This is a genomic window from Streptomyces sp. NPDC048270 (assembly GCF_040652335.1).
In the GTDB taxonomy this organism is placed as follows: Bacteria; Actinomycetota; Actinomycetes; order Streptomycetales; family Streptomycetaceae; genus Streptomyces.
Map to the genome: position 1 here is coordinate 115003 of NZ_JBEZLV010000001.1, position 112987 is coordinate 227989.

Below are 112987 nucleotides of genomic sequence, written 5' to 3' on the forward strand. Positions count from 1 at the left end.
CGTCCTGCGCCGGCCCGGTCAGCGCGCGCGGGTATTTGAAACCGGCGGCGAGCCCTTGCAGCCGCGCGCCCCACGGGGGGATGTTGCAGGCCACGACCGGGTGCTTGGAGGGGATGGTCGCGCCCTCGAGCCGGCCGACGACGACCTCCTCCAACGGGTCCCACTCGTTGTGCGAGTTGACCGGTGAGACGAGCGGTTCCGGTTGCGCGGCGGGGTCGGGGACGGGCTCCCTGACGGCTTCCGCGCCGGGCTCAGTGACGGCTTCCGCGCCGGGCTCCGCGAGGGGTTCCGTGGCCACGGCTACACCTTGGCCGGGGTGTGGTTGCCCTGCAGGCGTTCGAGATCCGAGGGCCGGACCTGGATGGCGAACAATGCGATCACCGCCCCCACGAGGGTGAACAGGGCGGCCACGACGAAGGCCGCGCTGATGCCTGAGGTCAGCACCTGGTCGCTCCAGGGCTTCGGGAACTGTCCGGTGCGCTCGAAGGAGGCCCGCTGTTCGGGGGTCGCCGTCCGCAGGAAGCCCGGCAGCTGGTCCCTGGCCTCGTTGCGGCTGGCCGTGCCGAAGACGGTCACCAGGATCGACAGCCCGAGCGAACCGCCGACCTGCTGCGTCGCGTTGAGCAGCCCGGAGGCCGCGCCGGACTCCCGGTCCGGGACGTTGGACAGGGCCATCAGCGTCAGCGAGACGAACTGCAGGCCCATGCCCAGGCTGAAGAGGAGCATCGGGCCCAGGATGCTGCCCAGGTAGGTCGAGTGGATGTCGGTCAGGGTCAGCCAGCCGAGGCCGGCCGCGGAGCACAGGGCGCCCCCGACCATGAACGGCTTGGGACCGAATTTCGGCAGGAGTTGCGAGGTGAGGGCCGCTCCCACCGCGATCACCGCGCTCACCGGCAGGAAGGCGAGGCCCGCCCGCAGCGGGCTGAAGCCGAGCACGATCTGCACGAAGAGCGTCAGGAAGAAGAACATGCCGAAGATCGCGCAGGCGAGGAACAGCATGATCCCGTACGTGCCGGCCCGGTTGCGGTCGGCGAACATGTGCAGCGGGGTGATCGGCTGGGGCGAGTACCGCTCGTTGACGACGAAGAGCGTCAGCAGGACCACGGCGGCGCCGAAGGAGCCCAGCGTCCAGGGGTCGCGCCAGCCCTCCTGGGCCGCGCGGATGAACCCGTACACCAGCGCGACCATGCCGAGCGTGGACAGCAGCGCGCCCGCGAGGTCGAAGTGCCCCGGGCGGCGCTCGGACTCGCGGATGACCTTCGAGGCCAGCAGGGCGATGAGGATGGCGATCGGGACGTTGACGAAGAGCACCCAGCGCCAGTCGAGCCAGGTGACCAGCATGCCGCCCGCGAGCAGCCCGATCGCGCCGCCGCCGGCCGAGACCCCGGCGAACACGCCGAACGCCCGGTTGCGGGCGGGGCCTTCGCGGAAGGTGGTGGTGATCAGTGCGAGGGCGGTCGGGGAGGCGATGGCGCCGCCGACGCCCTGCAGGGCCCGGGCGGCCATCAACTGTCCGGCGTTCTGGGCGAATCCGCCGAGGAGGGAGGCCAGGCCGAAGAGCAGGATGCCGAAGATGAAGACCCGTTTGCGGCCGAGGATGTCGCCGGTGCGCCCGCCGAGCAGCAGCAGGCCGCCGAAGGTGAGGGTGTAGGCGTTGACCACCCAGGAGAGGCTCTCGGTGGAGAAGTCGAGCGCGGTCTGGATGTGCGGCAGGGCGATGTTCACGATGGTGATGTCGAGGACCACCATCAGCTGGCAGGAGGCGATGACGAACAGGGCGAGCCCGTTCCCGCCTCCTCGGACCTTGCCGTCGGTCCCGGTGCTGGTCGGCGTTGCGTTCCGGTCCACCCTGTCGACGCTAAGCCCGGACACAGGCGGTCACCACTCGAACAGCCTAGGCGATGTGATATTGCACATGTCACACTACGATCATGGATGACTTCCTCAGGCTCTCCGCGAGCACCGCCCGCTCCACGTACGGCGCCCCGCGCGCCTTCGCCTTCGGGGACGACGGGCGGCTGCTCTGGTTCCTCCGGTCCGCCGGGCCCACCGACCCCTTCGAGAGCCTCTGGGTCCTCGACACGGCCACCGGCACCGAGTCCCGCCTGGCCGACCCCCGCGAACTGTGCCCCGAACCCGGCGAGCTCCCCGCCGCCGAGCGCCGCCTGCGCGAGCGGATCCGCCTCGTCGCCGCCGGGATCGGCTCGTACGCGCTCTCCGGCGACGGCCGTAGCGCCGCCTTCGCGCTGTACGGGCGGCTGTTCGGGGTCACCGCCGACGGGAACGGCCGGCCCGAGCCCCTGCCGGCCGCCGGACCCGCCCTGGACCCCCGCCCCAACATCGACGGCTCCCGCACCGCGTACGTCAGCGCCGACGCCCTGTACGTCGTCCCGGGCGGCCGGGTCAGCCCCGACGACGGGGCCCGCTGGGGCCTCGCCGAGTTCGCGGCCGCCGAGGAGCTGAGCCGGCCCCGCGGCCACTGGTGGTCCCCGGACGGGACCACCCTGCTGGCCGCGCGCGTCGTCGAATCCGCCCTCCAGCGCCGGTACTTCACCGATCCCGCGCGGCCGGAGCTGCCGGCCGAGGACTTCGCCTACCCGGAGGCGGGCGGGCCCAACGCCGACGTCCAGCTGTGGGTGCTGAGCCCGGACGGGCAGCGGATACGGCTCGACTGGGACGCCGGGGCCTACCCGTACGTCTGCGACGCGGGCTGGGAGTCGCCCCGGGAGATCCTGCTGACCGTCCAGGACCGGCTCCAGCGCACCGTCCTGCTGCTCTCCGCCGACCCGGCCACCGGCCGCACCCGGGAGCTGTCCCGCACCACGCACCCGCGGTGGGTGGACCCCCTCCCCGGCACCCCCGCCCGGCTCCCCGACGGGCGGATGCTGACCTCCGCCGACACTCCGGCCGGCGCCGCCCGCGCCCTCGCGGCCGACGGCGTGCTGCTCACCGGCGACGGGATCCAGGTCCGCCGCGTGGCCGGACTCCACCAGGGCCGGCTGCTGGTCGAGGCCGGCCTGCGCGACCCGGCGGAGCAGCAGGTCCTGCTGCTCGACTCCGCGACCGGGGAGCGGACCCCGCTCGCGGACGGGCCCGGGGTGCACAGCGTCCAGGCCGGGGCCGGGACGCTGCTGCTGACCTCCGCCGACGCCGACGGGTACCGGCGCCTCGTACGGACCGCGGACGGACGGGAGTTCGTCCCCGCGGACCTGTCCCAGCCCCTGCCGTACCGGGTGGTGCCGGCCTTGGAGCGGGTCACCGAGCACGGCGTCCCCACCTCCCTCGTCCTCCCCCGCCACCACGTCCCCGGGCGGCGGCTGCCCGTCCTGATGGACAGCTACGGCGGCCCCGGCTTCCAGGACGTGTCCGCCGAGCCGCGCCGCTGGCAGGCCCGGCAGTGGTGGGCCGACCAGGGCTTCGCGGTGGTGACCGTCGACAACCGCGGCACCCCGCACGTCTCCCCCGCCTTCACGCACGCCGTGTACCGCGGGTTCTCCGAGGTCACCCTGGAGGACCAGGTCGCGGCCCTCCAGGCCCTCGGCGCCCGGCACCGCGACCTCGACCTCGGCCGGGTCGGCATCCGCGGCTGGTCCTACGGCGGCTACCTCGCGGCCCTGGCGGTGCTGCGGCGCCCGGACGTCTTCCACGCGGCGGCCGCCGGCGCGGCGCCGACCGACTTCCGGCACTACGACACGGCATACACCGAGCGCTACCTGGGCCTCCCCCGGGACGAGCCGGAGGCCTACGAACGGGACTCGCTGCTCCCCGACGCCCCGAAGCTGACCCGCCCGCTGCTCCTGGTCACCGGCCTGGCCGACGACAACGTCCACCCCTCCCACACCCTGCGCCTGTCCCAGGCCCTCACGGACGCGGGCCGCCCCCACCAACTCCTGGCCCTGCCGGGCGTCACGCACATGACGCCGGGCGGTACGCGGGAGAAGGTGATGGCGCTGGAGCTGGAGTTCTTCCGCCGCGAACTGTCCTGACCCCTGCACGCCGAAGGGCCCGGGAGGCGCCGTTGTCTGCGGGGCCGTGATCCCTTCACGACCCCGCCACTAGGCTGCCCCCATGACGATTCGCGCTGTGGTTTTCGATGTCGGCGAATGCCTCGTGGACGAAACGCGGGAGTACGGCACGTGGGCTGACTGGCTCGGCGTTCCGCGTCACACCTTCGCCGCGATGTTCGGTGCCGTCATCGCCCAAGGCCGGGACTACCGCGAGGTGTTCCAGGAGTTCCGGCCCGGCTTCGACCTGTACGAACAGCGGGAAGCGCGCGCGGCGGCGGGCCAGCCGGAGCACTTCGACGAGTCGGACCTGTACGCCGACGTCCGGCCGTCGCTCGCCAAGCTCCGCGCCGACGGACTGTGGCTCGGCATCGCGGGGAATCAGACCGTACGCGCGGGCGGCATCCTGCGCGGCCTCTTCAGCGGCGACGTGGACCTGATCGGTACGTCGGACGACTGGGGCGCCAGCAAGCCCGACCCGGAGTTCTTCGTCCGCGTGGCTGCCGCGGTGCCCTTCGCCCCGGAGGAGATCCTGTACGTGGGTGACCGCGTGGACAACGACCTGCGTCCCGGCGAGCAGGCCGGGATGCGCACCGCGCTCGTACGCCGCGGCCCGTGGGCCACGATTCAGTGGAACTCCGAGGAGGCCCGGACGCTGCCGACGTTCCGCGTCGAAAGCCTGGCGGAGCTACCGGGCCGGATCTCGGAGTTCAATTCGCCAGAGCGCTGACCACCGCTCCCCACCCGTACAGCCGGTCGTCGAGGTCGCGGACGCACTGCTCGTGCTGCCATGGCACCAGTGCGCGCCGCACCTCCCGGACCCGCTCCAGGCCGGTGGCGTACCAGTGCGATTCCAGAAGCTCCAGCGCCCGCAGTGCGTACGCGGCGGCTGCCTCCGGGGCGCGGGCCGCGGCCTCGACCGCGGCCAGGTCGCCGAGTACCACGGTGCGCTGCTTGTCGGCGCCCGCGGGGAGCTCCTCGAGTACGTGGAGCAGGGTCTCCCGGGCTTGCGGCAGGTGCCCGGCCCGCAGCTGCGTGTTGCCCTTGAACGCCTGGAGCCTGACCGGGCTGAACCAGTCCATCCATTCGGGGCTCGGGTGCGCGCCGCCCACCGCGAGGAGGCCTTCGCCGTGTGCGATGAGATTCATCGCACTCCTCGTGTTGCCGCAGCGGGTCTCGCATTCGGCCTCGACGGCGTCGAGCCAGGCCAGGAACTCGGCGGAGGCCGGGCCGCGCCGGGCGTAGGTGCGTGCCGCCACCATGCGCTCGGCTGCGGCCCGCTGGTCTCCGGCCCAGCCGGGGATGAACGCCATGTGGGCAAGGGTGGCGGATCCGAGCAGCGCGTCATCTGCCTCGCCGGCGGCCTGAAGGGCGCGCACCCACGTGTCCCCCGCACGACCGGGCTCGCGGAGGTCGAAGAACTCGATCCGGCCTGCCAGCAGCCAGGACTCCGCGAGGGCGGTGCCCAGGACAACTCGGGTACGGCCCGTGGTGGCTTCCAACAGGGCTGCGCCCAGCGTCGCGTGTGCGCTGACTGCCGGATGCAGCGTGACGGGAGCGACGGTCCAGTACAGACGGCGGTGGGCACGGGTGACGGCCAGGCATTCGGCTGCGGAACTGGCCGGCTGGAGGGCGTTCGGGGTCCGCAGGGGCCCCCGGTTCGGTGCCGGTAGCGCGCTCACGGCCGCGCGGCGCCCGGGTTCTGTACCGCCCGGCAACGTGAATCCGAGCTGTGCGAGGTCCTGGCCGAGGAGTTCGACAAGGACCAGGCGGACGTCGGGGTAGGGCAGCGGCGGGTTATCGGACTCCCAGCGCCGCACCTGTCGGATTCCGACGGTTACGCCTCGGTCGGCGAGGGCGTCCACGAGGTCCTGCTGAGAGCGGTAGCCCGCAGCCATCCGAGCGGCCCGCAGTCGGGTGTTTCCGGTTGGTCGGGGCATTCCAACCTCCATAGTGCGATGGGCAGATGGCCACTGTCTCAGGAAGTCCCTTCGATGACCACGATTCATCTGTTCGGGTACAGAGAAGTCCTCTTGCACACGCGAAAGGCCCCCTTGGAAGCCCTCGTTCAGGGGCTTCTGCCCCGTCATGGTGTCTCCATCATCCGCTGACAGGAGTAGGGAGACCCTGGTGACCCACCGCAGGATTCACAGCCGCGCGCGCGGCGTGCTCTGCATCGACACCCCTGAGGGGCTACGGGCGGGTTGCACCGCCGTGCCGGAGCCCAGCGCCGAGCTCCTCGACCGCGCGCTCGTCGGGTGGGAGCGGTTCATCGGCGGCCTGGAAGGGGCCGGCCATGACTGAGCGGTACGCGTACGTGCCGCATCGGCTGCTGCGTCGCCGTGTGCGCGACGTGGCGTCCGGTGTCGAGGGCGAGCTGATGGCCGTGGTGAACGAGAACGTGTCCGCCACCGGGATCGAGCACTGGGTGGAACTCGCCTACATCCGCGGGCCGTCCGGCCGGGAGATCTCGACCGCCGTCGGCAACGTCGAGGCCGTGTGAAGGGCCCCGGAGACGCCGTTGTCTCCGGGGCCCTCCTTCTTCCCGTGGATCCCCGTCAGTCACCCGGGAAGTGACAGGCCACCTCTCTGCCCGAGGCGGGCTTGAGGAGGGGGCGCTCCGTGCGGCAGATCTGCTGGGCCTTCGGGCAGCGGGGGTGGAAGGTGCAGCCCGGGGGCGGGGCGGCCGGGCTCGGGGGGTCGCCGAGGAGGACGATCCGCTCGCGGCGGCGCTCCGCCGCCGGGTCGGGGAGGGGGACGGCCGACAGCAGGGCCCGGGTGTAGGGGTGCTGGGGGTTCTCGTACAGGGAGTGCTTGGCCCCGATCTCGACGATCCTGCCGAGGTACATGACGGCGACCCGGTCGCTGACCCGCTTGACGACGGACAGGTCGTGCGCGATGAACACGTAGGCCAGGCCCAGTTCCGTGCGCAGGCGTTCCATCAGGTTGACGATCTGCGCCTGTACGGAGACGTCGAGGGCGGAGACCGGCTCGTCGGCGATGACGAGGCGGGGGCTGGTGGCCAGGGAGCGGGCGATGCCGATGCGCTGGGCCTGGCCGCCGGAGAACTCGTGCGGGTAGCGGTCGATGTGCTCGGGGATGAGGCCGACCAGGTCCATCAGCTCGGCCGCGCGGCGGCGGGCGTCCGCCGCGCTCCAGCCCTGGACGAGGAGCGGGTCCGAGATGACGCGGGCGATGCTCTGGCGGGGGTTGAGGGAGGAGTGCGGGTCCTGGAAGACCATCTGGATGTTCCTGCGCAGGGGCCGCAGGGCTCCCTGGGACAGCCTGCTGATGTCCTTGCCCTCGAAGGTGACGCTGCCCGACGTGGGTTCCAGGAGGCGGACCAGCATCCGGCCCGTGGTGGACTTGCCGCAGCCCGACTCCCCGACCAGGCCAAGGGTCTGACCCGGCGCCAGGTCGAAGGAGACCCCGTCCACGGCGCGCACGGGCGCCCCCCGGCGCCCGGTCGCGGACCGCTTCCCGGGGAAGGTCATGGTGAGGTCCCGCACGGACAGGAGCGGTTCGGTGGTGGTCATCAGGCCGCCTCCTCGACGGTACGGGCGCCGGCGAAGTGGCAGGCCACCGTCCGCCCCGGCGCGTCCCCGTACGCCTCCAGTGCGGGGCGTACGGCGGTGCAGCGCTCGGCGGCGCGCGGGCAGCGCGGGGCGAAGGCGCAGCCGGGGGCCGGAGCGAGCAGGGAGGGCGGTGATCCGGGGATGAAGGGCAGCGGTTCGCCGTCCGCCGCGTCGAGGCGGGGCAGCGAGTCGAGCAGGCCCCGGGTGTAGGGGTGCGCGGGCTCGGCGAACAGGGCGTCCACCGGGGCCTGTTCGGCGGCCCGGCCGCCGTACATGACCAGCACCTCGTGGGCGACGCGGGCGACCACCCCCAGATCGTGGGTGATCATCACGACGCCGAGGCCGCGCTCCTGCTGGAGCCTGGCGATCAGCTCCAGGATCTGGGCCTGCACGGTGACGTCCAGGGCGGTGGTGGGTTCGTCGGCGATCAGCAGCTCGGGCTCGCAGGCCAGAGCCATGGCGATCATCGCGCGCTGGCGCATGCCGCCGGAGAACTGGTGCGGGTACTCCCCCGCCCGGCGGGCCGGTTCCGGGATGCCGACCTCGCCGAGCATGTCGACGGCCCGTTTGCGCGCGGCGGCCCGCCCGGCCTTGAAGTGCACCCGGACGTGCTCGGCGATCTGCTCGCCGACCGTGTAGTAGGGGTGGAGGCTGGAGAGCGGGTCCTGGAAGATCATCGCCATCCTGCGGCCGCGGAGGGCGGCCAGCCGGCGTTCGGGCAGACCGGTCAGCTCCCGTCCGGCCAGGGCCACGGATCCCGTGACCTCGGCCGCGCCCCGGTGCAGGCCCATGACGGCCAGCGAGGTGACGGACTTGCCGGAGCCGGACTCGCCGACGATGCCGAGGGTGCGGCCCGCCTCGACGGTGAAGCCGAGTGAGTCGACGGCGCGCACGGTGCCGCGCGGGGTGGTGAAGGTGACGCCCAGATCCCGTACTTGGAGGAGCGGAGCGGTGGTCGCGGCGGTCATCAGTACCTCACCCTCGGGTCGACGACGGCGTAGAGGAGGTCGACGACGAGGTTGGCGACGACGATGAAGAAGGCGGCGAGCAGGGTGACCCCGAGGACCACGGGCTGGTCCGAGCTGACCAGCGCCCCGTAGAACAGCCGCCCGATGCCGGGGAGTCCGAAGATGGACTCGGTGATCACGGCTCCGGCGAGCAGTCCGCCGAGGTCCATGCCGAAGATGGTGAGGATGGGGGTCATCCCGGAGCGCAGTCCGTGTTTGACGACGACGGTGCGCTCGGGCATCCCCTTGGCGCGGGCGGTGCGGATGTACGGCTCGGCCATCGCCTCGATCATCGAACCGCGGCTCTGGCGCGCGTACATGGCGGCGTAGAGCAGTGCGAGCGCGGTCCAGGGCAGGAGGAGGTTGGCGGCCCAGCCGAGCGGGTCGTCGGTGAGGGCCTGGTAGCTGGGGTAGGGCAGCAGGCCGGCGATGCGGATGACCCCGTAGATGAGCATCACGGAGGTGAAGTAGACGGGCAGGGAGGCGGCGGCGACCGCGCCGACCATCAGGGCCTTGTCGGTGGCGGTGTCCTTGCGCAGGGCGGCGGTGACCCCGGCGCCGAGGCCGAGGACGAGCCAGAGCGCGGCGGCGCCGACGGCGAGGGAGGCGGAGACCGGGAGCCGGTCCATGAGCAGGTCCCAGACGGGCAGCGAGTTCTCGTACGAGTAGCCCAGGCACGGGAAGTCGCACTGGACGGCGTACTGGCCGGTGCCGAGGGTGCGGCCGGTGAAGATGCCGGTCAGGAAGTCCGCGAACTGCCTCCACAGGGGCTGGTCGAGGCCCAGGTAGGCCCGTACGTCGGCGAGGCGCTCGGCGCTGCAGGTCTTGCCGCAGGCGGCGGCGGCCGGGTCGGCGGGCAGGACGTGGAAGATGAGGAAGGTGACGGCGGCGATGGCGAGGAGCACACCGGCCAGGGCGAGGAGCCGGCGGGCGAGGTAGAGGATCAACTGCGGCCGCCCCTCGGGTCGAGGATGTCGCGCAGGGCGTCGCCGAGCAGGGTGAAGGCGAGCACGGCGAGGAAGAGGAAGACGCTCGGGATGACGAAGTACATGGGGTCGGTCTCGTAGAAGGCGACGGACTCGGCGATCATCTGGCCCCAGGAGGGGGTGGGCGGGCGGACGCCCACGCCGAGGTAGCTGAGCGCGGCCTCGGTGCTGATCATGCCGGGGATGAGCAGGGTGGTGTAGGCGATCACCGGGCCCGAGACGCCGGGGAGGATGTCGCGGGTCAGGATCCGCCAGGAGCTCGACCCGCCGACGCGGGCGGCGTCCACGTACTCGCGGTGCTTGAGGGAGAGGGTCTGGCCGCGGACGACGCGGGCGACGCCGGGCCAGCCGAAGACGCCGATGACGGTGGTCATGAGGACGATCCGGTTGACGTCCTTGGCCACGGACAGCATCGCGATCATGAAGATGAGGGACGGGAAGGACATGGTCAGGTCCATCAGCCGGGACAGCACCGTGTCGGTGCGGCCGCCGAAGTAGCCGGCGGCGATCCCGGCGGCGGTGCCCGCGAGGACCACGATGGCGGTGGCCGCGAAGGCGATGAGCAGGGAGACCTGGGCGCCGTTGACCACGCGGGCGAACAGGTCGCGGCCGGTGACGGGTTCGACGCCGAGCCAGTGCTCGGGGCTGATCCCGCCGAAGGAGCCCAGCGGCAGGCCGCCGAGGTAGGGGTCGATGGCGGTCTTGTCGAACTCCTCCGGTGACCAGCCGCCGAGCGCGCCCAGCCAGGGGGCGGTGACGGCCATCAGGACGAAGAGGAGGACGAGGCCGAGGCTGACGCGGACGGCGGGGCGGCGGCCCAGTTCCCGCCGGGCGAGCTGCCAGGGGCTGCTGCCGGGCGCTGCCGGCGGGGTACCGGCCGCGCGGGGGGCCGGCGGGGTGCCGGGAGCCGGCGGGGTGCCGGGGTCCGGGGCGGTGTCACGGGCCGGGGTGGCGGCGGTGTCACGAGCCGGGGTGGCGGTCATGGGTCGGGGCTCCGTGTTCTCCTCAGCCCTGGCTCTTCGAGGGGTCCTTGAGGCCGACGGTCGCGTAGTCGATGGTGCCGGTCCACACCGGGTGGCCGTAGGCGCCCGCGATGTTGGGGCCGACGAGCAGCGGCTTGCGCTCGAGCAGGATCGGCACGGAGGGGGACTTCCTCATGAGCTCGGCGTCCAGGTCGATCCAGGCCTGGTTGGCCTGCTTGGCGTCGGCCATGGCGTTGATCTCGTCGATGCGCTTCATCGTCGCGTCGTCGCGGAACTGGCTGTAGTTGCCCTGGTTGCCCTTGTCCTTGATGGTGCGGCCGTCGAAGACGAAGGGGATCCAGGTGGAGCCGGAGGGGTAGTCGGGGCACCAGCCGGAGAGCGTCATGTCGGGGGTGGTGGAGAGGTCGCCGATGACGTCGTAGTACGCGCCGGGGTCGACGGTGTCGACGACGACCTCGACGCCGGCCCGCGACAGGCCCTGCTGGATGGCCTCCGCCTTGCCCTTGTCGCCGGTGGAGACGGCGAGGGAGACCTTGAGGCCCTCCTTGCCCGCGGCCTTGAGCAGTTCCTTGGCCTTGGCCGGGTCACCCGCGGGGGCGATCTTCAGGATGTCGGCCTGCTTCCCTCCGGAGAGGGCCGGGGGCAGGTAGGCGGTGGCGGCCTCGTTGAGGGCCGGGCCGCCGCCCGCGGTGACCACGGCCTCCTTGTCGACGGCGTACTGCATGGCCTCGCGGACCTTGGGGTCGTCGAAGGGCGCCCGGGAGTTGTTCAGGTGGAGCATCTCGGTGCAGCCCTGGGACTCGGCGAGCAGCCGCGCCTTGACCTCCGGCTTGGGGAGCACCTTCGGCGCGCTCTCGGGCCGCATGTCGGAGTACTGGACGGCGGAGGCGTCGGCGCCCTCGCCGGCGATGATCCGGTCGTCGATCTGGCCGCCCTTGAGGCCCATGACGACCACGAACCTGTCCGGGTAGGCCTTGCGCACCGGGTCGGTGGCGGCGTCCCAGTGCTCGTTGCGGACCAGGACCAGCTTCTTGTCGCGGTCGTAGGACTCGATCTTGTACGGGCCGGAGGAGAACGGGCGGGCGTCGTACTGGGTGCCCTTCTCCTGGGACTGGGGCACGGGCGCGAAGGTGGGCAGGGTGGCGGTCGCGGAGAACTCGGCTACGGGCCGCTTGAGTTCGAAGACGATGGTGCGGTCGTCGGGGGTCTTCACCGAGTCGAGGTGCTCGCCCTGGAGCGGGCCCTTGTAGCCCTCGGTGCCGGCCAGGTACTGGGCGGCGTAGTCGGGGCCGCCGGTGAGGTCGGGGGCGAAGGAGCGCTCGACGTTGTACTTGATGTCCTGGGCCCTGACCGGCGAGCCGTCCTCGTACTTGACGCCCTCCTTGAGGGTGAAGGTCCAGGTGCGGCCGCCATTGGAGGGGGTGCCCAGGTCGGTGGCGAGGTCGGGGACGAGCTCGCTGCCGGCCTTGCCCGGCTCGGCCTTGAACGTGACGAGGGTGCGGTAGAGCAGCCGGGTCCCGAAGTCCATGGTCGGCATGACCCAGTTGCGGGCGGGGTCGAGATGGGCGAAGTCCTGGTTGGACAGGACGGTGAGGGTGCCGCCCTTCACCGGGGTGCCGCCGAGGATCTTGCCGTCGTTGGCGGCCGCGGGGTTCTCGGCGGAGGCCCCGCCCTGGCCCTTCTTCCCGGTGTCGGAGCAGCCCGAGACGCCGAGTGCGAGAGCGGCCACCAGGGCGGTGGCGAGGGCGAGTTGGGTGCGCTTGGTCATGGGTCACTCCAGTGAAGGGCCGCGCTCTATGATGTGACCGGTAACATAGTAATGTGAAATTGCACTGACAAGAGGTTGAGCCCGACGTTATTCAGCCGTGTCCAAATCGCCCGCCTAGAACGCGAGTTGGGCCCGGACCAGAACGGTCCGGGCCCATGGCGGGAGCCTCGGGGAGGCGCGGCGCAGCCCTCGGGCAGGCCCGGGGCGCCCCTTGGCGGGAGCCTCCGGGAGGCCCGGGTCAGCCCTTGGCAGGACCCTCGGAGGCCCGGGTCAGCCCTTCGCGGAGCCGCCGAGGCCGCCCGGGGTGCGGCCCACCGGCTCGTCGCGGCCCTGCGCCCAGAGGGAGCGGACGTGGCCGAGGTGGCGGACCATGCAGGCCTCGGCCGCCGCGGCGTCGCCGGAGATCATCAGGTCGAGCAGTTCGAGGTGCTCCTGCGCCGAGGACACCAGCTTGCCGGCCTCGTCCAGGCCCGTCAGCCCGTACAGCCGGGAGCGCTTGCGCAGGTCGCCGACCGTCTCGACGAGGCGGTCGTTGCCCGAGAGGCCGAGCAGCGAGAGGTGGAAGCGGCGGTCCGCCTCCAGGTAGCCGATGAGGTTGTGCTCGCGCGCACTGGTGACGATCTCCTCGGCGATGGGGCGCAGCTCCTCGAGCTGCTCGGCCGTGGCGATCTTCGTGATCCGGCCGATGGTCGGCACCTCGATCATCGTGCGCAGCTCGGTGTACTGGTCGAGGTCGCGCTCGCTGACCTCGGTGATCCGGAAGCCCTTGTTGCGGACCGGCTCGACCAGGCCCTCGCGGGCGAGGTCGAGCATCGCCTCGCGCACCGGCGTGGCCGACACGCCGAGTTCGGCCGCGAGGCCGGGCGCCGAGTAGACGCTCCCGGGCCGCAGCTCACCCGCTATCAGCGCCGCTCGGAGGGCGTGGCCGACCTGGTCGCGGAGCCGTTCCTGGGCCTTGATGAGACTGTGCTGCTTCAGGTCACCCATTGCTCTTCCTCCGAGACGCCCGACACCCGACGGGCAGAGGAACAGCGTACAATGTCACGTTTCTCCGCTCGCCCCGGCGGCCTCGAACAGCGCGACCGCCACGGCAAGATCTTCCCAGGCCATGCCCACGCTCTTGAAGAGCTGTGGACAACCCGGCGTCCCGCCCACCGGCATCCGGCCCGTCACGAGGTCGGCGAGGGTGCCCGTGATGTGGCCCGGCCCGATCGCGCCCTCCGCCTCGGGCACCAGCAGGTCCCCCGCCTCGCGCAGGGCCGCCGCCCGCGACTCCACGTACACCGCCGCGCGTCGCACGAGGGCGGTGTCCGTCTCCCGGGCCCCCGGCTCGTGCGAACCGACGGCGACGACCGTGGCCCCCGGGCCCACCAGCCGCCCGTCGAAGAGGGGCTCGCGGGCGGTGGTGCAGCAGACGACCAGGTCGGCGCCGGCCACGTCCGCCGCGGTGCCGGTGCGGGCGGCCGGGCCCAGGGTGCGGGCGTACGCGGCGAGTTCCTCCGCGGCCTGCGGCCGCCGGGCGACGACGACCACCTCCGCCAGCTCCCGCACGGCGAGGGCCGCTTCCAGATGGCCGTACGCCTGCGGCCCCGCGCCGAAGAGCACCAGCCGAAGCGGCCGCCCGGCCGGTGCCAGGTGGCGCAGCGCCAGGGCGGAGACCGCCGGGGTGCGCAGGGTGGTGAGGGCCGCTCCGTCGAGCAGGGCGAGCGGACGCAGGGTGGGGCCGTCGAGCAGCAGGTAGGACCCGGTGATCCGGGGCAGTCCGCGGGCCGGGTTCCCCGGCTGGATCCCGGCGATCTTCACCCCGGCGTACGAGCCGGACGCGGCGGGCATCAGCAGCAGTTCGCCTCCGCCGGGTACGGCGAGCGCCGTGCGCTGCGGGCAGCCCTCCGGGTCGAGGCCGCCCCGCAGGGCGTCGGCCAGGGCGTCGGCGGCGGCCGCCGGGGCCAGCAGCCCCGCCAGTTCGGCGGCGCCGAACTGCGGGATCCCGGGCCCGCTCACAGCAGGAACCCGTTCCCGAGGGGGTCGTACGGGTCCACCGTGAAGGCGTGCTCGCCGGTGCGGTAGGCGGTGCCGGTGACCTCGGTGACCCCGCCGGGGAGCATCCGTCCGGTGAACACCGTGCCCGTCACCGACTCGTGCAGCAGGTCCTCGCCGGGTCCGAGCCGCCCGTCCTCGGCGAGCAGCGCGAGCCGCGCCGAGGTGCCGGAGCCGCAGGGCGAGCGGTCGGTCTGCCCGTCGGCGAAGACGGTGACGTTGCGCTGATGCGGCCCGAACGGCGTGTCGGGGAGCTCCTCGTGGAGGATCACCCCGTAGACCCCGGACAGCAGCGGGCCGTCGGGATGCCAGGTGGCGGGGTGGGTGGCCAGCGCGGCCCGGATCTCCTGCCCGGCGCGCACCAGGGCGGGCAGCGCGGCCCGGGAGACGTCGAGGCCGAGGTCGCGGGCGGCGACCGAGGCGTAGCAGGCCCCGGCGTGCGCGATGTCCACCTCCGCCATGCCGAGGGTGGTCGCGACCGGCACCTTGCGGGCGCTCACCCGCGCCGGGACGTTGCGGAAGGTGACGCCGGTGGTGCGGCCGCCGTCGCGGTGCACGGTGGCGGTGACCCGCCCGGACGGCACGTCGACGCGCACCTGGGCGTCTCCGTCGTCCGGGGCGGCGACCCGGCCGGTCTCCACGGCCCAGACGCCGAGGGCCATGGTGCCGTGGCCGCAGGCGGTGGAGAAGCCGTCCTTGTGCCAGAACAGCACCCCGAAGTGGGCTCCGTCGTCGTCGGGCGGGACGACGAAGCCGCCGTACATCCCGGCGTGGCCGCGCGGTTCCTGTACGAGCATCCGCCGTACCTCGTCCAGGGCGCCGCGGCGCGGGGCGGTCGCGGAGCCTCCCGGTCCGATGGCGGTGGCGCAGCGCTCGGCGACGGTGTCGCCGGGGACGGGCGGGATGCCCGAGGTGGCGGCGTCGACGATCCGGAAGGGCTCGCCGGCGGTGTGGTAGTCCGTGGTGCGGACGGTGGTCACAGGAGGAAGCCTCCGGGGAAGGGGTCGGCCGGGTCGAGGAAGTACTGGGCGGTGCCCGTGATCCACGCCCGGCCGGTGACGGTGGGGACCACGGCGGGGCGCCCGCCGACGGTGGTCTGGCCGACCAGCCGGCCGGTGAACTCGCTGCCGATGAACGACTCGTTGACGAAGTCCGCGCCGAGCTCGAGGAGGCCTCGGGCGTGCAGCTGGGCCATGCGCGCGCTGGTGCCCGTACCGCACGGCGAGCGGTCGAACCAGCCGGGGTGGATGGCCATGGCGTGCCGGGAGCGGCGGGCGTCGGAGCCGGGGGCGGCGAGGTAGACGTGTTTGACACCGGCGATGGAGGGGTCCTCGGGGTGGACGGGGCGGTCCGCGCTCGCGTTGACCGCGTCCATGACCGCGAGGCCGGCCGCGATCAGGTCGTCCTTGCGGGCGCGGTCGAAGGGCAGGCCGAGGTCGTCGAGTTCGACGAGGGCGTAGAAGTTGCCGCCGTAGGCGAGGTCGTAGGTGACCGTGCCGAAGCCGGGGACCTCGGCCTTCAGGTCGAGGCCGACGCAGAAGGACGGGACGTTGGTGAGGGTGGCGGCGGTGGCGGCGCCGTCCTCGACGCGGACGTCGACGCCCACCAGCCCGGCCGGGGTGTCGAGCCGGACGGTGGTGACCGGTTCGACGACGGGCACCATTCCGGTCTCGACCAGGACGGTGGCGACCCCGATGGTGCCGTGCCCGCACATGGGCAGCAGGCCCGACACCTCGATGTAGAGCACGCCGAAGTCGGCGTCGGGGCGGGTGGCGGGCTGGAGGATGGCGCCGCTCATCGCGGCGTGCCCGCGCGGCTCGTACATGAGCAGGGTGCGGATGTGGTCCAGGTGCTCGATGAAGTGGAGCCGCTTCTCGGCCATGGTGGCGCCGGGGATCACCCCGACTCCGCCGGTGATGACGCGGGTCGGCATGCCCTCGGTGTGCGAGTCCACCGCGTGGTAGACGTGTCGCGTGCGCATGGGGTCTCCGGATCTGGCTAGTTGAGGCCCTCGGCCAGGGCCTTCTCGGTGGCGGCGCGGACGGCGGCCTCGGTGTCGCCGGTGAGCGGGAAGCGCGGCGGGCGGGTGGCTCCGCCACGGCGGCCCGCCAGGTCCATGGAGAGCTTGATGGCCTGGACGAACTCGGTCTTGGAGTCCCAGCGCAGCAGGGAGTGCAGGGACTTGTAGAGCGGCAGGGCGGTGTCGAGGTCGCCGGCCACGGCGGCCCGGTAGAGGGTGGCGCAGGAGCGCGGGAGGGCGTTGGGGTAGCCGGCGATCCAGCCGACGGCGCCGGCGAGGGCGAGTTCGAGGAGGACGTCGTCGGCGCCGATGAGCAGGTCGAGGCCGGGGGCGAGCTCGGCGATCTCGTAGGCGCGGCGCACGTCCCCGCTGAACTCCTTGACGGCGACGATGGATCCGTCGGCGTGCAGCCGGGCCAGCAGGGCGGGGACCAGGTCCACCTTGGTGTCGTAGGGGTTGTTGTACGCGACGACGGGCAGCCCGGCGCGGGCGGCCTCGGCGTAGTGGGCGCGTACGGCCTGCTCGTCGGCCCGGAAGGCGTTGGGGGGCAGCAGGAGTACGGATCCGGCTCCGGCCTCGGCGGCCTGCTCGGCCCAGCGGCGGGCTTCGGCGCTGCCGTAGGCGGCCACGCCGGGCATGACGCGGGCGCCGTCGCCCGCGGCCTCCACGGCGGTGCGCACGACCCGGGCCCGCTCTTCGTCGGTGAGGGTCTGGTACTCGCCGAGGGAGCCGTTGGGGACCACCCCGTCGCAGCCGCCGGCGATCAGCCAGGCCACGTGTTCGGCGTAGGCGTCGTAGTCGACACTGAGGTCCTCGCGCAGCGGGAGGGTGGTGGCGACCATGATGCCGTGCCAGGGGCGGGTGCGGATGTCGGGGCCGGAGGTCGTGCGGGTCGCGGGGGTGGTCGCGTCGGTCATGAGATGACTCCCTAGTGTGGTGTGTGACATTTTACTAGCGGGTGCGAGTCGGCCACAAGGGCCGGGAGCGGTCCGATCAGGGTGCGTCCGGGGGAAGTTCGGCGAGCCGGCGCAGCGGGACCGGGCAGGACAGCGGCCGCCGGTCGGGCGCCGGGTCCCCGCCGGCGAGGGCGGCCACGGCCGGGCCGCACATCCGGCCCTGGCACCAGCCCATGCCCGCGCGGGTGAGGAGTTTGACCGTACGGGCGTCCCGCGCGCCCAGTTCGCCGGCGGCCTCGCGGATCGTGCCGGCCGTCACCTCCTCGCAGCGGCAGACGACCGCGTCGTCCCGGAGCCAGCCGGTCCAGCCGGGGCCCGGACGGTGGGCGGCGGCCATCGCGCCGGCGAAGGCGCGCAGCCGGGCGCGGGTGCGGGCGAGGCCGGGTACCCGGCCGCCGCGCCGGGCGGAGTTGCCTCCGGGCGCCGCGCCCCCGGTGCCGCGCAGGGCGGCCGCGATGGAGCGGGCCGCCAGTTCGCCTTCCACCAGGGCCAGTTGGGCGCCGCCGATGCCGCCGGTCTCCCCCGCCGACCAGATGCCGGGGACGGAGGTCCGCTGCTCGGCGTCCAGGTCCAGGGCCACCGTGCCGTCGGGGCTGTGGCGGGTGGCGCAGCCCAGGCCGGTGGCGAGTTCCAGCTGGGGCACCAGGCCGTGGCCCACGGCGAGGGCGTCGCAGGGGATCCGGCGGGCGGTGCCGGGCAGCGGGCGCCAGTCGCGGTCGAGCCGGGCGACGGTGACGGCCTCGACGCGGCCGGTGCCGTGCGCCGCGGTGACGGCGTGCCGGGTGAGGAGGCGGACGCGGTGCCGGGCCAGGGCCGCGCCGTAGGCCGCGGCCTCGGCGAGCTTGCCGGGGTTGCGCAGCAGCACGGGGGTCCGGGCGGCGTACGCGGTGTACGCCGCGGCCTCGACGACCGCGGGCACGGCGGCTCCGGCGGCGGCGAGCGACCCGGCCACCGCGAGCAGCAGCGGGCCGCTCCCGGCGACCACCACGCGCCTGCCGGGCAGGACGAGCCCGCCCTTGAGCATGGCCTGCGCCCCGCCGGCCCCGACGACCCCGGGCAGGGTCCAGCCGGGGAACGGCAGTTGGCGCTCGTAGGCCCCGGTGGCGAGCAGCACGGCCCCGGCCCGAACGGCTACCGCCGCCTCGGCTTCGCGGATGGCGTGCAGGGTCCAGGTGCGGGGGGTGGGGGCGGGGGGCGGGGGTGCGTCTATCTGGGGGGCCGCGGGTGTGGCCGGGGCCGCGGGTGGGGCTGCCTCTGCGGGCGTGGCCGGCGCCGCGGGTCGGGCCGGCGCCGCGGGTGTGGCCGGGGCTGCGGGCGTGACCGGGGCCGCGGGTGTGGCCGGCGCCGCGGGCGTGACCGGGGCCGCGGGTGTGGCCGGCCCCGCGTCTGGGCCCGGGACCACCGTCCACACGTGGTGGAGCGGGAGGTACGTGATTCTGCCCGCCGACTCGTGGGCGCGCAGGGCGGCTTCGCGGGTGGCGAACTCGGGCCAGGCGTGGTGCAGGGCCTCCGGGCGGGCTGCGCCGAGGCCGGGGGCGGGGTGGCGGTAGAACTGCCCGCCCGGCCGCTCCCCCGCGTCGAGGACGACGACGCGCAGGCCGAGGCCGGCGGCCGTGACGGCGGCGGCCAGGCCGGCGGGGCCGGCGCCGACGATCGCGAGGTCCGCCGGCGCGGGCCCGGCGGGCTCAGACGGCGAGTTCGGCATGACCGGTTCCTTCCTGGGTGGTGACGGAGTCGCCCTCGCGGGCGGGGACCAGGCAGGCGCGCTGGTTCGGGCGGCCGTTGACCGTGACGAGGCAGTCGTAGCAGCTGCCGATCCCGCAGAAGGCGCCGCGCGGGGCGCCGCCCTCGCGGGTGGTGCGCCAGGCGAGGATGCCGGCCGACCAGAGCACGGCGGCGATGGACTGGCCCGCCTGCGCGGGGAGCTCACGGCCGTCGAAGGCGATGGTGTACGCGGCCGAAGGGGCTCCGCCGACCAGGGAGCGGGGGGTGCGCATCAGGGGGTCCTCCTCGGGGTGGTGTGCGGTGTCCCTGCCGGGGGCTCGGCGGATCCGGGTTCGGCTGCCGTGTCCCTGGCCGGGGGCTCGGCGGATCCGGGTCCGGCTGCCGTGTCCCTGGCCGGGGACACGGCGGATCCGGGTCCGGCTGCCGTGTCCCTGGCCAGGGGCTCGGCGGGGTCTGGCTGGGGCGGGATCCCTGGCCGGGGGCGGTGTCCCTGGCCGGGGGCTCGGCAGGGCGCCTGGCCGATGCGGGGCCCTGGGACGGGGGCTGGGCAGAGTGTCTGGCTGGGGTAGGGCCCCTGGGCGGGGGCTTCGCCGGGGCCGGGGTCGGGGCCGGGGTGGGGTGTCGTCCGGGACTCATGATTTATGGCGCCCTGGGCGGGGCTGCGTCGGCGCGGGCTGCTGCCGCGCCAACAAATCACGTTCTACGTCCCGGACAACACCCCACCCCGTCCCCGCCCCCGGCGGGGCGCCACCTAGCCCCACCGGGCACCCTCCAGCCCCGCCGGACGCCATCCAGCGCACCGGACGGCCTCCGGCCCAACCAGGCACCATCCGACCCCACCGGGCACCCTCCGGCGCCGCCGAACGCCATCCACCCCACCGGGCAAATCCAGCCTCGCCGGCGTTTGAGGCGCGGGGTCCGGGGCGGAGCCCCGAGGCTCTGAGCCCCGCCCGGCGCCATCCAGCGCACCGGACGGCCTCCGGCCCAACCGCGCACCATCCGACTCCACCAGGCACCATCCGACCCCACCGGGCACAAACCAGCCCCGCCGGCGTTTGAGGCGCGGGGGCCGGGGCGGACCCCCGAGGCTTTGAGCCCCGCCCGGCGCCATCCAGCGCACCGGACGGCCTCGGGCCCAACCAGGCACCACCCGACCCCACCGGGCACAAACCAGCCCCGCCGGCGTTTGAGGCGCGGGGGCCGGGGCGGAGCCACGGGGGTTGGGTCGCCGGGGGGTCATGCGAAGCGCTCCGGGCGGAACGGGGACGGCGGGAGCGCGGGTTCGGTTGCCGTCAGGGCCGCCGCGATGAGCAGCCCGGTGGCCGGGGCCAGGCCGATGCCGGCTCCCTCGTGGCCGCAGGCGTGCAACAGGCCGGGCCGGCGCGGGTCCCGCCCGATCGCCGGGAGGTGGTCGGGCAGGTACGGGCGGAAGCCGTGGTAGGTGCGCAGGACCTGCACGTCCGCAAGGACGGGGAAGAGGGCCGCCGCCTGGGTGGCGAGGCGGCGCAGCGCCTCGGTGGACAGGCCGCGGTCGAAGCCGACCCGTTCGCGGGTGGCGCCGATCAGGACGGGCCCCGCCGGCGTGCCCTCGACGACGGCCGAGGACTGCAGGGCGGCGGAGCCGCTGGCGACGTCCGCGATGTAGTCGGCGGCGTAGACCTTGTGCCGCACCACCCTCGGCAGCGGCTCGGTCACCAGGACGAAGCCGCGGCGCGGCAGGACCGGCAGGTGCACGCCCGCGAGCTCCGCGACCGCTCCGGCCCAGGTGCCCGCCGCGTTCACCACGGCGGGGGCCAGGAGTTCGCGGCGCGCGGTGCGGACCCCGCGCACGGTCTCCCCGGAGCGCACGAAGCCCGTGACCTCCTCCCCGAGGTGGACCTCGGCGCCGGACGCGGCCAGCAGCCGGGCCGCGGCCTGGGCGGGCTGCACCTGGGCGTCCTGCGGGTAGAGGAAGCCGCCCGCCAGGCCGGGTGCCAGATGGGGTTCCAGGTCGCGCAGGTCGTCGGGGTCCGCCTCCGCCGACTCGACCCCGGCCTTGCGCTGGGATTGCGCGAAGGTCCGCAGGGCTTCGAGCGAAGCCTGGTCCGGGGCGACGACGAGCCCGCCCTTGGCCTCGTACTCGATCTCCCGGGGGAGGACGGCCGCGAGCTCGCGCCAGAGTCCGGCGGACAGCAGGGCCAGGTCGAGCTCCGGGCCCGCCTCCTTGTCGGAGACGAGCAGGTTGCCTTCGCCGGCGCCGGTCGTGCCGCCCGCGACCGGGCCGCGGTCGACCACGGCGACGGAGAGTCCGGCGCGGGCCGCGTAGTACGCGCACGCCGCTCCGACGACGCCGGCGCCGATGATGACGGCGTCCAGGGAATGTCTCTTGAGCACGGCAGTAATATGTCACATTCTTTATCGGCTGCCCAGACCGGCCCCGCGAGGGGGGCCGGCCCGGTACGGATCAGCTGCGGAGCGGGCCCTCGCAGCTGTAACTCGCGCTTCCCGCCACCTTGTTCGACCAGATCTCCACCGGGCCGAAGGAGCAGTTCATGTCGGCCAGGTTGTTGGAGGCCGCTCCGGCCCGGTCGAGGATGAAGTAGTCGACCGTCTCGGACATGTCCTTGAAGTTCTGGTCGTCGCTGCGCCAGTTCTTCAGGTTCGCGGTGATCCGCCCGGTGCAGGTGAAGCGGCGCTTGCCGGGGTCGCCGTTCTCCACGCAGTCCGGGGTGTTGTACGTGGCCGTGGCGAAGGAGGACTTCACCGAGGCCAGCGCCGCGTCGCGCAGCTGGTCGTTGGGGGTGAAGGTGGTGTTCGGCACGAACAGCTGGTCCACCTTGGCGATCTGCGCGTTCAGGAAGCGGTCGTAGTCGCGCTGGAGGTAGGTGTCGGCGCCCAGCCGGTGGCGCCACTCGTCGTACGCCGCCACGTCGTTGGCCCGCAGGTGGGTGTACATCTCGCGCAGCAGCGAGGGCTTCTCGGTCCACAGGAACTCGAAGAAGGTGCCCGCGTAGCTGTAGAAGCGGAAGCCGTCGCCCTCGTAGGTGGCGTTCAGCAGCTGCTCGACGGTCATCCGCGGACCGCCGTTCGCGGTGTCGCCGATGATGCTCTTGACCAGGGACTTGCGGACGGCGATGCCGTTGTCGCGGGTGGCGCCGTCGAAGAACTCGGCCGTGCCCTCGTCCATGGCGGTCGTCCGGTCGCCCTCGTACCAGGGGCCTTCGCCGAAGAAGCCGGGGACGGCGAAGCGGCCGTTGAGGTAGTGGGTGTACTCGTGGCGGAAGAGCTCCTCGAGGGTGAGGGAGGAGTCCTGCGGGACGCGGCGCTGGTAGGTGTAGAAGGTGGCGCCGTTCTCGATGTAGATGCCGCCGTTGTTCGTGTCGTAGCCCGTCAGGATCGGGTGGTAGTTCTCGTAGTCGGCGCGGGAGCCGTACAGCACGATGTTCAGCGTGGTGTTGGGGTCGCCGGCCAGCGGCTGGTCGGTGCCCAGCACGCGGTGGAACTGCGTCTTGACCTGCTTGCTCGCGTAGTAGAGCTGGTCGACGGTGGCCCGGTCGAGGCCGGTGCGGACCTTGATGGCGCCGTTGTCGTAGACGAAGGTGTGGGGGAAGATCTGCTTCTCGATGTCCTCCTTGCACACCCCGTACTGCTTGCACGCCTCGTAGAAGTTGAGCCAGGACACGACCTTGGCCCACGGCTCGGTGCCGAGCGAGGCCTTCACCGGCTCCAGCATCGCGCCGAGGTCGGCGACGACCTGGCCCCGCAGCCCCTCGACCTGGCCGAACCGGGCGTACTCGCTGAGGGCGTCGCGCGCCACCCAGGCGTTGCCCGTGCCCTTGAGGTGGGTGTAGCCGGCGAAGGCCTTGAAGGCGGCGCGGTAGGCGGGGTCCGCCGCCACGGCGGCGTGGAAGGCGGCGTCCTGGTTGCCCGGGTAGACGCCGAGGTAGTTGACGGAGAGGGCGGCGAGGGCGGCGCCCGCCCAGCCGGCGTCGAGGTGGGTGGCGGGGTGGGCCGGGTCCATGGTGGCCAGCACCTTGGTGATCAGGCCGAGCTGGTGCTGGCGCAAGCCCGGCGCGCTGCCCGCGTACAGGGCCTCGCGCAGGGTGCGGGCGTTGGAGGCGGTCACGTCGAAGGTGCGGGCGGCGTTGCCGAAGTCGGCGATGGCCTGGCGCATGGCGCCTACGGTCGGCGCGTCGGTGACGTCGATCTCGGAGCGGGAGTAGTCGTGGTAGGCGACGGCGTGCAGGTAGGTGAACATCTCCTCCAGGTGGGAGGAGTTGCGGCCGTCGTGGGCGGCGGCCAGGCGGGATATCCGGCGCGAGACGGCCTGGACGTGCGCATCGGACATCACCGGGGTCAGCCGGGCGTCCCAGGTCCAGATGAGGCCGCGCAGACAGCCGTCGGCGAGGACGGCCGGGTCGGCGAGGAAGTCGGCGAACTGCTCCGGGCCGAGGCCGGTGATCCCGTCGAGGGTGCAGGGCACGCCCGCCGCGACGCTGCGCGCGGTGGGGGCCTGGGCCGCGGCCTTGCGGCTCTTCTCGGTGCGCTCGGCGGGTGCGGCGGCGGGTGTGGCCGCGCCGGGGACCTGGCCGGTGATGGCCTGCCCGCCGGGGGCCGGGGCGGGGGCGGGGGCCGCCTCGGTCGCGTTCGCGAGGTGGTCGACCTCGTCGAAGGGGTTCGCCGCGGGCGCCGGGGCGGCCTGGGCGCCGGCGAAGGCGGCCGGGGCGGGGGCCTCGGCGGCCTGCGTGATCGCCTGCCCGGCGGAGGCGAGGAGCGTCACGGCGACGGCGGAGGCGAGGAGGGACGAGCGCACAGCTCTGTGCTTGGACACCGAGAACTCCTGGTGGGAGAGGCTGGGGTGGGGGGTGGTGCGGTGAACGGCCCTGCGTCACACGGCGTTTGACGGGGATTAACGTGCCGCGGTGTGAGCTGTAACATAGTAATGTGAAATTGCACTGACAAGACCTGTGCGCCCACCAGTTCGCACCTTCTTGAGGGAGCCCCCGTGACCGACACTCCGCCCCGCCTCCACACGGGCAGCCACGACCTGCCGGTATCTCCGGAGTTGTCCCGTTTCATGGCGGAGGGCTGGGCGCCCTCCCCGCTGCCCGGCGCCGACCGCGTCCCCGGCCACGCCCTCACCCCGGCCCGTCGGGCGCGGCTCTCCGCCCGCTTCCCGGGCGAGCGGCTGGTCATTCCGGCGGGCGGGCTGAAGGTCCGCTCCAACGACTGCGACCACCGCTTCCGCCCGCACAGCGCGTACGCCTGGCTCACGGGGCTGACGGGCGAGGACCAGGCGGGCCACGTCCTGGTGCTGGAACCCGCCGGACCGCACGCCCACGAGGCCGTGCTCCACCTGCGGCCGCGCTCGCCGCGGACGGACGGGAACGAGGAGTTCTTCCGCGACCGCCGCTACGGGGAGTTCTGGGTGGGCCGCCGCCCGGACCTGGCGGAGGCCGAGCGCCTCACCGGCATCCGCTGCGCGCACCTGGACCTGCTGGGCCCCCCGGCCGGCCGCGACGCGTCCACCGACCCCGAACTGGCCGCCGCCCTCTCGGAACTGCGCCTGGTGAAGGACGCCTGGGAGGTCGAACAGCTCCAGCTGGCGGTCGACCACACCGCGGCGGGTTTCGAAGACGTCGTACGGGCGCTGCCGCGCGCCCTGGCCCACCCGCGCGGGGAGCGGTGGATCGAGGGGGTGTTCAACCTGCGCGCCCGGGCGGAGGGCAACGGCACCGGGTACGAGACGATCGCGGCGGCGGGCGCGCACGCGTGCACGCTGCACTGGATCCGCAACGACGGCCGGCTGAACGGCGAAGAACTGCTGCTGCTGGACGCGGGCGTGGAGACGGACACCCTGTACACGGCGGACATCACCCGCACCCTCCCGCTGTCGGGCCGCTTCACCTCGGTCCAGCGGCAGGTGTACGAACTGGTCCTGGCCGCCCAGGAGGCGGGCATGGCCGCCCTGCGCCCCGGGGCGAGCTTCGGGGACTTCCACCGGGCCGGGATGCGGGTGATCGCGGAGGGCCTGGCGGAGTGGGGCGTCCTGAAGGACGCGCGCGGCGACCTGCACCGGCGGTACACGCTGTGCAGCAGCGGGCACATGCTGGGCCTGGACGTCCACGACTGCGCGAAGGCCCGGGCGGAGACCTACCTGGGAGGGGTCCTGGAGGAGGGCCAGGTCCTCACGGTGGAACCGGGCCTGTACCTCCAGCCGGACGACGAGACCCTGCCGCCGGAGCTGCGCGGCATCGGCGTGCGCATCGAGGACGACCTGGTCGTCACGGCGGACGGGGCGCGCCTGATGTCGGGGGCCCTGCCGCGCACGGTGGCCGGGATCGAGGAGTGGATGGGCCGGCTGCTGGAGGGCTGAGGGGCCCTGGTGCCGATCAGGCCGGCGTCGGGGCCGTGAGGCGGCGGGTGAGCTCCTCGACGAAAGCGTCGAGGTGGGGCGGCCGCGGGCCGGTGCGGGTGGCGCAGAACCACGTGCGGGTCAGCGGCTCCTCGCCGATGCGGACCAGAGCGAGGCCGTGCGAGGAGGCGTACGGGGCGGCCACCCAGTTGGGGAGCACCGTCACCCCCTGGCCGCCGGCGACCATCTCGATCACCAGGTCGGTCACCACCGGCATGGTGGTGATCCTGGCGGGGCGGGCCCCGGCGGGGATCGGCAGGGGCATCGAGGGGATGCGGCTCTGGTCGTAGCCGTCGTAGAGGACCAGGTCGGCGCCGTCGAAGTCACGGGCGGTCAGGTGGGCGCGGGAGGCCCACGGGTGTCCGGCCGGCACCACGGCCATCATCTCGTCGTCGAACAGCTTGGTCAGGGACACCCGGTCCATCTGCAGGTCCGGCTTGGTGACCAGCGCGACGTCGACCTGGTCGGCGAGCAGCGCCGGGATCGGGGCGTCGTCCGCGACGGTCTCGATGCGCACCTCGGTGTCCGGCTCGCGTTCGCGGAAGGCGCGCAGGACCGGTGGCAGCCACGGGAGGGTGGTGCTGCACTGCGCGGTGAAGCGGACCCGGCGGTCGCGCCCGTCGCGGATGTCCCGCAGGTCGCGGGAGGCCGACTCCAGTTCGCCGAGGATCCGGCGGGCGGTGACCAGCATCCGGCGGCCCGCCGCGTTGGGCACCAGGCGGCGGCCCTTGCGGTCGAAGAGCCGCATGCCGAGGCGCGCCTCGAGCCGGGTGAGCCGCTGGCTGAGGGCCGGCTGGCTGACGTAGAGCCGCTCGGCGGCGGCCGTCAGGGAGCCGGCCTCGGCGGTGGCGTCGAGGAGCTCCAGGTCACGCAGGTCCACATCCATAACCTGGGATTATCGCACGCTCCAATCTACGTCGTGGTGTGATGAGTTGGAGGTCCATAGGTTTCTGGTGTCACCGAACGGACCCGTCGCCGCGAAAGGCACGCACCATGACCGACACCACGACCGGCACCAGCGCCCGCACCGGATCCGGCACCGACTCCGGGTCCGGCTCCGGCAGGACCACCGCTCTGATCACCGGCTCCTCCAGCGGTATCGGACTGGACATCGCCCGCGCCTTCCTGGAGAGCGGTGCCAACGTGGTCCTGAACGGCCGCGATCCCGACCGCCTGGAGGAGGCCGCGGCGGCCCTCGGCCGGCCCGGCCGCACCGCCTGGGCGGCGGGCAGCATCGCCGCGGCGGCGACGGGCGACGCGCTCGTCCGTACCGCCCTGGACCGGTTCGGCCGCATCGACGTCCTGGTCAACAACGCCGGCACGTTCGCCTCCAGGCCCTTCACCGAGGTCACCGAGGACGAGCTCGACGGCTTTCTGACCGGCAATCTGAAGGGCACCTACCTCACCACGCAGGCGTTCGTACGGGCGCTGCGCGCGCAGGGCCGGGGCGGCAGCATCGTCAACATCGGCACCGTGCTGGTGGACCACGCGCTGGCGGGCTTCCCGGCGTCCGCGCCGGTGGTGAGCAAGGCCGGTGTGCACGCCCTGACGACGAGCCTGTCCGCCGAGCTGGCGGCCGACGGCATCCGCGTGAACCTCGTGGCGCCGGGCATCGTCCGCACATCGCTGCACGGCGGCGCGGACGTGGACTCCTACGGCGGGGTCGCCCTGTTGAACCGGGTCGGCGAGGTGTCGGAGATCTCGGACGCCGTGCTGTACCTGGCGGGTGCGGAGTTCATCACCGGACACGCCCTGCGCGTGGACGGCGGCCACGTCACCGGCCGCTCCTGACCATCCCGGGGGGAGGGCCCCCGGCAGCCAGGCCCCCGGCCGGCGCGAGGCCGGGGGCCTGGGCCTCGGCCCCCGCGGCTACGGCAGGACCGCGACGCCGTCGAGTTCGAGGAGGGCCTGCTCGTCCCAGAGGCGGACCACGCCGATGACGGCCATCGCCGGATAGTCCCGGCCCGCCAACCTCTGCCAGATCCGGCCGAGTTCCCCCGCACAGTCCCGGTACGCCGCCACGTCCACCGCGTAGACGGTGACCCGGGCCAGGTCCGCGGGGGCCCCGCCGGCCTTCGCGAGGGCGGCCAGCAGGTTCGACAGGGCCCGCTCGAACTGCTCGGGCAGGCTCTCCCCCACCACCTTGCCCGCCCCGTCCAGCGCCGTCTGGCCGGCCAGGAACACCAGCCGCGACCCGGTCGCCGCCACGGCGTGCGAGAAGCCCGTCGCCGGCGACAGCTCCGGCGGGTTGATCCGCTCGAGGCTCATCGCGCGACCGCCGCCCCCCGGTAGAGCTCCTTCGCGATGATCGTGCGCTGCACCTCGCTGGCCCCCTCGTAGATCCTCGGCGCCCGCACCTCCCGGTAGAGGTGCTCCAGCAGGTGCCCCCGCCGCAGGGCGACCGCTCCGTGCAGCTGGACCGCGTGGTCCACCACGTACTGGGCGGTCTCCGTGGCCAGGAGCTTCGCCATGGCCGCACGCCGCGGAACGTCCGGCGAGCCCCCGTCGTAGGCGCCGGCCGCCGCGTACACGAGCAGCCGGGCGGCCTCCGTGCGGGTGGCCATCTCGGCCACCCGGTGGGCCACCGCCTGCAGGTCGCTCAGCCGGCCGCCGAACGCTGCCCGGTCCGCCGTGTACGCGAGCGTCGCGTCGAGCGCGGCCCGCGCCATGCCGACCGCGAACGCCCCGACGCTCGGCCGGAACAGGTTCAGCGTGTCCATCGCGACGCGGAAGCCCTGGCCCGGCTCACCGAGCAGGTCCTCCCGGCCGACGGGGACGCCGTCGAAGGCCAGCGAGCCGATGGGGTGCGGCGACAGCATGTCGAGGGGCTCGCCGGTGAGCCCGGGGCGGTCCGCCGGGACCAGGAAGGCCGACACCCCCTTGGCCCCCGGGCCCTCACCCGTCCGGGCGAACACCGTGTAGAAGTCCGCCTCCGGGGCGTTGGAGATCCAGCACTTCTCCCCGCTGAGCCGCCAGCCCCCGCCTGAACCGGAACCGGAACCGGAACCGGAGCCGGCCCCCGGGCCGGTGTCGGGGACCGCGGCCAGCTCCAGGGCCGCCGCGTCCGAGCCGGCCCCCGGCTCGCTCAGCGCGAAGGCCGCCACCGCCCGCCCGGCGCGCACCTCGGGCAGCCAGCGCTCCCGCTGTGCCGCGCTGCCCGAGCGCAGCACCGGGTACGCGCCCAGGCCCTGGAGGGCGAGCGCCGTCTCGGCCTCCGTGCAACCGTAGGCGAGCGACTCCCGCAGCAGGCACAGTTCCAGCGCGCCCGAGGCGAACACCCGCTCCAGCAGGCCCAGCTCTCCCAGCATCGCGAGCAGCGGGCGGTTGACCCGGCCCGGCTCCCCCTTCTCGGCCAGCGGCCGCAGCCGGTCGGCCGCCTGTGCGCGCAACTGCCCGCACCACGCCTCCTGGTCCGCCCCGAGCGCGAATCCGTTCATCCGAACATCCCCGCTTCTATCGCGTCCTGTTGACTGCCGTCACCATCACGATACGCTGCTTCGGGGGTACCTCCCAGCGGCAGCCGGGGGAGACCGCACGGCCGGCTCCACCCCATCCGGGACCTTCGCAAGGGGGCGAACCCGCCTTGGATCTCAAGCCTTCCGCTCACGCCGACACCTTTGCGCGCGATCACCTGCCACCCCCGGACACCTGGCCGGAGCTCCTCTTCGAACTGCCCGAACTGGCCTATCCGGACCGCCTGAACTGCGCGGCCGAGCTGCTCGACGCCACCATCGCCCGGTTCGGTCCCGCGGGGGCCGCCCGGCCGGCCTTCCGCAGCGCCTCGGGCGAGGTGTGGACGTACGGCGGGCTGCGCGAGCGGGTGGACCGCCTCGCCCACGTGCTCACCGCCGACCTCGGCGTCGTCCCCGGAAACCGGGTGCTGCTGCGCGGGCCCACCGGCCCCTGGCTCGCCGCCTGCTGGCTCGCGGTGGTCAAGGCGGGCGCGGTGGCGGTCACCGTGCTGCCGCAGCAGCGCGCCCAGGAGCTCGCCACGGTGTGCGCGATGGCCCGGGTGCGGCACGCCCTGTGCCACGTGGGCGTCCTGGACGACCTGGTCAAGGCCGAGGTGCCGGGGCTGCGGATCACCGCGTACGGGGGCGAGTCCCCGGACGACCTGCTGCACCTCGCCGAGGGGCACGCGGACCGGCCGTTCCCCGCCGTCGCCACCTCCTCCGACGACGTGGCCCTGATCGCCTTCACCTCCGGGACCACCGGACGGCCCAAAGGGTGCATGCATTTCCACCGGGACCTGCTGTCCATCGCCGACACCTTCTCCCGCACCGTGCTGCGCCCCCGCCCCGACGACGTGTTCGCGGGCAGCCCGCCCCTCGGGTTCACCTTCGGTCTGGGCGGGCTGGTCGTCTTCCCGCTGCGGGCCGGGGCGTCCGCGCTGCTGCTGGAGGAGGCGGCGCCGCGCCACCTGCTGCCCGCGCTGGCCGAGCACCGGGTGACGGTGCTGTTCACGGCGCCCACGGCCTACCGGACGATGCTGGACGCGCTGGGCCCGTACGACGTGGGCATGTACGACCTCTCCGCGCTGCGCCGCTGCGTCTCGGCCGGGGAGAACCTGCCCGCCGCGACCTGGCGGGCCTGGTACGAGCGCACCGGCCTGCGGATCATCAACGGCATCGGGGCCACGGAGCTGCTGCACATCTTCATCTCCGCCGCCGACGGGGACATCCGGCCCGGCACCACGGGCCGGGTGGTCCCGGGCTGGCAGGCCCGGGTGGTGGACCCCTCCGGCCGCCCGGTCGCCGACAACGAGCCGGGCCTGCTGGCCGTGCGCGGCCCGGTCGGCTGCCGCTACTTGGCCGATCCGCGGCAGGGGGAGTACGTACGGGACGGCTGGAACCTGACCGGTGACACCTACGTACGCGATCCGGAGGGCTACTTCCGCTACGTCGCCCGCGCCGACGACATGATCATCTCGGCGGGGTACAACATCGCGGGCCCGGAGGTGGAGGAGGCCCTGCTGCGCCACCCGGACGTGGTGGAGGCCGCGGTGGTGGGCCGCCCGGACGAGCGACGCGGGCAGGTGGTCGTGGCGTACACCGTCACGCGGGAAGGCGTGGTCCTCACGGAGGAGGACCTGCGCACCTTCATGCGGACGGAGCTCGCCCCCCACAAATGCCCGCGCTCCTTCGTCTTCCTGCCCGCCCTGCCCCGGACCGCCACCGGGAAGCTGCAACGGTTCAGGCTGCGGGATCTAGAGTGAAGCCGTGGTTGAGCACAGTCCGCGGTCTTTGATCGTCACGTTCTACGGCGCCTACGGGCGGGCCTTCGAGGGCCCGGTCCCGGTGTCCGCTCTGGTGCGCCTGCTGGGCGCGGCCGGCATGGACGCCCCGTCCGTGCGCTCGTCGGTGTCCCGGCTGAAGCGGCGCGGCTTCCTGCTGCCCGCGCGGGCGGCGGACGGTGCGGCGGCGTACGAGCTCTCCGCGGAGGCGCGGCAGCTGCTGGACGACGGCGACCGGCGGATCTACGGGAGCGCCGCCGACGGGGCGGGCGGGTCCGGCGAGTGGCTGGTGGCGGTGTTCTCCGTCCCGGAGCAGGAGCGGCAGAAGCGGCACCTGCTGCGCTCCCGGCTGGCCCGGCTCGGCTTCGGCTCGGTGGCGCCGGGGGTGTGGATCGCCCCGGCCCGGCTGTACGGGGAGACCGAGCACACGCTGGAGCGGCTGCACCTGACCCCGTACGTGGAGCTCTTCCGGGGCTCCCACCTCGGTTTCGCCCCGACCGCCGAGGCCGTGGCCCGCTGGTGGGACCTGACGGCCCTGGCCAAGCAGCACGAGGAGTTCCTCGACCTGCACGAACCTGCCCTGCGCGCCCTCCAGTCGGGCCCCGGCCCCACTCCGGAGGAGGCCTACCGCGGCTATCTGCTCGCCCTGGACAGCTGGCGCCGCCTGCCGTACGCCGACCCGGGCTTGCCGCGCGAACTGCTCCCGGCGGACTGGCCGGGCGACCGCGCGGCGGCCGTGTTCGCCGAGCTCCACACCCGGCTGCGGGACGCGGGCGCGCGGTTCGCGCAGCCGTAGCCGGCCGGCCGGCGGCATCCGGCCCGCACGCACCGCCGGGCCGGGCGGCCTGAGCCCCGGACCCGCGGCCCGGCAGACCCGCGCGAAATGCGGGTGCGCGGCGGCCCGGGGCCGCGCCAGGATGTGCCATGACTTGGACCTTCACCTCAGACCTCGCCTCCTATCTGGCCGCGGCGGGCCCGGCCGTGGCCGCGCAGCCCGTGTCCAACACCCTCCTGCTGACCGTGGCGGACGCGCTGGAGCGGCGCGGCCCCCATGCCTTCGGTCCGGCCGACCCCGTCTTCGGCTGGTGGACCGGCCCGGACGGGATCGTGTCCGCCGGGCTGCTGTGCACCCCGCCCTATCCGCTCCAGCTCGGGGCGGTGCCCGCGGAGGCCGTCCGGGCGCTGGCGGACGCGCTCGCCGCCGAGCCGCTGCTCGCCGGACTGCACGGCTTCAACGCCCGCCGCCCGGACGCCGAAACCCTGGCCCAGGCCTGGGGCCGGCCCACCCGCGTGGCCGAGGAGACCCGGCTCTACCGGCTGGGCGCCCTGGTCGCCCCGGACCCCGCGCCCGCCGGGCGGCCCCGGCGGGCCACCGGCGAGGACCTGCCGCTCCTGCGGGAGTGGATCGCGGCCTTCGACGAGGAGCTGGGGCAGCCGGCGCCCGCCTCCGAGGCCGCGCTGCGCGACCGGATCTCCTACGGCGGCTTCCTGCTGTGGGAGCACGGCGGAGCCCCCGTCTCGCTGGCTTCCTTCTCCCGCCCCATCGGTTCGGCGTGCCGCGTCGGCCCGGTCTACACCCCGCCGCAGCTGCGCGGCCGCGGCTATGCCGCCGGGGTCACGCACGCGGCGAGCGAAGCGGCGTACGCGGCGGGTGCCTCGGAGGTGCTGCTCTTCACGGACCTGGCCAACCCGACGAGCAACGGCATCTACCTGCGCCTGGGTTACGCCCCGGTCGAGGACCGCGCCGAGGTGGTCCCGGCCTGAGGGCGGTGCGCGTGCCTCAGCCGCGGCCCGTCGGCGGTGTGCGGCTGCCGGCCCGGTAGGGCAGCGGCCAGGGCGCGGCCGGGCCCTCGTAGGACTGGTCGGCGGCGGCGTGCAGGGTCCAGTGGGGGTCGTAGAGGTGGGGGCGGCCGACGGCGCACAGATCCGCGCGCCCGGCCAGCAGCAGGGAGTTCACGTCGTCCCAGGAGGAGATGGCGCCGACGGCGATGACGGGGATTCCCAGCGCGTTGCGGATCCGGTCGGCGTAGGGGGTCTGGTACGAGCGCCCGTACTCCGGGGTCTCGTCCGCGACGACCTGGCCGGTCGAGACGTCGATGGCGTCCGCGCCGCGGGCGGCGAACGCGGCCGCGATCCGGACCGCCTCCTCGGGCGAGGTTCCTCCGGGTGCCCAGTCGGTGGCCGAGAGGCGGACCGTCATCGGCCGGTCCTCGGGCCATGCGGCGCGGACCGCGTCGAAGACCTCCAGCGGGAAGCGCAGCCGGTTCTCCAGGGTGCCGCCGTAGGTGTCGGTGCGCTGGTTGGTCAGCGGGGAGAGGAACCCGGAGAGCAGGTATCCGTGGGCGCAGTGCAGTTCCAGCAGGTCGAAGCCGCAGTCGGCGGCGCGGGCCGCGGCGGCCGCGAACTCGGCCCGGATTGCGGCCATGTCCTCGCGGGTCAGGGCGCGCGGGACCGCGGAGACGCCCGGCCGGTAGGGCAGTGCGGAGGCGGCCACCAGGGGCCAGTTGCCCTCCGGAAGGGGGTCGTCCATGCCCTCCCACATCAGGCGGGTGGAGCCCTTGCGGCCCGAGTGGCCGAGCTGGACGCCGAGTGCGGTGCCGGGGGCCGAGGTGTGGACGAAGTCGGTGATCCGCTGCCAGGCGGCGGCCTGTTCCCGGGTGTAGAGGCCGGTGCAGCCGGGGGTGATCCGGCCCTCGGCGCTGACGCACACCATCTCCGTCATGACGAGGCCGGCGCCGCCGAGCGCCCGGGCCCCGAGGTGCACCAGGTGGAAGTCGCCGGGCATGCCGTCCCGGGCGGAGTACATGTCCATGGGTGAGACGACGACGCGGTTGCGCAGGGTCAGTCCGCGCAGGGTGAAGGGGGTGAACATGGGCGGGGTCTGTCCGTCCGGGCAGCCGAAGTCCCGTTCCACGGACCGGGTGAACCGTTCGTCGCGCAGGCGCAGGTTGTCGTGGGTGACCCGGCGGCTGCGCGTGAGCAGGTTGAAGGCGAACTGCCGGGCGGGCTGGCCGGTGTATCCGGCGATCTCCTCGAACCAGCGCATGCTGGCGGCCGCGGCCCGCTGGGTGCTGGCGACGGCGGGCCGCCGGGCCGTCTCGTAGGCGGCGAGCGCGGCCGGTACGTCCGGCTCGACGCGGACCGCCTCGGCGAGGGCGAGGGCGTCCTCCACGGCCAGCTTGGTGCCGGATCCGATGGAGAAGTGGGCGGTGTGGGCGGCGTCGCCGAGCAGGACCACGTTGCCGTGGGACCAGCGCTCGTTGACGACGGTGCGGAACTGCGTCCAGGTGGAGCGGTTGCCGTGCAGCGGCCGTCCGCGCAGGGCCTCGCCGAAGATCTTGGCGCAGCGGGCCGCGGACTCGTCCTCGTCGCACAGGTCGAAGCCCGCCGCCCGCCACACGTCCTCGCGCATCTCGACGATGACGGTGGAGGCATCGGCCGCGTAGGGGTAGGCGTGCAGCTGCATGACGCCGTGTTCGGTCTCGGCGATCTCGAACCGGAAGGCGTCGAAGGCGAAGTCGGCGGCGAGCCAGACGTAGCGGCACAGCCCGCCGGTCACGGTCGGCGCGAAGTGTCCGGCTCCGGCCTGCCGGGTCGCGCTGTGCACGCCGTCCGCCGCGACCACCAGGTCGTGGGAGGCGGCCAGGGCGAAGGCGTCGGGGGCACCGGTCCGGAAGCGGAGCCCGACGCCGAGGCCGGTGCAGCGCTCGTGGAGGATCTCCAGCAGCCGGCGCCGCCCGAGGGCGGCGAAACCGTGGCCGCCGGAGGTCAGCAGCCGTCCGCGGTGCACGACGTCCACGTCGTCCCAGCGCACGAACTCCGCGCTCAGGGCCGCGTACACCGCGGAGTCGGCCTGTTCGATCCCGCCGAGGGTCTCGTCGGAGAGGACCACGCCGAAGCCGAAGGTGTCGTCGGGCGCGTTCCGTTCCCAGACCTCGACGGAGTGGCCCTGGCGGGCCAGGAGCGCGGCGGCGTACAGCCCGCCCGGTCCCCCGCCGACGACGGCCACCCGCATGGCGTCCGCGGACATGTGGCTACCTGCCCTTCCACTCCGGCGGGCGCTTCTCGGTGAAGGCCGCGTGGAACTCGGCGTAGTCCTGGCCGGTCATGAGGAGGGCCTGGGTGCTGGCGTCCAGCTCCACGGACGCGGCGAGCGGCATGTCGAGCTCGGCGGTCAGCAGCGCTTTGGTCTGCGCGTAGGCGAGGGCGGGCCCGGCGGCGAGGTGCGCGGCGAGTTCGGCGGCCCGTACGTGGGCCTTGCCCTCCTCGGTGAGCTCGCTGAGCAGGCCGATCCGCTCGGCCTCGGGGGCCCGTACGGGCTCTCCGAGCATGAGCAGGCGGGTGGCGTGGCCGAGGCCGACGACGCGGGGCAGCAGGTAGGCGGCTCCCATGTCGCCGCCGGAGAGGCCGACGCGGGTGAAGAGGAACGCGAAGCGGGCGCTGGGGTCGGCGATCCGGAAGTCGGCGGCGAGCGCGAGGACGGCGCCGGCTCCGGCGGCCACCCCGTGCACGGCGGCGATCACGGGGAAGGGGCATTCGCGCAGGGCGCGCACGACCTGGCCGGTCATCCGGTTGAAGTCGAGGAGCTGGGCGGTGTCCATGGCGAGGGTGGCGCCGATGATCTCGTCCACGTCGCCGCCGGAGCAGAAGCCGCGCCCCTCGCCGCCGAGCACGAGGGCGCGTACGGACCGTTCGCGGGACAGTTCGGCGAGCAGGTCGCGCAGGTCGGCGTAGGCGCCGAAGGTCAGGGCGTTGAGTTTCTCGGGGCGGTCGAAGGTGACGGTGGCCACGCCGTCCTGCCGGGTCACCCGCAGGTGGCGCCACCGTTCGGTCGCTTCTGTGGAACCGGTGAAGGGGCTCACACGACCGACGTTATCACTTCGTCGTGACTGCCGTCACAGAAACGCGACACGATCTCCGGGACGGTCCGCACGACGGGTGGGTGGGGGCCCCTCCCGCCACACGTGCCGAAGGTCCGTGCGCCCCGGTACGGCGGTCCCTTGCCTTTCGGACGGGGTGCCCTACAGGTCCGGATTTCGGGTTCGTATGGTTGAAACCAGGATCTCCCGCTGCCCCGCCTCCTGCCGACCCCCTGCCGCCCCCCTGCGCCCCACGGAACGGAGGGACATGCCGTGCCCGACGCCTCCGCCTGGCGGATCTCCCTGCCCCACACGACGGCCGCCGTCCCCCTCGCCCGCGCCCTCGTCCGCACCGCGCTGGCGGAGGTCGACGCGCCCGCGGACAGCGACACCGCGGAGCTGCTGACCGCGGAACTGGTCGCCAACGCCGTCGAGCACACCCGCCCCGGCATGCCGATCGAGCTGGTCGTGGAGCTGCTGGAGAGCGGCTGCCAGGTGGAGGTCCACGACGGCGACCCGCAGCCCCCCGGCGATCTGACGGCGCCGTCGGACGACACCCACCCCGACCCCTGGCAGGAGCACGGCCGCGGGCTGCTGCTGATCCGCACCCTGAGCTCGGCCTGCGGCCACCGGTCCACCCCGTACGGCAAGGCGGTGTGGTTCACCCTGCCGGCGCGCAGGCCGCGGCACGTATGACTATGCGCCCGGCTTCGCGAGCGTCGCGACGAGCACGGCCTTGATGGTGTGCAGCCGGTTCTCGGCCTCGTCGAAGACCACGGAGTGCGCGGACTCGAACACCTCGTCCGTCACCTCCAGCGATTCCAGCCCGTGCCGCTCGTGGATCTCCCGCGCCACCTTGGTCCCCAGGTCGTGGAAGGCCGGCAGGCAGTGCATGAACTTCACGTCCGGATTGCCGGTGGCCCGCAGCACGTCCATGGTCACCGCGTACGGGGACAGCGCCGCGATCCGCTCGTCCCAGACCTCCTCGGGCTCGCCCATGGACACCCAGATGTCCGTGACGACGAAGTCGGCCTGGGCCACGCCCTCGGCGACCTCCTCGGTCAGGGTGATCCGGGCGCCGCTGGCCGCCGCGAGCTCATGCGCCGCGGCCACCACGGACTCGGCCGGCCAGTAGGCCTTCGGCGCGGTGATCCGTACGTCCATGCCCAGCAGCGCGCCGGTGACGAGGTAGGAGTTGCCCATGTTGAAGCGGGCGTCGCCGAGGTAGGCGAAGGAGATCCGCTCCAGCGGCTTGCTGCTGTGCTCGGTCATGGTCAGGACGTCGGCCAGCATCTGGGTGGGGTGCCAGTCGTCGGTGAGGCCGTTGAAGACGGGGACCCCGGCGTGGGCCGCGAGCGCCTCGACCGTGTCCTGGCTGTCGCCCCGGTACTCGATCCCGTCGAACATGCGGCCCAGCACCCGCGCGGTGTCCTTGACGGACTCCTTGTGGCCCATCTGCGAGCCGGAGGGGTCCAGGTAGGTCGTACGGGCACCCTGGTCGGCGGCGGCGACCTCGAAGGCGCAGCGGGTGCGCGTCGAGGTCTTCTCGAAGATCAGCGCGATGTTGCGGCCCTGGAGCAGCGGCCGCTCGGCGCCGGCCTTCTTGGCGGCCTTGAGTTCGGCGGCGAGCTCGACGAGGCCGCGGAACTCGGCGGCGGTGAAGTCGAGCTCCTTGAGAAAACTGCGGCCGGCGAGGTCGGTGGCCATGGGGTCGCTCCAGCGTCACGGTGACAGGGGATATTGGAAGTCTATACGATCCCCTGTATTGATATACAGCCCCAGGGGGGTGGCCTGGCCCACCCGTCCCCCGCCTCCCCGTCAGACGCCGTCGCGCTCCACCGGGCAGCTCATGCAGCGCGGACCGCCCCGCCCCCGGCCCAGCTCGCTGCCCGGGATCTCGATGACCTCGATGCCCTCCTTGCGCAGGTGCGTGTTGGTGGTCACGTTCCGCTCGTAGGCGACCACCACCCCCGGCTCGACGGCCAGGACGTTGCACCCGTCGTCCCACTGCTCGCGCTCCGCCGAGTGCACGTCCTGCGTCGCGGTGAGCACGCGGATCGAGTCCAGGCCGAGGGCGGCGGCGATGGCCCGGTGCATGTGCTCCGGCGCGTGGTCGGTCACCTTCAGCTCCTGCGGCTCGGCACCCGGCTCGATCGTGTAGGAGCGGAGCATGCCGAGGCCCGCGTACTGAGTGAACGTATCTCCGTCGACCATCGTCATCACCGTGTCCAGGTGCATGAAGGCCCGCCGCTTCGGCATGTCCAGGGCCACGATGCTGGTCGCCGACCCGGCCGCGAACAGGCCCCGCGCCAGCATCTCCACCGCCTGCGGGGTGGTCCGCTCGCTCATCCCGATGAGCACCGCGCCGTTCCCGATGACCAGGACGTCACCGCCCTCGATCGTCGACGGGTAGTCGGCCTGCCCCTGCGACCAGTAGTGGAAGGCGCCCGAGGAGGTGAAGAGCGGGTGGTGCCGGTAGATCGCCTCGAAGTGCACGGTCTCGCGCTGCCGCGCCGGCCAGCGCATCGCGTTGATGGACACCCCGTCGTAGATCCATGCGGAGGTGTCCCGGGTGAACAGGTGGTTGGGCAGCGGCCCCAGCAGGAAGTCGTCCAGTTCCATGGCGTGGAAGCGCACCGACACCGGCTCGGCGTGCCGCTCCAGGAACTCCCGCTTGGTCATCCCGCCGACCAGGGCCTCGGCCAGGTCCGCCGAGCCCAGCGCGTCGAAGACCGCCCGCAGGTGGTCGGTGGCGAGCGGCCCGTACTCCTTCTCGTCGAACACCCGGTCCAGGACGAGGTGTCTGGCCTCCGGGATGTCCAGCGCCTCGCACAGCAGGTCGCCGAAGAGGTGGACCGCCACGCCCCGGTCGCGCAGCACGTCCGCGAAGCCGTCGTGCTCCTGGCGGGCCCGGCGCACCCACAGCACGTCGTCGAAGAGGAGCGCGTCCTTGTTGCTCGGTGTGAGCCGCTTCAGCTCCAGGTCGGGCCGGTGGAGGATGACGCGGCGGAGCCGCCCGGTCTCGGAGTCGACATGGAATCCCATGCCGTACACGTTCCCAGACCGGACGGCCTTTTGAGGCGGCGTCCGCTCAGCGAGGGGTTCCCAGGCCGAGAAGTGCCTGCGGGGCGCCCACGAGTTCCGGGGCGACCACTCCCAGCTTGGGCGCGGTCAGGTTCGGCAGACCGGAGTTGGAGCCGTCCGGCATCGTCAGCGGGGAGCCGAGGATCGCGCCGGGGGTCCGGGCGCGCAGCGTGGTGGCCGGGGCGTCGAGGGAGCCCTCGCCGTCCGTCTCCGGCTCGCCCAGCAGGTTCGGCACCGGAGAGGTGATGAGGGTGTTGCCGAGTTCGGTGGCGATCGGCACCGCGGGGAGCAGCGGGGTCGGGAGCATGTCCCCCCGGTGGAAGCGGGGCGCCTCGGGCGCTCCGACGACGGGCACCGGCACCCCGGTGGCCACGCGGGGGGTGTCCACGCCCAGCGTGGTCTCCACGGCCTCCAGCGGGACTCCGACCGGGACCGACGAGGCCACGGCCGGGGTGGCCGCGCCGGCCGCCGCCATACAGGTCAAGAGCGCCGCAAAGCTTCCGCGCGCGGTCATCTTCATAGGTGATGTTCCGTCCTTCCAGGGTCGCGGACAGTCCGCTGCCCTGGATGAACGATCCCGCCGGTGGTTTTCCCGGCGTTCTCCGCGAAAGTTCCCCCATACGACCTAATTCGCGGCCGTACGGGGGCCTCGGCTTTACGCGCCCGTGCGAGGCGGACGGCGTCACAGACGCGGGTCGACCGGCTCCGACTCCAGGGCGAGCACCGCGAAGACGGCCTCGTGGACCCGCCACAGCGGTTCGTCCGCCGCCAGCCGGTCCAGCGCCTCCAGCCCGAGCGCGTACTCGCGCAGGGCCAGCGACCGCTTGTGGCCGAGGAAGCGCTCGCGCAGCCGCTCCAGGTGGTCCGGGCGGGTGTACTCCGGACCGTAGATGATCCGCAGGTACTCGCGCCCGCGGACCTTGACGCCGGGCTGCACCAGGCGGCCCTTGCCGTCCCGGGCGTACGCCTGGAGCGGCTTGACGACCATGCCCTCGCCGCCCGCGGCCGTCAGCTCCAGCCACCAGTCGGTGCCCGCCCGTACGGAGTCCTCGTCCGCCGTGTCCACCAGGATCCGGCCGGTGCGGCGCAGCAGCCCGGTGCCCGCCGCCTCGTCGGCGGCGACCAGCCGGTCCAGCCAGAACAGCTGCTCGTCGTGGGGCACGGCGGCCAGCGACCGGCCGGCCGCCGCCAGCAGCTGGAACGGCGCGAACCGCACGCCGTCCAGTCCGTCGGTGGTCCAGCAGTAGCGCCGGTACGCCTCGGTGAAGGCGGCCGCGTCCGCGGCCCGGCCGCGCTGGCGCTCCAGCAGCTCACCGGTGTCGACGCCCCGGGCGGCGGCCGCCTCCAGGGCGGCGATGGCGTCCGGGAAGACGGCCCCCGAGGCGGCGCCCACGGCGGCGTACTGGTTGCGCAGCAGGCCGCCGGACTTCAGGGACCAGGGCAGCAGTTCGCCGTCCACCAGCAGCCAGTCGGTGGCCAGTTCCTCCCACAGGCCGGCGTCGGTGACGGCCGTGCGGAGCCGGGCGAGGACCTCCTCGGTGACCTCGGGCTCCTTGAAGAACGGCCGGCCGGTGCGGGTGTGGACGGAGCCGGTCGGGCCGTCGACGCCGAAGCGCTCGCGGGCCGCGTCGGCGTCCTTGCAGAGCAGGACGGTGGCGCGGGAGCCCATGTGCTTCTCCTCGCACACCACCTGGGCGATGCCGTCCTTGCGGTACTGCGCGAAGGCCTCGGCCGGGTGCTCCAGGTAGCCCTCCTCCCGCGAGGTGGCCGTGGGCGCCATGGTCGGCGGCAGGTACGGGACCAGCCGGGGGTCCACGGCGAAGCGGCTCATGACCTCCAGGGCCGCCGCCGCGTTCTCCTCGCGGACGGTGACGTTGCCCAGGTGCCGGGTCTCCACGATCCGGCGCCCGTGCACGTCGGCGAGGTCGAGCGGTCGGCCGTCGTGTCCGCCCGGCGCCTCGGCGGCGAGCGGCTTGACCGGCTCGTACCAGACCTTCTCGGCCGGTACGTCGACCAGTTCGCGCTCGGGCCAGCGCAGGGCGGTCATCCTCCCGCCGAACACGGCCCCGGTGTCGAGGCAGATGGTGTTGTTGATCCAGGCCGTGTTCGGGACCGGGGTGTGCCCGTAGACCACGGCGGCCTTGCCCCGGTAGTCCTCGGCCCACGGGTAGCGCACGGGCAGGCCGAACTCGTCGGTCTCGCCGGTGGTCTCCCCGTACAGGGCGTGCGAGCGGACCCGGCCGGAGGTGCGGCCGTGGTACTTCTCGGGCAGCCCGGCGTGGCAGACCACCAGCCTGCCGCCGTCGAGCACGTAGTGGCTGACGAGCCCGCGGATGAACTCCCGTACCTCCCGGACGAACTCCTCCGGCTCCCCCTCCAGCTGCTCGATGGTCTCGGCCAGGCCGTGGGTCCGCTGGACCTTGGAGCCCTTGAGGTGGCGGCCGAGCTTGTTCTCGTGGTTGCCCGGCACGCACAGGGCGCTGCCGGACCCGACCATGCCCATGACGCGGCGCAGCACGCCGGGACTGTCCGGACCGCGGTCGACGAGGTCGCCGACGAAGACGGCGGTGCGGCCCTCGGGGTGGACCCCGTCCTGGTACCCGAGCTTGGCGAGCAGGGTCTCCAGCTCGGAGGAGCAGCCGTGGATGTCGCCGATGATGTCGAAGGGGCCGGTGAGGTGGGTGAGGTCGTTGTAGCGCTTCTCCAGGACGACCTCGGCGGACTCCACCTCGTCGACGGAACGCAGTACGTGCACCTTGCGGAAGCCCTCGCGCTCCAGTCCGCGCAGCGAGCGCCGCAGGTCGCGGCGGTGGCGCTGGATGACCGCGCGCGGCAGCCCGGCCCGGTCGGGGCGGGCGGCGTTGCGCTCGGCGCACACCTCTTCCGGCAGGTCGAGGACGATGGCGATGGGCAGGACGTCGTGGCGGCGGGCGAGTTCGACGAGCTGCCTGCGGGCCTCCGCCTGCACGCTGGTCGCGTCGACGACGGTGAGACGGCCGGCCTCCAGGCGCTTGCCCGCGATGTAGTGCAGGACTTCGAAGGCGGCCTTGCTGGCGCTCTGGTCGTTCTCGTCGTCGGCGACGAGCCCGCGGCAGTAGTCCGAGGAGAGGACCTCGGTCGGCTTGAAGTGCTTGCGGGCGAAGGTGGACTTGCCCGATCCGGTGGCTCCGACCAGGACGACGAGGGAGAGGTCGGTGACGGGGAGGACGCGGGTCGGGTGGGGGCCGGTGGTCCCGGTGGCCTCGGTGGACTCCGTGGTCCCGGTGGACTCGGTGGTCCCGGTGGTCTCGGTGGACTCGGCCCCTGCGGTGCCTGCGGTGGTCATGCTGCCTCGCCCTCCTTCGGGGTGTCGGTGGTACCGGTGGTGCTGATGTCGGTGTCGGTGTCGGTCTGGGTGAAGACGGCCATCTGGGTCGGCGGGCCCACCTCGGGGTCGTCGTCCCCGACGGGAACGAACTCCACGCCGTACCCGTGCCGTTCGGCGACGGCGGCCGCCCAGGCGCGGAACTCCTCGCGGGTCCACTCGAACCGGTGGTCCCCGTGCCGGACCTGCCCGGCGGGCAGGGACTCCCAGCGGACGTTGTACTCGACGTTCGGCGTGGTCACGAGGACCGTGCGGGGACGCGCGGAGCCGAACACCGCGTACTCCAGCGCGGGCAGCCGCTCCGGGTCCAGGTGCTCGATGACCTCGCTGAGCACCGCGGCGTCGTAGCCGGCCAGCCGCTTGTCGGTGTAGGCGAGCGAGCCCTGGAGCAGCCGGACCCGCGCGCTCTGCCGCTCGCCCATCCGCTCCAGCCGCAGCCGCTTGGCCGCGAGGTTCAGGGCCCGCACGGACACGTCCATGCCGACGACCTCGGTGTACGCCGGGTCCTTGAGTAGCGCTTGGACCAGCTGCCCCTGGCCGCAGCCGAGGTCCAGCACCCGCTGGGCGCCCGCGCCGCGCAGCGCGGCGAGGATCGCGTCCCTGCGCTGCACGGCGAGCGGTACCGGCCGCTCCTGCGTATCGCTCGACTCGTCGACGGCGTTGTCGAGCTCCTCGACCTCGCTGCCGTCGGCCTCGGCGAGGCGGACCAGCTCCAGGCGCTCGAGGGCGTCCTGGGTCAGCCGCTTGTGGCGGGCGAGGTAGCGGGAGCTGATCAGGCCGTTCTCCGGGTGCGCGGCCAGCCAGCCGTCTCCGGCGCGGAGCAGCTTGTCGACCTCGTCGGGGGCGACCCAGTAGTGCTTGGCGTCGTCGAGCACGGGCAGCAGGACGTAGAGCTGGCGCAGGGCGTCGGCGAGCCGCAGCCCGCCCTCCAGGACGAGCCGTACGTACCGCGAGTCGCCCCACTCGGGGAACCGCTCGTCGAGCGGCACGGGCTCGGCCCGTACGAGATCCCAGCCGAGCGGGTCGAACAGCCGGTGCACGAGCTCGGCCCCGCCGCGTGCGGGCAGCACCGGGATCTCCACGCGCAGCGGCCGCACCTGCTCCGCGAGCTCGGGGCGGGCGGTGCACTGCCCCTTCAGGGCGCTGCGGAACACCCCGCTGAGCGCGACGGCGAGCAGCGAGGACGCCGCGTACGGGCGGTCGTTGACGTACTGCGCGAGCGCCGCGTCGGGTGCTCCGCCCCGCCCCTTCCCCTGGCCGCGCCGCACGAGCGCGACGGGATCCACCTCCAGCATCAGCGCCGCCGTGCACCGCTGCGCGGTGGCCTCGGGGTAGAACACGTGGGCGGTGCCGTGGGCGGTGGAGAACGCCTGCGTCTTCCCGGGATGCTTGTGCAGCAGGTAGCCCAGGTCGGTAGCGGGTCGTTCAGGGGAGCCGGTGGTGGAGATCGTCAGGAACACACCACCGATTGTTGCTGGTCAACCGCCCCGGCTGCCTCCCGTTTTTCGGGGGCCGGCGCCGCCGTTCCGACGGGGGCCCGGTCACCTCGTGTCCGCGGCCAGCGCCGCGATCCGGGCGGGGCCGATGCGGCAGCAGCCGCCGATCAGGCGGGCGCCCGCGTGGCGCCAGGCGGCGGTGGGCCAGGCCGGCTCGGTCCCGGGGGCGTGCCAGGTGGCGGTGGCGGCTTCCCAGACGGAGCCGTCGTTGGGGTAGGCCAGCAGCGGTGTGCGGGTGGCGGCCGCGGCCGCTTCGAGGGCGGGCAGGACCTCCGCGGGGTCGCAGCAGTTGACGCCGACCGCGATGACCTGCGGGGACGCCGCCGCGAGGGCGAAGGCCTCGGAGAGGGGCGCGCCGGAGCGGGTACGGCCGTCGGCGACGGTGTAGCTCAGCCAGGCGGAGGCGCCCGTTTCCCCGAGGACGGTGAGCAGGGCCTGGGCCTCGTCGGGGTCGGGGACGGTCTCCAGGGCGAGGACGTCGGGGCCCGCGGCGAGCAGGGCCTCGACGCGGGGCCGGTGGAAGGCGGCGAGTTCGCGCACGCTCAGGCCGTAGCGGCCGCGGTACTCGGAGCCGTCCGCGAGCACGGCGCCGTACGGGCCCACGGAGGCGGCCACCCACACCTCGTGGTCGGCGGCCTCGGCGGCGCGGGCGGCGAGGGCGACGCTGCGGTGCAGCAGGTCGGCGGCCCGGGGGTGGCCCGGGCCGATCTGGTAGCTCGCGGTGATCAGCACTTCGGCGCCGGCCCGTGCGTACGCCGCGTGGGCGGCCTCCACCTGGTCGGGCCGTTCGGCGAGCACCCGGCCCGTCCACAGGCCGCCGGACAGGTCGCAGCCCTGGGCGGCGAGCTGGTTGCTCAGTCCGCCGTCCAGGAGCACGGTCCGCCGGGCCAGGGCCTCGGCGAGCGGGCCGGACGCGCGTGGCATCTCGTTGCCTCCCGGTCAGCCGAGCTGGCTGAGGACCTGGCCCGCGATCAGCTCCAGGTGGTCCAGGTCGTCGAGGTCGAGCAGCTGGAGGTAGACGCGGGAGGAGCCGATGGCGCCGTAGGTCCCGATCTTCTCCACGACCTCGGCCGGGGAGCCGGCCAGGCCGTTGGCCTTGAGCTCGTCCACGTCGCGGCCGATGGCGGCGGCCCGGCGGGCGACCTCGGCGTCGTCCTTGCCGACGCAGACCACGAGGGCGTTGGAGTAGACGAGGTCCCCGGCCTTGCGCCCCGCCTCCTCGGCGGCCGCCCGGACCCGCCCGAACTGCCGCTCGCTGTCGGCGAGGGAGGCGAAGGGCATGTTGAACTCGTCGGCGTACCGGGCGGCGAGGCGCGGGGTGCGCCGCGCGCCGTGTCCGCCGATCAGCACGGGCACCTTGGCCTGGGCGGGCTTGGGCAGGGCGGGCGAGTTCTCCACCTGGTAGTGGCTGCCCGCGTAGTCGAAGGTGGCGCCGGTCCCGGTGGCCCACAGCCCGGTGATGATGGCCAGCTGCTCCTCCAGCCGGCCCATCCGCTCGGCCGGGAAGGGGATTCCGTACGCCTTGTGCTCCTCCTCGAACCAGCCCGCGCCCAGGCCGAGTTCGATGCGGCCGCCGGACATCTGGTCGACCTGGGCGACCTGGATGGCGAGCACGCCGGGCAGCCGGAAGGTGCCGGCCGTCATCAGGGTGCCCAGCCGGATCCGCCGGGTCTCGCGGGCCAGCCCCGCGAGGGTGATCCACGCGTCGGTGGGTCCGGGCAGGCCGTCGGCCGTGCCCATCTTCAGATAGTGGTCGGACCGGAAGAACGCATCGAAGCCCAGGTCCTCGGTGGCCTTGGCGACGGTCAGGAGGGTCTCGTAGCTCGCGCCCTGCTGGGGTTCGGTGAAAATGCGAAGATCCATGCCCCCCATCCTGCCCGTCCCACCCCTGCCGGGTGAATCTGCGTCAACCGGACGGTCCACCCCGGACGCCGCCAGTGACCACCCCGGAAAGGGATCGTTGGCTCGGACGGAGCCGGACCGCCCGGCCCGCGCGCCGGCGGCCGCATCGCCGGTGCGTCCACCGCGCCCTTCCGCCCCGGAAGGGCCAGGGCCGAGGAGGCCGCCATGTCCCACGAGGTCGTGCCGGAGACCCACCGACAGACCGGGCAGACCGGACAGGCAGCACACGAGGAAGCACTCCAGGAGTCCGCCGGTCCCGCCGCGGGCGGCGCGCCGAAGGGCCTGCTGCAGCAGATGGAAGAGCTGATGGCGGCGCTGAACGCCGACCTGTCGCAGCTCGACGCCGACCTCCAGTCCTCCACCGACCGCGCCCCGGGCACATCCGCCCCCGAGGGCGAGCGCCCGCCCTACCGGCCGCTGTGACCGTGCGGGTCCCGTCGCGCGCGGCGGGACCCGTTGACACCTCGGGCGACCCCCGGCCGGCGCCTCAGGCAACCCCCGAGGCGGACCCCCGCTCGCGCACCGTCATTCGGCGCAGGATCGCCCGGACCCGGTCGCTCGACTCGTCAGCGGCGTCGATCGACTCTATGCACTGCCAGTAGAGGGTCTCGTCGTCCGTCCCGCAGGCCACCCCGACCAGGGCTATGCCCACTTCGCCCAGCAGCGCCTGGAGTCCGAGCAGTACCTGCCGGACATCCGACACCGCCGTCAACTGAGCTGCTCGGGCCGGGTATTCGGGCGCGCTGCCCTCTCCGCGCAGGGCCGCCCGGTCGATCACCCCGCAGCCTCTGCCTCCCGCTTCCCCCAGTCCCCGTGCCTCCGCTCTCATCTCCGGCGGCCCGGTGACCGCCAGATAGCTCCCTACGCCCTGCGCGAGCGCCTGGGCCTGCCAGGCCTCGCCCACGATGTCCCACGCAGCCCCGCTCTGTGCCAGCGCGTGCCGGCCGGCCGCGATGAGCCGTACCGCATCCATATGCCGTCCCCCGTCCGCACGACATCCCGCCTATCTCACCACTACCCAGAGTGAGGGCAATGAGTCAGTAAAGCCAGGGGTATTCGGAAAATGTGGACACAATCGTGATTGTGCGGGAGTCCATCACTCCGAAGAGTGACGATCCGGGGTCGGCTCGCCCGGCACGGGGAAGCGGAGCTCGTTCCTCTCGATCTTCGCCGCGAGCGCATCGAGCACATCCACCCCGAGAACCTCACAGAACTGCAGGAGATACGCGAGTACGTCGGCCACCTCATCGGCCACTCGGTGGGCGGTCTCCGGCTTCTCCATGACCCTCGCCGACTGTTCCGGCGTCAGCCACTGGAAGATCTCGACCAGTTCGGCCGCCTCCACGCTCAGTGCCACCGCCAGGTTCTTGGGCGTGTGGTACGGCTCCCAGCCGCGCGCCGCGGCGAAGTCGGCCAGCCTGCGCTGCAGCAGGTCCAGCCGCGCGTCGCGGGGCGCGCGGCCGGGGTCGCTCGCGCCGTTCCCGGCACTGGTGTCACTCATGTCGTTCATGTCCTCGGCGTCGCTCATGGATCACAGGTCTACCACCGTGACCCCCGCCAGCAGCCGGGCGGCGGCCGCCGTCTCCTCCCCCACCGCCGCCACCAGCCGGACGTGCCCGCGTCCGCACGACATCAGGGCCAGGCGCAGCAGCTCGGCGCTCTGCCGGCGGTCCAGGCCTCGGTCGAAGCCGTCGGCCAGGACCGTCAGCGCCTGCTGTGCGGCGAGCAGTTCGGCGGCCGGGTCCATGGCGAGCACCCCCGGGCCGGTGAGCAGGACCAGCGCCAGGGCGAGGAAGCGCAGTTCGCCCGCGCCGAGCCGGGCCAGTTCGGTGGCGGGCCTGCCGGGGCCGCGGTCCAGTACCGCCGTGACGGGGCCGTCGGCGGGGGCCCGTACGTCCAGGCCGGCCACCGGTCCCGCGCAGCCGGTGCGGGCGGCCGCGGCCAACAGCGCGTAGCGGGTGCCGCATTCGTGGCGGGTCCGGCGCAGGACGTCGGCCAGGTTGGCGCAGTCGCCGAGCAGCCGGCCCTCCCCCGGCGGAACGGGCGCGCGCATCCGGCCGGGCCGGGGGTCGCAGGGGAACACCGAGCGCAGCGCCACCACGACCTGCTCGGCGGCGGCCAGGACCTGACGCTGGCCGGCCGTGGCTCCGGCCACGCGGAGCGGGAGCAGGGCCGTGCCGAGCCGGTCGTCCGGCAGCGGGGCCCGGGTGACGCCGATGGCTCCGCCGGTGAGCCAGGCGCCTTGCACCGAGCGCCGCCCCGGGTCGCGCAGGGCAGTCGCGAGCAGGATCTGCCCCGGCTGCGAGAGCCGTTCGCCGACGATGCGCAGGGTGGGCTCGGCCTGGACGGCGAGGTCGAGCCGGACCGGTCCGGCGGGGCCGTCGACCGTGCAGCCGATGCGGAAGCCGCGCCGCCCGTCGGCGTCGGGGACGGCCAGGTCGGGGATGCGGTCGGCGGCGTCGGGGAAGGCCTCCTCGAGGGTGGCTCCGGAGCCGAGCGCGGCGAGGGCCTCGTAGGCGGCCAGCGCCTGGGACTTGCCGCTGCCGCTCGCTCCGCCGAGGAGGGTGACGGGCCCGAGGGCGAAGGCGGCACCGCGGTGCGGCCCGAACGCGGACAGCCGCAGCTCGGTGACCCCGGGCCGCTGCAGCCGCCCACCCTGCGCGGGCACACCCGCCCGCCCGCCGCCGGCTAACGCACCGGCGCAATCCCCGCCGTCGACGGCCACGGCCCGCCCGGCGGGGGCGCCGAGCCCGCCGCCGACCGGGTCGGCGAGCCCGACGGGCGCAGGCCGGGCCGAGCGCGGCCCGGCGTCGTCGGCCGCGGAGCGGGCGGCGGGAAGCGCCGCCGAAGGTTCGGCGTCAACCAGCCCGGAACGGGGGGCGGGCAGCCCAGCGGCGAGCGGGACGGTGGACGGACCGGCGGGCCGGCGGGCGGGGAGGCCGGCGTCGATCGGGGCAGGCAGCTCGGCGGCGCGCGGAACGGCGGCCGCGGGGCCGGTTTCGGCAGGGCCGGCCAGGAGGGGGGTGGGGAGGGTGGCGGGGGTGGGGAGGGTGGCGTCCATGCGGCGGACGGTACGGGCCGCCGGGACCCGCAGGGGCCCGGCGAACCGTTACCTCGCGGCCACCTTCCTACGATCGGGGGACGGCCGCCGCCGCGATCCCCTCGACCTCGGTCCCCACCGGCGCCAGCAGGAAGACGTTCCGGTCGACCCGGTGCATCCCGCTGCCCAGCCCGAAGACCACACCGCTGCTGAAGTCCAGGATCCGCTTGGCCACTTCGCTGTCGGCCCCGGTCAGGTCCAGCAGCACCGGGATCTGCGCGATCAGGTACTCCGCCACCTCCCGCGCGTCCGCGAAGATCTGAACCCGGATCACCACGAAGCGCCGCTGCTCCGCCGCCGACGCCCCGGGCGCCGTGGGGATGGTGCGGTGGTCCACCCGCGAGGGCCACTCGTTGCGGCTGCGCAGGGGGACCACCTGCGCGAGCCCCTCCCACTGTTCGTCGGTGACGTCGTACCTGCTCACCGGGCCGCCTCGGCCACGCGCTTCATGTGCATCCCCCCATCCTCTCGCGTTTCACCCGTTCAGCCCAACACCGACACGAACCAGACCGGCTACTCCCGACGCGCGGAATAGGTTAGGTTAGGCATACCTAAGTTCTCGGGATGATGGAGAGATCCAGATGCGCATGTCCGGTGCCCCTGCCCCCGCACCCGCCCGGCCCACCGACGCCGAGCGGGTGCGGTCGATCCTGGCCGCCGCCCACTCCATGACCGCGGTCACCGACGGCCTGCGCTCCGAAGTCCGCCATCTCGACGGCGGCGACCCGATGGGCCGCCTGCACCTGCACCCCGCCGAACCGGGCGGGGAGGCCGAGCACCGGGCCGCGATCCGGCTGGAGTTCACCGACATCGCCCCGACCCCGGTGCGCGACCGGGTACGGGCCCGGGTGACCATCGTGGGCCGCCTGCTCACCCCGTACGCCGGCGACAGCACCGACCTCGGGCACGAGAGCACCTGCATGGAGTTCGGACAGGCCGTCCTGGAGACGGCGGACGGCCTCTCGTGCATCGGCCTCGAGGAGCTGGACGCGGCCCGCCCCGACCCGCTGGCCCCGTACGAGGCCGGCATGCTCACGCACCTCCTCGACGAGCACCCGGATCTCGTCACCCTGCTGCTGCGCCTGGTCCAGCCGCTGCCCACCGCCTCGGTGCTCCGCGCGCTGCCCGTCGCCATGGACCGGTACGGGATCACTCTGCGGCTCGAGGAGCGCAGCGGCCACCGCGACGTACGGCTGCCCTTCCCCTCGCCGCTCGACGACGTGGAGCAGTCGGGCGCCCAGATCCAGGCCCTGTTCAGCGCGGCCCGGCGGCGCTCGCACCGCAACACCCTGCCCGCCTGACCCTGATCATCTGACCCTGGCCGGAAAGCGACGGGCGGGCCGCGGCGGGCCGGCCGCCGGGAATAGCGGGCAGCTGCACCCGGTTGGCGGTGATCATGAAGGCCATCAGCTACAGCGCATACGGAACCGCCGCCGATCTCACCCTCGTTGACGCACCGGATCCCAAGGTCGGACCGGGCGAGGTCCTCGTCCGCGTGAAGGCCGCCGGGGTCAACCCGGTGGACTGGAAGCTCGCCGCCGGATACCTCGACCCGATCCTCGAAGTCCGCTTCCCCGTCATACCCGGCTGGGACGTCGCCGGAGTCGTCGAGGCGGTCGGCCCGGACACCTTCGACTACGCCGTCGGCGACGAGGTCTACGGATACGTCCGCAAGGAGTGGACCGAACTCGGCACGTACGCCGAACTGGTCACCGCCCCCGTCCGGACCCTCGCCCCCAAGCCCCGCGAGCTCACGTTCGAGCAGGCCGCCGGCATCCCGCTGGCCGGGCTCACCGCCTACCAGTCGCTCCGGCGCGTGGACGTCCAGGCCGGCGAGACCGTCGTCATCCACTCCGCTGCCGGGGGCACCGGCTCCCTGGGCGTGCAGATCGCGGTCGCCCTCGGCCTGCGCGTGATCGGTACGGCCGGCGCCCACAACCACGACTACCTGCGCTCCCTCGGCGCCGAGCCGGTCCTGTACGGGGACGGGCTGGCCGACCGCATCCGCGAGCTGGCGCCCGAAGGCATCGACGCGGGCCTCGACTTCCACGGCGACGGCGCCGTCGAGGTGCTGCAGTCGCTGGTCAAGGAGCGCGACCGGGTGGTGTCCATCGCCGACTACGAGGCGGCGGCCAAGGGCGCGCACCAGCTGTGGGTACGGCCCGACACCGCCGATCTGACCTTCCTGGCCGTGCTCGCGGACAGCGGCCGGCTGACGGTCAACGTCGAGCACGCGCTCCCGCTCGCCGAGGCCGCCAAGGCCTGGGAGCTGAGCGCCTCGGGCCGGACCCGGGGCAAGATCGTGCTGACGGTGTGAGCGTCTGAGAACGGTGCGGGGGCGGCCCCCTGGGACCGCCCCCGCCCGTCAAGCCCCCACCGGTCAGATCCCCGCCGCAACGCTCGCGCTCGCGTAGCGGTTGGCGGGGCGCGGCAGGCCGTAGTTCTCGCGCAGGGTCCGGCCGGTGTACTCCGTCCGGAAGAGCCCGCGCCGCTGGAGGATCGGCACGACCTGGTCGACGAAGTCGGTCAGGCCGGTGGGCAGGACGGGCGCCATGATGTTGAAGCCGTCGGCGGCTCCGCGGGTGAACCACTCCTCCAGCTGGTCGGCGATCTGCTCGGGAGTGCCGGCGAAGACCCGGTGGCCGCGGCCCGCGCCGAGGCGGGCGATCAGCTCGCGCAGGGTGAGGCCGTCACGGCGCGCGAGTTCGGACACGAGGGTGAAGCGGCTCTTGTTGCCGTTGATGTCCCGCTCCTCCGGGAGGTCGGGCAGGGTTCCGTCGAGGGGCCGGCCGGTGAGGTCGACGCCGAGCATCGAGGAGAGCTGCGCGAGCCCGTACTCCGGCACCTGGAGGTCGGTGAGCTGCTGCTCCAAGGCCTTGGCCTCGGCCTCCGTGGAGCCGATGACGGGGGCGATGCCCGGCAGGACGAGCAGGTCGCCCTCGGCCCGGCCGTACTTCGCCAGGCGCGATTTGAGGTCCTTGTAGAAGGTCTGGCCGTCGGCGAGGGTCTGCTGCGCGGTGAACACCGCCTCGGCATACCGGGCGGCGAACTCCTTGCCGTCCTCGGAGGAGCCGGCCTGCACCAGGAGCGGGTGGCCCTGCGGGGAGCGCGGCACGTTGAGCGGGCCGGCCACGGCGAAGTGCTCGCCGCGGTGGGCGGCGGGGTGGAGCTTGTCGGTGTCGGCGTAGATGCCGCGCTCCTTGTCGAGGACGATCGCGTCGTCCTCCCAGCTGTCCCAGAGCTTGGTGGCGACCTCGAGGAACTCGCGTGCGCGCTCGTAGCGCAGGCCGTGCTCCAGGTGCTCGTCGCGGTTGAAGTTGCGGGCCTCGTCGGCGCTGCCGGAGGTGACGATGTTCCAGCCCGCCCGGCCGCCGCTGATGTGGTCGAGGGAGGCGAACTTCCGGGCCAGGTTGTAGGGCTCGTTGAAGGTGGTGGAGACGGTGGCGATGAGCCCGATGTGCTCGGTGACGGCCGCGATCGCCGAGAGCAGGGTGAGCGGTTCGAATCCGCCGACGGCGTTGTAGCGCGCCCTGCCCCACAGGGCGACCCCGTCGGCGAAGAAGATCGAGTCGAGCCGGCCGCGCTCCGCGGTGCGGGCCAGCTCCTGGAAGTACTTCAGGTCGGTGACGCGTTCGGGGGCGCTGTCCGGGTGGCGCCAGGCGGCGTCGTGGTGGCCGGCGTTCATCAGGAACGCGTTGAGGTGAAGCGTGCGGGGTGCGGTCATGGCTGTTCCCGGGTTCTGTGGCGGGGCGGGCGGCCCCGCGGGGGTGTGATCGGGTCGGGCGCCGGTCGTCGGGCGTCAGGCCTCAGGCCTCAGGCCTCAGGCCTCAGGCCTCAGGCGGGTACGCGCCAGAGGCTCAGGCGGCGTTCGACGGTCACCAGCAGCTGGTTGAAGGCGACGCCGATCGCGGAGATCGTGATGATGCCCGCGTACATCTGCGGGATCGCGAAGTTGAACTGCGAGGCGTTGATCAGGTAGCCGAGTCCCGCTTTCGCGCCGATCATCTCGGCGGCCACGAGGACGAGGATGGAGACGGCACCGGCGAGCCGGATCCCGGTGAAGATCGCCGGTACGGAGGCCGGGAGGATCACCTTCTGGAACAGCCGGGGCGTGGACAGGTCCATCGACCGGGCGAGCCGGATCAGGGTGGGGTCGGCGTTGCGGACGGCGCTGATGGTGTTGAGCAGGACGGGCCAGAGGCAGGCGTAGACGACGATCGACACCTTCGAGGTCTCGCCAATCCCGAGGAGCAGGACGAAGACCGGCAGCAGCGCGAGGGCCGCGGTGTTGCGGAAGACCTCCAGCAGCGGCCCGAGGAAGTCGGCGAGGGGCCGGTACCAGCCGATGAGCAGGCCGAGCGGGACGGCGACGGCCACGGCGATGCCGAAGCCGCCGAAGGAGCGGATCAGGCTGGCCTGGGTGTGGTCGGCGAGCTGCCCGTCTCCGGCCAGCCCCCACCAGGCCACGGCCACCTCGCTGAGGGGCGGCAGGAACGTGGCGTCGACCAGGCCGGCGCGCGGGGCGGTCTCCCAGAGGGCGACCAGGGCGAGGATCGCGGCGGTCCGAACGGCGACGGCCTTCAGGACGCGTACGACGGCCAGTGCGGCGGTCCTCGTACGGGCGCCGGCCGGCGCCTTGCCCGCGGAACCGGGCCCGGCCTGCTCCGAGTCGTGGGCTGAGGCCGGAGCCGGGGCCTCGCCTGCCGGGGTGCGGGCCGGGTCGGTCCCGGCCGGCGCCGGGGCCGGGGCCGGAGCCGGGGCCTCGCCTGCCGGGGTTCGAGCCGGGTCCGTCCCGGCCGGCGCCGGGGCCTCGCCTGCCGGGGTGCGGGCCGGGTCGGTCCCGGCCGGGTCGGAGCCCGCCTGCGGCGGGGTCCTGCGGGCCGGGGTCCCGGTCGCCCCGGTCGCCCGGGGCGTCTGCGTGGGGGCGTCCGGGGCCGTGAGGCCCGCGGCCGCCAGGGCCGTGGTGTCGGTTCCGGTGGTCATACGGCTGCCGCCTCCTTCTCCAGTTGCTGGGCGCGGGCCACCTCGTCGTGGAGGAGGTTCCAGATCTCGTGCCGGTAGCGGGCGAACTCCGGGCTGGACCGCAGGGCTTCTCCCAGCAGGCCGTCGCGGTCGCCGAAGGAGACGGGGACGACCTCCTTGACCCGGCCGGGGCGGGAGGTCATGACCGCCACCCGCTGCCCGAGGTACACGGCCTCCTCGATGCCGTGCGTGATGAAGACGACGGTCTTGCCGGTGCTCTGCCAGATGCGGCGCAGCTCGTCCTGGAGGGACTCGCGGGTCTGCGCGTCGAGCGCGGCGAACGGCTCGTCCATCAGCAGCACGTCCGGGTCGTACGCCAGCGCGCGGGCGATGGCGACGCGCTGGCGCATGCCGCCGGAGAGCTGGTGCGGGTGGCGGTCCTCGAAGCCGGTCAGTCCGACCAGGTCCAGGAACTCCTTGGCCCGGGCGGCCCGCCGGCGCCGCGGCACGCCCGTGGCTTCCAGGCCGAACTCGACGTTGCCCTGGGCGGTGCGCCACGGCAGCAGCGCGTACTGCTGGAAGACGATCCCCCGGTCCAGGCCGGGTCCGGTGACCTCCCTGCCGTCGAGCAGGATCCGCCCGCCCGTCGGCGCCGACAGTCCGCCGAGCAGGTCGAGGAGGGTGGACTTGCCGCAGCCGCTGGGGCCGACGACCACGAGGAACTCCCCGCTGCGGATCTCCAGGTCGATGCCGTCGAGGGCGGTGAAGTCCCCGAAGGTCTTGCGCACTCCCTCGAACACGATCTTCGTCATGTCGGGTCAGCCCTTCCCGTAGCCGTTGAACTCGTTGGTGTAGAGGTCGGACGGCTTGAACTGCCCCTGCTTGATCTCGCCGCGCTCGCCGAGCCAGTCGAGCCAGAGCTGGAACTCCGCGTCGGGTATCCGGCCGCCCGTCTCGGCGATCCCGAAGGAGCGCCAGTACTGCAGGGCGGTGGTGTCCTCGTTGCGGCCGCGCTTCTTGACGATCTCGGTCATCCGGGCGACGGCCTCCTCGCGCGGGGTGGTGCGGGACCACTCGATGGCCTTGGCCACGCCCGTCACGAAGGTCCGTACGGTGTCCGGGTTCTGCTTGATGAAGCGCTCGGTCATGATGTAGGTGCCCGCGCTGAACGGGCCGAGCAGTTCCACGTCGGTGAACAGCGGGCGGATGCCGCCGGAGGCCACGGCCTTGTCGCGCAGGATGCCGGTGAGCACCCCCACCTCGATCTGCCGGGCGCGCAGCGCCTGTTCGGTGTTGACCGGCGGGATGACCAGGGCCTCCACCTTGGCCGCGTCCGCCTTGGAGAGGCCGTTGCGGCTGAGGTAGGTGTCGAGCAGCGCCTGGTAGTGGGCGCCTAGGGTGTTCATGCCGACCTTCTTTCCGATCAGGTCGCGGGCGGACCGGATCGGGCTGTCCTCCAGGACGAAGTAGCCGGCGTAGGAGTGCTGGTCGGATCCGTAGGAGGAGATGACGGCCTTGATCGGGGCGTTTCCGGCGGCGAGTTTGATGACCGCGCCGTTGAAGGCGCTGCCGAAGTGGGTCTGGCCGGTCGCGGCGGACTGGATGTCCTGCGGCCCGCTGATGGTGTTGCCGACCCATTCGAGCTTGACGTCGTCCAAGTAGCCGAGGTCCAGTGCGAGTTCGGGGAGGGTGACCGCGCCGACCGCTCCCTGGTACTTCAGGGTCTTGATCTGCTTGCCGGATCCGCCGCCGTTGGCGGTGGCCGTACCGCAGCTCACCGCGGCCGCCGAGATGCCGAGCAGGGTGAGGAACTGGCGCCGGGAGGTGGTGGTCGAGGTGAGGGCTGCGGGCATGGCGGGTCCTTGTCGGTGCGGAGGTTGTGGGGCGGCCGGGGGGTTACGGGGTGGCCGCGAGCGCGGTCGGGTGCGCGGCGGCGTGCGGAGCGGCGCCGCGCAGGGCGGCCGCGAACTCGTCGACGGCCTGGAAGAGGTCCAGTTCGGCCTCGGGGCGCAGCCGGTCGGGGCCGGAGCCGCGCTCGACGGAGGAGTCGAGGACGAACCGCCCGGCCGTGACGTGCCGGGCGCCGAGGGCGGAGAGCACGGGGCGCAGGGCGTAGTCGATGGCCAGGACGTGGGCGAGGCTGCCGCCGGTGACGAGCGGGAACACGGTCTTGCCGGCGAGGCCGTCCTGTGGGAGCAGGTCGAGGAAGGCCTTGAGCAGTCCGGTGTACGAGGCCTTGTAGACGGGGGTCGCGATGACGATGCCGTCGGCTTCGGCGACGGCCTCCAGGCCCCGGCGGATCTCGGGCTCGCCGCGGCGGGCGGCCAGCAGGTCGGCGGCGGGCAGTTCGCGTACGGACAGGTGCCCGGTGGTGAAGCCGGCGTGGGCCAGGCGGCGCAGTACGTGTTCGGCGACGACGGCCGTGCGGGAGTGGGCGGAGGGACTGCCGGTGATGGCGAGCAGCTGGGGCACGGGGGCTCCTTGGGTGTCGTACGGGGAGCGGACGGTCAGGCGGTGGGGGCGGCGGCCGGGGCCGCGGCTCCGGCGGCCGCAGGGGCTCCTGCGGATCCGGCCGCGGAGGCTCCCGAGGGGATGCCGAAGGCCGGGTCCGGGACGCTCGCAGGGCTGAGCAGGCGGGAGGGCTCGCCGTCGGGGCCGACCGGGACGTCGCCGTCGACGGTGACGCGGCGCAGGGTCCGCTCGTGGTCGTCGGAGTCGTCCACGCCGTAGTGCTGGGTGGCGCGGTTGTCCCAGATCGCGACGTCGCCCGGCTGCCACTGCCAGCGCACCGTGTTCTCGGGGCTTTCGATGTGGGCCTGGAAGAGGTCCTGGAGCACACGGGAGTCGCGGCCGGTGAGGCCCTTGATGCGCTGGACGAAGTTGCCGAGCAGCAGGGTGCGTTCGCCGGTCTCGGGGTGGACGCGGACCACCGGGTGCTCGGTGAGGAACTTCGTGGAGGTGAAGACCTCGCGGTACTGGGCCAGCGCCTCGGGCAGCGCGTCGGGCCGCAGGGCGGCGTAGTCGTACTCGTTGGAGTGGACGGCGCGCAGGCCGTCGGCGAGGGCGCGCAGCGGCTCCGGGAGGTGGGCGTAGGCGGTGGCGGTGTTGGCCCACAGGGTGTTGCCGCCGTACGGGGGGATGGTCACGGCGCGCAGGATGGAGAAGGCCGGGTAGGCGGGGACGAAGGTGACGTCGGTGTGCCACTGGTTGGCGCGGGCGCCGTGGTGGGAGTCGATGCCGAGGGCGTAACGGCCGTCCGCGGACGGCACGGTGGGGTGTGCGACGGGGGCGCCGAGCAGCTGGGCGAAGGCCTCGTGGCCGGCTTCGTCGAGGTGGTCCTGGCCGCGGAAGAAGACGACCTTGTGGGCGAGGAGCGCGGCGCGGATCTCGGCGACGGTCTCGGCGGGCAGGTCCCCGCCGAGCCGCACGTTGCCGAGCTCGGCCCCGATGCGGCCGCCGATCTTGGTGACGGTGACGGAGGTGAGGGTGGCAGTGGCCATGAGAACTCCCTGGGCAAGGATGCGGGCGAGTTATTTCCGCAGCGGAAGAAATGGAGGTGCGGGGCGGCCCGGAGGGCAGGGGGCAGCGCAGTACGAGGCGGTGGCGGGACGCGGTGCGGGTGGGGGGACGCGCGGGCCGGGCCCGGGGAACCGGCGGCCGCGGGGGCACCGGACGGACCGGGTGGACCGGACGGGCCGGGTGGACCGGACGGGCCGGGTGGACCGGACGGGCCGGGTGGACCGTTCGGGCCGGGTGGACCGGACGGACCGGGTGGACCGTTCGGGCCGGGTGGACCGGACGGACCGGGTGGACCGGACGGGCCCGCGGGCCGCGGCGGCCCGGAGCGGCCTGGCCGTGGACCCCGGAACGGCCTGGCCGTGGACCCTGGGGCGGCCTGGCCGTGGACCCTGGGGCGACCTGGCCGTGGACCCCGGAGTGGTCGAGCCGTGGACCCTCGAGCGGCCGGGGCTCAGGCGCGGTGCGGGGCCGGACAGCGGCCCGGACACCCGCCGGGCACGGTACAGAGGCCGGAGGTGTGGAGCCGCGGGACGAGAAGTGCGTTCGCGGTCATGGCTCGGAGCCTGACAGCGCCCCCGCCCCCGGTCAACCCCCGCCGAAGGCCCCCGGAAACCTCGCTCCCCGAACCTCCGGACACCCCCGCGCACCCCCTACGACCTGGGCTTTCCCCTCATCCGGGAGCCGTACGCAAACCCGGCCGGGCGGCCGGAAACCGTGGCCGGATTTCATGCCCCCGCAACGAGGCCGCCACGCGTTCGCCGGATGCGGCCGGCGCCGCGCGGGGTGCGGGGGGCCGGCTCCGCACTCCACGCCCGGCCCCGGCCGGGACCAGGCATGATCGGGGCAGACCCCGCCCCGAGGAGACCCCGTGACGCGCATGCCCGGTGACAGTCGTGCGGCGACCAACGCCGCCACCGTGCTGCGGACGGTCCTGGAGCACGGGCCCGTCGCCCGGGGCGGCATCGCCGGCCTGTGCGGGCTGAGCCCCGCCGCCGTCTCCCGGCAGACCACCGCGCTGCTGCGCGGCGGACTGCTGCGCGAGCTCCCCGGCCCCGCCGACGGGGTGGGGCGGCCGCGGATCCCGCTGGACCTGCACACCGGGGCCGTCGGGGGGCCGGTCGCCGCCGGGCTGCACATCGGCGTGCCCTCCTCGACCTTCAGCCTCGTCGACCTCCGGGGCCGGCTGCTGGCCCGGCGGGCCTTCCCCCACGAGGGCCGCCCCCCGGCCGGCCTGTCCGGCGAGATCGCCGTCGGACTGGGCCGGTTCCTGGCCGAGTTCGACTCCGGGCGGCCGCTGTTGGGGGTCGGGGCGGCCCTGGGCGGGTGGATCCGCCCCGACGAGGGGACGGTCGTGCACCACCCGGTGCTGCGGTGGCGGCACAAGCCGCTCGGCGCCGAGCTGTCCGCCGTGCTCGGGCTGCCGGTGCGGGTCGACAACCACGCCCGGGCCGTCGCCCGGGCCGAGATCCTGTTCGGCCGGCCCGAAGCCCGCGGCAGCCTGGTGCACCTGTTCATCGGCAACGTCGTCGACGCCGCCTTCGGGATCGAGGGGACCGTGCACCAGGGCCCGGGATCCGCCGCCGGGGACGTGGCGCACCTGCCGGTGCCCGGGTCGGCGGCCCCCTGCGCGTGCGGACGTACGGGCTGCCTGCAGGCGACCGCGTCCGACACCGCGCTGGGCGCCGAGGCGGTGCGCCGGGGCATCGTGCCGGACCCCTCGGTCCCCCTGCTGGTGGACGCGGCCGCCACCGGCGACCCGCGCGCCGACCGGCTGCTGCGCGAGCGCGCCCGCGCCGTGGGCCGCGCGGCGGCCCTTCTGTTGGATGTCTTCAATCCGGCGCTCATGGTGGTGACCGAGCTGTCGAGCGTCCTCGACGAGGGATATCTCGAGGAGATCCGCACCGCCGCGACGGCCCTCTCGCACGTCTGCGACGACCCGCGGCGGATCGTGATTCCCCACGCGGGCCCGGCCGTGCTCCCGGAAGCGGCCGCAACGGTGCTGCTCAGCCGGGTGTTCCGGGACCCCTGCCGCTCAGATGAGAGGGCGAGATCACACCCGTCGGTATAGTGCCACTTGAGCGTCCTCCCCTACATTCGAGGCCATGACGGTCCTGCCTGACGACGGGCTCTCCCTGGCCGCCGAGTTCCCTGTCGCGACACATGAGCAGTGGCAGCGCCTTGTAGAAGGCGTACTGCGCAAGTCGGGCAAGGAAGCCTCCGGCGAGGCCGCTGAAGAAGCGTTGTCCACCCAGCTCGAGGACGGGCTCACCACCCGCCCGCTGTACACCGCGCCACCCGACGGGTCGGCCGCCGATACCGGTTTCCCCGGATTCGCCCCCTTTGTACGGGGCGGCAGGCCGGAGGGCACCACCGCGAACGGCTGGGACGTGCGCCAGCGCCTCGCGGGCACCGATCCGGCGCGCCTGAACGAGGCGGCGCTCGCCGACCTGGAGAACGGGGTCACCTCCCTCTGGCTGACCACGGGCCGCTCCGGCATCCCGGCCGACGGTCTCGACCGCGCCCTGGAGGGGGTCTACCTCGACCTCGCCCCGGTCGTCCTGGACGCCGGAGCCGACTACGCCGAGGCCGCCCGTACGCTCCTGGCCCTGTACGCCGCGCGCGGCGTCTCCCCCGAGGCCGCGCGGGCCTCCCTCGGCGCCGACCCGCTGGGCCACGAGGCCCGCACCGGTGAGGCCCTCGACCCGGCGGGCGCCGTGGAGCTGGCCCTGGAGGCCGCCGCCGGCTGGCCCGGGGTCCGGGCCCTGACGGTCGACGCCCTGCCCTACCACGAGGCCGGCGGCAGCGCCGCCGAGGAGCTGGCGCTGTCGCTGGCCACCGCAGTCGCGTACCTGCGCGCCCTCACCGAGGCCGGCCTGGACACCGAAGCGGCCCTGGGCCAGCTGGAGTTCCGCTACGCGGCCACCGCCGACCAGTTCCTCACCATCGCCAAGCTGCGCGCCGCGCGCCGCCTGTGGTCCCGCGTCGCCGAGGCCTCGGGGGCCCCGGCGGCCGGCGCCCAGTACCAGCACGCGGTGACCTCGCCCGTGATGATGACGCGCCGTGACCCCTGGGTGAACATGCTGCGCACCACCGTGGCCTGCATGGCCGCGGGCGTCGGCGGCGCGGACGCGGTGACCGTACTCCCCTTCGACCACGAACTGGGCCTGCCCGACGCCTTCGCGCGCCGGATCGCCCGCAACACCTCCACCATCCTGCTGGAGGAGTCCCACCTGGCCCGCGTGATCGACCCGGCCGGCGGCTCGTACTACGTCGAGCGGCTCACGGACGAACTGGCGCACGCCGCCTGGGAGTTCTTCCAGACCCTGGAGAAGGCCGGCGGCCAGGCCGCCGCCCTGCGCTCCGGGCTGGTCGCCGAGCGGCTCGCGACCACCTGGGCCGCCCGCTCGAAGAAGCTGGCCAAGCGCCGCGAACCGATCACCGGAGTCAGCGAGTTCCCGCTGCTGTCGGAGAAGCCGGTGGTGCGCGAGAGCGCGCCGCCCGCGCCCGCCGGCGGCCTGCCGCGCGTGCGGCGCGACGAGGCGTACGAGGCCCTGCGCACCCGCAGCGACGCGCACCTGGCCGCGACCGGCGCCCGGCCGCGGATCTTCCTGGCCGCACTGGGCCCGGCGGCCGCGCACACCGCCCGCGCCACCTTCGCCTCGAACCTCTTCCAGGCGGGCGGCATCGAACCGGTGCACGACCCCGTGTCGGTGGACGCGGCCACGGCCGCCGAGGCCTACGCCGCGAGCGGCGCGGACGGCATGGCGGTGCTCTGCTCCAGCGACGCGCTGTACGAGGAGCACGCCGAGGCGGTGGCCGGCGCGCTGCGCGCGGCGGGCGCCACGACCGTGTTCCTCGCCGGCAGGCCCGGCACCGCAGAGGCTTCCGTGGACGAGTACGTCTTCGCCGGCTGTGACGCCGTCGCCGTGCTGTCCTCCGTACTCGACCGGATGGGAGTGCCGTCTTGAGCATCCCCGATTTCTCCGAGCTGGCGCTCGGCCCCACCGCCGCCGCCGGGATCTCCGAGGACCAGTGGCGCGCCTCGGTGAAGGAGTCCACCGGCACCGCGGCCGCGGACCTGCTGTGGGAGACCCCCGAGGGCATCGGCGTCAAGCCGCTCTACACCGGCCGCGACGTGGAGGGCCTGGACTTCCTCGAGACGTACCCGGGCGTGGCCCCGTACCTGCGCGGCCCGTACCCGACGATGTACGTCAACCAGCCCTGGACGATCCGGCAGTACGCCGGCTTCTCCACGGCCGAGGAGTCGAACGCCTTCTACCGGCGCAATCTGGCCGCCGGCCAGAAGGGCCTGTCGGTGGCCTTCGACCTGCCGACGCACCGCGGCTACGACAGCGACCACCCGCGCGTGACCGGCGACGTCGGCATGGCGGGCGTGGCGATCGACTCGATCTACGACATGCGCCAGCTGTTCGACGGGATCCCGCTGGACAAGATGTCGGTGTCGATGACGATGAACGGCGCGGTGCTGCCCGTCCTCGCCCTCTACATCGTGGCGGCGGAGGAGCAGGGCGTCTCCCCCGACAAGCTCGCCGGGACCATCCAGAACGACATCCTCAAGGAGTTCATGGTCCGCAACACCTACATCTACCCGCCCAAGCCCTCGATGCGGATCATCTCCGACATCTTCTCGTTCACCTCGCAGAAGATGCCGCGCTACAACTCGATCTCCATCTCCGGCTACCACATCCAGGAGGCCGGGGCCACGGCCGACCTGGAGCTCGCGTACACCCTCGCCGACGGCGTGGAGTACCTGCGGGCCGGCCAGGCCGTCGGGCTGAACGTGGACGCGTTCGCGCCGCGCCTGTCCTTCTTCTGGGCGATCGGCATGAACTTCTTCATGGAGGTCGCGAAGCTGCGCGCCGCCCGCCTGCTGTGGGCGCGCCTGGTCAGGCAGTTCGACCCGCAGAACGCCAAGTCGCTTTCGCTGCGCACCCATTCGCAGACCTCGGGGTGGTCGCTGACCGCCCAGGACGTGTTCAACAACGTCACGCGCACGTGCATCGAGGCGATGGCCGCGACCCAGGGCCACACCCAGTCGCTGCACACCAACGCCCTCGACGAGGCGCTCGCGCTGCCGACGGACTTCTCGGCGCGCATCGCCCGCAACACCCAGCTGCTGCTCCAGCAGGAGTCGGGGACCTGCCGGTCGATCGACCCGTGGGGCGGCAGCGCGTACGTCGAGAAGCTGACGTACGACCTGGCGCGGCGGGCCTGGCAGCACATCGAGGAGGTCGAGGCGGCCGGCGGCATGGCACAGGCCATCGACGCGGGCATCCCGAAGCTGCGCGTCGAGGAGGCCGCGGCCCGGACGCAGGCGCGGATCGACTCGGGCCGGCAGCCGGTGATCGGCGTGAACAAGTACCGCGTGGAGAACGACGAGGCGATCGACGTCCTGAAGGTCGACAACTCCTCGGTGCGCTCCCAGCAGATCGCCAAGCTGCGCCGGCTGCGCGAGGAGCGCGACGAGGCGGTCACGCAGGACGCGCTGCGGGCGCTGACGAACGCGGCGGAGCGGGGTTCTGCGGGGCAGGGGCTGGAGGGCAACCTCCTCGCCCTGGCGGTGGACGCGGCGCGCGCCAAGGCCACCGTGGGTGAGATCTCGGACGCACTGGAGAAGGTGTACGGACGGCACGCGAGCCAGATCCGTACGATCTCGGGTGTGTACCGCACCGAAGCAGGCGAGTCCCCGTCCGTGGAGCGCACCCGTGCGCTCGTCGACCGCTTCGAGGAGGCGGAGGGCCGCCGGCCGCGCATCCTGGTCGCCAAGATGGGCCAGGACGGCCACGACCGCGGCCAGAAGGTGATCGCGACCGCCTTCGCCGACCTGGGCTTCGACGTGGACGTCGGCCCGCTGTTCCAGACCCCGGCGGAGGTGGCCCGCCAGGCCGTCGAGGCCGACGTCCACGTCGTGGGCGTCTCCTCCCTCGCGGCCGGCCACCTGACCCTCGTACCGGCGCTGCGCGAGCAGTTGGCGGAGGAGGGCCGCGAGGACATCATGATCGTCGTGGGCGGGGTCATCCCGCCGGCCGACGTGCCGACGCTCCTGGAGATGGGCGCGACGGCGGTGTTCCCGCCGGGAACGGTCATCCCCGACGCGGCCCACGACCTGGTGACGCGGCTGGCCGCGGACCTGGGCCACGAGCTGTAGGCGGCCGCGGGTGCCGAAGATCGACATCGAGGCGTACGCGAAGGGCGTGCTCGACGGGAAGCGCTCGTTCATCGCGCGGGCGATCACCCTCGTCGAGTCCACGCTGCCCGCCCACCGGGCGCTGGCGCAGGCGTTGTTGGCGGAGCTCCTCCCCCATGCGGGGAAGGCGCGCCGGATCGGGATCAGCGGGGTGCCGGGGGTGGGCAAGTCCACCTTCATCGACGCGTTCGGCACGATGCTGACGGGGCTGAGCCACCGGGTCGCGGTCCTGGCGGTGGACCCGTCCTCCAAGCGCACGGGCGGCTCCATCCTGGGCGACAAGACGCGGATGGAGCGGCTCGCCGTGGACCCGGCGGCGTTCGTCCGGCCCTCGCCGTCCGCCGGGACCCTGGGCGGGGTCGCGAAGGCCACCCGCGAGTCGATGATCGTCATGGAGGCGGCGGGCTACGACGTGGTCCTCGTCGAGACGGTGGGCGTCGGCCAGTCCGAGACCACGGTCGCGGGCATGGTCGACTCCTTCCTGCTCCTGTCCCTGGCCCGTACGGGCGACCAGCTGCAGGGCATCAAGAAGGGCGTCCTGGAGCTGGCCGACGTCCTGGCGGTCAACAAGGCGGACGGCCCGCACGAGCGCGACGCGAAGGCCGCGGCCCGCGAACTGTCGGGCGCGCTGCGGCTGATGCACCCGGCGGACGCGGCATGGACCCCGCCGGTGCTGACGTGCAGCGCCCGGGAGTCGGCGGGCCTCGACGAGATCTGGAACCGCCTCGAACAGCACCGCCGGCTGCTGGACGCGAACGGCCGCCTGGCGGCCAAGCGGGCGGCCCAGCAGGTGGAGTGGACCTGGTCGATGGTCCGCGACGAACTCCTGGACCGCCTCCGCGCGAACCCGGCGGTCCGCTCCCTGGCTCCGTCCCTGGAAGCCTCGGTCCGCGCGGGCACGGTGACCCCCACCTCGGCGGCAGACCAACTCCTGGCGGCGTTCGGCGCCTGAGCCGGGCGGACGCATCCAGCCCCGCCGGCGCTTGAGGCGCGGGGTCCGGGGCGGAGCCCAACACGGGGCTGCCGGCAGCCACTTCCAGCCCCGCCGGCGCTTGAGGCGCGGGGCCTTGGGGCGGAGCCCAACACGGGGCTGCCGGCAGCCACTTCCAGCCCCGCCGGCGCTTGAGGCGCGGGGTCCGGGGCGGAGCCCCGGCAGCGGCGCCGCAGACGACGCCGGACCCACAGGCGGCCCACCCCAGCCCCGCCGGCGCTTGAGGCGCGGGGCCTTGGGGCGGAGCCCCGGCAGCCGCCCCGCAGGGCTACGCCCCGACCAGCACCGACCCCGGCGCCCCGAGCACCTCACGCAGAATCCGGACCTGCTCATCAACCTCGCCGGAGGCGAGCAGCGCCGACAGCACGGCGATCCGCGCCTGCCCCGCCCGCAGCGTCCCCGTCGGCACCGCACCGGCCGCCACCAGGTCCACGGCCCCGCCGTGCGTGTAGATCTCGGTGACCGGCCCGGCCATCACCCGCGTGGTCAGCGCGACCAGCACCCCGCGCCCCACAGCGGCCTTCACCGCGTCCACGATCTCCGGCGTCGCATTGCCCGCACCCGTCCCGACCAGGACGACCCCCCGCGCACCGGCCGCCACCGCCGCGTTCAGCAGCACGGCGTCGCCGTCGGCGTGGTGCACCACCACGTCCACGCGCGGCGGCAGCTCCGGCATGGCCGGCAGCGCCAGCGGCGCCGGCCGCTGCGGCGTGCGCAGGATGGCGACCTTGCCGAAGCCGATCTTCCCGAGCAGTTCCTTCGAGGGGTCGGCGAACGCGTCCAGCGCGACCGCCTGCGTCTTCACCGTGCCCCGCGCGGCATGCACCCGCCCCGCGAACGCGATCAGCACGCCCAGCCCGCGCGTCGTGGCGGCGGTGAGCAGTGCGTCGTACAGGTTCTCCGGCCCGTCCCCGTCCGCGGTGCCCATGGGCCGCTGCGATCCGGTGAACACCACGGAGCGCGCGTCGTGGTGGTGCAGGTCGACGAGGAACGCCGACTCCTCCAGCGTGTCCGTGCCGTGGGTGACGACGATGCCGTCGACGCCGGGGTCGGCGAGCACCTCGTGCACCGTACGCAGCAGGGTGAGCTGGTGGGCGGTGGTGAGCCGCGGGCTGTTCACGCTGAACAGGTCCACCACCTCGACGGTGATGCCCTCGGGCAGCGGCGCGGTGGCCATGACCTCGCTGCCGTCGGCGTCCGCCGCGAATCCGGAGCCCTGCCAACGGCTGGCTATCGTTCCGCCGGTGCTGATGACGACGATGCGCCCCATGGCCGCGGCCACCTTTCACTCGCACGTGTGTACTGAAACGGCAATGATAGAGAGATCTACGCGCAATGCGATTGCTTCTTCAACCGCTGCCGTAACATTCACTACGCAATAATTGCGCCATGGACTCCATCGACCGCGATATCTTGCGCGAGCTCCAGGCGGACGGCCGCCTGAGCAACCAGGAACTCGCCCAGCGGGTCGGACTGACCCCCTCCCCCTGCATGCGCCGCGTACGCCAGCTCGAGCAGGACGGGGTGATCCAGGGCTACCGCGCCGTGATCTCCCCGGAGGCGGTCGGCCGCGGCTTCGAGGTGCTCGTCTCGGTGGAGGTCCGCCGCGACCGCGAAGCGGTCGAGGCCTTCGAGGCGGCCCTCCAGGACATCCCGGACGTCATCGAGGCCTACCGCCTCTTCGGCAGCCCGGGCTGCCTGCTGCGCATCGCGGTGGCGGACCTGCGCGCTTACGAACGCCTCTGGATCGAGAAACTGACGGCCCTCTCCGGCGTCACCGAGGTCAACTCCCAGATCATCATGAAGCGCATCAAGGAACCGACGGGCCTCCCGGTAGCCCGCTGACCCGCGATCTCAGGGGGCGCCCCCGCCCATCAGCCGCTCGATGGCCGCGAGGACCTGCCGCAGCGCGCCCGGCCGGGCGGACAGTGCTGCCAGCGAGACCGCCGGCCAGCCGGTGAAGCCCTTCTCCCTCTGCGCCGCGATCTTCTGCCGAAGGCCTTCCACCTCGGGCAGGGCGTCCGCGAAGGCGGACGTCGCCTCGCGTCCCAGGTGGTTGGTGATCGATCCGAAGCTGAAGGCGAGGTCGTCCCGGTCCGGATCCTCGCGCAGTGACAGCGTCCAGACCGGAACCTCCCTTCCCGCGGCCGGGAAGTAGACGGAGAAACTGGGGTATCCGGCCCTGTTCCCCACGGTGCGCCCCGCCGACTCCGCGTGATCGAGCAAGGCGAGGGCTGCCTGCCGCTGCTCGGGGCTCCGGCTCTCCAGCGCCGCATCCATGTCCGCCCTGGTCCACCTCCGGGCCGCCTGACCCGACCCCGACTGCGTCTTGTTCGCCGTGGCCACCTCGCCGTGGACCCTCGGGACGAGCACACGGTGATCACCGCTGCCCCGGTACTGGGTCAGCTCGACGGCATAGACATCGGTCTGCCGCAGCTGCCGGTTCAGGAACTCGACGATGGCCCTGAGCTCCAGAGGGATCCGGTCCGCCACGAAGAGCAGCCGCATCCGTCCGGCCGCGAGCCGCTCCTCGACCGTCACCCAGAACTCCTCCGGCGACTGGCCGCCCAGCAACTCCCGGTAGGCGTCCTCAAGGGGCCGCCCGTCCATCGCGCAGCTCTCCTCGAAGGTCCGCTGGAGCAGCGCGGCCGGCCAGTAGCGCGCGCCGTTGGCCGCGTAGTCGAGCATCTGGCCCACGACTTCCCGCCGTATGCGGGTGTCGGCCGCCCTCTTGACCTCCACCAGGGTCGGCACGCCGTCCGCGTCCACGAACAAGTGGTCCAGCCAGTAGGTGGAGCCGCTCTCGTTCCCGGTGGGGACCCTCATCTCGCGCGCCACGAGAAAGAGCCGAAGGGGCCGGCCGTCGGCGAGCGAGCCGAAGTCCAGGATCCGGGGATGGCGTGCCAGCAGCGCCTGGAACTCGACCTCGGTATCGAAAGCGGCCGGCTCCAGCGCGCTCAGTCCCTCGCCCAGCAGAAACACGGGCTGTTCGGCCATCCCCATCTCCATTCCCCTGAACCTCGATCACCACTGCCGACAGACTTATCAGACGGCGCTGACGGACAAGCAGGTTCGACCGTGATCGCACCCCTGGACTACGAGCAGGAGCCGTCGGGCCCCGCCCCGCGGCCCTGATAGCGTCGATGAAGTGTGCTGATCTGTGACGGGTACCGGTTGACGGGGGAGAAGGACCACCATGGGGTTCGAAGAGGACTGGGGCCGAGCGAGGTCCACCGCGGCGGACCGAACGGCGATGCGGCTGAACTCCGGCCCGCCCCCCGGCCCGTCGCTCCCCGGCACCGGCGACTTCGGCTCCACCCCCGCCGAGAAGAAGGCCGCGGCCAACACCATCGAGAACGACCTGGAGCCGAGCACCAAGAAGGCCGCGGAGCACGCGGACGAGGCTTCGAACGGCGCGGTCAAGGCCTTCGACGGCTGGAGCACGGCGGCCGGGCTGAAGAAGGTGCAGACGACCTGGGACCGGCAGGTGACCGGCCTGATGGGCCGGCTCGCCTCGGAGAAGACCGCGCTGCGCGGGACCTCGAACCTTTTCCTGCGCAACGACATCGCGACGAACGAGGGCTTCGGCATCCTGAAGCCGTCCCCGGACTCGAAACTGCACGGAATCTAGGCGGCGGGCGACAGGGATGCTGACATACCACGAGGTCATGACGACCGACTTCGGACACCTCGCCACGACCGCCGCCAAGTGGGACGACATGGCCGCGGAGTTCAAGAAGATCGAGGACCGCTACCGGGACAGCGTCCAGAAGATCACCCTGGGGGGTCAGGCCTGGACGGGCGTGAGCGTGGGCGCGGCCCGCACCAACTTCGCCGGCACCCGCTACGAGTACTCGGCCGCGCAGACGCAGGCCAAGGCGATCGCCGGCCTGCTGCGTGACGCGCACGAGCAGTTCACCGACCTCAAGAAGAAGGTCGAGTCCGCCCGCGACGACGCGGTGAAGGCCGGCATGAAGGTGTCCGACCAGGGCCGGTGCACCTTCGACTTCGCCAAGGCGGACGCGGGCACGGCCAACGCCGCCCGGCACGACCCGGACCTGAAGAACGTCGAGAACTCCTGGTCGCAGCACATAGAAAGCGCGGTCAAGGCCCTCGACGACGCCGACCAGGGCGTGCGGATCGCACTGGAGGCGGCTTGCGCGGACGGCTACGGCGAGAAGAACGACACCACCTTCGGCACCGGCTTCAACGGCGCGGCGCAGGGCGACGTCGAGGTGTACGAAGCGCGGAACGCGGAGAGCATCGCGACCCGGCTGGCGGGGGGCGAGAAGATCCCGGCGGCCGAGATGGCGGAGCTGCAGCGGTCCTTCCGCGACAACTCGGGCAAGCCCGAGTTCAGCCAGGTGTTCATCAACGGGCTGGGCGCGAAGGGCACGATCGAGCTGACGAACCGGCTCAACGATCAGATCCATGTCAAGAACCCGTCGAACAAGGCGGACTACACGGATCTGCAGAAGGGCCTGGGGGCCACGCTCGCCTCGGCGACGCAGGACCCGAAGTCGGAGGTCTACAAGAAGTTCCGGGCCGACATGCAGAAGGAGGGCCTCGAGCGCCGCAACACCTCCTTCACGGACCTGCGGCTGGAGAAGGCGTACGGCTACCAATCACTGGTCACGCTGATGAGCCAGGGCGGCGGGGACTACTCGAAGCAGTTCCTGCACGACATGGGCGACGACATCATGAAGGCGGAGAAGGGCCGGGACGACATCTGGGTCATGAAGGGCGGCGAGTACAGCGGGGAGCGGACCGGCTGGTTCGCCAACGACCCGATGGACGGCCTGCTCGGCGTGATGAGCCACGACCCGGAGGCCTCGGCTTCCTACCTCAAGGACGAGGACCGGATGAAGCACCTCATGGAGCGCAACTGGGAGGTGGTGCTGGAGGCTCACGAGCACGGCAACTCCACCCACTACTCCGCCGGCCTCGACAAGGACGACCGGGCGGGCTTCGCCGCCGCGCTGCAGGCCGGCGCCACCGGCATCGACCCGTCGGCGCAGAACCCGAAGTTCGTCGAGCACACCGCGGACAACAAGGCCGTCTTCAAGAACGCGATCGACCAGTTCGCGAAGGCCGGCGACGACCTTCCCGAATCGCTGCGCGAGCCGATGGCGAACGTCCTGGTCAACCACGCCGGCACGGTGCACGAGGTGACCAGCAGCGTGGACATGCGCTCCCTGGCGGTGCCGCAGAACGACATGTACGAGGTCATCAAGCAGGTCTCCAAGGACCAGGAGGCCTACGGGAACCTGAACTACGGGATCAACCAGGCCATGGTCGCCGAGATCCACGAGGCGGGCCAGAAGCATCCGGAGGAGTCGCTGCTGCGGGCCGGGCGCACGGTGGGCTTCCTGGAGGAGGCCCGCACCGCGGCGGTCGGCCCGGCCGAGACCGCCGCCTGGGACGAGAAGTGGATGTTCGACACGGCGATCGGCTACCTGCCCGCCTATGACGCGGAGGTCCAGGCGGGGTTCGACTACGTGGTCGACAAGTGGCTGGCGGACGAGCAGAAGAACATCGATCAGGAGTTCGCGGACAAGGACTACGACGCGCAGTACAAGCGCAACGGCCAGCTGATGGCACTGACCGACGAGTGGATGAAGCAGCACGACAAGGACGGCAGCCGCCTCGAATACCAGGAGATGACAGACGAGGCCGCCGGGGCCGGCGCCGATCGCGCCAAACGCGTCACCCCACCACCGAGCGGTGGTGCCGCATGAGGAGCACCAAGGACTTGGGGCAGTTCGCGGCAGGCGCGGTCCTGGCAGCCTCGCTCGCTGCGTGCGGCGGCGGTGCGGACGCCGACCGGGCGGTCCCCGAGACACTGTGCGGCACGCCCGTACCCGCGACCCTGTCGCGGCCGCTGCTCGAACCGTACGGGAAGATCACCGAAGGCAACCGGGTGGATCGGAAGAATCCGAAGACGGCTCCCTGTGTGGTGATGGTGGACGGCAAGCAAGCGCTGGCCTTCCGGTTCGCCTGGCACAACGGCGCGCCGAAGGACCTGCTGGCCCTCTCCCGCGACAGCAGCGTCATGGGGCTGGCGGAACCCGCCCGGGTCGACCTCGGCTTCGAGGAGTCGGTGGTCGGCAACGACGGCGCCACGGCCACGGCCCCGTGCAGGACAGCGGTCGACGATCACTTCACCCTGACGGTGCGCGTCCCACGCACCGACAAGGCCAAGCGCGATCTACGCCCCGCCGTCGAGGCGTTCATGCGCACCTACATGACCGAGACCCTGAAGACCCTGGACTGCGGCTGACGGGCTCGCCGGGATACGCGTGACCAAGCCCGGAGACACCCACCGGGCACGGCACACGCAATCCGCCGCTTCGGGTCGACCGAGCTCACCCCCGTGAAGCTCGACCCCGTCCCGACCACCGCCCCCCCTCGACACTCCAGTGGCGGCGGAGCATTGGTAACGTACACCAGAGTGACTGTCCGGCGTCAACCAGAGTGTTGTCGGTGCCGGCCCCAAGGGCTTCGAGGAACACTGTGGTGGGCAAAGGCTCGCACTCACGCAAGGAGGTCGTGTACGTGGAGGATGACCAGTCGCCCACCTTCGCCCAACTCCTGGACCACCTCTTCCGCGTGGTGCACCCCCCGTCCCGGGGGCCCTACACCTACGCCGAGGTCGCCGAGGGCATCCGCCAGGCCGCGACCGGCGAGGGGCGCGGGGTGACGGCGAGCGCCATCCAGCAGCTGCGCACCGGCGCCAAGCGGAACCCCACCCGGCACACCATCAAGGCCCTGGCCGACTTCTTCGGCGTACCGGCGGGCTACTTCGTCGACAGCGCGGCGGCCGAACGCACCCGGGCGGAGATCGACCTCCTCGCCGCCATGCGCGACCAGGACGTCCGCAAGGTGGCCCTGCGCGCCAACGGGCTGAGCGTCGACAGCCTGAAGATGCTGTCCACCGTGATCGAACAGGCCCGGAAGCTCGAAGGTCTCACCACCGACGACCCCGCGCAGGACCTCGACCTGGACGACTGACCCCGGCCCGCACCGCCCGGCCGCGGCGCCACCCCGCCCTCACATCAAGGTCGCGAACATGTCAGCATTGGGGGGCGCCTACCGGGCTTCCGGGGAGAGGTCCGACCGGCCGACCACCCCCGATCGGCGTCACAGAGTGAGGACATGGACCTTGAGCAGCTTCGCGCCACGTGTGAGGCGCGCATCGAGGCACTGGGGCTCCCGCACCGCTTCAGCACCCGCGACCTCCGCGACGCCGTGGCCGAACAACGCGGACGCCCCATCCTCCTGCGCCCCCTGAGCACCCTGGGCGCCACGGACGCCCCGTGCGGCATCCGCCTGGAGACCCCGGACGCCGACCTGTTGTTCTACGAGGAGGCCACCTCCCCCCTCCACCAGAACCACATCCTCGCCCACGAGATCAGCCACATCATCTGCGACCACCCCGGCAGCCTCGAGCTGGACCAGGACACCCTGCGCGCGATCGGGTTCAACCCCACCCTCGTACAGCGCATGTCCGGGCGGACGAGCTACACCAGCGAGGACGAACGCGAGGCCGAGGTGATGGCCAGCGTGATCCGACAACTCATGTACCGGGGACGCGAAAGCCCGTCGAGCCGGCCCGCCAGCGGCGCCGAGAGCTGGGACGCGCTGTTCGCCACGCCACACAGGAAGAAACGCCACCGGAAATGATCAACATCCTCTTCACGGGCACGGCCGTCGTGCTGCTGTGCTTCGCCGCCTACTGGGTGGCGCGAGGACGCGGCGGACACCGCCCCACGGGCACCCGGGCGATGGCGGCGCTGCTGACCTCGTTCGCCCTCGCCTTCGCCTCCTACGCCCCCGCCGTGGAGCGCGCGGTCGAATCGGTGGTCCCCCACGTCGCCCGGCTGCTCAGCAACACCTTCACCCTGACGGCGGCCACCTCGGTCCTCGCCTTCCTCTTCCAGCTCAACCTGGACGGCGAAGCGGCCCGCCGGCAGATCCGGCTGCGCGTCATCGCCCTCGCCGCCTCCGTCGCCGGCATGACGGCCTTCTTCACCGCCGAACAACTCACCGGCCGCAACCCGGCGTTGTACGCGTGCTACGTACTCGTCTACATCTCCTACCTGGGCTACACGGCCAAGGACTTCCTGCTGCAGACCTGGGCCCAGTCCAAGCGCTCGACCCGCCGCAGCCAGCGCTGGGGCCTGCGCACGACCTCGGTCGGCTGCGGCTTCGCCCTCGGCTACGCCGCGTACAAGCTCTTCGCCCTGGTCTCCATCGGCCTGGGCCTGGGGCTCGTACCCGACGGCGCCCGCTGCTCGACGCCGCTGACCCCCTTCCGCTGCACGTTCAGCGTGACCGCGCCCGCCGTAGCCGTCCTCCTCATCACCCTCGGGCTCACCCTCCCCGCCCTGCTGTGGCCGGTCAGCCAACTGCGGCGCCGCCGCTGGGAACGGAACTCGTTCACCGCGCTGGAACCCCTGTGGCGCGAGGTCACCTCGGCCGTCCCCGAGGTCGTGCTCGACCCGGGCGGCGCCGGGGCCGACACCCACGACCTCGACTTCCACCTCCACCGCCGGGTCATCGAGATCAACGACTGCGTACTGGCCCTGCGCCGCTACCGCCAGGCCTCCGTACGCGACGCCGCGGCCGCCGAGGTCGCCCGCCGGGGCGCGGCCGACACCCCCGAGGGCGACGCCGAGGTGGAAGCGGCGGTCATCGCCGCGGCCGTCAGCGCGAAGCACGCCGGGCTCCCCCTCGACGGCGACGAGGCCCCGCCCGCCGCCGGCACCCGCTCCCGCAAGGGCGACCTCCCGGCGGAGACCGCGTGGCTGCTGCTCGTGGCGGCCGCCTACGCGCGGCGCCCGGCGCCCGAGACCGCGGGTGCGGCCTCGTGACCGCCCCGCGGCAGGACCCCCTGCGCGACCCGCGCTTCTTCGCCGACCCCTACCCGACGTACGACCGGCTGCGCGAAGGCTGCCCGGTCCAACGGGTCCCCACCGGCTCGGGCGGACACCACGCGTACCTGATCACCGGCCACCCCGAGGCGCGCGAGGCGTTCACGGACCCCCGCCTGTCCAAGGACACGGCCCGCTTCTTCGCCGGCCGGCCCTCGAACCGCGACCTGCACCCGGCGATCTCCCGCAACATGCTGGCGAGCGACCCGCCCGCGCACACCCGCCACCGGCGGGTGGCGACCCGGCTGTTCACGACCGGCCGCGTCCGGGAACTGCGCCCGTTCATCACCGGGGTCGTGGACGACCTGACGGCCACGTGGCGCCCGGGCACGGAGATCGACCTGGTGGCGGACCTGGCGGTCCCCCTCCCCGTCACCGTCGTCTGCGAACTCCTGGGCGTACCCGAGGCGGACCGCGCCCCCCTCGCCGCCCGGTCCCACGACCTCTTCGACGCGACCGACACCGCCCGCATCGACGCCGCCTCGCACCACATCGGCGACTACCTCACCGACCTGATCGACAGCTCCCCCCACCACTGGTTCGTCCGTGACTGTGGAGCGGGCGGCCTGGACCGGGACGAGACGATCTCCCTGGCCGCCCTCCTCCTGGTCGCCGGCCACGAGACCACCACCCACTTCATCGGCAACGCGGTCCTGGCCCTGCTCCGCCACCCGGAGGCGCTCGACCGCCTGCGCCGGGACCCGGACCTGATCCCCGGCGCCCTCGACGAACTGCTCCGCTACGACTCCCCGATCAGCGTGGCCACCTTCCGCCACAGCACGCAGGACCTGCGCATCGGCGACACCGACATCCCGGCGGGCTACCCGGTCCTGATCTCCCCCGGCGCCGCGAACCGCGACCCCTCGGCGTTCCCCGACCCGAACCGCCTCGACCTCGACCGCGACGCCACCGCCCACCTCTCCTTCGGCCACGGCATCCACCGCTGCCCGGGCGCCCCCCTGGCCCGAGCCGAAACAGAAACCGCCCTCCACACCCTCCTGACCCGCTTCCCGAACACCCGCCTGACCGTCCCCCCGGATTCCCTCCGTTGGCGCCAAACCCGCCTCACCCGCGGCCTGACCACCCTCCCCCTCACCTTGGCCTGACCCCCGGCCGAACAAAACGCCCGCCGCCGGACCCCCTTGCGGGGAATCCGGCGGCGGGCGCGGGAGCGGTGGGCGGGTCAGGCGCCCTTGGCGATCGGCTCCAGGATCGCCACGCACTCCATGTGGTGCGTCATCGGGAAGAGGTCGAAGACGCGCAGGGTGCGGACCTTGTAGCCGTTTTCCTTGAAGTAGCCCAGGTCGCGGGCCAGGGCCGCCGGGTCGCAGGCCACGTACGCGATGCGGCGGGCGGAGAGGCCCGCGATGTGGCGGACCGTCTGCTTGCCGGCGCCGGCGCGCGGGGGGTCCAGGACGACCAGGTCGCACTCGGTGATGCCGGTCTTGGGGAGGATCTGCTCGACCTTGCCCTGTTCGACGCGGACCCGGGGGAAGTCGGCCAGGTTGTGTCGGGCGTCCTCGACCGCGCGCTTCGTCGACTCGATGCCGAGGACCGCGCCCGTCTCGCCGAGGCGTTCGGCCAGGGCGCCCGCGAAGATGCCGACGCCGCAGTACAGGTCGAGGGCCATCTCGCCCTTGCGCGGCATCAGGCCCTGCATGACGGCCTTGATCAGGGTGTCCGCGGCCTGCGGGTGGACCTGCCAGAAGCCGCCCATGCCGACGCGGTAGGTGCGGCCGTCGGCGCGCTCGCGGACGAAGGGGCGGCCGTGGACGCGGTGGACGCCGCCGTCCTTCTCCTCGACCCGCAGCACCGAGACCGGCTGGTCGAGCTCGACGAGGGGGAGGCGGCCGCCGGGGCGCGGGGTGAGGACCACCTGGCGGTCGTGGGAGCCGGAGGCGGCGATGGCCTCCACCGAGGCCATCTGCGGCCAGTCCTGCTCCTCGATGCCCAGCTCGCTGACGCCCTGGGCCGCGATCATGCAGTGGTCGATCAGCTGCACGTCGTGCGAGCGGTGCTTGCGCAGGCCCGCGCGGCCGTCCTCGTCGATCGCGTACTGGACGCGGGTGCGCCACTGCGGCACCTGCCCGGCCGGGAGCTTGTCGCCCTCGGCGGGCATGACCGTGCCGTCCCAGCCGGCCTCCTCCGGGGTGAGCCCGGCGAGCCGCTTCAGCTGCTCGGCGACGACCTCGCCCTTGAGCCGGCGCTGGGCGCCCGGCTTGGCGTGCTGCCAGTCGCAGCCGCCGCACTTGCCGGGGCCGGCGTACGGGCAGGGGGCCTCGACGCGGTCCTTGGAGGCGTCGAGGACGGTGATCGCGTCGGCGCGCAGGAAGCGGGAGTCCGTCTCGCCCTCCGTGACGCGCGCGACGACCTTCTCGCCGGGCAGCGTGTGGCGGACGAACAGGACGCGGCCGTCCTCGGTCCGGGCGATGCAGTGTCCGCCGTGCGCGACGGGGCCGACCTCGACCTCGTACTCCTCCCCGACCAGTGACTGCTTCTCGTTCAGCTCGGCGCTCGTCATGGTGGGGAGACTCCAAGAAAGTGGATCAAAGGGGAACGGCCGGACGACCGACCCACCAGTTTACGTGGATCTCGTCCGGCCGTTCACCAACCCGGTACCCGGCCCGTCAGGCCTTCGACGCGGGGTCCTTCGGGGGGCGCGGGGTGTCCACGGGACCGCGGCGCACCGCGCCCGGGGCATTCCAGTCCTGGCGCTTCCTGGCCCGCCTCTTGGCGAGTTCGGAGGACTCCAGCTGGTAGGGCACCGAGGTGACCATCACGCCGGGCGTGAAGAGCAGCCGGCCCTTGAGCCGCAGCGCGCTCTGGTTGTGCAGGAGGTGCTCGTACCAGCGCCCGACGACGTACTCCGGGATGTACACGCTGACCGCGTCGCGCGGGTTCTCGCTGCGCAGGCCCTTCACGTACTCGACCACCGGGCGGGTGATCTCCCGGTACGGCGAGTCGAGGATCTTGAGCGGTACGTTGATCCCGCGCCGGTCCCACTCCTGGCGCAGCGCCTTGGTCTCGGCCGGGTCGACGCTGATGCTGAGCGCCTCCAGGGTGTCCGAGCGGGTCAGCTTGGCGAAGGCCAGGGCGCGCAGCGTGGGCTTGTGGACCTTGGAGACCAGGACGATCGAGTGGACCCGGGAGGGCCGCACGCTGTCGTCGCTGGGGCCCTCGGCGGCGGCGATCTCGGCGGAGACGCGGTCGTAGTGCTTGCGGATCGCGGACATCGTGCCGTAGAAGATCAGCATGCCGAGCAGGGCGACCCAGGCACCGTGGGTGAACTTGGTGGCCAGGACCACGACCAGCACCATGCCGGTGAAGAAGGCGCCGAAGGTGTTGATCGCCCGGGAGCGGTGCATCCGGCGGCGGGCGGCCTGGTCGCGCTCCGACTTCAGGTGGCGGTTCCAGTGCCGGACCATGCCGATCTGGCTCAGGGTGAACGAGACGAACACGCCGACGATGTAGAGCTGGATCAGCTTGGTCGAGTCGGCGTCGTAGACCCACACGAGCAGCATGGCGGCGCCGGCGAGGAGCACGATGCCGTTGGAGAAGGCGAGCCGGTCGCCGCGGGTGTGCAGCTGGCGCGGCAGGTAGCGGTCCTGGGCGAGGATCGAGCCGAGCAGCGGGAAGCCGTTGTACGCGGTGTTGGCGGCCAGGAACAGGACCAGCGCGGTGGCCGCGGCCAGCACGATGAAGAGGATGCTGCCGTCGCCGAACACGGCTTCGGCGACCTGGGAGATCACCGGGTGCTGGACGTATCCGTCGCCGACGGGGACGCCGTCCTTCAGCAGGTCCACGGAGGGCGTCTCGGCCATCCGCACGTTCGTCGCCATGGCCAGGCCGATGATCCCGCAGAACATGGTGACGGCGAGGGCGCCCATGAGCAGCAGGGTGGTGGCCGCGTTCTTGCTCTTGGGCTTGCGGAAGGCGGGGACGCCGTTGCTGATGGCCTCGACGCCCGTGAGCGCGGCGCAGCCGGAGGAGAAGGCCCGCAGCAGCAGGAAGACCAGCGCGAAGCCGGCCAGGCCCTGGTGTTCGGGCTTGATCTCCAGGTCCGCGGTGGGGGCTTTCATGGTGTCGCCGACGACGATGCCCCGCCACGCGCCCCAGGCGATCATGACGAAGACGGCCCCGACGAACACGTAGGTCGGGATGGCGAAGAGCTTTCCGGACTCCTTCACGCCGCGCAGATTCATCAGCGTGAGCAGCAGAATCATGATCACCGCCGAGAGCACCTTGTGCTCGATGACGAAATCGACGGCGGAGCCGAGGTTCTCCACTCCGGAGGAGATCGAGACGGCGACGGTCAGGACGTAGTCGACGAGCAGGGCGCTCGCCACCGTGAGACCGGCCTTGGGGCCGAGGTTGGTGTTGGCGACCTCGTAGTCGCCGCCGCCGCTCGGGTAGGCGTGGACGTTCTGCCGGTAGGAGGCGACCACGGTGAACATCAGTACGACGACCGCGAGCGCGATCCAGGGGCTGAAGTGGTACGCCGACACGCCCGCGATCGACAGGACCAGTAGGACCTCGCCCGGGGCATATGCCACCGAGGAGAGCGGGTCGGACGCGAAGACAGGGAGGGCGATCCGCTTGGGAAGGAGTGTTTCCCCGAGGCGGTCGCTGCGGAGCGCCCGGCCGATCAGGATCCGTTTGGGCACGTCGGTCAGTTTGGACACGCAGAGGATCGTAAGCGTTCGAAATCGGACTGACGAACCCGCACCCCGTTGCGCGGCATTGCGCCGCCTATATGCAGCGTATATGCCATCCATACGCCGCCTGAACGACTCGGAACGGCGACGGAAGAGGTCCCGCCGGTGACCGCCCGTGTGTAGCTTGGGCCATGGTCTGAGACCCTGTTAAACCAGAGCATGCAATGAGGCTGGGTACCAGCGAGCCGCTGACAGCCGGAAGGACGGCCGTGCACATCGTCATCATGGGTTGCGGAAGAGTGGGTTCCGCCCTCGCGCAGACCCTGGAACAGCAGGGGCATACGGTCGCCGTCGTCGACCAGGACCCCACCGCATTCCGCCGGCTGGGGGCCGGATTCGGCGGCCGCCGCGTCACCGGGGTCGGCTTCGACCAGGACACCCTGAGGGAGGCCGGGATCGAGGAGGCGGGCGCGTTCGCCGCCGTCAGCAGTGGTGACAATTCCAACATCATCGCCGCCCGCGTGGCCCGGGAGATGTTCGGAGTCGAGAACGTCGCCGCACGCATTTACGACCCGAAGCGCGCCGAGGTCTACCAGCGCCTCGGCATCCCCACCGTGGCCACCGTCCGGTGGACCGCCGACCAGATGCTGCGCCGGCTGCTGCCCTCGGGCGCCGAGCCGCTGTGGCGCGACCCGAGCGGCGGTGTGCAGCTCGCCGAGGTGCACACCGCGGACGCCTGGATCGGCCACAAGGTCAGCAAGCTCCAGGACGAGACCGGCGTCCGCGTCGCCTTCCTGACCCGCCTGGGCGAAGCGATCCTGCCCACGTCGGCGACCGTCCTCCAGGAGGGCGACCTCGTCCACGTGATGATGCGCACGGACGAGATCGAAAAGGTCGAGGCGGCCTTCGCCGAGGGGCCTGAGGAGGCACACGCATGAGAGTCGCGATCGCCGGGGCAGGCGCGGTGGGCCGTTCCATCGCGGGCGAGCTGCTGGAGAACGGGCACGAGGTGCTCCTGGTCGACAAGGCCCCGACCGCCATCTCCGTGGAGCGGGTGCCGCAGGCCGAGTGGCTGCTGGCCGACGCTTGCGAGATCACCTCGCTGGACGAGGCCGCGCTGCAGCGCTGCAACGTGGTCATCGCGGCGACCGGAGACGACAAGGTCAACCTCGTCGTCTCACTGCTCGCCAAGACCGAGTACGGGGTGCCGCGCGTGGTGGCCCGCGTCAACAACCCGAAGAACGAGTGGCTCTTCAACGAGTCCTGGGGCGTCGATGTCGCGGTGTCCACGCCGCGCCTGATGTCGGCCCTGGTCGAGGAGGCCGTCAGCGTCGGCGACCTGGTGCGGCTGCTGCGCTTCAGCCACGGCGACGCCAACCTGGTCGAGCTGACCCTGCCCGCCGACTCGTCCGTCGCCGGCACCCAGATCAGCGAGATCACCTGGCCCGAGGACACCTCGCTGGTCACGATCATCCGGGGCAACCGGGTCCTGACCCCGCACGCGGAGGAGACCCTCGAGCCGGGCGACGAGCTGCTCTTCGTGGCCGCGCAGGCGCGGGAGGAGCAGCTGGAGGATCTGCTGCAGGCGCGGCGGTAGCCCCTGCCGCGGCCCTGCGAGCAGGCCCGCACGACGAAGGGGGCGGGCGACCGGTCGGTCGCCCGCCCCCTTCGTGTTGCCCAGCCATCCGCCCGTCTGCGGCGCCGCTGCCGGGGCTCCGCCCCAGGCCCTCCCCCCGGACTCCGTCCGGGGGACCCCCACGCCTCGAACGCCGGCGGGGCCGGACTAGGCCTTGCCCTCCCGGGCTGCTTCCTTCGCTTCCCATTCCGCGATCACGTCGATCGGCGGCGGGGCCTTGGCCAGGAAGAGCCAGGTGAAGTACACCGCGAGCACCATCGGCGGGAGCTTCAGCGCGATCAGGACCCAGCCCAGCTGCGTCGCGTCGCCCCACCAGTACAGCGGGAAGAGGATCGCGTACTTGGCCAGGAAGATGATCCCCCAGGCCAAACTGGCCTTGGTGTACGCCTTCTTGCGGCCGGGGTTGCGGGTGCGCCAGGACAGGTTCTCCTTGAAGACCGGCCCCAGGATCACGCCCAGCAGCGGGAAGCCGACCAGCGCGGAGACCGTGAAGGCCACGCCCAGGCCGGCGCCGTAGATCATGCCCGGCAGGTAGAAGCCCTTCGCGCTGCCCGTGAACAGGGCGAAGGCCACGCCCACGCCCACGCCGAAGACACCGCTGAAGGCGTGCTTCACCGTGTCCCTGCGCAGCAGCCGCACGATCACCAGCAGGACCGCGACCGCGCCCGCCGCGATCGCGGACATCTTCACGTCCCGGTTGATCGTGTAGATCATGACGAACAGCAGCCCCGGGAGCATCGTCTCCACGGTGCCCCGGATGCCGCCGAAGGCGTCGAACAGCGCCGCCTGCGTCACCGCGCTCTGGTCATCGGCGGGAGCGCCGGCCGCACCGGGTTCTGGGGTGGTCGGTTTGTCGAGTGACGTCACCGGTCAGTGCTCCTGTCCGAGCGGTCGGAGTTCGTACTTCGGGTTGAAGAGCACCCGACGGCCGTGGGTCATGGAGATGCGGCCCGAGGCGATCATGCGCCGACCGGGCTCGATTCCCACGATCGAGCGACGCCCGAGCCACACCACGTCCAGCGCCGCCGAGCCGTCGAACAGCTCCGCCTCGAGGGCGGGGACGCCGGCCCGCGGCCGCAGGGTGACCGTACGCAGGGTGCCGGTCACCTTGACTATCTGCCGGTCGTGGCAGTCGCAGATCCGCGTGCACCCCGCGGCCTCTGCGTCCTCTTGCAGCTCCGCCGAATGCAGCTCCTCCTGGGAGGTGGACAGCCGCTCTATCATCCGGCGGAACCGGCCCGCCGGCCTGGCCGGCTTCGCGGGCTTCTCGGGACGCGGTTCAGCACTCATAACAGGAAGCGTACCGGCGTGCCCACTACCTCTCGAAGCGGTATCCCATGCCCGGTTCGGTGATGAAGTGCCGCGGGTGCGAGGGGTCGGCCTCCAGTTTGCGCCGCAGCTGCGCCATGTAGACCCGCAGGTAGTTGCTCTCCGTGCCGTACGTGGGGCCCCAGACCTCCTGCAGCAGCCGCTTCTGGCTGACCAGCTTGCCGCCGTTGCGGACCAGGACCTCCAGCAGGTGCCACTCGGTGGGCGTGAGCCGTACGTCGCGCCCTTCCCGTACGGCCTTCTTCGCGGCCAGGTCCACGGTGAACGCGGCGGTCTCCACGAGCACCTCGTCCTCGCCCGACCCGGCGGGCGGCTCGGCCCGGCGGACGGCCGCGCGCAGCCGGGCCAGCAGCTCGTCCATGCCGAAGGGCTTGGTCACGTAGTCGTCGGCGCCCGCGTCCAGGGCCTCGACCTTCTCGTCGGAGGTGTGGCGGGCGGAGAGCACCAGGATCGGCACCCGGGTCCAGCCGCGCAGTCCCTTGATCACCTCGATGCCGTCCATGTCGGGCAGGCCGAGGTCCAGGAGGACCACGTCGGGGTGGCGGGCCGCCGCGAGCTCCAGGGCGCCCGCTCCGTCGGCGGCCGAGTCGACCTCGTACCTGCGCGCCTTCAGGTTGATCACGAGGGCTCGGACGATCTGCGGCTCGTCTTCCACCACGAGCACCCGGGTCATTGAGGTCCTGCCTTCTGTCGCACCAGCGGATCACGGTCGTGATCACGTTCCACCCTGTCCGCCCCGTCCCGCGCCGCCGCCCGCAGGGTCAGCACCATGGTCAGCCCGCCGCCGGGGGTGTCCTCGGCCGCGAGGGTGCCGTCCATCGCCTCGGCGAAGCCCCGGGCCACGGCGAGCCCGAGGCCCACCCCGGCCCCGCGCGGCGCGTCCCCGTGCCGCTGGAAGGGGGCGAAGATCCTGTCCTTGGCCTCGTCGGGCACGCCGGGCCCGCGGTCGACCACCCGTACCTCGACCCGGTCGCCCAGGAAGCTGGCCGCCACCAGCACCCGCTCGCCGGGCGGGCTGTACTTGACGGCGTTCTCCACGACGTTGGCCACGGTCCGCTCCAGCAGCCCCGGGTCCACCGCCACCATGGGCAGCGTCTCGGGCACGTCGAGCACCACGCTGCCCTCCGGTACGCCGCCCAGCGCCATCGGGATCACCTCGTCGAGGTCGATCTCCCTGATCAGCGGGGTGACGGTGCCGGTCTGCAGCCGGGACATGTCCAGCAGGTTGCCCACGAGGTGGTCCAGACGGTCCGCGCCGTCCTCGATGCCCGCCAGGAGCTCCGCCCGGTCCTCCTCGGACCAGTCCACGTCGTCGGAGCGCAGGGAGCTCACGGAGGCCTTGATGGAGGCCAGCGGGGTACGCAGGTCGTGGCTGACGGCGGCCAGCAGGGCGGTCCGGATCCGGTTGCCCTCGGCCTGCCGGCGGGCCTCCTCGGCCTCCCCGACCAGCCGCTGCCGGTCCAGGACCACGGCGGCCTGGGCGGCGAAGGCGCCGAGCACCCGGCGGTCCTCGGCGGGCAGCACCCGTCCCGACATCGCCAGGGCCATGTGGTCGCCGATCGGCATGTCGACATCCGCGTCCTCGGGCCGGTCCACCGGGTCGGGGCCGACGCTGCCGGCCCTCCGCCACGGCTCGACCTCGCCCTCCCGCTCCAGCAGGGCCACGGACTGCATGGCGAAGGTCTCGCGCACCCGCACCAGCAGCGCCTCCAGGCTGGTCTCGCCGCGCAGCACGCTGCCGGCCAGGAAGGAGAGGATCTCGGACTCGGCACGCAGCCGCGCCGCCTGGTGCGTGCGCCGGGCGGCCAGGTCCACCACGGAGGCCACGGAGACGGCCACCCCGAAGAAGACGGCGATGGCGACGATGTTCTTCGGGTCGGAGACCGTGAGCCGGTGCAGGGGCGGGGCGAAGAAGTAGTTCAGGAGCAGCGACCCGACGGCGGCGGAGGCCAGGGCCGGCCAGAGTCCGCCCAGCAGCGCGGCCGCGACCGTCAGCGCCAGGAAGAGCAGCATGTCGTTGGCGAGCCCGACGTCCGCCTCGATGTGCGTCAGCAGCAGGCAGAGCAGCACGGGCAGCAGCACGCCCACCACCCAGCCCGCGACGAGCCGGGGGCGCCCCAGCCGGGCCGCCGAGCGGACCACGGGCAGGCCGCGGCCCCTGGCCACCGCCTCGTGGGTGACGATGTGGACGTCGAGGTCGGGTCCGGAGTCGCGGGCGACGGTGGCGCCGACGCCGGGGCCGAGCACGTACTGCCAGGTCTTGCGGCGGCTGGAGCCGAGCACGATCTGGGTGGCGTTGACCCCGCCGGCGAAGGCGAGGAGCGCCTCGGGAACGTTGTCGCCGATCACATGGTGAAACGTTCCGCCTAGGTCTTCGACCAGCGTCCGCTGGACGGCGAGCTCCTTCGGCGAGGCGGCGGTCAGCCCGTCGCTGCGGGCGATGTAGACGGCGAGGATCTCGCTGCCCGAGCCCTTGGCAGCGATCCGGGAGGCCCGCCGGATCAGGGTGCGCCCCTCCGGCCCGCCGGTGACCCCCACGACGATCCGCTCCCGCGCCTGCCAGGTGGAGCGGATGCCGTGCTCGCCGCGGTACTGCTGGAGGTACTCGTCGGCCCGGTCGGCCACCCACAGCAGCGCCAGCTCGCGCAGCGCGGTCAGGTTGCCGGGGCGGAAGTAGTTGGACAGGGCCGCGTCGACCTTGTCCGGCTGGTAGATGTTCCCGTGCGCCATCCGCCGGCGCAGGGCCTGCGGGGACATGTCGACGAGCTCGATCTGGTCGGCCCGCCGCACCACGTCGTCCGGCACGGTCTCCCGCTGCCGCACCCCGGTGATCGACTCGACCACGTCCCCGAGGGACTCCAGGTGCTGGATGTTGACGGTCGACACCACGTCGATGCCGGCCCGCAGCAGCTCCTCGACGTCCTGCCAGCGCTTGGCGTTGCGCGAGCCGGGCACGTTGGTGTGCGCGAGCTCGTCCACGAGCGCCAGGGCCGGGCGCCGGGCGAGGACGGCGTCCACGTCCATCTCGGTGAAGGCCGCCCCGCGGTACGTCAGCTCCCGGCGGGCCACCTGGTCCAGGCCGTGCAGCATGACCTCCGTACGCGGCCGCCCGTGGTGTTCGACGAACCCGACCGCGCAGTCGGCGCCCCGCTCCACCCGGCGGTGGCCTTCGGAGAGCATCGCGTAGGTCTTGCCCACACCGGGTGCCGCGCCGAGATAGATCCTGAGCTTGCCGCGTCCCATGCGCCCATTCTCGGGGACGCCGGTCCGGTCCACGCACCGATGGGGGGCCGTACGCACATCCCTGACGCAACCCTGACGCCCGCGGCGGCGCGTCCCCGGCGCCCGCGGCCGCGACGGCACGCTAAGGCCGGTGGGCCCCACCCGAGCGGCGGGGCCCACCGGCCCGAAGCGTGACAGTGCCCCCGTACGGGTACGGGGCGTGACCGGGGTCAGCGGACCTCGGTGATCTCCGGGCCGCGCTCCAGCTGTCCCATGCCGCCGCCGAAGCGGGAGCCTTCCTGGTCCTCCGTCTGCACGCCGTCCGGCACCATCTGGGCGTCGTTGGGCAGCTTCAGGACGATGGGGTCGCGGGGTGCCATCGGGCCGTCACCGCGGACCACGACGGTGTCGCGGAAGATCTGCTCGAGGACACCCGCCGACTCGGGGCGCACCGCGCCCTGGCCGGAGATGACACCGCGCAGGAACCAGCGCGGACCGTCGACGCCGACGAAGCGGACCAGCTGTGCGCCGGTCTGCCCGTCCGGCAGCGGTACGGGGACCTGAGCGCGCAGCTCCCAGCCCAGCGAGCCCTCGACCTCGTCGATGATGCCGCCCTGCTGGGTGATGCCCGTGGCGATCTCCTCGCGGACCTCGCCCCAGATGCCTTCCTTGCGCGGTGCGGCGAAGGCCTGCAGCTGTACGGCGCTGTCGCCCAGGACGACGGTCGCGGCGACGATCGCGTCACCGGCGACCTCGACCCGCAGCTCCATGCCCTCGACCCCGGGTACGAAGATGCCGCCCAGGTCCACCCGGCCGTCGGCCGGGTTGCCGAGCACCTCGGAGACGTCCCAGGGGCCGTCGGGCCGCGGGGCGGGAGGCAGGTTCACCCGGCGCGGCTGGGCCGCGTCGAGCTCGTCGGCGCCGTCCTGCTCGCCGGCGTCCAGGTCGGACACACGGCCATCGACCTGCTCGGCCGCGCCGCCGTCCTTGGCGGAGTCGTTCTTCTTGCGACGTCCGAACACGTCACTGTCCTTCCCGGTCGGTTACGACCGAAGCGTAGCCATTCCCACCCTGCTGACCAGCGCCGGATCCGGCCACGGCCGGATGGCCGCCGGTGGAGCCGAAACCCCCCTCGGCCCGGGCCGAGCCGGGAAGTTCCGCCACCTCGTGGAAGCGCACCTTCTCGACCCGCTGGACAACCAGCTGGGCGATGCGGTCGAAACGCTCGAACCGGACGCTCTCGCGAGGGTCGAGATTGACCACGATCACCTTGATCTCCCCACGGTACCCGGCATCCACCGTCCCCGGGGCATTCACGAGCGCGAGCCCGCAGCGGGCGGCCAGGCCGGACCTCGGGTGCACGAAGGCGGCGTACCCGTCGGGCAGCGCGATGGACACCCCGGTGGGGAGTACGGTCCGCTCGCCGGGCTCCAGCTCGGCGGCCTGGGTCGTCACCAGGTCGCAGCCGGCGTCCCCGGGGTGGCTGTAGGCGGGGAGGGGCACCTCGGGGTCGACGCGGCGGATCAGCACGTCGACGGGGGCGTGTTCATTCAGGGACATCAGGGGTTCACCTCGAAGGCGCGGGCGCGCCTGACCTGGTCCGGGTCGGCCATCGCCGCCTGGATCTCCTCGGGCCGACCGTTGTCGATGAAGTGGTCGACCTTCACCTCGATGAACAGCGCGTCCGCGCGCACGGCGACCGGCCCCCCGGGCCCGCCTATCCGGCCGACCGCGCTGCAGTAGATCTTCCGTCCGGCGACCGCGGTGACCTCGGCGTCGAGGTGCAGCACGGTGTCCACCGGAACGGGCCGTACGAAGTCGGTCTCCAGCCGGCCCGTCACGGCGATGACGCGCAGCAGCCAGTTCAGCGAGCCGAGCGTCTCGTCGAGCGCGGTGGCCAGCACGCCGCCGTGGGCGAGGCCGGGGGCACCCTGGTGCGCGGGCTTGACGGTGAACTCGGCGGTGACGCGCACGCCCTCGCCCGCACGGGCCTCCAGGTGGAGTCCGTGCGGCTGGCCCCCGCCGCAGCCGAAGCAGTGCTCGTAGTGTGCGCCGAGGAGCTCGCCGGGCGCGGGCGCGTCGGGGTGCCGGACCGGCGCGGCGGCATCGGCCGGGGGCGTCAACGCTGTCTTTCGTCCACTCACAGCCGCAGACCTTACCCGCGCGGCTACCCGCCGGTCGCCTCGTGGCAGGCTTGAGCGCATGCAGCTCTCCCCCGCGCACCACGACGAACGTCTGACCGCCCCCCGCTCCTGGTGGGGCATCGCCGTCCTCATCGGCCTCGCGTGCGCGCTGATGCTGCTGCCGCTGGGCACGCTGCCGCTGCTGGCCGGGCTGGTCGGGGGCACCGGGCTGGCCGGGCTGCTGGTGAGTTCGTACGGCTCCGCGCGCGTGCGCGTGGTGAACGGAGCCCTGGCGGCGGGTGACGCCCGGATCCCGGTGGCGGCCCTGGGCGATCCCGAGATCCTGGACGCCGAGGAGTCGCGCGCCTGGCGCACGTACAAGGCCGACACCCGCGCCTTCATGCTGATGCGCAGCTACGTGCCGACCGCGGTGCGGGTCGAGGTGACCGACCCGGCGGACCCGACCCCGTACGTGTACGTCTCCACCCGCGAGCCGGAGGCCCTGCGGGCGGCGATCCTCGCGGCGAAGGGCTGATCCCGCCGCGGGTTCCGGGCGGCCGGGCCCTCAGGCTCCGCCGTCGGGTCGTCCGGGGCCCTCGAGTGCGGCCCTGGTGGCCTCGGGAAGGGGCTGGGAGGGCTGTTCCAGGGGCGGGAGCTGCGGCAGGGCGTCCCAGGGCACGGCGCGGGCGCGCAGGTCTCCACGGACCTTCTCGGCGAGTTTGCGGGTGTCGCGGCGGTTCATGACCGCGCCCACGGCCGCACCGACCATGAAGGGCATCAGGTTGGGCAGGTTGCGGAACATCCGCTTCATGATCTGCTGGCGCAGTTCGCGCTTCATCTGGCCGCCGAGCGCCGCGTTCAGCGTGGTCGGCTTGGTGAGGTCGACGCCGCGCTCCTCGGTCCAGGAGGTCAGGTAGGCGAAGCTGCGCTGCCCGAGCGTGCCCGGCGGGCGCAGGCCGTAGACCTCGTGGAGTTCGGCGAGGAGCTTGAGTTCGATGGCGGCGACGCCGGTGATCTCCGCGGCCAGTTCCGCCGGCATGGCGGGCGGGACGGGCAGCATGGCCGCCGCTCCGATGCCCGCGCCGACGGCGGAGGTGGCGTTGGAGGCGCCGTGGATCAGCTTGTCGGCAAGCTGATCGGGGCCGAGGCCCGGGAACTGCGCGCGCAAGGTCGCGAGGTCCCGAACCGGAACGCGCGGGGCGTTCTCGATGATCCTGTCGGTGATGTACAGGGCGGCGTCCCTGACACTTTCGCCGCCCTTGCGTACACCGTTCTTGACGGCTTGCAGCCGACGAGCCCCGGACCGGTGCCGGGCCTCCTCGTCGACTCCTGTGGCCGACGGCACCGCCGGGGCGGTGTCGGAGGGCACGTTGGCGCTACCCATGGCGGAGCCGCCGGAGGTCCCAGGACTCGTTGCCGGGTCCGTGGTTCCCGCCCGCGTCTCCGCCGGATCACCAGATTTTCGGAAGCGGCGCTTCCGAAATGGTGTCGAGCCAGCCACGGCCGACGCCTCTCAGTCGCAGTCGCGGCAGATCGGCTGACCGTTCTTCTCGCGTGCCAGCTGGCTGCGGTGGTGCACCAGGAAGCAGCTCATGCAGGTGAACTCGTCGGCCTGCTTCGGCAGGACCCGGACGGCCAGCTCCTCGTTGGAGAGGTCCGCGCCGGGAAGCTCCATGCTCTCGACCGAGTCGAATTCGTCCATGTCCGCGGACGAGGTCGACTTCTCGTTACGCCGGGCCTTCAGCTCTTCAATGCTGTCGTTGTCGACGTCGTCGTCGGTCTTGCGTGGGGTGTCGTAGTCCGTTGCCATTGTTCGCTCTCCCCCTCTGGGTGTTAGCGGTGTCTCAGCGCACGTAACGCGCGAGAGGCCGGACTTGTGCCCGACCTGAGGCGGAGATTTTGCCTCACATCAAGGTCTGTTACTCAATCGACACCCAGCCGCCTGCCTGAAGGAGCAATCAGCTGGGATGACGACCGGGACCGTACACGGTCCGGGGGCCGTCTTGCACAAACGCCACCCCGTGTATTTCCCGCCATCCGGGGGGCCGGAAACCCGGACGTCCCGGGCGTTCCGGCCGCGATGGGGTCACAGAACGCACATGGTCCGACACTCGCGCATGTGATCGATCACACAGAACCGACTGTCTTCACATGACAAGCATTCAGCCAAAAGCGAACACGGGGCGGGGTACTCACAGGGGAAGAGTGACACGCATCACGAGGCCACCGCCTTCCCGGGGCATCGCCTGGATCCGTCCGCCGTGTGCGCGGGCCACGGAGCGCGCGATGGAGAGGCCGAGCCCGACACCCTTGTCGCTGTTCGTCCGCTCGGTACGCAGCCGCCTGAAGGGCTCGAAGAGGTTGTCCACCTCGTACGCGGGAACCACGGGACCCGTGTTCGATACGACGAGCACCGCCTGGCCGTGCTGGGCCTCGGTGGTGACCTCCACCCAGCCGTCCTCCGGCACGTTGTACCGGACGGCGTTCTGCACCAGGTTGAGCGCGATCCGCTCGAGCAGGACGCCGTTGCCCTGGATCACGGCGAGGGCGCGCTCGCCGCGGATCTCCACGCCCTTCGCCTCGGCCTCCCCGCGCACCTGGTCGAGGGCGCGGGAGGCGACCTCCGCCAGGTCCACCGGCTTGCGCTCGACGATCTGGTTCTCGCTGCGGGCCAGCAGCAGCAGGCCCTCCACCAGCTGCTCGCTGCGCTCGTTGGTGGCGAGCAGGGTCTTGCCGAGCTGCTGGAGCTCGATCGGCGCCCCCGGGTCGGACAGGTGCACCTCCAGCAGGGTGCGGTTGATCGCGAGCGGGGTCCGCAGCTCGTGCGAGGCGTTCGCGACGAACCGCTGCTGGGCCGTGAAGGCACGCTCCAGCCGGTCGAGCATCTCGTCGAAGGTGTCGGCGAGCTCCTTGAGCTCGTCGTCCGGCCCATCCAGCTCGATCCGCCGGGTCAGGTCGGAGCCGACCACCCGGCGGGCGGTCCGGGTGATCTTGCCGAGCGGCGAGAGCACCCGGCCGGCCATCGCGTAGCCGAAGGCGAAGGCGATGATGCTCAGCCCCAGCAGGGCCATCAGCGAGCGGCTCAGCAGGTCGTCCAGCGCATGGCGGCGCTGTTCCAGCATGCACTGGCCGATCGCGGCGTTGAACTCGCTGGGCGTCAGCTGGCCGACCACACCCGGACAGGTACTGCTGGTCACCTTCACCTCGCCGCCGACGATCTGGAACGGCGGCGCGTTGCCCTCCCGCAGGGCCTGGGCCGCCAGCAGGTAGATGATCGACAGCAGCAGGATCCCCGCGATCAGGAACATCCCGCCGTACAGCAGCGTGAGCCGTATGCGGATCGTCGGCCGCAGCCAAGGGAAAGGACCCTCGGGCTGGCCGGGGTCCCAGGTCGGTTTCGGTGGCGCGACCGGTGGCGCCGGGTTGGCTGGCACGCGCGTCAGATCCGGTAACCGGAGCCCGGCACGGTCACGATGACCGGGGGCTCGCCCAGCTTGCGGCGCAGGGTCATCACGGTCACCCGTACGACGTTCGTGAAGGGGTCGGTGTTCTCGTCCCAGGCCTTCTCCAGCAGCTGCTCGGCGGAGACCACGGTCCCCTCGCTGCGCATGAGGACCTCCAGCACCGCGAACTCCTTGGGCGCCAGCTGAACCTCCTTGCCCTCACGGAACACCTCGCGCCGGTTCGGGTCCAGCTTGATGCCGGCCCGCTCCAGGACGGGTGGCAGGGCCACGGTGGTGCGCCGCCCCAGGGCCCGCACGCGGGCGGTGAGCTCGGTGAAGGCGAAGGGCTTGGGCAGGTAGTCGTCCGCCCCGAGCTCCAGCCCCTCCACACGGTCGCTGACGTCGCCGGAGGCGGTCAGCATCAGGACGCGCGTGGGCATGCCCAGCTCGACGATCTTCCGGCAGACGTCGTCGCCGTGCACGAGCGGGAGGTCCCGGTCGAGCACGACCACGTCGTAGTCGTTGACGCCGACACGCTCCAGGGCGGCGGCGCCGTCGTACACGACGTCCACGGCCATGGCCTCCCGGCGCAGTCCGGTGGCCACCGCATCGGCGAGCAGCTGCTCGTCCTCGACGACGAGTACGCGCACGTCGATTTCCTTCCTCCAGCCCAGCAGGGCGCATGTGTGTTGCGTCGACCATCCTGCCCGTTTCGGCCGTAAACCGGCTGTAAGACGACGCTCGCAGGGTGCAGCGACGGGCTCCGCCGGGCGGAGCTGAGGATTCCCTCGTCTTACGAGGTTTCTGGGCCCAGGGTGCCGGGGAGGACGTCAGCACACCCCATCCACTCCCTGACGGCGGACTGCCACGTGCCGCCGCCGACCCACGAAGAGGGGGCGAACCCACCATGGACGCATTCACCGCGGGTCTCCTGCAGCGCATCAGGGCCACGCAGTCGGACCTCAGGCAGGCCCGCGAGGCGGGCGACGACTTCCTCGCGGAAGTGGAACAGGCGGAGCTGGAGGACCTCCAGCGCCTCGCCGCCGAGCACGGTGTTCCGGTCTCGGTCTCCGTGCCCGCCTGCTGACCCGAAGCCTCCGCAAGCCCGAACCCCGGCCGCCCCCAGGCGGCCGGGGTTCACTCATGCGCGGGCCGCACGGGGCCGGCGCGGGCCGGCGGCCGGCATCCGGTCAGTCGTGCCAGGCCCCCGCCCCGTCCAGCAGCGGCTGCAGCGAGGCGAACACCGCGGGGCTCGCGGCGAGCGCGAGCTCGCCCGAGGCCGGCTCCCCCGGCCGGCCGCCGGTCAGGGCGCCGGCCTCCCGCGCGATCAGGTCGCCCGCCGCCAGGTCCCAGGGGTTCAGCCCGCGCTCGTAGTACCCGTCGAGCCGCCCGGCGGCCACGTCGCACAGGTCCAGCGCCGCCGAGCCGCCCCGCCGGATGTCCCGCACCACGGGGATGATCCGCGCCACGACCTCGGCCTGGTGGGCCCGCCGGGTCTGGACGTACGCGAAACCGGTCCCGAGCAGGGCCTGGTCCAGCGGCGCCGCCGACCGGCAGGCCAGGCGCACCGCGCCCAGCCAGGCCCCGCCGCCGAGCACCGCGTGGTAGGTCTCCCCGCGCATCGGGGCCGCCACGACGCCCACGACGGTCTCTCCCCCGTACTCGGCCGCGATGGACACGCCCCAGCTGGGCAGGCCGTAGAGGTAGTTCACGGTCCCGTCCAGGGGGTCGACGACCCACCGCACGCCGCTCGTGCCGGGGGCGTTCGCGCCCTCCTCGCCGAGGAGGCCGTCCTCGGGCCGCCGTTCGGCGAGGATGCCGGTGATCAGCTTCTCGGCCGCGATGTCCATCTCGGTCACCACGTCGATGGGGCTGGTCTTCGTCGCCGCCACCGCCAGGTCGGCGGGCCTGCCGTCGCGCAGCAGGGCCCCGGCCTGGCGGGCGGCCTCCAGGCCCACGTCCAGCAGTTCGGCCTTCAGGTCATCGGAGATCAAGGTCCCTCATCCCTCCGCGTACGGGCTGTCGGCGCCCGCGGCGGCCGGCCGGGGGGTGCGCCCCGGGCAGCAGCCCACGGCGCACAGGTCGTGGCTCTGCCCCAGTCTGCCCACCCAGCACTCCTCGACCGCGTCCCCGCGCTCCCGGGCGGCGCGCTCCCGTACGAGTTCCCGTACCGCGCCGGCGAAAGCGGGGTCGGCGCCGACCGTCGCGGAGCGCGCGACGGGCAGGCCCAGTTCGGCCGCCTTGGCGGTGGCCTCGGAGTCGAGGTCGTAGAGGACCTCCATGTGGTCGGAGACGAAGCCGATGGGCACCATGACCACGGCGGGCGCGCCCTCGGCGTGCAGGACCTCCAGGTGGTCGCAGATGTCCGGCTCCAGCCACGGGATGTGCGGGGCGCCGCTGCGGGACTGGTAGACGAGCTGCCAGGGGTGCGCGAGACCGGTCCGCGCGGCCACCTCGTCGGCGATCACGCGGGCGACGTCGAGGTGCTGCTTGACGTAGGCGCCGCCCTCACCGCCCTCGGTGTGGTCCTCCACGGGGCCGGAGGCGTCCGCGGCGGCCGTGGGGATGGAGTGGGTGGTGAAGGCGAGGTGGGCGCCGTCCCGGACGTCCGCGGGCAGGCCGGCGAGCGCGGCCAGCACCCCCTCGATCATGGGGTTCACGAAGCCGGGGTGGTTGAAGTAGTGCCGCAGCTTGTCCACGCGCGGCGGCTCCACGCCCTCCTCGGCGAGGGCGGCCAGGGCGTCGGCGAGGTTCTCGCGGTACTGCCGGCAGCCCGAGTACGAGGCGTACGCGCTGGTCGCGAGGACGGCGATGCGGCGGCGGCCGTCGGCGGCCATCTCCCGCATCACGTCCGTGAGGTACGGGGCCCAGTTGCGGTTGCCCCAGTAGACCGGCAGGTCCAGCCCGTGCTCGGCGAAGTCCTTGCGCAGGGCGTCCAGCAGCGCGCGGTTCTGCGCGTTGATCGGGCTGACCCCGCCGAAGTTGAAGTAGTGCTGCCCGACCTCCTCGAGCCGCTCGCGCGGGATCCCGCGCCCTCGCGTGACGTTCTCCAGGAACGGCACGACGTCGTCGGGTCCCTCGGGCCCCCCGAAGGAGAGCAGCAGGAGGGCGTCGTACGGGGCGGCGAGGCCTTCGGCCCTGGGCTGGGCGTCGGCGCGGAGCTGGTCTGACATGCGTCGAATCCTGCCACCCGGCTTGCGCGCGCGGGAATCGGCCCGGCCCCGGACCGCGCGCACAGGGGAGGTAAGGTGAACCTAAGTTCCCACGTCGGGAGCTTTTCCCCGTGCGGGCGCCTGGTCGTCAGTCGTAACCTGTATGGGCCGATGACGTTCCTTACGGAGAACCCTTGCCCAGTCCCTATCGCGCCCTCTTCGCCGCCCCCGGCACCTGGGGGTTCAGCGCTGCCGGCCTCATAGGCCGCCTCCCGATCTCCATGGTCGGGGTCGGCATCCTCACGATGATCTCCGAGATCACCGGCCGCTACGCGATGGCGAGCGCCCTGACCGGCACCCTCGCGCTGGCCGCCGCCGTGATCGGCCCGCAGGTCTCGCGGCTGGTCGACCAGTACGGGCAGCGGCGGGTCCTGCGCCCCGCCACCCTGATCTCCGTGGTGTCGGTCGCCGCACTGCTGGTCGCGGCCGCGAACGGGTGGCCCGACTGGACCCTCTTCCTGTTCGCCGCGATCGCCGGCTGCGTGCCGAGCGTCGGCTCGATGATCCGCGCCCGGTGGACGGTGATCTACCAGGACTCGCCGCGCGAGCTGCACACGGCGTACTCCCTGGAGTCCGTGGTCGACGAGGTGTGCTTCATCTTCGGCCCGATCATCGCCATCGGCCTGTCCACCACCTGGTTCCCCGAGGCCGGTCCGCTGATCGCCGCCGTCTTCCTGCTGGTGGGCGTCTGGCTGCTCACCGCGCAGCGCTCGACAGAGCCCGCGCCCCACCCGCGCAGCGAGGGCGGGGACCGCACCTCGGCCCTGCGCTCCCCCGGCCTCCAGGTGCTGACGCTCACCTTCGTGGCCACCGGCGCGATCTTCGGCTCCATCGACGTGTCCACCCTGGCCTTCGCCGAGGAGCAGGGGCACAAGTCCTGGGCCAGCTTCATCCTGGCGATCTGGGCGGCGGGGTCCTGTATCGCCGGAATCGTCTTCGGCCTGCTCCACCTCAAGGGCCGGGCCGAACTCCGGTGGGTACTGGGCGTATGCGCGATGGCCGTGAGTATGATCCCCCTCCTACTGGCCGGGAACCTTCCGTTTCTGGCCGTGGCGCTCTTCGTCTCGGGCCTCGCCATCGCTCCCACGATGATCACCACGATGGCCCTGATCGAGGCGCACGTCTCACGCGCGAAGCTGACCGAGGGCATGACCTGGATCAGCACCGGCCTCGCGGTCGGCGTCGCGGTCGGCTCGTCGGCGGCCGGTCTGGTCATCGACGCGGCGGGCGCGCAGCGCGGGTTCGTCGTCTCCATCGCGTCGGGGGTGGCCGCGGCAGCGGTGGCGTTCGCGGGATACCGCCGGCTGACGAAGCCGGCGCAAGGGGAGGAGCCAGCTACCGATGGGGACGGCGACAGCAGGGCAGAACAGCCAGACCGCGTGGCGTAACTGGGCGGGCAACGTCACCGCCACGCCCGCGCGCACGGTGACCCCGGCCTCGGTCGGGGAGCTCCAGGAGGCGGTCCGCCGGGCCGCCGAACAGGGCCTGCGGGTGAAGGCGGTCGGCACCGGCCACTCCTTCACCGCGGCCGCCGCGACCGACGGGGTGCTGGTACGGCCCCAGGCGCTGGCCGGGATCCGGTCGGTCGACCGGGCCGCCGGGACCGTCACGGTGGCGGCCGGCACGGTCCTCAAGGACCTGAACGTGGCGCTGGCCAAGGAGGGCCTGTCGCTCACGAACATGGGCGACATCATGGAGCAGACGGTCGCCGGCGCCACCAGCACGGGCACCCACGGCACCGGCCGCGACTCGGCCTCCCTCGCCGCCCAGATCCGCGGCCTGGAGCTGGTCACCGCCGACGGCGGGCTGCTCACGTGCTCCGAGAAGGAGAACCCCGAGGTCTTCGCGGCGGCCCGGATCGGCATCGGGGCCCTCGGCATCGTCACCTCGCTCACCCTCGCCGTGGAACCGGTCTTCTTCCTGACCGCTCGTGAGGAACCCATGGGCTTCGACCGGGTGACCGCCGAGTTCGACCAGCACTTCGCGGAGAACGAGCACTTCGAGTTCTACTGGTTCCCGCACACCGGCAACTGCAACACCAAGCGGAACAACCGCAGCCAGGGCCCCGCGGCCCCGCCCGGGCCGGTGAGCGCGTGGATCGAGGACGAGCTGCTGTCCAACGGCGTCTTCCAGGCGGTGAACTCGCTGGGCCGCGCGGTCCCGGCCACCATCCCCGCCATAGCCCGCGTGGCCAGCCGGGCCCTGTCGGCGCGCACGTACACGGACATCCCGTACAAGGTGTTCACCAGTCCGCGCCGGGTCCGGTTCGTGGAGATGGAGTACGCGCTCCCGCGCGAGCAGGTGGTCGGGGCGCTGCGGGAGCTGCGGGCGATGGTCGACCGCTCCGGGCTGCGCGTCAGCTTCCCGGTCGAGGTGCGCACGGCCCCGGCGGACGACATCACGCTGTCGACGGCCTCCGGCCGCGAGACGGCGTACATCGCGGTGCACATGTACCGGGGCACGCCGTACCAGGCCTACTTCACGGCGGCCGAGCGCATCTTCACCGCGCACGGGGGCCGCCCGCACTGGGGCAAGGTGCACACGCGGGACGCGGAGTACTTCGCCGGGATCTACCCGCGGTTCGCCGAGTTCACCGCGCTGCGCGACCGGCTGGACCCGGACCGGGTGTTCGGCAACGACTACCTGCGGCGGGTCCTGGGCGACTAGTGCTGTGGCCGGAAAGGTTTGCCGGGGCGCGGCGTCCGGTGCGGTGCATCGCAAGGCGGAGGGCCACGGCTCGTACTGGACGTACGTGCGCGGTCCGACAACGCAGCGAGGTGCCGTGCCGGGCGTCGCGACCCGGTGAACCTTTGCGGTCACAGCACTAGGCAGGGCGCCCCGGGTCAGGGAGTGGCGGAGCCCTTCGCCGAAGGCTGCGTGCTCGGGGCCGGCGGGGGCGTGGGCCGGGGCGGCGGGGTGGGCTGCGAGGGGGACGGGCTGGGCGCCGGGTCCACCGGCCGGGACGGGCTCGGGTCGGGTGAGGCGCCGCCGCCGGGCGAGTGCGACGGCTCCGGGGAGCTCCGGGGAGTGGCCTCGCCCTTGTCCCCCTTGTCCCCCTTGTCCCCCTTCCCGTCCCCGCCCGGCTCGCCGTCGCCCTGCCTGCCCCCGCCGGGGGGTTGGGGCGGTGTCTCGGGCGTGTGGTTCCGGGCCTTCGCCGTCCCGCCGGACAGCACGGTGCGGTCGTCGCGGCTGACCGACTCGCCGGTGAGGGTCTCGTACAGGCCGATCCCGCCGATGGCGATGGCGAAGGCCAGCCCGGAGGCGACCGCCGTGCGCTTCCAGCCCCTCACCCGGGTGCCGTGCACGGTGGCCTCGCCGAACTCCCCGGAGGGCACGGCCTCCTCGGGCAGCGGCACCTGGCGGCCCCTGGGGCGGGCGGTCTCGCGGATCTGGTCGCCGGTGCGCCGGAAGAAGTGCTGGATGACGGGTCCGCCGGCGGTGGCGACGACGCTGACCACACCGGCGCCCAGGATGGTCCCGTAGACCCCCATCTGCGAGGCGAGGAGGGCCGCCGCGACGGTGGCGAGCGAGCTGCCGGCCACCTGAGCGGCGCTCAGGTCGAGCTTCTTCTTCTCCGGTTCGACGTCGTGCGCCGAGTTCTGACCCATCGCCATCCCCTGTGTGTCCTGCCTCTCCCGCGCCGGAACCCTTCAGGAGTTACTGACACCCGAGCGAAACGATTAGTTCCGTTTCTGTGGATTATGTGAAGCAAGACACCTGGAAACGGGCACGGGTGCAGGTGGGGCCCGCCGGAGGGCAGGCCAACTCCCGCCGTCCGGGAGAAGTTCGGCGGCGCGGCGGTCCACCCAGGTGGCCCGAATGGAGTACTGTGACGAGCCCTGGGGCCGTCCTTCCTTACGGATGTCCGGACTCGGGAGAGGGGGCCGGTTGATGGAAAACGGCGCTCAAAGACCGGTGATGCCGCGGTATCGCACGGGCGCCTGCTGCGCACAGTAATCGTTCGGTCACTGTGCGTGCCCAACAGGTAACCGTGCCATAACGGCGATCAAGGGCGCATGCCCGACACGCCGGTTTAACTCGGCAAGGTTGTGGCAGGCTGCACCCGGGCAGGCCACACTCGACTAGCGGAAGCAGCGACGCACGTGACGTCGGCAGGCACCACCCGGGAGGTCCCCATGCCCGAACTGCGTGTCGTGGCCGTCTCAAATGACGGCACACGACTGGTGCTCAAGGCTGGGGACAGCACGGAGTACACGCTTCCGATCGACGAACGGCTGCGGGCTGCCGTGCGCAACGACCGCGCGCGCCTGAACCAGATCGAGATCGAGGTGGAGAGCCACCTCCGCCCCCGCGACATCCAGGCCCGCATACGGGCCGGTGCCTCCGCGGAGGAGGTCGCTCAACTCGCCGGCATCCCCGTCGACCGCGTACGCCGCTTCGAGGGCCCGGTGCTCGCCGAGCGCGCGTTCATGGCCGAGCGCGCCCGCAAGACCCCCGTGCGCCGGCCCGGCGAGAACACCGGACCCCAGCTCGGCGAGGCCGTGCAGGAGCGGCTCAGCCTGCGCGGGGCCGAGAAGGAGTCCGTCCAGTGGGACTCCTGGCGCCGCGACGACGGCACCTGGGAGGTCCTCCTCGTCTACCTGGTCGCGGGTGAGCCGCACTCGGCGAGCTGGACCTACGACCCGCCGCGCCGGCTCGTCGTGGCGGTGGACGACGAGGCGCGCTCGCTGATCGGCGAGTCCGACGACCTGCCCGCCACGCCGGAGCCCAGCTTCCCCTTCGTGCCGAGGATCGCGCGGCTGCCGCGCGACCGGCCGCTGGACCGCGCCCTCGACCGTCAGTTGGAACGGCCGACCCCGCCGCCCGCACCGGACCCGGAGGAGGAGCGGGACACGCTGACCAGCCTGCTGGAGGCGGTCCCGAGCTTCCGCGGCGACATGGTGGTCCCCGAGCGGACCACCGAGGTGCCGCCGGCGGAGGACGAGGCCGCGGAACCCCCGGCTCCGGCCGCCTCGGCGGGCGCGGGCTCCGCGTACGCCGACGTCCTGATGCCGCGGACGGTGGCGGGCCACCGCGACCGGCTGACGGGAACCACGGACCGGCAGGCCGAGGCGGACGGCGTCCGCCCCGGGCGCCGGGCGGCGGTGCCCAGCTGGGACGAGATCGTCTTCGGCACCCGGCGCAAGAAGCAGGAGTAGCCGACGGCCGGTCCCGCCCCGGGTCCGGGGCGGGACCGGCCCGGCGGTGCACCTGCCGGGCAGCGGTCATGAGTCAGCAGGAGGACGCCCGCGGGCCGGGGCCCGGCGCAGGACGGCCGGCTCCCCCGGGCGAACGGGTTCCGCCTACTGCGGCGCCGGGCCCGTGGCCACCGGGCGGGCCGGGTCGCAGGACCACTCCGACCAGCTGCCCGCGTACAGGTCGGAGGCGATGCCCGCGACCTCCAGCGCCAGCACCTCGTGGGCGCCGGACACCCCCGAGCCGCAGTACACGCCCACCGGGGAGCCGCCCGACGCACCGAGCGCGGCGAAGCGTGCCCGCAGGACGTCGGCCGGCAGGAAGCGGCCGTCCGGACCCACGTTCTCGGCGGTCGGGGCCGAGAGCGCACCCGGGATGTGGCCGCCGACCGGGTCGATCGGCTCGACCTCCCCGCGGTACCGCTCCCCCGCCCGCGCGTCCAGGAGCACCCCGGCCCGGGCCCGCGCGGCCGCTCCGTCCGCGTCCAGCAGCCCGACGGCTCCCGGATTTGGCTTGAAATCGCCCTCGTGGGGAATCACCCGCTCGGCCGACACGTCACCCCCCGCTGACGTCCACGCCGCCAGGCCGCCGTCCAGGACCCGTACGTCCTCGTGACCCGTCCAGCGCAACAGCCACCAGGCCCGGGCGGCCGCCCAGCCCTGCCCGCCGTCGTACACGACCACCGGCACTCCCGCCGAGACCCCGGCCCGCCGCATCACGGTCCCGAAGGCCTCCGGGTCCGGCAGCGGGTGACGTCCGCCCGACCCGGCCGGACCAGCCAGTTCGCGGTCGAGGTCGACGTACACCGCGCCGGGCAGGTGCCCGGCCTCGTATGCGGGTCGCTGGTCGGGGCCGCCCAGCTGCCAGCGGATGTCCAGCAGCACGGGAGGCCGGGAACCGGCCAGCTCGTTCATGAGTTCGGCAGGGGAGAGGATCGGCGTGGTCGCAGTCATACGGGCCATCTTCCTCCCCGCCCCACACCCGCGTAACAAGCCCGTCACCAGCGGGGCGCACCGATCCGGTCATCTCCTCCCGGGCCCCGAAAGTGCGGCCGGGTCGGGGCGCGGCGGGCCTCCCGGAGTGGAAGCATCAGCAGCGGCAACGGCACGACGGAGGAGACGGTTGACATGACCGAGGCAGCTAAGGCAACACGGCGCACGCCCGGTACCCCGTGCTGGGTGAGCCTCATGGTGCACGGCCTCGGGACCACCGAGGACTTCTACGCCGACCTGTTCGGCTGGGAGTACGAGCCGGGCCCCGAGCAGCTCGGGCCGTACGTCCGGGCCCTGTTGGGCGGGCGCGAGGTGGCCGGCATCGGCGAGATGCCGCCGGACCGCCATCTTCCGGTCGCCTGGACCACGTACCTGGCCACGGACGACGCCGACGCGACGGCCGAGACGATCCGCTCCTGCGGCGGCACGGTCGCGGTGGGCCCGCTGGACGCGGGCATCGCGGGCCGCGTGGCGATCTGTTCCGACCCGCTGGGGGCGATCTTCGGGCTGTGGCAGGCGCAGAGCCACATGGGGACCCGGCTGCACGGCGCCGCGGGCACTCCCGTGTGGAACGAGCTCGTCACCCAGGACACCTCGACGGTCGGCAAGTTCTACGAGCACGTCTTCGGCCACGAGCCGCAGACCCACTCGACGGCCTCGGACGACTTCGACTACGTGACGCTGCTCCTGGAGGGCCGCCCGGTGGCCGCCGTGCACGGCGTGGGCCGGTCGCTGCCGCACGACCGGGGCCCGCACTGGATGGCGTACTTCGAGGTCGAGGACACCGACGCGGCGGCGGCCCGGGTCCGCGACCTGGGCGGCCGGATCCTGGAGCCGCCCCGCGAGGGCCTCACCGGCAGGGTGGCCACGGTCGCGGACCCGGAGGGCGCGGTCTTCGCACTCGTCCGGTCCCGTACGCGGACGGGGCCGGCCTAGGGCGGGTCCAGTCGGTCTGACAGGCTGAGCGAAACCAGGCGCGGCCGGTCGCCGCGATGGTGTGGGATGCGGGACATGACGATCGTTCTGAACGAGCCCGGCGTCGATGGGCTGACCGGGGTCGTGGACGCCCTGCGCGTATGGCAGGACGACCGCACGCCGCTGCAACTCCATCCGGGAGATCTCGGCTGGGCCTGGGCGCTGGGCGCGCGGAGGCTGGCCGCCGCGGTCCGCACCTGGAGCGTGGACGGACGGATCATCGCCGTCGGATACCTGGACGACCCTGATCTGCTGCGCCTGACGACCGCGCCGGATCTGCGACAGGACGGCGATCTGGCGCGCCGGCTGCTGGCGGACCTCGATGATCCGGAGCGCGGAGTCCTGCCGCCCGGGAAGGTCGGCCTCGAAATCCCCGACGGCGCCCTGCTCCGCGAGGTGCTCTTGGAGGCGGGCTGGATTCCGGACGAGCCGTGGACGCCGCTGCGCCACGACCTCGCCGAGCCGGTGAAGGACTCCGGCCTGCGGATCGAGGTTGCCGGTCCGCAGACGGCGGGGGTGCGGACCGCAGTGCACCGCTCGGCGTTCAGCAGCCCGGCGTTCACCGAGGAGACGTGGCACGTGCTCGCAGCCGGGCCGGTCTATGCCGACGCCCGATGCCTGATCGGCTACGACGACCAGGACAACGCGGTGGCCGCGGCGACGGTCTGGTCGGCCGGGCCCGGAAGGCCCGGCCTGCTGGAGCCGGTGGGCGTGCACGCCGACCACCGCGGTCGCGGCCACGGGACGGCGATCAGCGTCGCCGCTGCGGCGGCGCTGCGTGAAATGGGTGCATCAAGCGCACTCGTCAGCACCCCGACCTCGAACGCTGCCGCCGTCGCCGCCTACCGGGCAGCCGGATACGAGCCGTCGCCCGAACGGCTGGACGTCAGCCGAGCTGCCTCAAAATGATCAGGCAGCGGTATCGGACAGGCTCCGTCGCGTCGCTGGCCCCGGCTTGCCCGAACGCCCTTCGAGGGCATGGGGCAGGTCGGGGTTCGATGATGGTCGGCTGCACCGAAGGGCGTCGTGGCCGGTGGCGGGATCAGCCCTGGCGCCCGGGGGCGGCCGCCTCGGAGAGGTGCAGGAGCGCCTTGGCGGCCAGCCGGTAGCCGAAGGAGCCGAGGCCGACCACGACCCCGCCGGCCAGCGGGGCGATCACCGATTCGTGCCGGAACTGTTCGCGGGCCCAGATGTTGCTGAGGTGTACCTCGACCCAGGGCGGTGAATAGCTCGCCAGGGCGTCGCGCAGGCTCCATCCGGCGATCATCAGCGCACCGGGATTGACGATGGCGCCGACCGTGGTGTCGTTGTGCTCGTGGACGGCCCGGACGAGGTCGCCCTCCGAGTCGTGCTGGACGGAGATCACGTCCCATCCCCTGACGCCCACCTCTTCGGCGACCGCCTTCTCTATGTCGGACAGCGTGTCGGTGCCGTATATCTCCGGCTCGCGCCGTCCCAGAATTCCCAGGTTGGGACCGTTCAAGAGAAGTACGGCACTCAAGGGGACACCTCGCTCTTCACACCGCCGGCGAACTCCGGATCAGGTCCATGCTGTCCGCGCCGCCGGCCCGGCGCCATCATCAGAACTGATAGTTCCGGTCGGCGTGCTCGAGGAACCGCCCCACCCCTGCTCGAAGCCGGCTCGGACCGCTCTGGAGATCGTCCGGCCCGCCCGGTCCGCCCGGCGGGGAGGGCGACCTGTGGGCACCCTGGCGCGGACGCGTCCGGCAGGGTCCGGCCATGCCCCGCGCACTGTCCGGAAACGGTGTTCCTGCGGTCAACTCCGATCGTCTCTCGAGGAGTTCCTGAGTACCCGCCGCCTAGGCTCCGCCGAGGAATCTGCCGGTGCCCCCACGGAACGACGCGGCGTGAATGATGATCCCCTGACAGGAGACGTGATGCTCGATTCTCTCTTCCGGTTGGAGCTGCCGCCCGCCTTCTCCGCCATGCGGGCGTGCGACAGCGCCTCGTGCGAGACCGTCCGGCTCTCCGCCCGCTCCTTCTCCGCCTGGTCCCGCGGCGATCTCACGGAGGCGCTGCGCCTGTCGGAGTCGGCGAGCCAGGGGCACCCCGCGTGCGCCGGGGCCTGCAGAGGGCCGGCCACGATCTGGCATTCCGCGCTGCTGGTCCGAGTCCGCGAGTTGGTGGCCGCCGCCCGTTCGCTCGCCCGGATAGAGGAGCTGACGGTCGGCGCCGGGGAGACCGGCGCGCTGGTGGCGGCCTCGCTGGTGTGCGCGGGAGACCTCGCGCTCGCGCAGGGGGACGTCGCCGCCGCCGTCGACGCGGTGGGCAGGGGGGTGCACAAGGCGCAGCAGGCCGGCCTGCACTGCCTGATTCCCGACGCGCACACGGTGATGGCGCTGAGCGCCCTGCGGCAGGGCGACATGAGCACGAGCCTGGAGTTCGTGGACCAGCTGCGGGACGACGCCCTGCTCGGCCGGACGACCGACCGGCCCGGTCAGTACGCGTGGGCCGCGGCCCAGCTGCTGGAGGTGCAGGGCGGGGCGAAGAGCGCCGCCCACTTCATCGTGGGCATCGTGACGGACGACCAGCTCCTCCTGGAGCTGCTGGCCTCGCAGCCGGCCGCCGCCGCCTGGCTCGTGCGGGCCACCAGCGAGCTGGGCGACGTGTCCCTCGCCCAGCGGGTGGCGTCCGAGGCCTCCGGCCTCGCGACGCGCAACGCCGGGCTCCGCTCGATGGAGGCGGCCGCGGTGCACGCCCGCGCGCTGCTGGAGGGCAGTCCCGAACGCCTCGTCTCCGCGGGCGTGTCGCACCTGGACCCGTGGGCCGGCGCGTCCGCCTTCGAAGACGCCGGGAACCTCCTCGCCGGCCTGGACCGGGAACGCGACCGGGCGGTGGAGATCCTCGAACGGGCGGTGGAGGGGTACACGAACGCCGGGGCGCCGCGCGATGCCCGCAGGGTCGTCAGCACGCTCCGCGGGCTCGGGGTGCGGCGCGGCCGCTATCCGCGCTCGGCCGGCCAGGACGGTGTGAGCACCGGCGCCCTCACCGAGACCGAGGCCGCCGTCGCCGAGCTGGTGAGCCACGGCTTCACCAACTCGCAGGTGGGCCAGCACCTGTTCATCTCCGGCCACACCGTGGCGTTCCACCTGAAGAAGATCTTCCGCAAGCTGAACGTGGCTTCCCGTGTCGAGTTGACCCGCACGTGGAGCCGTCTTTCGGACGCGGCCGCAGAGCCCACTCCCCCGCGCTGACCGCGGGCGGCCGCCGATGCGCACGGGTCATTCCGCCGGCAGGATCCGGCGGAGCTTCCCGGGCGATCCGCCGGGGCGCTTGCGCCACTCGCGGGGGTAGCCCACGGACACCTCCTCGAAGCGGACGCCCTCGTGGTACGTGGTCCGCGGGATGTGGAGGTGCCCGTAGACCATGGCGGCCACGCGGAACCGGCGGTGCCAGTCGGCGGTGAGCCGGGTGCCGCACCACATGGCGAACTCCGGGTACCACAGGACGTCCGTGGGGTGCCGGTCGAGCGGGTAGTGGTTGACGAGCACGGTGGGCAGGTCTTCGGGGATCTCGGCGAGCCGGCGCTCGGTCTCGGCGACCCTGGCCCGGCACCAGGCCTCGCGGCTCGGGTAGGGGTCGGGGTGCAGCACGTACTCGTCCTGGCAGACGACTCCGGTCTCGTGGGCGTAGGCCAGCCCCTGCGCCTTGGTGGTGCAGCCCTCGGGCAGGAAGGAGTAGTCGTACCCCAGGAACAGGGGCGCCACGGCGACCGGGCCGCCGGGGCCCTCCCAGACGGGGTAGGGGTCCTCGGGCGTGGTGACGCCCAGTTCGCGGCACAGCTCGACCAGGTGCTCGTAGCGTGCGACACCGCGCAGGCTGACGGAGTCGCTCGGGTGGGTCCACAGCTCGTGGTTGCCGGGGACCCAGACGACCTTGCGGAAGCGGCTCGCGAAGGTCTTCAGACACCAGCGCACGTCGGCCACGGTCTCGGCCACGTCCCCGGCGACCAGCAGCCAGTCGTCTTCCGACTCGGGCGCCATCCCGTCCACCAGGGCGCGGTTCTCCGCGTAGTTGAGGTGGAGGTCGCTGATGGCGAGCAGCTGTCCGCTGCCGCCGGCGGCGCCGGCCATCACCCGCTCCCCTCAGCGCCCACGAGACCGCTGCCCGCGGGCGGGGCGGCGCGCCGGGGGTCCAGCCGCTCCGCGAGCAGTGCGGCCACCCGCGTGCTCTGCTCGACGAGGTAGAAGTGGCCTCCGGGCAGGACGTGGAGGTCCGTCGGTCCGGTGGTGTGGTCCTCCCAGGCCGCTGCCTCGTCGACCGAGACCCGGGGGTCGCTGTCCCCGGTGATCACCGTCACCGGGCAGTCCAGCCTCCGGCCGGGCTCGTACCGGTACGTCTCGACCGCGCGGTAGTCGCTGCGGATCGCGGGCATGATCATTTCCAGCAGTTCGGGATCGTTCAGCATGGCCGCGCTGGTGCCGCTCAGCTTCCGGAGCTCGGCGACCATGTGCTCGTCCGACTGCGTGTGGACCCCCTCGTCGCGCTCGCAGGAGGGGGCCCGCCGGCCGGAGGTGAAGAGCCGTACGGGCGAGGGGAGTCCGGCGTCCTGCATGCGCAGCGCGACCTCGTAGGCGAGGACGGCCCCCATGCTGTGCCCGAACAGTGCCAGGGGCTTGTCGTCGAGCCCGCCCACGGCCGCGAAGATCCGGTCGGCCAGGTCGGGAAGGCTGGGCACGTTCGGCTCGTGGCGCCGGTCCTGGCGTCCGGGGTACTGGATGGCCAGGACCTCCACGGCGGGCGCGAGTGCCTTGGACATCGGGAAGTAGAAGCTCGCCGATCCGCCGGCGTGCGGGAGGCAGACGAGGCGGATTCCGCTGTCCGGTGCCGGGTGGGACCGGCGCACCCACTTGTCGAATTGCTCCGCTGCTTGAGGCACGGCCAGGAGTTCCTTTCGGGAAGAGCCCTTGCTCTGCAGGAGCGTAGGACAGGGGGCGTCCGGCCGGACATCCCCCGATCTGATAGGCCGGCCACCGGTCGGCGACCTCGGGAATGCGGGTGGATGCGGGACCGGGCCGCGCCCTGGGCCGGCCGGACGGGCCGTGCTCAGCCGAGGCGCAGCGGGAGTTCGGCGACCGCGGTGAAACCGGTCCGCAGCACCCAGGGGATCTCCTCGCGCGGCACGGCGAGGCAGAGGTCCGGGAAGCGGGTGAACAGCGCGTGCAGCGCCACCTCCGCCTCCTGGAGCGCCAGCGGCGCACCGAGGCAGTAGTGGGCTCCCTGCCCGAACCCGAGGTGGCCGGTCCCGGTCTCCCGGCCGATGTCCAGCCGTTCGGGGCAGCCGAACCGGCGCGGGTCGGTGTTCGCGGACAGGATCAGCGGCAGCACGGGCGCGCCCGCGGGGATCCTGACGCCGCCCAGCTCCACGTCCTCGGCCGGGTACCGGGGGTTGCCGAACTGGGTGGGGCCCAGGCGCATCAGCTCCAGCACCGCCTGCGGCCACCGGGACGGGTCCTCGCGCAACAGGGCGAGCTGGTCCGGGTGTTCGAGGAGGGCCAGCACCGAGTTGCCGATCAGGTTCATCGTCGTCTCGTGCCCGGCGATCACCAGGGTGAAGACGAGCTTGACCATCTCCCGGTCGGTGAGGCGGTCGCCGTCGTCCTCCTGGACCTCGACGAGCGCGGTGACCAGGTCGTCGCGCGGCTCGGCGCGACGGGCGGCGATCACGCCGAACAGGTAGTCGGCGCAGTCGCGGAAGACGGTCGGGAGGATCTCGGCGTGCTCCATGGGCGCCATCAGGGCGCGCCCCCACGCGTACCAGTCCGCGCGGTCGGCCGCGTCGATCCCGACCAGCTCGCAGATCACGGTCGCCGGCAGCTCGAAGCAGAAGGACCCCACGAGGTCGACGGGCGTGCCGTCGCGTCCCGCCTCGGCCATCCGGTCGAGCAGCGTCCCGGTGATCTCCTCGATCCGCGGGCGCAGCATGGCCACCCGTCGCGCGGTGAAGGCCTTGGAGACCAGCCTGCGCAGCCGGAGGTGGTCGTCGCCGTCGATCTCTATGAGCTTGCCGGAGAGGTACTCGACGACGTCGGAGGAGACGTCCTTCATGACCGTGAACCGGCTGCCCGCGCCCGGTACGGAGGCCGGGTTGTTGAGGAACAGCGGGTCGGTGAGGACCCGGCGCACGTCCTCGTAGCGGGTGGCCAGCCACATCGGCGGTCCGCCCATGAACGAGCCGGTCAGGACCGGCGCCTGCTCGCGCATCCGCGCGTACCCGGCGAACGGATCGGCGATCAGGTCCGGCGAGAACAGGTCGACCGGGGCGGCCGGACTCTCGGCGGTGGCGGTCATGGGTCTACCCCTTCGTGTCGAGGACGAGAGCCGCGCCGGGCACGGCCGCGCGGCCGGCTGCCGTAGGAGCAGCCGGCCGCGCGGAAGTCCGCACCAGACGGGCTGATGGGCCGGCAGCGGCTGCCGCTAGCCGGCGCGGACGGCCGTGAGCTGCCAGACGGGGGCCTTGATCTCGCCCTGCAGCTCCTCCTCGGGCCACTTGAAGGCCGGGTCGAAGGCGACGGGCGCGTCGGGGGCGCCCTCGGCGGGCTTGACGCCCAGCATCTCCCGGATCCCCTCGTGGGTGAGGGTGGTGTCGTACTCGGCCAGGTGAAGCGAGGTGATCTCGAACTTCTCGCCGACGTTGCGGCGGAGGTTCTCCTCGGTGACCCGCTGCACGGTGGGGAACGGGGCGTGCGCCTCGGCGGCGAAGACCCACAGGTGCAGCTTCGCGCCCGGCTTGGTGGCACGGTGCAGCGCGGCGATGTAGTCGCGCTGGCCCTGCTCGTTGAGGCAGTGGTAGAGGGCGCTGTCCACGACGGTGTCGAACCGGCCCTCGAAGCCCGCGAGGCTGGTGGCGTCGGCGACGGTGAAGTCGACCTCGACCCCCTGGGCCTTGGCGCGCTTCGAGGCCTCCTGGACGGCGGTCTTCGCGGCGTCGATGCCGGTGACCTTGTGACCGCGCGAGGCGAGGAAGATGGAGTTGCCGCCGAGACCGCAGCCGATGTCGAGGACATCGCCCTTGATCTCGCCCGACTCCTCGAGCGCGATCAGGACCGGCTGCGGGCCGCCGATGTCCCACGGCGCCGGCGGGCCGACGCGGGTTTCACCCTTGTAGCTCTCGTAAAAGGCGTCCAGGTCGAGATTTTCCACGGAAACCTGATTTCCGGTCACACGAGCCTCCAGCGAATTGTTCAACGAGATTGATTTATGGCATCCGGCCGCGCAGACATGATGTCGGCCGCGGGAATGCCCAGAGCCCGGCAGCGGTGGCCCGCGCGCCTTGCATTGTCCTTCCACACGGTAGGACGGGCACAACGGGCGGGCCATCCCCCGACCTGATAGGCCGTAATCGAATCCGGCGGGCCCCCTAGAGCACGGACGGCCGGCTGGACATCCCTCGACCTGATAGTATTTCCGGTTCCTTGACACGCCCTGAAACGCCGGAATACTATTCTGGCAATTTTCCAGCGTGGCGGAATTCAGCCTTCAAACAGCGCGGACCTGTGAAGTCTCCTTGACGCCGTTTTTCGAAGTGCTCACTGATCTGCCCACGGCATGCGACGAGGGGCACGATGCCAACCATCCGAACGACGCACGACACGCACGCGAATCCGACGGACACGGACGTCGTCATCGTGGGCAACGGACCGATCGGGGCCGCGCTCTCGGTGCTGATCGCGCAGCGCGGCTGGCGGGTGACGGTGCTCGAGCGCCGCCCCCGGCCGTACCGGCTCCCGCGGGCGACCAGCTTCGACGGGGAGACGGCCCGGCTGCTCGCCGGCACCGGGATCGGCCCGGAGCTCGGCCGGGTCACGGAGCCCGCCAACGGCTACCAGTGGCAGACCGCGGCCGGCGCGGTGCTGCTGGACATCGGGTTCACCACGTCCGGCCCCTACGGCTGGCCCGACGCCAACACGATGCACCAGCCCGCGCTGGAGGAGCTGATCGCGGCGCGGGTCAAGGGACTTGACGGCATCACCGTGCTGCGCGGGCACGAGGTCGTGGCGATCGCCGACGGCGAGGAGCGGGTGGAGGTGACGGCGTCCACCGACGACGGTGCGACGCGCGTCCTGTCCGCACGGTGGGTCGTGGGATGCGACGGCGCGAACAGCTTCGTCCGCGACCACCTCGACGTCCCGGTCACTGACCTCGGGTTCTCGTACGAGTGGCTGCTCTGCGACGTCGAACTGCGCCAGCCGCGCGAGTTCACCCCGTCCAACGTGCAGATCTGCGATCCGGCCAGGCCCACCACGGTGGTGGCCAGCGGACCGGGGCGCCGGCGCTGGGAGTTCATGCGCCTGCCGGGCGAGAGCGCCGCCGACCTCAACCGGGACGAGACGGCCTGGCGGCTGATGGCCCCGTTCGGCGTCACCCCCGACACGGCCACCCTGCTGCGCAGCACCACGTACATATTCCAGGCCCGTTGGGCCGACCAGTGGCGGGTGGGCCATGTCCTGCTCGCGGGTGACGCGGCCCACCTCATGCCGCCCTTCGCCGGGCAGGGCATGTGCTCCGGCATCCGGGACGTCGTCAACCTGGCGTGGAAGCTGGACCTGGCGCTGCGCGGCCTCGCGGACGAGTCCCTGCTGGACACCTACACGCAGGAGCGCCGCGCGCAGGCCAAGGAGGCGATCCTGTCCTCGGTCCAGCTGGGCCGGATGATCTGCGTGACCGACCCGGCGGCCGCCGCCGAGCGCGATGCCACGGTGCTGGCCAACCGGCGCGGGCGTCCGGCGGGCCGGCCGGAACCGGCGAAGCCGCTGGCGGACGGGCTGCTGCAGCGGGCGCCCGGGGCCGGGGCGGCCGGCGCGCCCGCGGGTGCCGTCGTACCGCAGGGGCGGGTGAGCGGGCCGGGCGGCAGCGGGCTGTTCGACGAGGTCGTCGGACGTGGTTTCGTCCTGCTGACCACCGACGATCCGCACACCGTGCTCGACGGGGAACGGCTTTCCTTCCTGGCCGGGCTGGGCACGCACGTGGTGCGGCTGCTGCCGCCCGGCCAGGCCCCCGAGGAGGCGGGCGGCGTCGTCGGCGTGGTGGACACGGACGATGTCTACCGGCCGTATCTGGCGCGGTACGGGGCGACTTCACTGCTCGTCCGGCCCGACTACCACGTCTTCGGTGCCGCGAGCGGCGCGAGCGGCGCCGCGGCCCTGGTGGACGACCTGCGGGACCGGCTGCGTGCCGCGGTGCCGGCCGGTGCGGCCGCGCACCCGGCCGGCTGACGGCTCAGGCCGCGACGAGCCGGGCGAGCGACACCGCCCCGCGCAAGGACGACAGGCCGCCCAGCGCTGCCGGTTCCACCGGCAGCGGGGGCCGGCCCGGGCGGGCCAGCCCGGCCAGGTGGCCGGACACCATCCCGACGAGCCCGGGGACGCCGGCCGCGAAGCCGCCGCCGATCAGGACGCGCTCGGGATGGACCAGTTCCTGGACGCCGGACACCGCGGCGGCCAGGGCCCGGCTCGTCTCCTCGAGCGCGGCCACGGCCCACCGCTCCTCGTCGTGCAGCGCCCGCCGCAGGTCCTCGAAGGCGGCGGGCGCGCCGCGCAGCTCCCCGGCGCGGCGCAGGGTGGCCGGCCCGGAGGCGATCGCCTGGAGGCATCCCCGGCGGCCGCAGACGCACCGCGCACCGCCCATGTCGACGATCACGTGTCCGATCTCGAACGAGCCGCGGCCGAGGCCGGGGCAGAGTTCGCCCCGCAGCACGAGGCCGCCGCCGATGCCGGTGCCCACTCCGATGTAGAGCAGGTCCTCGCAGCCCGACGCCCGGGCCTCGGCGAGCGCGCCGAGGTCACCGTCGTCGGCCCAGGCCACGGCCGCTTCGGGGAACAGCGCCCGCAGCGCCCCGTCCAGGTCGAGCCCGTCCCACTCCGGCCGGCTGGGCCAGGCGGTGATCCGCCCGTCCCGTCCGACCGTGCCGGGCATCGCCACGCCCACCGCCCGCAGCGGTGCGCCGAGACGGGCCCGCAGCGCGGCCACGTGGGCGGTGAGCCGTGCCAGGTCCCGGGCGGCGCTGTGCCGGGGGCCCCACGGGAACGAGGACTCGTCCACGCACCGCCCGTCGGCCTCCACCCGGAAGGCGACCTTGGTGCCCCCGATGTCGACACCGAGGTGATGTGCCTTCTCCATGCTCGTGGACGGCCCTCAGCCGCGCGGCACGGACGGGCACAGTGCCAGCAGGTCGGCCGGGCGGAGCAGGACGGCGCCCGGCCCGGCGGCCAGCAGTTCCTCCTCGTCGTCCACATCGGCCCACAGGGCGGCGGCGGATGCCACACCGGCTCCCTTGGCGCTGGCCAGGTCGGTCGGCGCGTCGCCGACCATGATCGCGGCCTCGGCCGGCATCCCCAGCAGGCGCAGGGCGTGCTCCACGATGTCCGGGGCGGGCTTGGGGTGGGCGACCTCGTCCGAGCCGATCACGTGGTCGAAGAAGGGCAGCAGGCCCAGCTCGTCGAGCAGCGAGCGGGCCCGGGGGCCGCTCTTGCCGGTGGCCACCGCGAGCTTGTACCCGCGCACCCGCAGGGTCAGCAGCAGCTCGGCGATGCCCTCGAAGACCGGCACCTGGGGTGCGAGCCGGTAGCTCTCGCGGACGAAGGGCTCCTCCATCTCCAGCGGGAGGCCCATGATCCGCATGATGTCCGGGAAGTAGCGGCCCTGGTGGCGCCGGTACTCCTCGAAGGGCGCCGGGCCCTCGCCGACGGTCTCCTTGTAGGCGATGGCGAAGGCCTCCTCCATCACCGCGAAGCTGTCGACGATGACCCCGTCGAGGTCGAAGATCACGGCGCGCCTGGCCGACGGCAGGGTCTGCGCCGGGGGTATCCGTACCGTTGTCACTGTCATGTGATGCCCATTCCGTACGTCTGCTCGTTCTCTTGGAGCCGGTGGTCGACCGGCCCTTCCGCGCCGTTCACTGGTAGGCGGGCACGGCGTGCCGGGCGCGCACGGAGCGGGCCGACGCGTAGAAGTCCTCGATGACGCGGACCGTGGTACGGGCCTCGCCGATCGACTTGCCCCGGTTGTCCGGGTCGCCCAGGATCCCCGCGAGGCCGTCCAGCTGCCGCCGGTACTCGTTGCCGATCGGCTCGTCCGGGACCGGGACGGACGTGGTGGTGCCCTCCCGGGTCAGCGTCAGCAGGGACTGGGGGCGGCGGTTGGGGCTGAACCCGAAGGTGCACCGCAGCTCGGCGGTGCCGGCGCTGCCCACGACCTGGATCGTGGACACGTCCAGCGCCTCGTGCGAGGCCCAGCTGGCGTGCAGGGCGACCGAGACGCCGTCCTCGCGGACGAAGAAGCCCCGGGCGGTGTCCTCGACGTCGCCGCCGGCACCGGCCGCGGGCTCGTCCTGGCGCCAGGCGGCGCTCCAGGAGCCCGTGTTCACGAAGTCGCTCGCCGTGACGCCGACGACCTGGGCGAAGGCGGACGGGCCGAGCAGGGAGGCGAGCGTGTCGAGCAGGTGCCATCCGAGGTCGAACAGCACGCCGCCGCCGGCCTTGCTGCGCTGGGTGAACCAGCCGCCGGCCTTGGGGATGCCGCGCGCCCGGACCCAGGACAGGTCGACGTGCCGGATGTGGCCCAGCTCCGGCACCAGGCGGGCCAGGGCGCCCACGTCGCTGCGGTACGGGGCGGCGCTGCCGGCCAGCAGCATGGCGCCGCCGCTGCGTTCGGCGGCGGCCAGCAGGTCGGCCTCGTCGGAGGTCAGGCACACCGGCTTCTCCAGGAAGACGGAGATGCCCTTGCCGAGCAGGGCCGCTGCCACCTGGGCGTGCAGGAAGTTGGGTACGGCGACGACGGCGAGGTCGACGGACCGGGGGTCGAGCGCGTCCACCGTCGCGTGGACGGGAATGCCCAGTGCGCTGTCGAAGGCCGCGCGTGCCGCCGGTTCGGTGTCGGTGACGGCCACCACGTCGAAGTCCGCGTGCTCGCGGAGCAGGGGGAGCCACAGCTCCCGCCCGGCCCAGCCGAGTCCGACGATGGCCACCCGCACGCTCATGCGGTGCTCACCGCGTGAGCGATGATCTCGGCGGTGCGGTGCATGTCTTCCTCGGTGGCGAGCAGCGTGCGGTGGTGCAGCCAGATGCAGTCCTGGCTGATGGCCTCCGAGTGGGGGCAGCGCTCCGCGAGCTCGTCCGGGGTCGCGTCGGGCGCGCCGATCTCCCAGAAGGCGTCGGTGCGGTAGATGGCGCGGAATCCCGCGAACGCCGGCAGGCCGGCCTCCACGAGCCGGTCGACCAGCGCGTTGCGCTCGTCCTCGCCCAGGCCGGGCACCCGGAACATCGCCATGTAGTGCGAGGGGACGTCGGTGCGCTCGTCGCCGCGCTGCGGGACCACGCCGTCGATCGCCTCGAGCAGCTTGGAGAGCACGCCCCAGCGCTCGTGGCGCGTCGCGATCTGCTCGTCGAGGCGGCGCAGCTGGGAGCGCAGGACCGCGGCCGAGAACTCGTTCAGGCGCAGGTTGGAGCCGGCGATCGCGTGGCGGTAGCGGCGGTCGGTACGGGGCCGTCCGCAGCTGTGCCGCAGGAAGGCGTTCTCGTACATCTCCGAGTCCGGGAACAGGACGGCGCCGCCCTCTCCGGCGGTCATCAGCTTGCCGTTCTGGAAGCTGAATGCGGCGACCGAGCCGAGCTCGCCGACGCGCTTGCCCTGCCAGCGGGCGCCGTGGGCGTGCGCGGCGTCCTGGAGCAGCGGGACGCCCGTGCGGTCGGAGAGTTCGGCCAGCGCGTCCATGTCGGCGAGGAAGCCCGCCATGTGCACCGGCATGATCGCCCGGGTCCGGGAGGTCACGGCGGCGGCCGCCGCGGCCGCGTCGATGGAGTAGGTGTCCGGGTCGACGTCCACCGGGACGGCGACGGCGCCGAGCCGCTGGGCCGCCTGGGAGGACGAGATGAAGGTGAAGGCCGGGACGATGACCTCGGAGCCGGGGCCGACGCCCATGACCTGGAGGGCGAGTTCCAGTGCGTGGGTCCCGTTCGTGACCGCGAGGGCGTGGGCCGCGCCGTGGTGCTCGGCGAACTCCTGCTCGAAGGAATCGACTTCGGACCCGCCCATCCGCCACCACTGGCCCTGCTCGAGGGCGCGGACGAGTCCCTCCCG

General features: G+C 73.0%; 103 protein-coding genes (2 of these 103 running past the window's edge). 36 read left to right on the top strand and 67 right to left on the bottom strand.

Annotated elements, in window-relative coordinates:
* Positions 1-154 carry the 5' end (the start) of an amidinotransferase gene (locus AB0D66_RS00450; protein WP_362294924.1) on the bottom strand. 884 nt of this gene lie to the left of the window's left edge, so only the first 154 of its 1038 coding nucleotides appear in the window; it begins with the start codon at positions 152-154; its stop codon lies beyond the left edge, outside the window.
* Positions 155-300: 146 nt separating this feature from the next.
* Entirely contained in the window at positions 301-1848 is a 1548-nt protein-coding gene (locus AB0D66_RS00455) for an MFS transporter (RefSeq protein WP_362294357.1), read from the bottom strand.
* Between the two features lie 83 nt (positions 1849-1931).
* Here AB0D66_RS00455 and AB0D66_RS00460 point away from each other — a divergent pair, with 83 nt between their 5' ends.
* Entirely contained in the window at positions 1932-3986 is a 2055-nt protein-coding gene (locus AB0D66_RS00460) for a prolyl oligopeptidase family serine peptidase (protein WP_362294360.1), read from the top strand.
* A gap of 82 nt (positions 3987-4068) precedes the next feature.
* Positions 4069-4734: an HAD family hydrolase gene (locus AB0D66_RS00465; protein ID WP_362294363.1), complete on the top strand. Its 666-nt coding sequence runs from the start codon at positions 4069-4071 to the stop codon at positions 4732-4734.
* Here AB0D66_RS00465 and AB0D66_RS00470 read toward each other — a convergent pair.
* Positions 4715-5944 carry a transcriptional regulator gene (locus AB0D66_RS00470; RefSeq protein WP_362294366.1) on the bottom strand — a complete coding sequence of 410 codons (1230 nt, stop codon included), beginning with the start codon at positions 5942-5944 and terminating at the stop codon, positions 4715-4717. The two genes, AB0D66_RS00465 and AB0D66_RS00470, sit on opposite strands and share 20 nt — an antisense overlap.
* Before the next feature lie 190 nt (positions 5945-6134).
* On the opposite strand from AB0D66_RS00470, the gene AB0D66_RS00475 reads away from it, so the two are divergent.
* Together AB0D66_RS00475 and AB0D66_RS00480 are read left to right on the top strand one after the other, a co-directional pair.
* Positions 6135-6308 (top strand): hypothetical protein, encoded by a 174-nt coding sequence (locus AB0D66_RS00475; protein ID WP_362294368.1) that lies wholly within the window; start codon positions 6135-6137, stop codon positions 6306-6308.
* Positions 6301-6507, top strand: coding sequence for a hypothetical protein (locus tag AB0D66_RS00480; RefSeq protein ID WP_362294371.1), 207 nt, complete (start codon positions 6301-6303; stop codon positions 6505-6507). The genes AB0D66_RS00475 and AB0D66_RS00480 overlap by 8 nt, the downstream gene beginning before the upstream one ends.
* A 55-nt stretch (positions 6508-6562) precedes the next feature.
* On the opposite strand, the gene AB0D66_RS00485 is transcribed toward AB0D66_RS00480, so the two are convergent.
* The 14 genes from AB0D66_RS00485 to AB0D66_RS00550 form a co-directional block, all read right to left on the bottom strand.
* Positions 6563-7540 carry an oligopeptide/dipeptide ABC transporter ATP-binding protein gene (locus AB0D66_RS00485; RefSeq protein ID WP_362294374.1) on the bottom strand — a complete coding sequence of 326 codons (978 nt, stop codon included), beginning with the start codon at positions 7538-7540 and terminating at the stop codon, positions 6563-6565.
* Positions 7540-8547 carry an ABC transporter ATP-binding protein gene (locus AB0D66_RS00490; RefSeq protein ID WP_362294376.1) on the bottom strand — a complete coding sequence of 336 codons (1008 nt, stop codon included), beginning with the start codon at positions 8545-8547 and terminating at the stop codon, positions 7540-7542. Before AB0D66_RS00490 ends, AB0D66_RS00485 begins: the two co-directional genes overlap by 1 nt.
* The gene (locus AB0D66_RS00495) at positions 8547-9533 is read right to left on the bottom strand and encodes an ABC transporter permease (protein WP_362294379.1); all 987 of its coding nucleotides are present in this window, start codon (positions 9531-9533) and stop codon (positions 8547-8549) included. The genes AB0D66_RS00490 and AB0D66_RS00495 overlap by 1 nt, the downstream gene beginning before the upstream one ends.
* On the bottom strand, positions 9530-10555 hold the full coding sequence (locus AB0D66_RS00500) for an ABC transporter permease (RefSeq protein WP_362294382.1): 1026 nt from the start codon (positions 10553-10555) through the stop codon (positions 9530-9532). Before AB0D66_RS00500 ends, AB0D66_RS00495 begins: the two co-directional genes overlap by 4 nt.
* A 22-nt stretch (positions 10556-10577) precedes the next feature.
* The gene (locus tag AB0D66_RS00505) at positions 10578-12323 is read right to left on the bottom strand and encodes an ABC transporter substrate-binding protein (RefSeq protein WP_362294385.1); all 1746 of its coding nucleotides are present in this window, start codon (positions 12321-12323) and stop codon (positions 10578-10580) included.
* 270 nt (positions 12324-12593) lie between these two features.
* Positions 12594-13310 carry a GntR family transcriptional regulator gene (locus tag AB0D66_RS00510; protein ID WP_362294388.1) on the bottom strand — a complete coding sequence of 239 codons (717 nt, stop codon included), beginning with the start codon at positions 13308-13310 and terminating at the stop codon, positions 12594-12596.
* A gap of 54 nt (positions 13311-13364) precedes the next feature.
* Positions 13365-14324, bottom strand: a complete 960-nt coding sequence (locus tag AB0D66_RS00515; protein ID WP_362294390.1) for an ornithine cyclodeaminase family protein — start codon at positions 14322-14324, stop codon at positions 13365-13367.
* Positions 14321-15340 (bottom strand): proline racemase family protein, encoded by a 1020-nt coding sequence (locus tag AB0D66_RS00520; protein ID WP_362294393.1) that lies wholly within the window; start codon positions 15338-15340, stop codon positions 14321-14323. Before AB0D66_RS00520 ends, AB0D66_RS00515 begins: the two co-directional genes overlap by 4 nt.
* Entirely contained in the window at positions 15337-16341 is a 1005-nt protein-coding gene (locus tag AB0D66_RS00525) for a proline racemase family protein (protein WP_362294396.1), read from the bottom strand. The genes AB0D66_RS00520 and AB0D66_RS00525 overlap by 4 nt, the downstream gene beginning before the upstream one ends.
* A 17-nt stretch (positions 16342-16358) precedes the next feature.
* Positions 16359-17297, bottom strand: a complete 939-nt coding sequence (locus AB0D66_RS00530; RefSeq protein ID WP_362294399.1) for a dihydrodipicolinate synthase family protein — start codon at positions 17295-17297, stop codon at positions 16359-16361.
* Between the two features lie 76 nt (positions 17298-17373).
* Entirely contained in the window at positions 17374-19041 is a 1668-nt protein-coding gene (locus AB0D66_RS00535) for an FAD-dependent oxidoreductase (protein ID WP_362294402.1), read from the bottom strand.
* Positions 19022-19333 (bottom strand): (2Fe-2S)-binding protein, encoded by a 312-nt coding sequence (locus tag AB0D66_RS00540; RefSeq protein WP_362294405.1) that lies wholly within the window; start codon positions 19331-19333, stop codon positions 19022-19024. Before AB0D66_RS00540 ends, AB0D66_RS00535 begins: the two co-directional genes overlap by 20 nt.
* Positions 19334-20297: 964 nt before the next feature.
* Positions 20298-21434, bottom strand: coding sequence for an FAD-binding oxidoreductase (locus AB0D66_RS00545; protein WP_362294408.1), 1137 nt, complete (start codon positions 21432-21434; stop codon positions 20298-20300).
* Positions 21435-21504: 70 nt separating this feature from the next.
* Positions 21505-23871, bottom strand: a complete 2367-nt coding sequence (locus AB0D66_RS00550) for a collagenase (RefSeq protein WP_362294411.1) — start codon at positions 23869-23871, stop codon at positions 21505-21507.
* A 174-nt stretch (positions 23872-24045) separates the two neighbouring features.
* On the opposite strand from AB0D66_RS00550, the gene AB0D66_RS00555 reads away from it, so the two are divergent.
* The gene (locus tag AB0D66_RS00555) at positions 24046-25416 is read left to right on the top strand and encodes an aminopeptidase P family protein (RefSeq protein WP_362294414.1); all 1371 of its coding nucleotides are present in this window, start codon (positions 24046-24048) and stop codon (positions 25414-25416) included.
* Positions 25417-25432: 16 nt separating this feature from the next.
* Here the strand turns inward: AB0D66_RS00555 and AB0D66_RS00560 are convergent, their stop codons facing one another.
* Entirely contained in the window at positions 25433-26341 is a 909-nt protein-coding gene (locus AB0D66_RS00560) for a LysR family transcriptional regulator (RefSeq protein ID WP_362294417.1), read from the bottom strand.
* Between the two features lie 107 nt (positions 26342-26448).
* Between AB0D66_RS00560 and AB0D66_RS00565 the strand changes: the two genes are divergently transcribed.
* A complete protein-coding gene (locus AB0D66_RS00565) occupies positions 26449-27246 on the top strand; it encodes an SDR family oxidoreductase (protein ID WP_362294420.1) in 798 nt (265 codons plus the stop codon).
* Between the two features lie 78 nt (positions 27247-27324).
* On the opposite strand, the gene AB0D66_RS00570 is transcribed toward AB0D66_RS00565, so the two are convergent.
* A complete protein-coding gene (locus AB0D66_RS00570) occupies positions 27325-27723 on the bottom strand; it encodes a RidA family protein (RefSeq protein WP_362294423.1) in 399 nt (132 codons plus the stop codon).
* Entirely contained in the window at positions 27720-28892 is a 1173-nt protein-coding gene (locus tag AB0D66_RS00575) for an acyl-CoA dehydrogenase family protein (protein WP_362294426.1), read from the bottom strand. The genes AB0D66_RS00570 and AB0D66_RS00575 overlap by 4 nt, the downstream gene beginning before the upstream one ends.
* Before the next feature lie 146 nt (positions 28893-29038).
* On the opposite strand from AB0D66_RS00575, the gene AB0D66_RS00580 reads away from it, so the two are divergent.
* The 3 genes from AB0D66_RS00580 (at position 29039) to AB0D66_RS00590 (ending at position 32452) form a co-directional block, all read left to right on the top strand.
* Entirely contained in the window at positions 29039-30670 is a 1632-nt protein-coding gene (locus AB0D66_RS00580) for an AMP-binding protein (protein ID WP_362294429.1), read from the top strand.
* Between the two features lie 4 nt (positions 30671-30674).
* Entirely contained in the window at positions 30675-31484 is an 810-nt protein-coding gene (locus tag AB0D66_RS00585; protein WP_362294433.1) for a PaaX family transcriptional regulator C-terminal domain-containing protein, read from the top strand.
* A gap of 128 nt (positions 31485-31612) precedes the next feature.
* Positions 31613-32452: a GNAT family N-acetyltransferase gene (locus AB0D66_RS00590; RefSeq protein WP_362294436.1), complete on the top strand. Its 840-nt coding sequence runs from the start codon at positions 31613-31615 to the stop codon at positions 32450-32452.
* Between the two features lie 16 nt (positions 32453-32468).
* On the opposite strand, the gene AB0D66_RS00595 is transcribed toward AB0D66_RS00590, so the two are convergent.
* Both AB0D66_RS00595 and AB0D66_RS00600 read right to left on the bottom strand, forming a co-directional pair.
* Positions 32469-34718: a bifunctional salicylyl-CoA 5-hydroxylase/oxidoreductase gene (locus AB0D66_RS00595; RefSeq protein WP_362294439.1), complete on the bottom strand. Its 2250-nt coding sequence runs from the start codon at positions 34716-34718 to the stop codon at positions 32469-32471.
* A 4-nt stretch (positions 34719-34722) separates the two neighbouring features.
* Positions 34723-35550: an enoyl-CoA hydratase family protein gene (locus AB0D66_RS00600; protein ID WP_362294442.1), complete on the bottom strand. Its 828-nt coding sequence runs from the start codon at positions 35548-35550 to the stop codon at positions 34723-34725.
* Between the two features lie 270 nt (positions 35551-35820).
* Between AB0D66_RS00600 and AB0D66_RS00605 the strand changes: the two genes are divergently transcribed.
* Complete coding sequence (locus AB0D66_RS00605; RefSeq protein ID WP_362294446.1) at positions 35821-36243, top strand: ATP-binding protein; 423 nt, start codon at positions 35821-35823, stop codon at positions 36241-36243.
* On the opposite strand, the gene argF is transcribed toward AB0D66_RS00605, so the two are convergent.
* From argF to AB0D66_RS00640, 7 genes are all read right to left on the bottom strand, one after another.
* The gene (argF, locus tag AB0D66_RS00610; RefSeq protein WP_362294449.1) at positions 36244-37254 is read right to left on the bottom strand and encodes an ornithine carbamoyltransferase; all 1011 of its coding nucleotides are present in this window, start codon (positions 37252-37254) and stop codon (positions 36244-36246) included. It abuts the gene before it with no gap.
* Positions 37255-37365: 111 nt separating this feature from the next.
* Complete coding sequence (locus tag AB0D66_RS00615) at positions 37366-38592, bottom strand: arginine deiminase (RefSeq protein WP_362294452.1); 1227 nt, start codon at positions 38590-38592, stop codon at positions 37366-37368.
* 46 nt (positions 38593-38638) lie between these two features.
* Entirely contained in the window at positions 38639-39151 is a 513-nt protein-coding gene (locus AB0D66_RS00620) for a hypothetical protein (protein ID WP_362294455.1), read from the bottom strand.
* A 162-nt stretch (positions 39152-39313) separates the two neighbouring features.
* Positions 39314-41956, bottom strand: coding sequence for a polynucleotide kinase-phosphatase (locus tag AB0D66_RS00625; RefSeq protein ID WP_362294458.1), 2643 nt, complete (start codon positions 41954-41956; stop codon positions 39314-39316).
* On the bottom strand, positions 41953-43455 hold the full coding sequence (locus tag AB0D66_RS00630) for a 3' terminal RNA ribose 2'-O-methyltransferase Hen1 (protein ID WP_362294461.1): 1503 nt from the start codon (positions 43453-43455) through the stop codon (positions 41953-41955). The genes AB0D66_RS00625 and AB0D66_RS00630 overlap by 4 nt, the downstream gene beginning before the upstream one ends.
* A gap of 81 nt (positions 43456-43536) precedes the next feature.
* Positions 43537-44415 carry a homocysteine S-methyltransferase gene (gene mmuM, locus AB0D66_RS00635; protein ID WP_362294464.1) on the bottom strand — a complete coding sequence of 293 codons (879 nt, stop codon included), beginning with the start codon at positions 44413-44415 and terminating at the stop codon, positions 43537-43539.
* A gap of 15 nt (positions 44416-44430) precedes the next feature.
* Positions 44431-45354 (bottom strand): LLM class F420-dependent oxidoreductase, encoded by a 924-nt coding sequence (locus AB0D66_RS00640; protein WP_362294467.1) that lies wholly within the window; start codon positions 45352-45354, stop codon positions 44431-44433.
* 219 nt (positions 45355-45573) lie between these two features.
* Between AB0D66_RS00640 and AB0D66_RS00645 the strand changes: the two genes are divergently transcribed.
* A complete protein-coding gene (locus AB0D66_RS00645; protein WP_362294927.1) occupies positions 45574-45816 on the top strand; it encodes a hypothetical protein in 243 nt (80 codons plus the stop codon).
* A 64-nt stretch (positions 45817-45880) separates the two neighbouring features.
* On the opposite strand, the gene AB0D66_RS00650 is transcribed toward AB0D66_RS00645, so the two are convergent.
* The 4 genes from AB0D66_RS00650 to AB0D66_RS00665 all read right to left on the bottom strand — a co-directional run bounded on the left by AB0D66_RS00650 (position 45881) and on the right by AB0D66_RS00665 (position 48917).
* A complete protein-coding gene (locus AB0D66_RS00650) occupies positions 45881-46366 on the bottom strand; it encodes a DUF6099 family protein (protein WP_362294470.1) in 486 nt (161 codons plus the stop codon).
* A 123-nt stretch (positions 46367-46489) separates the two neighbouring features.
* On the bottom strand, positions 46490-46831 hold the full coding sequence (locus tag AB0D66_RS00655; protein ID WP_362294930.1) for a nucleotide pyrophosphohydrolase: 342 nt from the start codon (positions 46829-46831) through the stop codon (positions 46490-46492).
* A 93-nt stretch (positions 46832-46924) separates the two neighbouring features.
* Positions 46925-48061: an ATP-binding protein gene (locus tag AB0D66_RS00660; protein ID WP_362294932.1), complete on the bottom strand. Its 1137-nt coding sequence runs from the start codon at positions 48059-48061 to the stop codon at positions 46925-46927.
* A 460-nt stretch (positions 48062-48521) separates the two neighbouring features.
* Positions 48522-48917, bottom strand: coding sequence for a cell division protein SepF (locus tag AB0D66_RS00665; RefSeq protein ID WP_030012729.1), 396 nt, complete (start codon positions 48915-48917; stop codon positions 48522-48524).
* A gap of 157 nt (positions 48918-49074) precedes the next feature.
* Between AB0D66_RS00665 and AB0D66_RS00670 the strand changes: the two genes are divergently transcribed.
* Both AB0D66_RS00670 and AB0D66_RS00675 read left to right on the top strand, forming a co-directional pair.
* Entirely contained in the window at positions 49075-49794 is a 720-nt protein-coding gene (locus AB0D66_RS00670) for a DUF2470 domain-containing protein (RefSeq protein ID WP_362294474.1), read from the top strand.
* Positions 49795-49889: 95 nt separating this feature from the next.
* On the top strand, positions 49890-50810 hold the full coding sequence (locus AB0D66_RS00675; RefSeq protein WP_362294476.1) for an NADP-dependent oxidoreductase: 921 nt from the start codon (positions 49890-49892) through the stop codon (positions 50808-50810).
* A 63-nt stretch (positions 50811-50873) separates the two neighbouring features.
* Here the strand turns inward: AB0D66_RS00675 and AB0D66_RS00680 are convergent, their stop codons facing one another.
* From AB0D66_RS00680 to AB0D66_RS00705, 6 genes are all read right to left on the bottom strand, one after another.
* Positions 50874-52217: an LLM class flavin-dependent oxidoreductase gene (locus AB0D66_RS00680; RefSeq protein ID WP_362294479.1), complete on the bottom strand. Its 1344-nt coding sequence runs from the start codon at positions 52215-52217 to the stop codon at positions 50874-50876.
* Between the two features lie 110 nt (positions 52218-52327).
* Positions 52328-53095, bottom strand: coding sequence for an ABC transporter permease (locus AB0D66_RS00685; protein WP_362294935.1), 768 nt, complete (start codon positions 53093-53095; stop codon positions 52328-52330).
* Between the two features lie 377 nt (positions 53096-53472).
* Complete coding sequence (locus AB0D66_RS00690; protein WP_362294482.1) at positions 53473-54267, bottom strand: ABC transporter ATP-binding protein; 795 nt, start codon at positions 54265-54267, stop codon at positions 53473-53475.
* Between the two features lie 6 nt (positions 54268-54273).
* Complete coding sequence (locus AB0D66_RS00695; protein ID WP_362294485.1) at positions 54274-55308, bottom strand: ABC transporter substrate-binding protein; 1035 nt, start codon at positions 55306-55308, stop codon at positions 54274-54276.
* 43 nt (positions 55309-55351) lie between these two features.
* The gene (gene ssuE / locus AB0D66_RS00700; RefSeq protein WP_362294487.1) at positions 55352-55927 is read right to left on the bottom strand and encodes an NADPH-dependent FMN reductase; all 576 of its coding nucleotides are present in this window, start codon (positions 55925-55927) and stop codon (positions 55352-55354) included.
* A gap of 35 nt (positions 55928-55962) precedes the next feature.
* Positions 55963-56955, bottom strand: a complete 993-nt coding sequence (locus AB0D66_RS00705) for a TauD/TfdA family dioxygenase (RefSeq protein WP_362294490.1) — start codon at positions 56953-56955, stop codon at positions 55963-55965.
* 896 nt (positions 56956-57851) lie between these two features.
* Here AB0D66_RS00705 and AB0D66_RS00710 point away from each other — a divergent pair.
* The 4 genes from AB0D66_RS00710 to meaB are packed head-to-tail and all read left to right on the top strand — an operon-like array spanning position 57852 to position 64134.
* Positions 57852-59042, top strand: a complete 1191-nt coding sequence (locus AB0D66_RS00710; protein ID WP_362294938.1) for an ROK family protein — start codon at positions 57852-57854, stop codon at positions 59040-59042.
* Between the two features lie 34 nt (positions 59043-59076).
* Entirely contained in the window at positions 59077-60942 is a 1866-nt protein-coding gene (locus AB0D66_RS00715) for a methylmalonyl-CoA mutase family protein (RefSeq protein WP_362294493.1), read from the top strand.
* A complete protein-coding gene (gene scpA, locus AB0D66_RS00720) occupies positions 60939-63143 on the top strand; it encodes a methylmalonyl-CoA mutase (RefSeq protein WP_362294496.1) in 2205 nt (734 codons plus the stop codon). The genes AB0D66_RS00715 and scpA overlap by 4 nt, the downstream gene beginning before the upstream one ends.
* Before the next feature lie 10 nt (positions 63144-63153).
* Positions 63154-64134 (top strand): methylmalonyl Co-A mutase-associated GTPase MeaB, encoded by a 981-nt coding sequence (gene meaB, locus AB0D66_RS00725; protein WP_362294499.1) that lies wholly within the window; start codon positions 63154-63156, stop codon positions 64132-64134.
* Positions 64135-64441: 307 nt separating this feature from the next.
* Here the strand turns inward: meaB and AB0D66_RS00730 are convergent, their stop codons facing one another.
* The gene (locus AB0D66_RS00730) at positions 64442-65443 is read right to left on the bottom strand and encodes an asparaginase (protein WP_362294502.1); all 1002 of its coding nucleotides are present in this window, start codon (positions 65441-65443) and stop codon (positions 64442-64444) included.
* Between the two features lie 119 nt (positions 65444-65562).
* Here AB0D66_RS00730 and AB0D66_RS00735 point away from each other — a divergent pair, with 119 nt between their 5' ends.
* Positions 65563-66018 (top strand): Lrp/AsnC family transcriptional regulator, encoded by a 456-nt coding sequence (locus AB0D66_RS00735; protein ID WP_069922347.1) that lies wholly within the window; start codon positions 65563-65565, stop codon positions 66016-66018.
* A gap of 9 nt (positions 66019-66027) precedes the next feature.
* On the opposite strand, the gene AB0D66_RS00740 is transcribed toward AB0D66_RS00735, so the two are convergent.
* Positions 66028-67170 (bottom strand): hypothetical protein, encoded by a 1143-nt coding sequence (locus AB0D66_RS00740; protein WP_362294506.1) that lies wholly within the window; start codon positions 67168-67170, stop codon positions 66028-66030.
* Between the two features lie 199 nt (positions 67171-67369).
* Between AB0D66_RS00740 and AB0D66_RS00745 the strand changes: the two genes are divergently transcribed.
* The 7 genes from AB0D66_RS00745 (at position 67370) to AB0D66_RS00775 (ending at position 74212) form a co-directional block, all read left to right on the top strand.
* Complete coding sequence (locus AB0D66_RS00745; protein WP_362294509.1) at positions 67370-67804, top strand: hypothetical protein; 435 nt, start codon at positions 67370-67372, stop codon at positions 67802-67804.
* Between the two features lie 37 nt (positions 67805-67841).
* Positions 67842-69911: a hypothetical protein gene (locus AB0D66_RS00750; RefSeq protein ID WP_362294512.1), complete on the top strand. Its 2070-nt coding sequence runs from the start codon at positions 67842-67844 to the stop codon at positions 69909-69911.
* Positions 69908-70453: a hypothetical protein gene (locus AB0D66_RS00755; RefSeq protein ID WP_362294515.1), complete on the top strand. Its 546-nt coding sequence runs from the start codon at positions 69908-69910 to the stop codon at positions 70451-70453. The genes AB0D66_RS00750 and AB0D66_RS00755 overlap by 4 nt, the downstream gene beginning before the upstream one ends.
* A gap of 275 nt (positions 70454-70728) precedes the next feature.
* On the top strand, positions 70729-71184 hold the full coding sequence (locus AB0D66_RS00760) for a helix-turn-helix transcriptional regulator (protein ID WP_362294518.1): 456 nt from the start codon (positions 70729-70731) through the stop codon (positions 71182-71184).
* A 144-nt stretch (positions 71185-71328) separates the two neighbouring features.
* Positions 71329-71856 (top strand): regulator component, encoded by a 528-nt coding sequence (locus tag AB0D66_RS00765; RefSeq protein WP_362294521.1) that lies wholly within the window; start codon positions 71329-71331, stop codon positions 71854-71856.
* Positions 71853-73046, top strand: coding sequence for an MAB_1171c family putative transporter (locus AB0D66_RS00770; protein WP_362294524.1), 1194 nt, complete (start codon positions 71853-71855; stop codon positions 73044-73046). Before AB0D66_RS00765 ends, AB0D66_RS00770 begins: the two co-directional genes overlap by 4 nt.
* Complete coding sequence (locus tag AB0D66_RS00775) at positions 73043-74212, top strand: cytochrome P450 (RefSeq protein ID WP_362294527.1); 1170 nt, start codon at positions 73043-73045, stop codon at positions 74210-74212. Before AB0D66_RS00770 ends, AB0D66_RS00775 begins: the two co-directional genes overlap by 4 nt.
* Before the next feature lie 77 nt (positions 74213-74289).
* On the opposite strand, the gene AB0D66_RS00780 is transcribed toward AB0D66_RS00775, so the two are convergent.
* On the bottom strand, positions 74290-75627 hold the full coding sequence (locus tag AB0D66_RS00780) for a TRAM domain-containing protein (protein ID WP_362294530.1): 1338 nt from the start codon (positions 75625-75627) through the stop codon (positions 74290-74292).
* Between the two features lie 106 nt (positions 75628-75733).
* On the bottom strand, positions 75734-77788 hold the full coding sequence (locus tag AB0D66_RS00785) for an APC family permease (protein WP_362294533.1): 2055 nt from the start codon (positions 77786-77788) through the stop codon (positions 75734-75736).
* Between the two features lie 242 nt (positions 77789-78030).
* Between AB0D66_RS00785 and AB0D66_RS00790 the strand changes: the two genes are divergently transcribed.
* Positions 78031-78699 carry a TrkA family potassium uptake protein gene (locus AB0D66_RS00790; protein ID WP_362294536.1) on the top strand — a complete coding sequence of 223 codons (669 nt, stop codon included), beginning with the start codon at positions 78031-78033 and terminating at the stop codon, positions 78697-78699.
* Entirely contained in the window at positions 78696-79358 is a 663-nt protein-coding gene (locus tag AB0D66_RS00795; protein WP_328928088.1) for a TrkA family potassium uptake protein, read from the top strand. The genes AB0D66_RS00790 and AB0D66_RS00795 overlap by 4 nt, the downstream gene beginning before the upstream one ends.
* Positions 79359-79544: 186 nt before the next feature.
* Here AB0D66_RS00795 and AB0D66_RS00800 read toward each other — a convergent pair whose 3' ends face one another.
* The 7 genes from AB0D66_RS00800 to AB0D66_RS00830 all read right to left on the bottom strand — a co-directional run bounded on the left by AB0D66_RS00800 (position 79545) and on the right by AB0D66_RS00830 (position 86092).
* Positions 79545-80264: a DUF3159 domain-containing protein gene (locus AB0D66_RS00800; RefSeq protein WP_362294540.1), complete on the bottom strand. Its 720-nt coding sequence runs from the start codon at positions 80262-80264 to the stop codon at positions 79545-79547.
* 3 nt (positions 80265-80267) lie between these two features.
* Positions 80268-80687: an OB-fold nucleic acid binding domain-containing protein gene (locus AB0D66_RS00805; protein WP_078626234.1), complete on the bottom strand. Its 420-nt coding sequence runs from the start codon at positions 80685-80687 to the stop codon at positions 80268-80270.
* A 25-nt stretch (positions 80688-80712) separates the two neighbouring features.
* Complete coding sequence (locus AB0D66_RS00810) at positions 80713-81399, bottom strand: response regulator (RefSeq protein ID WP_362294543.1); 687 nt, start codon at positions 81397-81399, stop codon at positions 80713-80715.
* Positions 81396-83969, bottom strand: coding sequence for a sensor histidine kinase KdpD (locus tag AB0D66_RS00815; RefSeq protein WP_362294546.1), 2574 nt, complete (start codon positions 83967-83969; stop codon positions 81396-81398). The genes AB0D66_RS00810 and AB0D66_RS00815 overlap by 4 nt, the downstream gene beginning before the upstream one ends.
* Positions 83970-84178: 209 nt before the next feature.
* A complete protein-coding gene (locus AB0D66_RS00820; protein WP_362294549.1) occupies positions 84179-84970 on the bottom strand; it encodes a DUF3710 domain-containing protein in 792 nt (263 codons plus the stop codon).
* 1 nt (position 84971) lies between these two features.
* The gene (dut, locus tag AB0D66_RS00825) at positions 84972-85508 is read right to left on the bottom strand and encodes a dUTP diphosphatase (protein WP_362294552.1); all 537 of its coding nucleotides are present in this window, start codon (positions 85506-85508) and stop codon (positions 84972-84974) included.
* Positions 85508-86092 carry a PaaI family thioesterase gene (locus tag AB0D66_RS00830; protein WP_362294555.1) on the bottom strand — a complete coding sequence of 195 codons (585 nt, stop codon included), beginning with the start codon at positions 86090-86092 and terminating at the stop codon, positions 85508-85510. Before AB0D66_RS00830 ends, dut begins: the two co-directional genes overlap by 1 nt.
* Before the next feature lie 58 nt (positions 86093-86150).
* Here AB0D66_RS00830 and AB0D66_RS00835 point away from each other — a divergent pair, with 58 nt between their 5' ends.
* Entirely contained in the window at positions 86151-86606 is a 456-nt protein-coding gene (locus AB0D66_RS00835) for a DUF3093 domain-containing protein (protein WP_362294558.1), read from the top strand.
* Positions 86607-86636: 30 nt separating this feature from the next.
* Here the strand turns inward: AB0D66_RS00835 and AB0D66_RS00840 are convergent, their stop codons facing one another.
* The 4 genes from AB0D66_RS00840 to AB0D66_RS00855 all read right to left on the bottom strand — a co-directional run bounded on the left by AB0D66_RS00840 (position 86637) and on the right by AB0D66_RS00855 (position 90164).
* On the bottom strand, positions 86637-87572 hold the full coding sequence (locus AB0D66_RS00840; RefSeq protein WP_362294561.1) for a hypothetical protein: 936 nt from the start codon (positions 87570-87572) through the stop codon (positions 86637-86639).
* Between the two features lie 12 nt (positions 87573-87584).
* Positions 87585-87881: a DUF4193 domain-containing protein gene (locus AB0D66_RS00845; RefSeq protein WP_030008769.1), complete on the bottom strand. Its 297-nt coding sequence runs from the start codon at positions 87879-87881 to the stop codon at positions 87585-87587.
* Positions 87882-88263: 382 nt separating this feature from the next.
* The gene (locus tag AB0D66_RS00850) at positions 88264-89505 is read right to left on the bottom strand and encodes a HAMP domain-containing sensor histidine kinase (protein WP_362294564.1); all 1242 of its coding nucleotides are present in this window, start codon (positions 89503-89505) and stop codon (positions 88264-88266) included.
* A gap of 5 nt (positions 89506-89510) precedes the next feature.
* On the bottom strand, positions 89511-90164 hold the full coding sequence (locus AB0D66_RS00855; RefSeq protein WP_030008767.1) for a response regulator transcription factor: 654 nt from the start codon (positions 90162-90164) through the stop codon (positions 89511-89513).
* 257 nt (positions 90165-90421) lie between these two features.
* Here AB0D66_RS00855 and AB0D66_RS00860 point away from each other — a divergent pair, with 257 nt between their 5' ends.
* Entirely contained in the window at positions 90422-90601 is a 180-nt protein-coding gene (locus tag AB0D66_RS00860; RefSeq protein ID WP_362294567.1) for a hypothetical protein, read from the top strand.
* A gap of 103 nt (positions 90602-90704) precedes the next feature.
* On the opposite strand, the gene AB0D66_RS00865 is transcribed toward AB0D66_RS00860, so the two are convergent.
* The gene (locus AB0D66_RS00865) at positions 90705-91505 is read right to left on the bottom strand and encodes an inositol monophosphatase family protein (RefSeq protein ID WP_362294940.1); all 801 of its coding nucleotides are present in this window, start codon (positions 91503-91505) and stop codon (positions 90705-90707) included.
* A gap of 9 nt (positions 91506-91514) precedes the next feature.
* Positions 91515-92687 carry a ferrochelatase gene (locus tag AB0D66_RS00870; protein ID WP_362294570.1) on the bottom strand — a complete coding sequence of 391 codons (1173 nt, stop codon included), beginning with the start codon at positions 92685-92687 and terminating at the stop codon, positions 91515-91517.
* A gap of 173 nt (positions 92688-92860) precedes the next feature.
* Between AB0D66_RS00870 and AB0D66_RS00875 the strand changes: the two genes are divergently transcribed.
* Positions 92861-94114, top strand: a complete 1254-nt coding sequence (locus tag AB0D66_RS00875) for an MFS transporter (RefSeq protein ID WP_362294573.1) — start codon at positions 92861-92863, stop codon at positions 94112-94114.
* Positions 94068-95393: a D-arabinono-1,4-lactone oxidase gene (locus AB0D66_RS00880; protein ID WP_362294575.1), complete on the top strand. Its 1326-nt coding sequence runs from the start codon at positions 94068-94070 to the stop codon at positions 95391-95393. The genes AB0D66_RS00875 and AB0D66_RS00880 overlap by 47 nt, the downstream gene beginning before the upstream one ends.
* A gap of 176 nt (positions 95394-95569) precedes the next feature.
* Here the strand turns inward: AB0D66_RS00880 and AB0D66_RS00885 are convergent, their stop codons facing one another.
* The gene (locus AB0D66_RS00885; protein WP_362294578.1) at positions 95570-96334 is read right to left on the bottom strand and encodes a hypothetical protein; all 765 of its coding nucleotides are present in this window, start codon (positions 96332-96334) and stop codon (positions 95570-95572) included.
* Positions 96335-96862: 528 nt separating this feature from the next.
* Here AB0D66_RS00885 and sepH point away from each other — a divergent pair.
* Positions 96863-97885, top strand: a complete 1023-nt coding sequence (sepH, locus tag AB0D66_RS00890) for a septation protein SepH (protein WP_362294581.1) — start codon at positions 96863-96865, stop codon at positions 97883-97885.
* Between the two features lie 144 nt (positions 97886-98029).
* Here the strand turns inward: sepH and AB0D66_RS00895 are convergent, their stop codons facing one another.
* The gene (locus AB0D66_RS00895; protein ID WP_362294584.1) at positions 98030-98875 is read right to left on the bottom strand and encodes a sulfurtransferase; all 846 of its coding nucleotides are present in this window, start codon (positions 98873-98875) and stop codon (positions 98030-98032) included.
* Positions 98876-99049: 174 nt separating this feature from the next.
* Between AB0D66_RS00895 and AB0D66_RS00900 the strand changes: the two genes are divergently transcribed.
* Together AB0D66_RS00900 and AB0D66_RS00905 are read left to right on the top strand one after the other, a co-directional pair.
* On the top strand, positions 99050-99850 hold the full coding sequence (locus AB0D66_RS00900; RefSeq protein ID WP_362294587.1) for a VOC family protein: 801 nt from the start codon (positions 99050-99052) through the stop codon (positions 99848-99850).
* 75 nt (positions 99851-99925) lie between these two features.
* The gene (locus AB0D66_RS00905) at positions 99926-100798 is read left to right on the top strand and encodes a GNAT family N-acetyltransferase (RefSeq protein WP_362294590.1); all 873 of its coding nucleotides are present in this window, start codon (positions 99926-99928) and stop codon (positions 100796-100798) included.
* 133 nt (positions 100799-100931) lie between these two features.
* Here the strand turns inward: AB0D66_RS00905 and AB0D66_RS00910 are convergent, their stop codons facing one another.
* A complete protein-coding gene (locus tag AB0D66_RS00910; RefSeq protein ID WP_362294592.1) occupies positions 100932-101390 on the bottom strand; it encodes a type II 3-dehydroquinate dehydratase in 459 nt (152 codons plus the stop codon).
* Between the two features lie 397 nt (positions 101391-101787).
* Between AB0D66_RS00910 and AB0D66_RS00915 the strand changes: the two genes are divergently transcribed.
* The gene (locus AB0D66_RS00915; protein ID WP_362294594.1) at positions 101788-103104 is read left to right on the top strand and encodes a LuxR C-terminal-related transcriptional regulator; all 1317 of its coding nucleotides are present in this window, start codon (positions 101788-101790) and stop codon (positions 103102-103104) included.
* Between the two features lie 27 nt (positions 103105-103131).
* On the opposite strand, the gene AB0D66_RS00920 is transcribed toward AB0D66_RS00915, so the two are convergent.
* The 4 genes from AB0D66_RS00920 to AB0D66_RS00935 form a co-directional block, all read right to left on the bottom strand.
* On the bottom strand, positions 103132-103983 hold the full coding sequence (locus tag AB0D66_RS00920) for a metallophosphoesterase (protein WP_362294597.1): 852 nt from the start codon (positions 103981-103983) through the stop codon (positions 103132-103134).
* The gene (locus AB0D66_RS00925) at positions 103983-104789 is read right to left on the bottom strand and encodes an alpha/beta fold hydrolase (protein ID WP_362294600.1); all 807 of its coding nucleotides are present in this window, start codon (positions 104787-104789) and stop codon (positions 103983-103985) included. Before AB0D66_RS00925 ends, AB0D66_RS00920 begins: the two co-directional genes overlap by 1 nt.
* Before the next feature lie 167 nt (positions 104790-104956).
* On the bottom strand, positions 104957-106201 hold the full coding sequence (locus tag AB0D66_RS00930; protein ID WP_362294603.1) for a cytochrome P450: 1245 nt from the start codon (positions 106199-106201) through the stop codon (positions 104957-104959).
* 126 nt (positions 106202-106327) lie between these two features.
* Entirely contained in the window at positions 106328-107053 is a 726-nt protein-coding gene (locus tag AB0D66_RS00935; RefSeq protein ID WP_362294606.1) for a class I SAM-dependent methyltransferase, read from the bottom strand.
* A gap of 422 nt (positions 107054-107475) precedes the next feature.
* Here AB0D66_RS00935 and AB0D66_RS00940 point away from each other — a divergent pair, with 422 nt between their 5' ends.
* Positions 107476-109125, top strand: coding sequence for a bifunctional 3-(3-hydroxy-phenyl)propionate/3-hydroxycinnamic acid hydroxylase (locus AB0D66_RS00940; protein WP_362294608.1), 1650 nt, complete (start codon positions 107476-107478; stop codon positions 109123-109125).
* A gap of 4 nt (positions 109126-109129) precedes the next feature.
* Here the strand turns inward: AB0D66_RS00940 and AB0D66_RS00945 are convergent, their stop codons facing one another.
* From AB0D66_RS00945 to AB0D66_RS00960, 4 genes are all read right to left on the bottom strand, one after another.
* Positions 109130-110029: an ROK family protein gene (locus AB0D66_RS00945; protein ID WP_362294610.1), complete on the bottom strand. Its 900-nt coding sequence runs from the start codon at positions 110027-110029 to the stop codon at positions 109130-109132.
* Positions 110030-110044: 15 nt separating this feature from the next.
* Positions 110045-110737 (bottom strand): HAD-IA family hydrolase, encoded by a 693-nt coding sequence (locus AB0D66_RS00950; RefSeq protein WP_362294613.1) that lies wholly within the window; start codon positions 110735-110737, stop codon positions 110045-110047.
* A 67-nt stretch (positions 110738-110804) separates the two neighbouring features.
* The gene (locus AB0D66_RS00955) at positions 110805-111887 is read right to left on the bottom strand and encodes a Gfo/Idh/MocA family oxidoreductase (RefSeq protein WP_362294616.1); all 1083 of its coding nucleotides are present in this window, start codon (positions 111885-111887) and stop codon (positions 110805-110807) included.
* Positions 111884-112987 carry the 3' portion of a DegT/DnrJ/EryC1/StrS family aminotransferase gene (locus tag AB0D66_RS00960; RefSeq protein WP_362294619.1) on the bottom strand. The gene runs 57 nt beyond the window's last position, so 1104 of the gene's 1161 nt are visible here — the last part of the coding sequence; the start codon falls outside the window, past its right edge — the gene reads right to left on this strand; it ends in the stop codon at positions 111884-111886. The genes AB0D66_RS00955 and AB0D66_RS00960 overlap by 4 nt, the downstream gene beginning before the upstream one ends.

What these genes read in the sequence shown, in the direction of transcription:
- AB0D66_RS00595 (WP_362294439.1), bottom strand. Translation starts at nt 34,718, where the DNA reads ATGTCCGCGGACGCCATGCGGGTGGCCGTCGTCGGCGGGGGACCGGGC.
- AB0D66_RS00805 (WP_078626234.1), bottom strand. Translation starts at nt 80,687, where the DNA reads ATGAGTGCTGAACCGCGTCCCGAGAAGCCCGCGAAGCCGGCCAGGCCG.
- AB0D66_RS00620 (WP_362294455.1), bottom strand. Translation starts at nt 39,151, where the DNA reads ATGAAGATGACCGCGCGCGGAAGCTTTGCGGCGCTCTTGACCTGTATG.
- dut (WP_362294552.1), bottom strand. Translation starts at nt 85,508, where the DNA reads ATGTCCCTGAATGAACACGCCCCCGTCGACGTGCTGATCCGCCGCGTC.
- AB0D66_RS00525 (WP_362294396.1), bottom strand. Translation starts at nt 16,341, where the DNA reads ATGCGCACGCGACACGTCTACCACGCGGTGGACTCGCACACCGAGGGC.
- AB0D66_RS00590 (WP_362294436.1), top strand. Translation starts at nt 31,613, where the DNA reads ATGACTTGGACCTTCACCTCAGACCTCGCCTCCTATCTGGCCGCGGCG.
- sepH (WP_362294581.1), top strand. Translation starts at nt 96,863, where the DNA reads ATGCCCGAACTGCGTGTCGTGGCCGTCTCAAATGACGGCACACGACTG.
- AB0D66_RS00940 (WP_362294608.1), top strand. Translation starts at nt 107,476, where the DNA reads ATGCCAACCATCCGAACGACGCACGACACGCACGCGAATCCGACGGAC.
- AB0D66_RS00575 (WP_362294426.1), bottom strand. Translation starts at nt 28,892, where the DNA reads ATGAACGGATTCGCGCTCGGGGCGGACCAGGAGGCGTGGTGCGGGCAG.
- AB0D66_RS00930 (WP_362294603.1), bottom strand. Translation starts at nt 106,201, where the DNA reads ATGACCGCCACCGCCGAGAGTCCGGCCGCCCCGGTCGACCTGTTCTCG.
- AB0D66_RS00530 (WP_362294399.1), bottom strand. Translation starts at nt 17,297, where the DNA reads ATGACCGACGCGACCACCCCCGCGACCCGCACGACCTCCGGCCCCGAC.
- AB0D66_RS00770 (WP_362294524.1), top strand. Translation starts at nt 71,853, where the DNA reads ATGATCAACATCCTCTTCACGGGCACGGCCGTCGTGCTGCTGTGCTTC.
- AB0D66_RS00460 (WP_362294360.1), top strand. Translation starts at nt 1,932, where the DNA reads ATGGATGACTTCCTCAGGCTCTCCGCGAGCACCGCCCGCTCCACGTAC.
- AB0D66_RS00870 (WP_362294570.1), bottom strand. Translation starts at nt 92,687, where the DNA reads ATGTCAGACCAGCTCCGCGCCGACGCCCAGCCCAGGGCCGAAGGCCTC.
- AB0D66_RS00535 (WP_362294402.1), bottom strand. Translation starts at nt 19,041, where the DNA reads ATGCCGAACTCGCCGTCTGAGCCCGCCGGGCCCGCGCCGGCGGACCTC.
- AB0D66_RS00695 (WP_362294485.1), bottom strand. Translation starts at nt 55,308, where the DNA reads ATGCCCGCAGCCCTCACCTCGACCACCACCTCCCGGCGCCAGTTCCTC.
- AB0D66_RS00505 (WP_362294385.1), bottom strand. Translation starts at nt 12,323, where the DNA reads ATGACCAAGCGCACCCAACTCGCCCTCGCCACCGCCCTGGTGGCCGCT.
- AB0D66_RS00570 (WP_362294423.1), bottom strand. Translation starts at nt 27,723, where the DNA reads ATGAGCCTCGAGCGGATCAACCCGCCGGAGCTGTCGCCGGCGACGGGC.
- AB0D66_RS00710 (WP_362294938.1), top strand. Translation starts at nt 57,852, where the DNA reads ATGCCCGGTGACAGTCGTGCGGCGACCAACGCCGCCACCGTGCTGCGG.
- AB0D66_RS00470 (WP_362294366.1), bottom strand. Translation starts at nt 5,944, where the DNA reads ATGCCCCGACCAACCGGAAACACCCGACTGCGGGCCGCTCGGATGGCT.
- AB0D66_RS00845 (WP_030008769.1), bottom strand. Translation starts at nt 87,881, where the DNA reads ATGGCAACGGACTACGACACCCCACGCAAGACCGACGACGACGTCGAC.
- AB0D66_RS00705 (WP_362294490.1), bottom strand. Translation starts at nt 56,955, where the DNA reads ATGGCCACTGCCACCCTCACCTCCGTCACCGTCACCAAGATCGGCGGC.
- AB0D66_RS00755 (WP_362294515.1), top strand. Translation starts at nt 69,908, where the DNA reads ATGAGGAGCACCAAGGACTTGGGGCAGTTCGCGGCAGGCGCGGTCCTG.
- AB0D66_RS00905 (WP_362294590.1), top strand. Translation starts at nt 99,926, where the DNA reads ATGACGATCGTTCTGAACGAGCCCGGCGTCGATGGGCTGACCGGGGTC.
- AB0D66_RS00765 (WP_362294521.1), top strand. Translation starts at nt 71,329, where the DNA reads ATGGACCTTGAGCAGCTTCGCGCCACGTGTGAGGCGCGCATCGAGGCA.
- AB0D66_RS00565 (WP_362294420.1), top strand. Translation starts at nt 26,449, where the DNA reads ATGACCGACACCACGACCGGCACCAGCGCCCGCACCGGATCCGGCACC.
- AB0D66_RS00860 (WP_362294567.1), top strand. Translation starts at nt 90,422, where the DNA reads ATGGACGCATTCACCGCGGGTCTCCTGCAGCGCATCAGGGCCACGCAG.
- AB0D66_RS00625 (WP_362294458.1), bottom strand. Translation starts at nt 41,956, where the DNA reads ATGACCACCGCAGGCACCGCAGGGGCCGAGTCCACCGAGACCACCGGG.
- AB0D66_RS00780 (WP_362294530.1), bottom strand. Translation starts at nt 75,627, where the DNA reads ATGACGAGCGCCGAGCTGAACGAGAAGCAGTCACTGGTCGGGGAGGAG.
- AB0D66_RS00650 (WP_362294470.1), bottom strand. Translation starts at nt 46,366, where the DNA reads ATGGATGCGGTACGGCTCATCGCGGCCGGCCGGCACGCGCTGGCACAG.
- AB0D66_RS00730 (WP_362294502.1), bottom strand. Translation starts at nt 65,443, where the DNA reads ATGGGGCGCATCGTCGTCATCAGCACCGGCGGAACGATAGCCAGCCGT.
- mmuM (WP_362294464.1), bottom strand. Translation starts at nt 44,415, where the DNA reads ATGCCACGCGCGTCCGGCCCGCTCGCCGAGGCCCTGGCCCGGCGGACC.
- AB0D66_RS00540 (WP_362294405.1), bottom strand. Translation starts at nt 19,333, where the DNA reads ATGCGCACCCCCCGCTCCCTGGTCGGCGGAGCCCCTTCGGCCGCGTAC.
- AB0D66_RS00955 (WP_362294616.1), bottom strand. Translation starts at nt 111,887, where the DNA reads ATGAGCGTGCGGGTGGCCATCGTCGGACTCGGCTGGGCCGGGCGGGAG.
- AB0D66_RS00670 (WP_362294474.1), top strand. Translation starts at nt 49,075, where the DNA reads ATGCGCATGTCCGGTGCCCCTGCCCCCGCACCCGCCCGGCCCACCGAC.
- AB0D66_RS00950 (WP_362294613.1), bottom strand. Translation starts at nt 110,737, where the DNA reads ATGACAGTGACAACGGTACGGATACCCCCGGCGCAGACCCTGCCGTCG.
- AB0D66_RS00795 (WP_328928088.1), top strand. Translation starts at nt 78,696, where the DNA reads ATGAGAGTCGCGATCGCCGGGGCAGGCGCGGTGGGCCGTTCCATCGCG.
- AB0D66_RS00835 (WP_362294558.1), top strand. Translation starts at nt 86,151, where the DNA reads ATGCAGCTCTCCCCCGCGCACCACGACGAACGTCTGACCGCCCCCCGC.
- AB0D66_RS00750 (WP_362294512.1), top strand. Translation starts at nt 67,842, where the DNA reads ATGACGACCGACTTCGGACACCTCGCCACGACCGCCGCCAAGTGGGAC.
- AB0D66_RS00680 (WP_362294479.1), bottom strand. Translation starts at nt 52,217, where the DNA reads ATGACCGCACCCCGCACGCTTCACCTCAACGCGTTCCTGATGAACGCC.
- AB0D66_RS00895 (WP_362294584.1), bottom strand. Translation starts at nt 98,875, where the DNA reads ATGACTGCGACCACGCCGATCCTCTCCCCTGCCGAACTCATGAACGAG.
- AB0D66_RS00690 (WP_362294482.1), bottom strand. Translation starts at nt 54,267, where the DNA reads ATGACGAAGATCGTGTTCGAGGGAGTGCGCAAGACCTTCGGGGACTTC.
- AB0D66_RS00900 (WP_362294587.1), top strand. Translation starts at nt 99,050, where the DNA reads ATGACCGAGGCAGCTAAGGCAACACGGCGCACGCCCGGTACCCCGTGC.
- AB0D66_RS00560 (WP_362294417.1), bottom strand. Translation starts at nt 26,341, where the DNA reads ATGGATGTGGACCTGCGTGACCTGGAGCTCCTCGACGCCACCGCCGAG.
- AB0D66_RS00675 (WP_362294476.1), top strand. Translation starts at nt 49,890, where the DNA reads ATGAAGGCCATCAGCTACAGCGCATACGGAACCGCCGCCGATCTCACC.
- AB0D66_RS00500 (WP_362294382.1), bottom strand. Translation starts at nt 10,555, where the DNA reads ATGACCGCCACCCCGGCTCGTGACACCGCCGCCACCCCGGCCCGTGAC.
- AB0D66_RS00815 (WP_362294546.1), bottom strand. Translation starts at nt 83,969, where the DNA reads ATGGGACGCGGCAAGCTCAGGATCTATCTCGGCGCGGCACCCGGTGTG.
- AB0D66_RS00945 (WP_362294610.1), bottom strand. Translation starts at nt 110,029, where the DNA reads ATGGAGAAGGCACATCACCTCGGTGTCGACATCGGGGGCACCAAGGTC.
- AB0D66_RS00740 (WP_362294506.1), bottom strand. Translation starts at nt 67,170, where the DNA reads ATGGCCGAACAGCCCGTGTTTCTGCTGGGCGAGGGACTGAGCGCGCTG.
- AB0D66_RS00915 (WP_362294594.1), top strand. Translation starts at nt 101,788, where the DNA reads ATGCTCGATTCTCTCTTCCGGTTGGAGCTGCCGCCCGCCTTCTCCGCC.
- AB0D66_RS00510 (WP_362294388.1), bottom strand. Translation starts at nt 13,310, where the DNA reads ATGGGTGACCTGAAGCAGCACAGTCTCATCAAGGCCCAGGAACGGCTC.
- AB0D66_RS00810 (WP_362294543.1), bottom strand. Translation starts at nt 81,399, where the DNA reads ATGACCCGGGTGCTCGTGGTGGAAGACGAGCCGCAGATCGTCCGAGCC.
- AB0D66_RS00465 (WP_362294363.1), top strand. Translation starts at nt 4,069, where the DNA reads ATGACGATTCGCGCTGTGGTTTTCGATGTCGGCGAATGCCTCGTGGAC.
- AB0D66_RS00615 (WP_362294452.1), bottom strand. Translation starts at nt 38,592, where the DNA reads ATGGGATTCCATGTCGACTCCGAGACCGGGCGGCTCCGCCGCGTCATC.
- AB0D66_RS00880 (WP_362294575.1), top strand. Translation starts at nt 94,068, where the DNA reads ATGGGGACGGCGACAGCAGGGCAGAACAGCCAGACCGCGTGGCGTAAC.
- AB0D66_RS00485 (WP_362294374.1), bottom strand. Translation starts at nt 7,540, where the DNA reads ATGACCACCACCGAACCGCTCCTGTCCGTGCGGGACCTCACCATGACC.
- AB0D66_RS00735 (WP_069922347.1), top strand. Translation starts at nt 65,563, where the DNA reads ATGGACTCCATCGACCGCGATATCTTGCGCGAGCTCCAGGCGGACGGC.
- AB0D66_RS00480 (WP_362294371.1), top strand. Translation starts at nt 6,301, where the DNA reads ATGACTGAGCGGTACGCGTACGTGCCGCATCGGCTGCTGCGTCGCCGT.
- AB0D66_RS00745 (WP_362294509.1), top strand. Translation starts at nt 67,370, where the DNA reads ATGGGGTTCGAAGAGGACTGGGGCCGAGCGAGGTCCACCGCGGCGGAC.
- argF (WP_362294449.1), bottom strand. Translation starts at nt 37,254, where the DNA reads ATGGCCACCGACCTCGCCGGCCGCAGTTTTCTCAAGGAGCTCGACTTC.
- AB0D66_RS00640 (WP_362294467.1), bottom strand. Translation starts at nt 45,354, where the DNA reads ATGGATCTTCGCATTTTCACCGAACCCCAGCAGGGCGCGAGCTACGAG.
- AB0D66_RS00715 (WP_362294493.1), top strand. Translation starts at nt 59,077, where the DNA reads ATGACGGTCCTGCCTGACGACGGGCTCTCCCTGGCCGCCGAGTTCCCT.
- AB0D66_RS00885 (WP_362294578.1), bottom strand. Translation starts at nt 96,334, where the DNA reads ATGGGTCAGAACTCGGCGCACGACGTCGAACCGGAGAAGAAGAAGCTC.
- AB0D66_RS00490 (WP_362294376.1), bottom strand. Translation starts at nt 8,547, where the DNA reads ATGACCGCCGCGACCACCGCTCCGCTCCTCCAAGTACGGGATCTGGGC.
- AB0D66_RS00920 (WP_362294597.1), bottom strand. Translation starts at nt 103,983, where the DNA reads ATGGCCGGCGCCGCCGGCGGCAGCGGACAGCTGCTCGCCATCAGCGAC.